This is a genomic window from Streptomyces sp. Je 1-79 (assembly GCF_025195125.1).
GTDB lineage: Bacteria > Actinomycetota > Actinomycetes > Streptomycetales > Streptomycetaceae > Streptomyces.
Map to the genome: position 1 here is coordinate 1 of NZ_JAMGSL010000018.1, position 113,280 is coordinate 113,280.

Annotated in this window: 103 protein-coding genes and 1 rRNA gene; 68 read left to right on the forward strand and 36 right to left on the reverse strand. The window is 72.9% G+C overall.

All coding sequences use genetic code 11. From position 1 onward, the window contains the following. The first annotated feature begins 109 nt into the window (after positions 1 to 109). The 3 genes from rrf (at position 110) to M5362_RS29705 (ending at position 2,468) form a co-directional block, all read left to right on the forward strand. A 5S ribosomal RNA gene (rrf, locus tag M5362_RS29695) occupies positions 110 to 226 on the forward strand. A 212-nt stretch (positions 227 to 438) separates the two neighbouring features. Further along, positions 439 to 1,728 carry a hypothetical protein gene (locus M5362_RS29700; RefSeq protein WP_260230906.1) on the forward strand — a complete coding sequence of 430 codons (1,290 nt, stop codon included), beginning with the start codon at positions 439 to 441 and terminating at the stop codon, positions 1,726 to 1,728. Further along, positions 1,710 to 2,468 (forward strand): tetratricopeptide repeat protein, encoded by a 759-nt coding sequence (locus M5362_RS29705; RefSeq protein ID WP_260230907.1) that lies wholly within the window; start codon positions 1,710 to 1,712, stop codon positions 2,466 to 2,468. The genes M5362_RS29700 and M5362_RS29705 overlap by 19 nt, the downstream gene beginning before the upstream one ends. A gap of 52 nt (positions 2,469 to 2,520) precedes the next feature. Here the strand turns inward: M5362_RS29705 and M5362_RS29710 are convergent, their stop codons facing one another. Further along, on the reverse strand, positions 2,521 to 3,795 hold the full coding sequence (locus tag M5362_RS29710; RefSeq protein ID WP_260230908.1) for a DUF1015 domain-containing protein: 1,275 nt from the start codon (positions 3,793 to 3,795) through the stop codon (positions 2,521 to 2,523). 78 nt (positions 3,796 to 3,873) lie between these two features. Here M5362_RS29710 and M5362_RS29715 point away from each other — a divergent pair, with 78 nt between their 5' ends. From M5362_RS29715 to M5362_RS29730, 4 genes are all read left to right on the forward strand, one after another. Continuing rightward, the gene (locus M5362_RS29715; RefSeq protein WP_260231027.1) at positions 3,874 to 4,974 is read left to right on the forward strand and encodes an HAD hydrolase-like protein; all 1,101 of its coding nucleotides are present in this window, start codon (positions 3,874 to 3,876) and stop codon (positions 4,972 to 4,974) included. A gap of 162 nt (positions 4,975 to 5,136) precedes the next feature. Next, complete coding sequence (locus M5362_RS29720) at positions 5,137 to 6,192, forward strand: iron chelate uptake ABC transporter family permease subunit (protein WP_374214549.1); 1,056 nt, start codon at positions 5,137 to 5,139, stop codon at positions 6,190 to 6,192. Then, complete coding sequence (locus M5362_RS29725; RefSeq protein ID WP_260230909.1) at positions 6,189 to 7,223, forward strand: iron chelate uptake ABC transporter family permease subunit; 1,035 nt, start codon at positions 6,189 to 6,191, stop codon at positions 7,221 to 7,223. Before M5362_RS29720 ends, M5362_RS29725 begins: the two co-directional genes overlap by 4 nt. After that, a complete protein-coding gene (locus M5362_RS29730) occupies positions 7,220 to 8,104 on the forward strand; it encodes an ABC transporter ATP-binding protein (protein WP_260230910.1) in 885 nt (294 codons plus the stop codon). The genes M5362_RS29725 and M5362_RS29730 overlap by 4 nt, the downstream gene beginning before the upstream one ends. Here the strand turns inward: M5362_RS29730 and M5362_RS29735 are convergent. Further along, positions 8,093 to 8,440: an SCP2 sterol-binding domain-containing protein gene (locus M5362_RS29735; RefSeq protein WP_260230911.1), complete on the reverse strand. Its 348-nt coding sequence runs from the start codon at positions 8,438 to 8,440 to the stop codon at positions 8,093 to 8,095. The two genes, M5362_RS29730 and M5362_RS29735, sit on opposite strands and share 12 nt — an antisense overlap. A 51-nt stretch (positions 8,441 to 8,491) precedes the next feature. On the opposite strand from M5362_RS29735, the gene M5362_RS29740 reads away from it, so the two are divergent. The 6 genes from M5362_RS29740 to M5362_RS29765 all read left to right on the forward strand — a co-directional run bounded on the left by M5362_RS29740 (position 8,492) and on the right by M5362_RS29765 (position 14,470). Then, entirely contained in the window at positions 8,492 to 8,779 is a 288-nt protein-coding gene (locus M5362_RS29740) for a hypothetical protein (protein ID WP_374214551.1), read from the forward strand. 97 nt (positions 8,780 to 8,876) lie between these two features. Then, positions 8,877 to 9,692, forward strand: a complete 816-nt coding sequence (locus tag M5362_RS29745; protein ID WP_260230913.1) for a TlyA family RNA methyltransferase — start codon at positions 8,877 to 8,879, stop codon at positions 9,690 to 9,692. Next, positions 9,689 to 10,606, forward strand: coding sequence for an NAD kinase (locus M5362_RS29750; RefSeq protein WP_260230914.1), 918 nt, complete (start codon positions 9,689 to 9,691; stop codon positions 10,604 to 10,606). Before M5362_RS29745 ends, M5362_RS29750 begins: the two co-directional genes overlap by 4 nt. 139 nt (positions 10,607 to 10,745) lie before the next feature. Continuing rightward, the gene (recN, locus tag M5362_RS29755) at positions 10,746 to 12,464 is read left to right on the forward strand and encodes a DNA repair protein RecN (RefSeq protein WP_260231029.1); all 1,719 of its coding nucleotides are present in this window, start codon (positions 10,746 to 10,748) and stop codon (positions 12,462 to 12,464) included. Between the two features lie 65 nt (positions 12,465 to 12,529). Beyond that, positions 12,530 to 13,294: a hypothetical protein gene (locus M5362_RS29760; RefSeq protein WP_260230915.1), complete on the forward strand. Its 765-nt coding sequence runs from the start codon at positions 12,530 to 12,532 to the stop codon at positions 13,292 to 13,294. Between the two features lie 90 nt (positions 13,295 to 13,384). Further along, positions 13,385 to 14,470: a glycosyltransferase family 4 protein gene (locus tag M5362_RS29765; RefSeq protein WP_260230916.1), complete on the forward strand. Its 1,086-nt coding sequence runs from the start codon at positions 13,385 to 13,387 to the stop codon at positions 14,468 to 14,470. 70 nt (positions 14,471 to 14,540) lie between these two features. Here the strand turns inward: M5362_RS29765 and M5362_RS29770 are convergent, their stop codons facing one another. The 3 genes from M5362_RS29770 to M5362_RS29780 form a co-directional block, all read right to left on the reverse strand. Next, on the reverse strand, positions 14,541 to 16,163 hold the full coding sequence (locus M5362_RS29770; protein ID WP_260230917.1) for a PucR family transcriptional regulator: 1,623 nt from the start codon (positions 16,161 to 16,163) through the stop codon (positions 14,541 to 14,543). 136 nt (positions 16,164 to 16,299) lie between these two features. After that, positions 16,300 to 17,703 (reverse strand): FAD-binding oxidoreductase, encoded by a 1,404-nt coding sequence (locus tag M5362_RS29775; RefSeq protein WP_260230918.1) that lies wholly within the window; start codon positions 17,701 to 17,703, stop codon positions 16,300 to 16,302. Between the two features lie 110 nt (positions 17,704 to 17,813). Further along, on the reverse strand, positions 17,814 to 19,616 hold the full coding sequence (locus M5362_RS29780) for a glycoside hydrolase family 15 protein (RefSeq protein WP_260230919.1): 1,803 nt from the start codon (positions 19,614 to 19,616) through the stop codon (positions 17,814 to 17,816). A 420-nt stretch (positions 19,617 to 20,036) separates the two neighbouring features. Here M5362_RS29780 and M5362_RS29785 point away from each other — a divergent pair, with 420 nt between their 5' ends. From M5362_RS29785 to M5362_RS29850, 14 genes are all read left to right on the forward strand, one after another. After that, positions 20,037 to 21,701: a CTP synthase gene (locus tag M5362_RS29785; protein WP_260230920.1), complete on the forward strand. Its 1,665-nt coding sequence runs from the start codon at positions 20,037 to 20,039 to the stop codon at positions 21,699 to 21,701. 85 nt (positions 21,702 to 21,786) lie between these two features. Then, a complete protein-coding gene (locus tag M5362_RS29790; RefSeq protein ID WP_260230921.1) occupies positions 21,787 to 22,413 on the forward strand; it encodes an NUDIX hydrolase in 627 nt (208 codons plus the stop codon). A 211-nt stretch (positions 22,414 to 22,624) separates the two neighbouring features. Next, the gene (locus M5362_RS29795; RefSeq protein ID WP_260230922.1) at positions 22,625 to 24,610 is read left to right on the forward strand and encodes a tetratricopeptide repeat protein; all 1,986 of its coding nucleotides are present in this window, start codon (positions 22,625 to 22,627) and stop codon (positions 24,608 to 24,610) included. Positions 24,611 to 24,756: 146 nt separating this feature from the next. Continuing rightward, positions 24,757 to 25,872 (forward strand): alanine dehydrogenase, encoded by a 1,116-nt coding sequence (gene ald / locus M5362_RS29800; RefSeq protein WP_260230923.1) that lies wholly within the window; start codon positions 24,757 to 24,759, stop codon positions 25,870 to 25,872. A 400-nt stretch (positions 25,873 to 26,272) separates the two neighbouring features. Then, the gene (locus M5362_RS29805; RefSeq protein ID WP_229818740.1) at positions 26,273 to 27,316 is read left to right on the forward strand and encodes a ParA family protein; all 1,044 of its coding nucleotides are present in this window, start codon (positions 26,273 to 26,275) and stop codon (positions 27,314 to 27,316) included. Continuing rightward, entirely contained in the window at positions 27,301 to 27,822 is a 522-nt protein-coding gene (locus tag M5362_RS29810) for a hypothetical protein (RefSeq protein ID WP_260230924.1), read from the forward strand. Before M5362_RS29805 ends, M5362_RS29810 begins: the two co-directional genes overlap by 16 nt. Positions 27,823 to 27,868: 46 nt before the next feature. Next, positions 27,869 to 29,179, forward strand: coding sequence for a ScpA family protein (locus M5362_RS29815; RefSeq protein WP_260230925.1), 1,311 nt, complete (start codon positions 27,869 to 27,871; stop codon positions 29,177 to 29,179). Further along, positions 29,176 to 29,784: an SMC-Scp complex subunit ScpB gene (scpB, locus tag M5362_RS29820; protein ID WP_260230926.1), complete on the forward strand. Its 609-nt coding sequence runs from the start codon at positions 29,176 to 29,178 to the stop codon at positions 29,782 to 29,784. The genes M5362_RS29815 and scpB overlap by 4 nt, the downstream gene beginning before the upstream one ends. Further along, complete coding sequence (locus M5362_RS29825; protein WP_260230927.1) at positions 29,784 to 30,905, forward strand: pseudouridine synthase; 1,122 nt, start codon at positions 29,784 to 29,786, stop codon at positions 30,903 to 30,905. The genes scpB and M5362_RS29825 overlap by 1 nt, the downstream gene beginning before the upstream one ends. A gap of 130 nt (positions 30,906 to 31,035) precedes the next feature. Continuing rightward, positions 31,036 to 31,689, forward strand: coding sequence for a nicotinamide riboside transporter PnuC (gene pnuC, locus M5362_RS29830; protein ID WP_260230928.1), 654 nt, complete (start codon positions 31,036 to 31,038; stop codon positions 31,687 to 31,689). Then, a complete protein-coding gene (locus M5362_RS29835) occupies positions 31,686 to 32,765 on the forward strand; it encodes an AAA family ATPase (protein WP_260230929.1) in 1,080 nt (359 codons plus the stop codon). The genes pnuC and M5362_RS29835 overlap by 4 nt, the downstream gene beginning before the upstream one ends. Further along, the gene (locus M5362_RS29840) at positions 32,762 to 33,511 is read left to right on the forward strand and encodes an NUDIX hydrolase (protein ID WP_260230930.1); all 750 of its coding nucleotides are present in this window, start codon (positions 32,762 to 32,764) and stop codon (positions 33,509 to 33,511) included. The genes M5362_RS29835 and M5362_RS29840 overlap by 4 nt, the downstream gene beginning before the upstream one ends. After that, positions 33,508 to 34,530, forward strand: a complete 1,023-nt coding sequence (locus M5362_RS29845) for an ADP-ribosylglycohydrolase family protein (RefSeq protein WP_260230931.1) — start codon at positions 33,508 to 33,510, stop codon at positions 34,528 to 34,530. The genes M5362_RS29840 and M5362_RS29845 overlap by 4 nt, the downstream gene beginning before the upstream one ends. A gap of 23 nt (positions 34,531 to 34,553) precedes the next feature. Next, complete coding sequence (locus tag M5362_RS29850) at positions 34,554 to 35,321, forward strand: nucleotidyltransferase domain-containing protein (RefSeq protein WP_260230932.1); 768 nt, start codon at positions 34,554 to 34,556, stop codon at positions 35,319 to 35,321. Here M5362_RS29850 and M5362_RS29855 read toward each other — a convergent pair. From M5362_RS29855 to M5362_RS29865, 3 genes are read right to left on the reverse strand one after another with little or no spacing between them, the layout of a single operon-like run. Next, positions 35,301 to 35,990: a nucleotidyltransferase domain-containing protein gene (locus M5362_RS29855; RefSeq protein ID WP_260230933.1), complete on the reverse strand. Its 690-nt coding sequence runs from the start codon at positions 35,988 to 35,990 to the stop codon at positions 35,301 to 35,303. The two genes, M5362_RS29850 and M5362_RS29855, sit on opposite strands and share 21 nt — an antisense overlap. A 10-nt stretch (positions 35,991 to 36,000) precedes the next feature. Continuing rightward, the gene (locus tag M5362_RS29860; protein ID WP_260230934.1) at positions 36,001 to 36,480 is read right to left on the reverse strand and encodes a Rieske (2Fe-2S) protein; all 480 of its coding nucleotides are present in this window, start codon (positions 36,478 to 36,480) and stop codon (positions 36,001 to 36,003) included. Between the two features lie 45 nt (positions 36,481 to 36,525). Further along, the gene (locus M5362_RS29865; RefSeq protein ID WP_260230935.1) at positions 36,526 to 36,861 is read right to left on the reverse strand and encodes a DUF952 domain-containing protein; all 336 of its coding nucleotides are present in this window, start codon (positions 36,859 to 36,861) and stop codon (positions 36,526 to 36,528) included. Positions 36,862 to 36,968: 107 nt separating this feature from the next. Here M5362_RS29865 and M5362_RS29870 point away from each other — a divergent pair, with 107 nt between their 5' ends. From M5362_RS29870 to der, 6 genes are all read left to right on the forward strand, one after another. Beyond that, the gene (locus M5362_RS29870) at positions 36,969 to 37,391 is read left to right on the forward strand and encodes a YidB family protein (protein WP_260230936.1); all 423 of its coding nucleotides are present in this window, start codon (positions 36,969 to 36,971) and stop codon (positions 37,389 to 37,391) included. A gap of 124 nt (positions 37,392 to 37,515) precedes the next feature. Beyond that, on the forward strand, positions 37,516 to 37,878 hold the full coding sequence (gene aroH, locus M5362_RS29875; protein WP_260230937.1) for a chorismate mutase: 363 nt from the start codon (positions 37,516 to 37,518) through the stop codon (positions 37,876 to 37,878). Then, positions 37,875 to 38,963 (forward strand): prephenate dehydrogenase, encoded by a 1,089-nt coding sequence (locus M5362_RS29880; protein ID WP_260230938.1) that lies wholly within the window; start codon positions 37,875 to 37,877, stop codon positions 38,961 to 38,963. Before aroH ends, M5362_RS29880 begins: the two co-directional genes overlap by 4 nt. Before the next feature lie 163 nt (positions 38,964 to 39,126). Beyond that, complete coding sequence (cmk, locus tag M5362_RS29885; protein ID WP_260230939.1) at positions 39,127 to 39,840, forward strand: (d)CMP kinase; 714 nt, start codon at positions 39,127 to 39,129, stop codon at positions 39,838 to 39,840. Next, on the forward strand, positions 39,768 to 40,481 hold the full coding sequence (locus M5362_RS29890) for a 1-acyl-sn-glycerol-3-phosphate acyltransferase (RefSeq protein WP_260230940.1): 714 nt from the start codon (positions 39,768 to 39,770) through the stop codon (positions 40,479 to 40,481). Before cmk ends, M5362_RS29890 begins: the two co-directional genes overlap by 73 nt. Before the next feature lie 70 nt (positions 40,482 to 40,551). Next, entirely contained in the window at positions 40,552 to 42,000 is a 1,449-nt protein-coding gene (der, locus tag M5362_RS29895) for a ribosome biogenesis GTPase Der (RefSeq protein WP_260230941.1), read from the forward strand. Positions 42,001 to 42,089: 89 nt separating this feature from the next. Here the strand turns inward: der and M5362_RS29900 are convergent, their stop codons facing one another. Together M5362_RS29900 and M5362_RS29905 are read right to left on the reverse strand one after the other, a co-directional pair. Further along, positions 42,090 to 42,365, reverse strand: coding sequence for a hypothetical protein (locus M5362_RS29900; RefSeq protein WP_261366650.1), 276 nt, complete (start codon positions 42,363 to 42,365; stop codon positions 42,090 to 42,092). 179 nt (positions 42,366 to 42,544) lie between these two features. Beyond that, positions 42,545 to 43,327 carry a hypothetical protein gene (locus M5362_RS29905; RefSeq protein WP_260230944.1) on the reverse strand — a complete coding sequence of 261 codons (783 nt, stop codon included), beginning with the start codon at positions 43,325 to 43,327 and terminating at the stop codon, positions 42,545 to 42,547. A gap of 193 nt (positions 43,328 to 43,520) precedes the next feature. Between M5362_RS29905 and M5362_RS29910 the strand changes: the two genes are divergently transcribed. Further along, positions 43,521 to 44,078: a transglycosylase family protein gene (locus M5362_RS29910; protein ID WP_308354923.1), complete on the forward strand. Its 558-nt coding sequence runs from the start codon at positions 43,521 to 43,523 to the stop codon at positions 44,076 to 44,078. Here M5362_RS29910 and M5362_RS29915 read toward each other — a convergent pair. From M5362_RS29915 to M5362_RS29925, 3 genes are read right to left on the reverse strand one after another with little or no spacing between them, the layout of a single operon-like run. Then, positions 44,062 to 44,718, reverse strand: coding sequence for an ATP-binding cassette domain-containing protein (locus tag M5362_RS29915; protein ID WP_260230946.1), 657 nt, complete (start codon positions 44,716 to 44,718; stop codon positions 44,062 to 44,064). The two genes, M5362_RS29910 and M5362_RS29915, sit on opposite strands and share 17 nt — an antisense overlap. Beyond that, entirely contained in the window at positions 44,715 to 47,360 is a 2,646-nt protein-coding gene (locus tag M5362_RS29920; protein WP_260230947.1) for an ATP-binding cassette domain-containing protein, read from the reverse strand. The genes M5362_RS29915 and M5362_RS29920 overlap by 4 nt, the downstream gene beginning before the upstream one ends. Continuing rightward, positions 47,348 to 47,746: a hypothetical protein gene (locus M5362_RS29925; protein WP_260230948.1), complete on the reverse strand. Its 399-nt coding sequence runs from the start codon at positions 47,744 to 47,746 to the stop codon at positions 47,348 to 47,350. Before M5362_RS29925 ends, M5362_RS29920 begins: the two co-directional genes overlap by 13 nt. Before the next feature lie 130 nt (positions 47,747 to 47,876). On the opposite strand from M5362_RS29925, the gene M5362_RS29930 reads away from it, so the two are divergent. The 4 genes from M5362_RS29930 to M5362_RS29945 all read left to right on the forward strand — a co-directional run bounded on the left by M5362_RS29930 (position 47,877) and on the right by M5362_RS29945 (position 52,056). Beyond that, on the forward strand, positions 47,877 to 48,383 hold the full coding sequence (locus M5362_RS29930; protein ID WP_260230949.1) for a hypothetical protein: 507 nt from the start codon (positions 47,877 to 47,879) through the stop codon (positions 48,381 to 48,383). Next, positions 48,361 to 49,650 carry an ABC transporter substrate-binding protein gene (locus tag M5362_RS29935; RefSeq protein ID WP_260230950.1) on the forward strand — a complete coding sequence of 430 codons (1,290 nt, stop codon included), beginning with the start codon at positions 48,361 to 48,363 and terminating at the stop codon, positions 49,648 to 49,650. Before M5362_RS29930 ends, M5362_RS29935 begins: the two co-directional genes overlap by 23 nt. Before the next feature lie 81 nt (positions 49,651 to 49,731). Then, positions 49,732 to 51,009: a glycosyltransferase family 4 protein gene (locus M5362_RS29940; protein WP_260230951.1), complete on the forward strand. Its 1,278-nt coding sequence runs from the start codon at positions 49,732 to 49,734 to the stop codon at positions 51,007 to 51,009. 78 nt (positions 51,010 to 51,087) lie between these two features. Next, positions 51,088 to 52,056, forward strand: coding sequence for a YafY family protein (locus M5362_RS29945; protein ID WP_260230952.1), 969 nt, complete (start codon positions 51,088 to 51,090; stop codon positions 52,054 to 52,056). On the opposite strand, the gene ctaD is transcribed toward M5362_RS29945, so the two are convergent. Beyond that, the gene (gene ctaD / locus M5362_RS29950) at positions 52,013 to 53,707 is read right to left on the reverse strand and encodes a cytochrome c oxidase subunit I (protein ID WP_260230953.1); all 1,695 of its coding nucleotides are present in this window, start codon (positions 53,705 to 53,707) and stop codon (positions 52,013 to 52,015) included. The two genes, M5362_RS29945 and ctaD, sit on opposite strands and share 44 nt — an antisense overlap. Before the next feature lie 329 nt (positions 53,708 to 54,036). Here ctaD and M5362_RS29955 point away from each other — a divergent pair, with 329 nt between their 5' ends. Then, positions 54,037 to 54,240, forward strand: a complete 204-nt coding sequence (locus M5362_RS29955) for a proteinase inhibitor I78 (RefSeq protein ID WP_260230955.1) — start codon at positions 54,037 to 54,039, stop codon at positions 54,238 to 54,240. A 62-nt stretch (positions 54,241 to 54,302) separates the two neighbouring features. On the opposite strand, the gene M5362_RS29960 is transcribed toward M5362_RS29955, so the two are convergent. Next, positions 54,303 to 55,340, reverse strand: a complete 1,038-nt coding sequence (locus M5362_RS29960) for a phosphatase PAP2 family protein (RefSeq protein ID WP_260230956.1) — start codon at positions 55,338 to 55,340, stop codon at positions 54,303 to 54,305. Positions 55,341 to 55,745: 405 nt separating this feature from the next. On the opposite strand from M5362_RS29960, the gene M5362_RS29965 reads away from it, so the two are divergent. Further along, entirely contained in the window at positions 55,746 to 57,398 is a 1,653-nt protein-coding gene (locus tag M5362_RS29965; protein WP_260230957.1) for an MFS transporter, read from the forward strand. A gap of 81 nt (positions 57,399 to 57,479) precedes the next feature. Here the strand turns inward: M5362_RS29965 and M5362_RS29970 are convergent, their stop codons facing one another. Further along, positions 57,480 to 57,914, reverse strand: a complete 435-nt coding sequence (locus M5362_RS29970; protein WP_260230959.1) for a cell division protein SepF — start codon at positions 57,912 to 57,914, stop codon at positions 57,480 to 57,482. Positions 57,915 to 58,236: 322 nt separating this feature from the next. On the opposite strand from M5362_RS29970, the gene M5362_RS29975 reads away from it, so the two are divergent. From M5362_RS29975 to M5362_RS29995, 5 genes are all read left to right on the forward strand, one after another. Then, entirely contained in the window at positions 58,237 to 59,547 is a 1,311-nt protein-coding gene (locus tag M5362_RS29975) for a DUF5685 family protein (RefSeq protein ID WP_260230960.1), read from the forward strand. Positions 59,548 to 59,907: 360 nt separating this feature from the next. Beyond that, complete coding sequence (locus tag M5362_RS29980; RefSeq protein ID WP_260230961.1) at positions 59,908 to 61,725, forward strand: FAD/NAD(P)-binding domain-containing protein; 1,818 nt, start codon at positions 59,908 to 59,910, stop codon at positions 61,723 to 61,725. A 98-nt stretch (positions 61,726 to 61,823) separates the two neighbouring features. Beyond that, positions 61,824 to 62,612 carry a DUF1684 domain-containing protein gene (locus M5362_RS29985; RefSeq protein ID WP_260230962.1) on the forward strand — a complete coding sequence of 263 codons (789 nt, stop codon included), beginning with the start codon at positions 61,824 to 61,826 and terminating at the stop codon, positions 62,610 to 62,612. Between the two features lie 301 nt (positions 62,613 to 62,913). Next, complete coding sequence (locus M5362_RS29990) at positions 62,914 to 63,804, forward strand: S1 family peptidase (RefSeq protein ID WP_260230963.1); 891 nt, start codon at positions 62,914 to 62,916, stop codon at positions 63,802 to 63,804. 150 nt (positions 63,805 to 63,954) lie between these two features. Next, complete coding sequence (locus M5362_RS29995; protein WP_260230965.1) at positions 63,955 to 64,662, forward strand: hypothetical protein; 708 nt, start codon at positions 63,955 to 63,957, stop codon at positions 64,660 to 64,662. Here the strand turns inward: M5362_RS29995 and M5362_RS30000 are convergent. The 4 genes from M5362_RS30000 to M5362_RS30015 all read right to left on the reverse strand — a co-directional run bounded on the left by M5362_RS30000 (position 64,641) and on the right by M5362_RS30015 (position 68,219). Beyond that, entirely contained in the window at positions 64,641 to 65,522 is an 882-nt protein-coding gene (locus M5362_RS30000; RefSeq protein ID WP_260230966.1) for an alpha/beta fold hydrolase, read from the reverse strand. The two genes, M5362_RS29995 and M5362_RS30000, sit on opposite strands and share 22 nt — an antisense overlap. 87 nt (positions 65,523 to 65,609) lie before the next feature. Beyond that, the gene (locus M5362_RS30005) at positions 65,610 to 66,044 is read right to left on the reverse strand and encodes a VOC family protein (protein ID WP_260230967.1); all 435 of its coding nucleotides are present in this window, start codon (positions 66,042 to 66,044) and stop codon (positions 65,610 to 65,612) included. Positions 66,045 to 66,089: 45 nt separating this feature from the next. Beyond that, positions 66,090 to 67,067 (reverse strand): GNAT family N-acetyltransferase, encoded by a 978-nt coding sequence (locus M5362_RS30010; RefSeq protein WP_260230968.1) that lies wholly within the window; start codon positions 67,065 to 67,067, stop codon positions 66,090 to 66,092. A 105-nt stretch (positions 67,068 to 67,172) separates the two neighbouring features. After that, complete coding sequence (locus M5362_RS30015; RefSeq protein WP_260230969.1) at positions 67,173 to 68,219, reverse strand: ABC transporter permease; 1,047 nt, start codon at positions 68,217 to 68,219, stop codon at positions 67,173 to 67,175. A 150-nt stretch (positions 68,220 to 68,369) separates the two neighbouring features. On the opposite strand from M5362_RS30015, the gene M5362_RS30020 reads away from it, so the two are divergent. The 3 genes from M5362_RS30020 to M5362_RS30030 all read left to right on the forward strand — a co-directional run bounded on the left by M5362_RS30020 (position 68,370) and on the right by M5362_RS30030 (position 74,265). Then, complete coding sequence (locus tag M5362_RS30020) at positions 68,370 to 72,239, forward strand: DNA polymerase III subunit alpha (protein WP_260230970.1); 3,870 nt, start codon at positions 68,370 to 68,372, stop codon at positions 72,237 to 72,239. Next, positions 72,236 to 73,195 (forward strand): hypothetical protein, encoded by a 960-nt coding sequence (locus tag M5362_RS30025; RefSeq protein WP_260230971.1) that lies wholly within the window; start codon positions 72,236 to 72,238, stop codon positions 73,193 to 73,195. Before M5362_RS30020 ends, M5362_RS30025 begins: the two co-directional genes overlap by 4 nt. Positions 73,196 to 73,404: 209 nt before the next feature. Continuing rightward, on the forward strand, positions 73,405 to 74,265 hold the full coding sequence (locus M5362_RS30030) for a triacylglycerol lipase (protein WP_260230972.1): 861 nt from the start codon (positions 73,405 to 73,407) through the stop codon (positions 74,263 to 74,265). On the opposite strand, the gene M5362_RS30035 is transcribed toward M5362_RS30030, so the two are convergent. Together M5362_RS30035 and M5362_RS30040 are read right to left on the reverse strand one after the other, a co-directional pair. Next, a complete protein-coding gene (locus M5362_RS30035; protein ID WP_260230973.1) occupies positions 74,262 to 75,269 on the reverse strand; it encodes a lytic polysaccharide monooxygenase in 1,008 nt (335 codons plus the stop codon). The two genes, M5362_RS30030 and M5362_RS30035, sit on opposite strands and share 4 nt — an antisense overlap. Positions 75,270 to 75,478: 209 nt before the next feature. Then, positions 75,479 to 76,147, reverse strand: a complete 669-nt coding sequence (locus M5362_RS30040) for a response regulator (protein ID WP_260230974.1) — start codon at positions 76,145 to 76,147, stop codon at positions 75,479 to 75,481. Positions 76,148 to 76,268: 121 nt separating this feature from the next. Between M5362_RS30040 and M5362_RS30045 the strand changes: the two genes are divergently transcribed. The 5 genes from M5362_RS30045 to M5362_RS30065 all read left to right on the forward strand — a co-directional run bounded on the left by M5362_RS30045 (position 76,269) and on the right by M5362_RS30065 (position 80,230). Beyond that, positions 76,269 to 77,252 (forward strand): tripartite tricarboxylate transporter substrate binding protein, encoded by a 984-nt coding sequence (locus M5362_RS30045; RefSeq protein WP_260230975.1) that lies wholly within the window; start codon positions 76,269 to 76,271, stop codon positions 77,250 to 77,252. Continuing rightward, positions 77,249 to 77,785: a tripartite tricarboxylate transporter TctB family protein gene (locus M5362_RS30050; RefSeq protein ID WP_260230976.1), complete on the forward strand. Its 537-nt coding sequence runs from the start codon at positions 77,249 to 77,251 to the stop codon at positions 77,783 to 77,785. The genes M5362_RS30045 and M5362_RS30050 overlap by 4 nt, the downstream gene beginning before the upstream one ends. 3 nt (positions 77,786 to 77,788) lie before the next feature. Continuing rightward, positions 77,789 to 79,285, forward strand: coding sequence for a tripartite tricarboxylate transporter permease (locus M5362_RS30055; RefSeq protein WP_260230977.1), 1,497 nt, complete (start codon positions 77,789 to 77,791; stop codon positions 79,283 to 79,285). Next, the gene (locus M5362_RS30060; protein WP_260230978.1) at positions 79,282 to 79,743 is read left to right on the forward strand and encodes a GNAT family N-acetyltransferase; all 462 of its coding nucleotides are present in this window, start codon (positions 79,282 to 79,284) and stop codon (positions 79,741 to 79,743) included. The genes M5362_RS30055 and M5362_RS30060 overlap by 4 nt, the downstream gene beginning before the upstream one ends. Before the next feature lie 73 nt (positions 79,744 to 79,816). Further along, positions 79,817 to 80,230 (forward strand): DUF6299 family protein, encoded by a 414-nt coding sequence (locus M5362_RS30065; protein WP_260230979.1) that lies wholly within the window; start codon positions 79,817 to 79,819, stop codon positions 80,228 to 80,230. 21 nt (positions 80,231 to 80,251) lie between these two features. Here M5362_RS30065 and M5362_RS30070 read toward each other — a convergent pair whose 3' ends face one another. Both M5362_RS30070 and M5362_RS30075 read right to left on the reverse strand, forming a co-directional pair. Continuing rightward, positions 80,252 to 80,731, reverse strand: a complete 480-nt coding sequence (locus tag M5362_RS30070) for a DUF402 domain-containing protein (protein ID WP_260230980.1) — start codon at positions 80,729 to 80,731, stop codon at positions 80,252 to 80,254. Beyond that, positions 80,712 to 81,632, reverse strand: coding sequence for a GNAT family N-acetyltransferase (locus M5362_RS30075; protein WP_260230981.1), 921 nt, complete (start codon positions 81,630 to 81,632; stop codon positions 80,712 to 80,714). Before M5362_RS30075 ends, M5362_RS30070 begins: the two co-directional genes overlap by 20 nt. A 79-nt stretch (positions 81,633 to 81,711) precedes the next feature. On the opposite strand from M5362_RS30075, the gene M5362_RS30080 reads away from it, so the two are divergent. Further along, a complete protein-coding gene (locus M5362_RS30080; RefSeq protein ID WP_260230982.1) occupies positions 81,712 to 82,086 on the forward strand; it encodes a GntR family transcriptional regulator in 375 nt (124 codons plus the stop codon). Between the two features lie 124 nt (positions 82,087 to 82,210). Here the strand turns inward: M5362_RS30080 and M5362_RS30085 are convergent, their stop codons facing one another. The 4 genes from M5362_RS30085 to M5362_RS30100 all read right to left on the reverse strand — a co-directional run bounded on the left by M5362_RS30085 (position 82,211) and on the right by M5362_RS30100 (position 86,105). Further along, the gene (locus M5362_RS30085) at positions 82,211 to 83,338 is read right to left on the reverse strand and encodes a DUF5925 domain-containing protein (protein WP_260230983.1); all 1,128 of its coding nucleotides are present in this window, start codon (positions 83,336 to 83,338) and stop codon (positions 82,211 to 82,213) included. 75 nt (positions 83,339 to 83,413) lie between these two features. Further along, the gene (locus M5362_RS30090; protein WP_260231031.1) at positions 83,414 to 84,187 is read right to left on the reverse strand and encodes a polysaccharide deacetylase family protein; all 774 of its coding nucleotides are present in this window, start codon (positions 84,185 to 84,187) and stop codon (positions 83,414 to 83,416) included. Between the two features lie 20 nt (positions 84,188 to 84,207). Next, positions 84,208 to 85,281, reverse strand: coding sequence for a glycosyltransferase family 2 protein (locus M5362_RS30095; RefSeq protein WP_260230984.1), 1,074 nt, complete (start codon positions 85,279 to 85,281; stop codon positions 84,208 to 84,210). Then, positions 85,278 to 86,105, reverse strand: coding sequence for a glycosyltransferase family 2 protein (locus M5362_RS30100; protein WP_260230985.1), 828 nt, complete (start codon positions 86,103 to 86,105; stop codon positions 85,278 to 85,280). The genes M5362_RS30095 and M5362_RS30100 overlap by 4 nt, the downstream gene beginning before the upstream one ends. 606 nt (positions 86,106 to 86,711) lie before the next feature. On the opposite strand from M5362_RS30100, the gene M5362_RS30105 reads away from it, so the two are divergent. Next, complete coding sequence (locus tag M5362_RS30105; RefSeq protein ID WP_260230986.1) at positions 86,712 to 87,518, forward strand: SGNH/GDSL hydrolase family protein; 807 nt, start codon at positions 86,712 to 86,714, stop codon at positions 87,516 to 87,518. Here the strand turns inward: M5362_RS30105 and M5362_RS30110 are convergent. Then, positions 87,502 to 89,109: a serine/threonine-protein kinase gene (locus M5362_RS30110; protein WP_260230987.1), complete on the reverse strand. Its 1,608-nt coding sequence runs from the start codon at positions 89,107 to 89,109 to the stop codon at positions 87,502 to 87,504. The two genes, M5362_RS30105 and M5362_RS30110, sit on opposite strands and share 17 nt — an antisense overlap. A 335-nt stretch (positions 89,110 to 89,444) precedes the next feature. On the opposite strand from M5362_RS30110, the gene M5362_RS30115 reads away from it, so the two are divergent. Further along, positions 89,445 to 89,708: a hypothetical protein gene (locus M5362_RS30115; RefSeq protein WP_260230988.1), complete on the forward strand. Its 264-nt coding sequence runs from the start codon at positions 89,445 to 89,447 to the stop codon at positions 89,706 to 89,708. Positions 89,709 to 89,849: 141 nt separating this feature from the next. Here the strand turns inward: M5362_RS30115 and M5362_RS30120 are convergent, their stop codons facing one another. The 4 genes from M5362_RS30120 to hmgA all read right to left on the reverse strand — a co-directional run bounded on the left by M5362_RS30120 (position 89,850) and on the right by hmgA (position 94,783). Continuing rightward, a complete protein-coding gene (locus M5362_RS30120) occupies positions 89,850 to 91,046 on the reverse strand; it encodes a CaiB/BaiF CoA-transferase family protein (protein WP_260230989.1) in 1,197 nt (398 codons plus the stop codon). Positions 91,047 to 91,180: 134 nt separating this feature from the next. After that, positions 91,181 to 92,347: a type ISP restriction/modification enzyme gene (locus tag M5362_RS30125; RefSeq protein WP_260231032.1), complete on the reverse strand. Its 1,167-nt coding sequence runs from the start codon at positions 92,345 to 92,347 to the stop codon at positions 91,181 to 91,183. Between the two features lie 270 nt (positions 92,348 to 92,617). After that, complete coding sequence (locus M5362_RS30130) at positions 92,618 to 93,367, reverse strand: GntR family transcriptional regulator (protein ID WP_260230990.1); 750 nt, start codon at positions 93,365 to 93,367, stop codon at positions 92,618 to 92,620. 93 nt (positions 93,368 to 93,460) lie between these two features. After that, complete coding sequence (gene hmgA, locus M5362_RS30135; protein WP_260230991.1) at positions 93,461 to 94,783, reverse strand: homogentisate 1,2-dioxygenase; 1,323 nt, start codon at positions 94,781 to 94,783, stop codon at positions 93,461 to 93,463. 151 nt (positions 94,784 to 94,934) lie between these two features. Between hmgA and M5362_RS30140 the strand changes: the two genes are divergently transcribed. The 11 genes from M5362_RS30140 to M5362_RS30190 all read left to right on the forward strand — a co-directional run bounded on the left by M5362_RS30140 (position 94,935) and on the right by M5362_RS30190 (position 109,495). After that, a complete protein-coding gene (locus M5362_RS30140) occupies positions 94,935 to 97,031 on the forward strand; it encodes a right-handed parallel beta-helix repeat-containing protein (protein ID WP_260230992.1) in 2,097 nt (698 codons plus the stop codon). After that, entirely contained in the window at positions 97,028 to 97,978 is a 951-nt protein-coding gene (locus tag M5362_RS30145; RefSeq protein WP_374214550.1) for a hypothetical protein, read from the forward strand. The genes M5362_RS30140 and M5362_RS30145 overlap by 4 nt, the downstream gene beginning before the upstream one ends. Next, positions 97,975 to 99,267, forward strand: coding sequence for a hypothetical protein (locus tag M5362_RS30150; RefSeq protein ID WP_260230993.1), 1,293 nt, complete (start codon positions 97,975 to 97,977; stop codon positions 99,265 to 99,267). Before M5362_RS30145 ends, M5362_RS30150 begins: the two co-directional genes overlap by 4 nt. Positions 99,268 to 99,291: 24 nt before the next feature. Beyond that, on the forward strand, positions 99,292 to 100,032 hold the full coding sequence (locus tag M5362_RS30155) for a TetR/AcrR family transcriptional regulator (protein WP_260230994.1): 741 nt from the start codon (positions 99,292 to 99,294) through the stop codon (positions 100,030 to 100,032). Between the two features lie 133 nt (positions 100,033 to 100,165). Then, positions 100,166 to 102,361, forward strand: a complete 2,196-nt coding sequence (locus tag M5362_RS30160; RefSeq protein WP_260230995.1) for a molybdopterin oxidoreductase family protein — start codon at positions 100,166 to 100,168, stop codon at positions 102,359 to 102,361. Positions 102,362 to 102,495: 134 nt separating this feature from the next. Then, positions 102,496 to 103,974: a CitMHS family transporter gene (locus tag M5362_RS30165; protein ID WP_260231034.1), complete on the forward strand. Its 1,479-nt coding sequence runs from the start codon at positions 102,496 to 102,498 to the stop codon at positions 103,972 to 103,974. 188 nt (positions 103,975 to 104,162) lie between these two features. Then, a complete protein-coding gene (locus M5362_RS30170) occupies positions 104,163 to 105,308 on the forward strand; it encodes a hypothetical protein (RefSeq protein WP_260230996.1) in 1,146 nt (381 codons plus the stop codon). Beyond that, positions 105,295 to 106,050 carry a class F sortase gene (locus tag M5362_RS30175; RefSeq protein ID WP_260230997.1) on the forward strand — a complete coding sequence of 252 codons (756 nt, stop codon included), beginning with the start codon at positions 105,295 to 105,297 and terminating at the stop codon, positions 106,048 to 106,050. Before M5362_RS30170 ends, M5362_RS30175 begins: the two co-directional genes overlap by 14 nt. Before the next feature lie 123 nt (positions 106,051 to 106,173). Beyond that, the gene (locus tag M5362_RS30180) at positions 106,174 to 106,647 is read left to right on the forward strand and encodes a DUF3574 domain-containing protein (RefSeq protein ID WP_260230998.1); all 474 of its coding nucleotides are present in this window, start codon (positions 106,174 to 106,176) and stop codon (positions 106,645 to 106,647) included. Between the two features lie 348 nt (positions 106,648 to 106,995). Continuing rightward, the gene (locus M5362_RS30185) at positions 106,996 to 108,387 is read left to right on the forward strand and encodes an aldehyde dehydrogenase family protein (RefSeq protein ID WP_260230999.1); all 1,392 of its coding nucleotides are present in this window, start codon (positions 106,996 to 106,998) and stop codon (positions 108,385 to 108,387) included. Positions 108,388 to 108,415: 28 nt separating this feature from the next. Then, positions 108,416 to 109,495, forward strand: a complete 1,080-nt coding sequence (locus M5362_RS30190) for a Zn-dependent alcohol dehydrogenase (protein WP_260231036.1) — start codon at positions 108,416 to 108,418, stop codon at positions 109,493 to 109,495. 12 nt (positions 109,496 to 109,507) lie between these two features. Here the strand turns inward: M5362_RS30190 and M5362_RS30195 are convergent, their stop codons facing one another. The 3 genes from M5362_RS30195 to M5362_RS30205 all read right to left on the reverse strand — a co-directional run bounded on the left by M5362_RS30195 (position 109,508) and on the right by M5362_RS30205 (position 112,040). Beyond that, entirely contained in the window at positions 109,508 to 110,434 is a 927-nt protein-coding gene (locus M5362_RS30195) for a DMT family transporter (protein ID WP_260231000.1), read from the reverse strand. A gap of 119 nt (positions 110,435 to 110,553) precedes the next feature. After that, on the reverse strand, positions 110,554 to 111,249 hold the full coding sequence (locus M5362_RS30200) for a helix-turn-helix transcriptional regulator (protein ID WP_260231001.1): 696 nt from the start codon (positions 111,247 to 111,249) through the stop codon (positions 110,554 to 110,556). A gap of 113 nt (positions 111,250 to 111,362) precedes the next feature. After that, positions 111,363 to 112,040: a TetR/AcrR family transcriptional regulator gene (locus M5362_RS30205; protein WP_260231002.1), complete on the reverse strand. Its 678-nt coding sequence runs from the start codon at positions 112,038 to 112,040 to the stop codon at positions 111,363 to 111,365. Between the two features lie 72 nt (positions 112,041 to 112,112). Between M5362_RS30205 and M5362_RS30210 the strand changes: the two genes are divergently transcribed. Next, positions 112,113 to 113,264 (forward strand): acyl-CoA dehydrogenase family protein, encoded by a 1,152-nt coding sequence (locus M5362_RS30210; protein ID WP_260231003.1) that lies wholly within the window; start codon positions 112,113 to 112,115, stop codon positions 113,262 to 113,264. Positions 113,265 to 113,280: the final 16 nt, after the last annotated feature.

Sequence of the window (113,280 nt, forward strand, 5' to 3'; positions counted from 1 at the left end):
TTTGCTCGCGTCCACTGTGTGGTTCCCGGGTTGCGAACAGTCGCACCGGTTGAACCAGTTTCACTTACTTAACTGAAAAGTGTGCTTGTTCGCTAGAACCCGATAGGGTTTCGGTGGTCATAGCGTTAGGGAAACGCCCGGTTACATTCCGAACCCGGAAGCTAAGCCTTTCAGCGCCGATGGTACTGCAGGGGGGACCCTGTGGGAGAGTAGGACGCCGCCGAACAATCTTTCAGGACCCTTGGTCCCAGCGTTCATGCTGGGACCAAGGGTCCTTTTGTTTTTCCTTGTATTTGCCGAAGCGCGTCGGGATGCCGACTGCGCGAGAATGACTGCAGTACCCGAAGACAGGAGTCACGCCGATGTCCACCAACTCTCCCGACGATCGTCCGGAGCGCGAGCCGCGTCGTAGGGACGGTGGCGAGCGGGGCGGCTTCCGTGGCCCGCGTCGTGACGACAACCGTGGCGGCGGTGGCGGCGGCTTCCGTCGCGATGACAACCGCGGTGGTGACAACCGCGGTGGCGGCTCCGGCGGTGGCTTCCGTCGCGATGACCGCCGTGACGACAACCGTGGTGCCGGCGGCGGCGGTTTCCGCCGTGATGACAACCGTGGCGCCAGCGGTGGCGGTTTCCGTCGCGATGACCGCCGTGATGACAACCGTGGTGGCGGCGGTGGCGGTGGCTTCCGCCGTGACGACCGGCGTGACGACACCCGTGGTGGCGGTTTCCGTCGCGACGACCGTCCCCGTGACGACCGTCGCGATGACCGTCCCCCCTTCCGCCGTGACGACAACCGTGGCGGTGGCAGCGGCGGTGGGTTCCGTCGCGACGACAACCGCGGTGGCGGCAGCGGCGGTGGGTTCCGCCGTGACGACCGCCGCGACGACCGTCCGTCGTTCCGGCGCGACGACCGTCGTGACGACAACCGTGGCGGTGGCACCGGTGGCGGTTTCCGTCGCGACGACAACCGCGGTGGCGACCGTCCGTCGTTCCGTCGGGATGACCGTCGTGACGACAACCGTGGTGGCGGCTCCGGCGGTGGGTTCCGTCGCGATGACCGCCGTGACGACAACCGCGGTGGCGGCTCCGGCGGTGGGTTCCGTCGCGACGACCGCCGTGACGACACCCGTGGTGGCGGCTTCCGCCGTGACGACCGCCCGCGCGACGACCGCCGTGACGACCGTCCCTCGTTCCGGCGCGACGACCGTCGCGACGAGCGGCCGGCCTTCCGTCGGGACGACCGTCGTGACGACAACCGTGGTGGCGGCTCCGGCGGTGGGTTCCGTCGTGATGACCGCCGTGACGACACCCGCGGTGGCGGTTTCCGTCGCGACGACCGTCCCCGTGACGACCGCCGTGACGACCGTCCCTCGTTCCGTCGTGACGACCGTCGCGACGAGCGGCCGTCGTCGTTCCGTCGTGACGACCGTCCGCGTGAGGACCGTCCCCGTGACGACCGACCTTCCTTCCGTCGCGACGACCGGAGTGACGACCGCCCCCGTGGGCCCCGTCGTGACGACAGCCGCGGTGGTGGCTTCCGTCGCGACGACCGGCGTGACGACAGCCGGGGCGGGGGTGGGTACCGCGGGCGCGACGACCGGGGTGGCTACCGCGGTCGCGACGACCGTGACCGGGACCGCCCCGACCGCGCGCCCATCAAGCGGCTGCCGATCCCGGACGACGTCACCGGTGACGAGATCGACCAGGACGTGCGCCAGGAGCTCATGAGCCTGCCCAAGGGGCTCGCCGAGGACGTCGCTCGCAACCTCGTCATGGTCGCCAACCTGATCGACGAGGACCCCGAGCAGGCGTACGCGTACTCCCGTATCGCCCTGCGGCTCGCCTCCCGTGTCGCCGCCGTCCGCGAGGCGGCCGGCTTCGCCGCGTACGCCACGCAGAAGTACTCCGAGGCGCTGGCCGAGTTCCGTGCCGCGCGGCGGATGACCGGTGGTGTCGAGCTGTGGCCCGTGATGGCCGACTGCGAGCGCGGCATGGGCCGGCCCGAGCGGGCGCTCGCCATGGCCGGTGAGGCCGAGGTGCATAAGCTGGACAAGTCCGGGCAGGTCGAGATGCGTCTCGTCGCCGCCGGCGCCCGTCGCGACATGGGGCAGCTGGACGCCGCCATCGTGACCCTCCAGAGCCCCGAGCTGGCGTCCACCGCCGTCCACCCGTGGACCGCGCGTCTGCGGTACGCCTACGCCGACGCGCTGCTCGCGGCCGGGCGTGAGGCCGAGGCACGTGAGTGGTTCGCCAAGGCGCTCGAGTCCGACAAGGACGGGGCCACGGACGCCTCCGACCGCCTCGCCGAGCTGGACGGCGTCGAGTTCGTGGACGCCATCGACGACCTGGAAGCGTCCGAGGAGACCTTGGAGACCGAGACCGAGACCGAGGCCGCGGACGAGGCGGACCGGGCCGACCAGGACGACGTCGAGGACGACGAGGACGACGACCTGGACGACAGGGCGTAACTGAAGAAGAAGGGCGGCACCCCTGCCGGGGGTGCCGCCCTTTTCTGTGCGCTCAGTCCAGCGCCAGGCTTCTGAGGACCAGGCCCGTCGCCGGCTTCGGTCCGAAGGACGTCGACTTGCGGGGCATGGTGACGCCCTGCCGCGCAAGGTCCCGTACGACTTCCTCCCGTACGGGATGCATGAGCACCGCCGTACCGCGTCGGCGTTCCGCCTGCTCGACGGCGGCCTCGGTGTCGTGGATGTAGCTGATGTCCTCCGGGTCGTCCGGGAGGTGCCACAGGTGGTCGAGGAGCGTGGCGTGCAGGACCGTGGCGTCCAGGGTGCGCCACGCCTCGGGGCGGTCCGCGGGGACCGTGCGGGCGAGGAGCTCCGGGGAGGGGCGGTCCACGATGTGGAAGGTGCCGTCGCCGGCGAGGAGGAAGGCGTTGCCCTCGCGCGCGGCGGACGCCAGGGTCTCCATGGCCTCCGTCAGCGTGCCCTCGACGCGGCGGACGCGGAAGCCGTCGCCGAGGGCGGCGAGGGCGTCGGCGACGGGGAGGCGGTTGAGCAGCCGGTGGATGGCGCGGACCCTGAGGGGGTAGCGGGCGGTGTCGATGAGCAGCACCAGGCCGTAGTTCCACGGGCTGGGCTGGGCGTGCTCCTCGCGGAGACGGAGGTACGTCGCCCAGCGGTGGTGGCCGTCGGCGATCAGCGCCTGCTGCTCCGCGAGCCCGGCGGAGACCGCCGCGAGATCGGCGGGGTCCGTGACCGCCCAGAGGCGGTGGCTGAACCCGTCCTCCGTGGTGGTGGCGAGCAGCGGGTCGCGCCTGACGGTGCGTTCGATGACGTCGGCGGGGCCGTCGGCACCGCCCCGGTAGGTGAGAAGGAGCGGCTCCAGGTTGGCCGCGGTGGTCCGCATCAGCGCCGCGCGGTCCTCGACGACGTGCGGCATGACGTCCTCGTGGGGGAGCACGATGCCCTCGGCCGGGGTGGAGAGCTCCAGGGCGCCGATGATGCCCCGCTGGAGGATGTCGCCGCTGCTCTGCTCGTACACGTACAGAGCGGGCTCGGGATCCGGTGCGAGGACGCCGTCCGCGAGCCAGCGGTCGAGGGTGACGGCGGCCTTGCGGTGGCGGGTGCCCGCCGTGACGGCCTGCGGCAGGATCAGCCGGACGATGTTGTGGGGATCGGCGGACTCGAGGTGGTGCAGTCCGTCGGGCCGTACGACGACGTCGTACGGCGGCGAGGTCACGGCGGCCAGACTGCCGACCCGCTCCGGGACGTAGCGGAGTCCCCGGAACGGGACCAGGTGCAGACCGTCGTTGGCCGCAGGACCTCTGCTGTTCATTGAGCAATCGTAAGTGCGCGGTGGCAATGAGCGATGATCGGGGGAGTGCGACGGCTGAGACGTGAGGAGTGCACGGTCATGGGTGACGGCGGCCAGGACGGTCAGGGGTTGCGGCAGGGCTCGGAGCGGGGCTCGCAGACGGGTCCGCGGCGGGACAGGGACCGGCCCGGCGGCAGCGAGGGGGCGCTGAGCGAGACGTACGACACGGCCCTCCTCGACCTGGACGGTGTGGTGTACGCGGGCGGGGAGGCGATCGCGCACGCCGTCGAGGCGCTGGCGGCGGCCCGGGCCGGCGGGATGCACCTCGCGTACGTCACCAACAACGCGCTGCGGACCCCGGACGCTGTGGCCGCGCATCTGACCGAGCTGGGTGTGCCGGCCGAGGCGGGGGACGTCATCACCTCGGCGCAGGCGGTGGCGCGGCTGATCGCCGACGACGTGCCCGCGGGGTCGCCGGTGCTCGTGATCGGCGGGGAGGGCCTTCGGGTGGCGCTGAGGGAACGGGGCCTGGAACCGGTGGAGTCGGCGGACGTGACCGGTCTGGCAGCGGTGGTGCAGGGGTACGGCGGGCCGGAGATGCCGTGGTCGCGCTTCGCGGAGGCGGGTTACGCCGTGGCGCGGGGCGTGCCCTGGTACGCCTCGAACACGGACCTGACGATTCCGGGGGCGCGGGGGATCGGGCCGGGGAACGGGGCGGCGGTGGAGGTCGTACGGATCGCCACGGGCGGTGCCGTGGAGCCGAAGGTGGCGGGGAAGCCGCTGCCGCCGATGCACCGGGAGACCGTGTTGAGGACGGGGGCCGAACGGCCGCTGGTGGTCGGGGACCGGCTCGACACGGACATCGAGGGGGCGTTCAACGGGGGCGTGGACTCGCTGCTCGTGCTGACGGGGGTGACGGACGTGGCGCAGCTGCTCGCGGCGGTGCCGGAGCACCGGCCGACGTATGTGGACGCCGATCTGCGCGGGTTGCTGACCGGGCAGCCCCAAGTGGTCGGGGCGCACGGCGGGTTCGTCTGCGGCGGCTGGTCGGCCGAGGCGCGCGGTGGCGAACTCGTCCTGGACGGCGAGGGGCCCGTGATGGACGGGGTGCGGGCGCTGTGCGCGGCGGCCTGGACGGAGGCCGGGGCCGGGGCGTGCGGGCTGGACGCGGGGAAGGCGCTGGAGCGACTGGGGCTGTGAGGCCTCTCCCGCCGGGCAAGGGGCTGTGAGGCCCTTTCCCGCCGGGCGACGGGCTGTGCGGTCCTCTCCCGCTGGGCGAGGAGCTGTGAGGCCTCTCCGCCGGGCGCTGACCTGCGGGGAGGGGATCGAACAGGAATAGCAGGGTAGGCTAACCTAACTCCCGTGTTGGTCGAGAGTCCCTCCCGAGCGAGCGCGGATCCGACCGGCCCCGACCAGACGCCGACGCGCCGGCACTCCGTGCGCGCGGTCGGGTTGGTCGCGGCCGTCGGAGTCCTGCTGCTGGTCTGTGTCCTGAGCATCATGGTCGGCGCCAAACCGGTGCCGCTCGGTGATGTGTGGCACGGGCTGTTCCACAACACCGGTGTCGGAAACGACGTCATCATCCATGACGTCCGCGTCCCCCGGACCCTCCTCGGGCTGCTCGTCGGCGTCGCGCTCGGCCTCTCCGGTGCGGTGATGCAGGGCCTCACGCGCAACCCGCTCGCCGAACCCGGCCTGCTCGGTGTCAACGCCGGGGCCGCGGCCGCCGTCGTCTCCGCGATCGCGTTCCTGGGGATCACGGACGTCGGCGACTACATCTGGTTCGCGTTCGCGGGCGCGGCCGTCGTCTCCGTCGTGGTGTACGTCCTCGGCGGCAGCCGCAGCTCCACCCCCGTACGCCTCGCGCTCGCCGGAACCGCCGCCACCGCCGCGCTGTACGGGTACGTCAACGCCGTGCAGCTGCTGAACTCCGCCGCCCTCGACCGGCTCCGCTTCTGGACCGTCGGCTCGCTCGCCTCCGCCGACATGGACACCGTGCGCCGCGTCGCGCCGTTCATCCTCGCCGGCGTCGTGCTCGCCCTCCTGATCTCCCGGCCGCTCAACGCCATGGAGATGGGCGACGACACCGCCCGCGCGCTCGGCGCCGACCTCAACCGCACCCGGATCACCGCCATGGCGGCCGTCACGCTGATGTGCGGAGCCGCGACCGCCGCCTGCGGGCCGATCGTGTTCCTCGGCCTGATGGTCCCGTATCTCGTACGCGCCATCACCGGCCCCGACATGCGCTGGATCCTCCCGTACGCCGCCGTCCTCTCGCCCGTCCTGCTCCTGGGCTCCGACGTGATCGGCCGGCTCGTCGCCCGCCCCGCGGAGCTCCAGGTCGGCATCGTCACCGCGCTCGTCGGCGGACCCGTCTTCATTCGCCTCGTCCGCCGCAAGAGGATGGCCCAGCTGTGACCACCAAGACGCTACGGACCGGCGGCGGACTCTCCCTGCGCTACGCGCCCCGCGCCGCCCTCTCCCTGGTCGCGCTGCTCGTGGTCACCCTCGCCGTGGCCGTCGTCCTCATCGGCAGCGGGGACTTCCCCGTGCCCCCCGGCGACGTGGTCGCCACCCTCCTCGGCGACGGGACTCCCGTCCAGGAGTTCGCGGTCATGGAGCTGCGGCTGCCGCGCGTCCTCGTCGCCGTCTTCGTCGGCGCGGCGCTCGGCGTCGGCGGGGCCGTCTTCCAGTCCATCTCCCGCAACCCGCTCGGCAGCCCCGACGTCATCGGCTTCGGCCAGGGCGCCACGGTGGGCGCGCTGGGCGTCATCGTGCTCTTCCAGGGCAGCGCCATGGCCGCCGCGGGCGGCGCCGTCGTCGGAGCGCTGGTCACCGGTACCGCGATCTACCTCCTGGCCTGGAAGCGCGGGATCCACGGCTACCGGCTCGTCCTCGTCGGCATCGGCGCGGCCGCGATGCTCACCGCCGTCATCCACTACCTCATCACCAAGGCCGACCTCGTCGACGCCACCCGCGCCACGGTCTGGATGACCGGCTCGCTCGACGGGCGCGACTGGGCCCAGTTCTGGCCGCTGTTCGCCGTCAGCTGCGTCCTGATCCCGCTGGTCCTGGGGCACGGCCGGGCGCTGCGGATGCTGGAGATGGGCGACGACTCCGCGTACGCCCTCGGGGTACGGGTCGAGCGGACCCGCATCGTGCTGATGGGCTCCGCCGTCCTGCTCGTCGCCGTGGCCACCGCCGCGGCCGGCCCCATCGTCTTCGTCTCCCTCAGCGCCCCGCAGCTCGCCCGCCGGCTGACCCGCGCCCCCGGGCCCAACCTCGCCGCCTCCGCCCTCATGGGCTCCGTGCTGCTGCTCGTCGCCGACTGGACCGCGACCCACGCCTTCGGCGAGCGGCAGCTGCCCGTGGGTGTCGTCACCGGGGTGCTCGGCGGCTGCTATCTGCTGTGGCTGCTCGTCACCGAACGCAAGGCGGGACGGATATGACGGATTCGAACGAGAAGAACATCAGGAGCACCACCATGGACCGTCGGACCCAGCGGCTCAGCGCGGAGTCGGTCACCCTCGCCTACGACCAGCGGGTCATCGCCCGCGACCTGTCCGTCGAGATCCCCGACAACTCGTTCACGGTGATCGTCGGGCCCAACGCCTGCGGCAAGTCGACCCTGCTGCGCGCCCTGTCCCGGATGCTCAAGCCCTCGGAGGGCCGTGTGCTCCTCGACGGGCAGAGCATCCACGCCATGCCGGCCAAGAAGGTCGCCAGGACCCTCGGTCTGCTGCCCCAGTCCTCCATCGCCCCCGACGGCATCACCGTCGCCGACCTGGTGGCCCGCGGGCGCTACCCGCACCAGGGGCTGCTGCGCCAGTGGTCGCCCGAGGACGAGCGGATCGTCCAGGAGTCGATGGCCGCGACCGGTGTCGCGGAGCTGGCCGAGCGGTACGTCGACGAGCTGTCCGGCGGCCAGCGCCAGCGGGTGTGGATCGCGATGGCGCTCGCCCAGCAGACCCCGCTGCTGCTCCTCGACGAGCCGACGACCTTCCTGGACATCCAGCACCAGATCGACGTACTCGACCTCTGCGCCGAGCTGCACGAGAACCAGGGCCGCACGCTCGTCGCCGTCCTCCACGACCTCAACCACGCGGCCCGGTACGCCACGCACCTCATCGCCTGCCGCGACGGCGAGGTCGTCGCCGAGGGGCCGCCGGCCGAGGTCGTGACGGCCGAGCTGGTCGAGCGGGTCTTCGGGCTCCGCTGCCAGGTCATCGAGGACCCGGAGACGGGAACGCCGCTGGTGGTGCCGGCGGGGCGCAGGGCCCGGGCGGGCGATCGCGCCGCCCGGGCGTCCACGCCGGCCCTACAGAAGTGAGCGCAGCTTCAGCAGGTCGCGGAAGCCGGCCTCCAGCCTGACCCGGCCGGAGGCCCAGGCCTTCGCGAAGTTCAGATCGCCGTTGACCATCGCCACGAGGTCGTCGCCCGTCATCGCCAGGCGGATCTGCGCCTTGGCGGGCGGCGGGCCCGGCACCGTGTCCTGGACCTCGATCCGGCCGCCCGCGAGGTGGCCGGTGAACGTCGTGTCCAGGTCCGTGATGTGGCAGCTCAGGGTGCGGTCGAGCGCCGCGGCGCTGCGTACCTCGCCGTCCGCGCGCGTGAGATTGTCCGAAAGTCTGTCGAGTGCGCTGCGGCACTCCTCGATCGTGGCCATCGTGACCGACCGTACCTCAGGGCTTCGCGATAGCGTCGGGGCATGAGCGACGTGACGGATGCTGCGCCGGAACCGGACGAGGAGCAGGCCACGGCCCCGGACGTGGAGACGGCACCGGGTGAGGAGGGGGCCTTCGAGCCCGCCGCGCCCGCGCCCCTGGGCGTGGAGCGGCTCCCCACCGGCCGTCCCGCCGTGGACGCCCTCCTGGAGCGGCTCGGCGACGCCGACAGCCTCGCGGCGGACGGACACCTGGAGGTGTACGAGGATGTACACCGTGGGCTGCGCGCCGAGCTGACCTCGCTCGATGCCGTCCGCCCAGGGCCGGCCCCCGGCCCGTGAACGGTCCCGTCCGCGTCTCCGTACAACCAGTCGTACAACCAGTCGTAAGAACCCCGTCGTAAGAACCCGTCGCACAACCTCAGGAGCTGAACCGAACGTGGCAGGAGTGGCACGCCGCCGTCTGGACGCCGAGCTGGTACGCCGCAAGCTCGCCCGCTCGCGCGAGCACGCCAGCCAGCTGATCGCCGCCGGGCGGGTGACCGTCGGCAAGACGGTCGCGACCAAGCCCGCCACCCAGGTCGAGACGGCCGCGGCCATCGTCGTCTCCCAGGACGACGCCGACCCCGACTACGTCTCGCGCGGCGGCCACAAGCTGGCCGGCGCCTTCGCCGCCTTCGTACCGCAGGGGCTGAAGGTCGAGGGCCGGCGTGCGCTGGACGCGGGCGCGTCGACCGGGGGGTTCACGGACGTCCTGCTTCGGGCGGGCGCCGCGCACGTCGTCGCCGTCGACGTCGGCTACGGGCAGCTCGCGTGGTCGCTGCAGAGCGACGAGCGGGTCACCGTGAAGGACCGGACGAACGTACGCGAGTTGACGCTCGAAGCGATCGACGGGACCCCTGCCGACCTGGTCGTCGGCGACCTCTCCTTCATCCCGCTCGGGCTCGTGCTGCCCGCCCTCGCGCGCTGCACCGCCCCCGACGCGGACCTCGTGCTCATGGTCAAGCCGCAGTTCGAGGTGGGCAAGGAACGCCTCGGCACCGGTGGCGTCGTCCGCAGCCCCGAGCTCCGGGCCGACACCGTACGGAACGTGGCGCGGCAGGCGGCCGAGCTCGGGCTCGGGGTGCTGGGTGTGACGGCGAGCCCGCTGCCGGGGCCCTCCGGCAACGTCGAGTACTTTCTGTGGCTGCGGGCGGGAGCGCCCGCTCTGGATCCGGCGGATGTCGACCGCGCCGTGGCGGAGGGACCTCGTTGAGCTCAACGACCGCACCATCTCCTGCTCGTACCGTCTTCCTGCTCGCGCACACCGGCAGGCCGGCCGCCGTGCGCAGCGCCGAACTCGTCGTACTCGGACTCCTGCGCAGCGGGATCGGCGTCCGTGTCCTGGAGGCGGAGGCGGCCGACCTGCCGCTGCCCCCGTCCGTGGAGACCGTGCCGGAAGCCTGTACCGACGCGCTGGAGGGCTGTGAGCTGCTCGTCGTCCTCGGCGGCGACGGCACGCTGCTGCGCGGCTCGGAGTTCTCACGGGCGTCCGGCGTGCCGATGCTGGGCGTCAACCTGGGACGCGTCGGCTTCCTCGCGGAGGCCGAGCGCGACGACCTCGACAAGGTCGTCGACCGGGTCGTCACGCGCGCGTACGAGGTCGAGGAGCGGATGACCCTCGACGTCGTCGTGTACGAGAACGGCGACGTACTGCACCGGGACTGGGCGCTGAACGAGGCGGCCGTGCAGAAGGTCTCCCCGGAACGGATGCTGGAGGTCGTGATCGCGATCGACGGCCGGCCGGTCACCGGATTCGGCTGCGACGGAGTGATCTGCGCGACTCCGACGGGCTCGACGGCGTACGCCTTCTCGGCCGGCGGGCCGGTGATCTGGCCCGAGGTCGAGGCGCTGCTCATGGTTCCGATCGGGGCGCACGCACTGTTCGCCAAGCCGCTCGTGACGACGCCCGAGTCGGTGCTCACGGTCGAGGTCGAACCCCACACACCGAACGGCGTGCTGTGGTGCGACGGCCGCAGGACGGTCGAACTCCCCGCCGGGGCGCGGGTCGAGGTCCGCCGGGGCGCGGTGCCGGTACGGCTCGCCCGGCTGCACCACGCCTCGTTCACCGACCGGCTGGTGGCGAAGTTCGCCCTCCCGGTGTCGGGGTGGCGCGGAGCGCCCCACTAGGGAGTCTCGCCGCCGGCCCGCGCCTGCCCACCCCCACGGGTGACAGCCGCGGTCCCGACCTGCGGATTCGCCCCGTTCCGGCAGGGCCCGTCGCACGGGGGGTGCTCGACCTCGTAAGGTCTTCCCCGTGTTGGAGGAGATGCGGATACGGTCGCTCGGGGTCATCGACGACGCTGTTGTCGAGCTGTCGCCCGGTTTCACCGCGGTGACCGGCGAGACCGGCGCCGGCAAGACCATGGTCGTGACCAGCCTGGGGCTGCTGCTCGGCGGGCGCGCCGACCCCGCCCTGGTGCGGATCGGCGCGGGCTCGGCCGTGGTCGAGGGGCGGATCACCCTGCCCGACGGCTCGGGCGTCGCCCTACGCGCCGAGGAGGCGGGCGCCGAGCTGGACGACGGCGCTCTGCTCGTCAGCCGGACGATCTCCGCGGAGGGGCGCTCGCGCGCCCATCTCGGCGGACGCTCCGTGCCCGTCGGCCTGCTGGCCGAGCTCGCGGACGAACTCGTCGCCGTGCACGGCCAGACCGACCAGCAGGGGCTGCTCAAGCCGGCCCGGCAGCGTGGTGCGCTCGACCGGTACGCGGGCGAGGCCGTCGCCGTACCGCTCGCCGCGTACGCGGAGGCGTACCGGCGGCTGCGGGCCGTCGTCGCCGAGCTGGACGAGATCACCACCCGGGCGCGGGAGCGGGCCCAGGAGGCCGATCTGCTGCGCTTCGGACTCGGTGAGATCGAGGCCGTCGAACCGCTCGCCGGGGAGGACGTCGAGCTCGGCGCGGAGGCGGAGCGGCTCGGGCACGCCGAGGCCCTCGCCTCGGCCGCCGCGCTCGCGCACGCCGCACTGGCCGGCCAGCCCGAGGACCCGGAGGCCGTCGACGCGACGACCCTCGTCGCCGGGGCGGGCCGCGCGCTGGAAGCCGTACGGTCGCACGATCCGGCGCTCGCCGCGCTCGCCGACCGGATGGGCGAGATCTCGATCCTGCTCGCCGACGTGGCGGGGGAACTCGCCGGATACGCCGACAACCTGGACGCCGACCCGCGCCGCCTCGCGGCCGTCGAGGAGCGGCGCGCGGCGCTGACCCAGCTCACCCGGAAGTACGGCGAGGACGTCGCCGGCGTCCTGGCGTGGGCGCAGGAGAGCGCGGCCCGGCTCACGGAGCTGGAGGGCGACGACGACCGCATCGGCGACCTGACCGCCGAGCGGGACGCGCTGCGGGCCGAACTGTCCGTCCTCGCGCAGGCGCTCACCGACGCCCGTACGGAGGCGGCGGCGCGGTTCGCCGACGCGGTCACCGCCGAACTGGCCTCGCTCGCCATGCCCCACGCGCGCGTGTCCTTCGACATCCGGCAGACCGAGGATCCGGAGGGCGTCGAGGTCGGCGGGCGCCGGGTCGCGTACACGTCGTGCGGCGCCGACGAGGTCGAGCTGCTGCTCGCACCGCACCCGGGCGCGCCCGCGCGGCCGATCGCGAAGGGCGCGTCCGGGGGTGAGCTGTCCCGGGTGATGCTGGCGGTCGAGGTCGTCTTCGCGGGTACGGACCCGGTGCCGACCTACCTCTTCGACGAGGTCGACGCGGGCGTCGGCGGCAAGGCGGCGGTGGAGATCGGCCGCCGGCTCGCGAAGCTCGCCAGGACGGCGCAGGTCGTGGTCGTCACCCACCTTCCGCAGGTCGCGGCCTTCGCCGACCGGCAGCTGCTGGTGGAGAAGACCAACGACGGATCGGTGACACGCTCCGGCGTGACCGTCCTGGAGGGCGAGGACCGGGTCCGCGAGCTGTCGCGGATGCTGGCGGGCCAGGAGGACTCGGAGACCGCACGGGCCCACGCGGAGGAACTCCTGGCGACGGCCCGCGCGGACGGCTGACGGGCGCCGCGCCCTCATGACGACCCGCCGCCCTCCGACGCGGCCCGTCCGCCTAGGGTGGCCGCATGGTCGGGAAGCTGGGCAGGGTGGGCGCGTTCGCGGTGGGCGCGGGGGTCAGCAGGGCGGTGTACGTGGCGCTGCGCCGTCGCGGTGACACGCGCGGGCGGCGTGAGAACCACGCCGGACGGAGCGTCGATCTGTACGCCGGTCCCGCCACCGCCCTCGGCGCCGCCGTGGGGGCGGCGACCGCGGCGACACGGGGGTCTCGCCGCTCGGAGGCAGTGGGAGGGCCCGCGGCCCTCGCCGTTCTCGCCGCCGGTGCCTGTGGGGCGTACGACGACTGGAAGGGCGACCACCGCCGGGGTTTCCGGGCGCATCTCGGGGCCCTGCGCGAGGGGGAGGTCACCAGCGGGGCCGTGAAGCTCGCCGGGATCGGCGCCGCCGGACTCGTGGCCGGGGCCCTGCTCAAGGAACGGCCTCTCGACAAGGTCCTGGCGGGCGTCGTGATCGCGGGCACCGCGCACCTCGTCAACCTCGTGGACGTCGCTCCGGGACGCGCCGCGTTGACCGTGCTCGCGATCGGCGCACCCGGACTGCTGCGCGGGGCGATCGCCGCCGCGCCGATGGGCGCCGCGGCCGCCGTCCTCGTCGACGACCTCGGTGAGCGGACCATGCTCGGCGACACCGGCGCGCACGCGCTCGGCGCCGCCGTCGGGAGTGCCATCGCCGCCGGGAGCGGGCGGTTCGGACTCGCCGTCCACGCGGCCGGACTCATCGCCGCGGCGGCGTACGGGGACCGGGTCAGCACCCTCGCGCGCTCACCCATGTGAGTGATAGCGCGTGACGAGTTGGGGCCCCGGACACGGCGACGAAGCCGCTTCGGTGCCGGAACGTGCGTACGGGCTGGCATCCTTGGGCGCGTGACACAGCTCCGTACGGTCCAAGTGCTGGGCGGCGGCAGCGCGGGCAGCAGCGCTCACGTCCGATCACTTGCCTCGGGGCTCGTGGCGAGGGGCGTGCGGGTGACCGTGTGCGCCCCGGCCGAACTCGACCGCGCCTACGACTTCATCGGCGCCGGCGCGCACTTCGTGCCCGTCCCGCGCCGCAACGACCCCGCGACGGTCGCCCAGCTCCGCAACGCCTGCATCGGCGCGGACGTGGTGCACGCGCACGGCCTGCACGCCTCGGTACGCGCCACGCTCGCGCTGTCCGGCGGGGTACGGGGGCCGTCGCTCGTGACGACCTGGCACACCCGCAGCCACGTGGACGGGGCGCGGGGAGGGCTCCTGCGGCTGCTCGAACGGAGGACGGCGCGGGCGTCGACCGTCGTCCTCGGGACGTCGTCGGAGCTGGTCGACCGGGCCCGGCGGCGCGGGGCGCGGGACGCACGGCTCGCGCCGGTGACCATTCCCGCGTCACGGGCGCCGGTCTGCCTGCACGACGGGAAGGCGCGGGCGGAACTGGGCGCGGTGGACCGGCCGTTGCTGATGGCGGTCGGCGCGCTGGTGCCCGAGCGGGGGTACGGGCTGCTGCTGGACGCGGCGCGCGAGTGGCGCGACATGGACCCGCAACCGCTGCTGGTGATCGCGGGGGAGGGCCGGGAACGGGCGGCGCTCCAGAGGCGGATCGAGGCGGAGGGGCTCGCGGTCCGGCTGATCGGCCGCCGGGAGGACGTGGCCGAGCTGCTGGCGGCGGCGGACGTCGCGGTCCTCCCCTCGCGCTGGGAGGCGCGCGCCCTGCTGGCGCAGGAGGCCCTGCGGCTCGGTGTCCCGCTGGTCGCGACGGCGGTGGGTGGCGTGCCCGAACTGGTCGGGGACGCGGCGGAGTTGGTGCCGTGGGGGGACGCGCAGGCGCTGGCGGCGGCCGTGCGGGGGCTGCTGGAGGACGCCCACCGGCGGATGGACCTGGCGGCCGCGGGGCGGGTCCAGGCGAGGAGCTGGCCGACCGAGGACGAGACGATCGCGCACGTCCTGAGCGTGTACGACGAGCTGTCGGGCCGCCCCTGAGACGAGCTGTCGGGCCGCTCCTGAGGCGGGGCCTACAAACGGCCCCGCGTCCGGTGCGTCCCGTCTCCCCTTACGTCGTGTGCCGTCGCGCCCGGAGCGCCAGGGAGAGGGCCAGGACGGTCTGCGGGTCGTCCAGGTCCGTGCCGAGCAGCTCGGAGATGCGGGCCAGGCGGTTGTAGAGCGTCTGGCGGTTGAGGTGGAGTTCGCGGGCCGTCTCCGCCTTGCGGCCCGCGTGGGCCAGGTACGTCTCCAGGGTGGGGAGCAGCGGCGGGCGGGCCGTGCGGTCGTGGTCCCGCAGGGGGCCGATCGCACGGTCCACGAAGGCCGCGAGGTCCGGGTGGTCGCGCAGCCGCCAGAGCAGGAGGTCGATGTCGAGGCGGCGCGCGTCGTACCAGGGGCGGTCGGAGAGGCCCTGCGCGGCCGTCGCCGTCTCGCCCGCGTGCCGCAGGGACGCCGACGCCGCGGCCCAGCCGCCCGCGACGCCCACCACGACCACCGGCGGGTGGCCGCCGCCCCTTTCGAGCCCCGCGCGCTCCACACCCGCCCGCAGCGCCGCGGCGACCCGGTCCGCCACCGCCGTACGCTCCGACTCCGAGCGCAGGCCCAGCAGGAGCGGGACACGGCCCTCCACCGGTCGGACGCCCAGCAGGACCGGGACGCCCACCGACGACAGCTCCTCCAGGACCGCCCGCGCCAGCAGCGCCCAGTTGCCCGAAGGGGAGAGTTCGGAGGCCAGGCGCATGACGACGGGCAACAGCGGGCCGTCCCCCGGGCGGAAGCCCAGCACCCGCGCCTGCGCCGGCGCGTCCTCCGGCGTGATCCGCCCCTCGGCCAGGTCCGTCAGGAAGTCGCCCCGGCCCCGCGCCGCCAGCTCCTCCTCCTGGCGGGCCTGCATCAGCACGACGGCCAGGATGCCCGCCGCCCGCTCCGCCGCCATCCGGTGCACCGGGGAGAGCGGGCCGGAGACCGCGAGCAGCACGAGACGGGCGCGGACCGACCCCGTACCCGGCCCGCCCCCGGGCACGTCCACGAGCACGGCGCCGGTCGGCGGCCCCGACTCCCGTGCCGCCCGCTGGCCCCGCAGTCCGTCCCACACCTGGAGCGGGTCCGCCGGACCCGATTCCGTACCGGCCGCGTAGAGCAGCTGTCCGTCCGCCGTCTCCAGGAAGACCGGGTTCGCCGTGAAGTCGGCGAGGATCCGCAGCACCTGCGGCACCCCGCCCCCGCCGAGCAGCGCCTCCGTGCACTGCCGGTGGACCTCCTCCGCCTGTCGCAGCAGCGCGTAGTGGCCGTTCACGATCTCGGTGTGGATCTCCTCCGTGACCGCGACGAACGGCACCTCCCGGTGGAGCTGCACCAGCGGCAGCGACGCCGAACGCGCCGTCTCCACGATCGTCGCCGGAAGTCGCGAGAACCGCGGCCCCAGCTCCACCACCAGCGCCGCGATGCCCCGGTCCGCGAGCCGGCGCACGAAGGCGCGCTGCTCGGCCGGGCGGGTGCCGAGCCCCAGCCCCGTCGTGAGCAGCAGCTCGCCGCCCTTGAGCAGCGACGCGATGTTCGGGACCTCGCCCGCGTGCACCCAGCGCACGGTGCGGTTCAGCCGGTCCGCGCCGGCCACCACCTCCGGGAGGCCGCTGCGGAGCCCGGGCAGCTCCAGCGCCCGCTGCACGGTGATCCCGCCCTGACTGTCCATGGAGCCGGACGCTACCTCCGTACCTGTTCCGGCAACATCACCCGATGGTCACGGGACCCGACAGTCCGTCCGTCCCGTCGACAACTTGTCGTCCCGTCGGGCCAATTGCGCGACCGCCTGTCGACTGTGACCTGCGTCACCCCTGGGGGAGCGGGTCGGCCGGTGCGATGTTGTGGTTGAGGTGGAAGACGTTGTCGGGGTCGTACACGGCCTTGACGGCGGCGAGCCGGCGGTAGTTCTCGGCGCCGAAGCCCGAGACGATCCGCTCGTCGCCCTCGGAGCCGATGAAGTTCAGGTACACGGCCCCCGTCGACCACGGCTGCACCTCGGAGCGGACGTCCCGGACCCACTGGACGGTACGGGCGTCGTCCGCCGGGTCCGTCCAGGTGGCGAAGGGATGCACGGCCCAGGGCGAGGAGCGCCACGGGATCGGGTGGTCGGCGGGCCCGTCCGCCACCGCACCGCCCATCAGGAACAGCACGTTCTGGGTGCCCGTGGGCATCGGGATCCGCGCGCCACCGGAGCAGAAGGCGTCCACGGCCTCGTCCGGGAGACCGGTCAGGTACTCCGCCGACCAGTAGTTCCGCAGCCCCGGCGGATCGTCGATCATGCACTGGAGATCGGCGTACGCGATGTTCGTGACGACCTCCATCGCGCGGTCCCTCGCGAACAGGGGCGCCGCCAGCTCGCGGAGCTCGGTGACCGGGCCCGCGTAGGTGAACAGCGCGCCGCAGACCAGCTCGCCGACGAGGTGCTCGGGTACGAACGGCTCGGGCGGCGCGGGGAAGTAGATGATCCCGCCGCCCACCTCGTCCGGGGCGGACTCGCCCACGTCACGGAAGGCGCGCACCACCTCGGGGGCTTCCTCCGGCAGGTAGAAGAGCATGGCGATGCTCATCTCCGGAAGCTCGTGCAGCCGCAGGGTGAGCGAGGTCGCCACGCCGAAGTTGCCGCCGCCGCCGTGCAGCGCCCAGAACAGCTCCGGGTTCTCGTCCTCGTCCGTGTGCACGTGCTTGCCCTCGGCGGTGATCAGGTCGGCGGCGAGGAGGTTGTCGCAGGCGAGCCCGAACTTCCGCTCCAGCCAGCCCGATCCGCCGCCCAGCGTGAAGCCGCCCACCCCCGTCGTGGACACCCGGCCACCGGTCGTCGCCAGACGGAACGGCTGGGTCGCGTGGTCCAGATGACTCATGGTCGCCCCGCCCTCGACCCGCACCGTCAGGTGCTCGGGGTCGGCGACGACCGCGTGCATCCGCCGCAGGTCGATCACGAGCCCGTCGTCGACGACGGAGGCCCCGGCGACGCTGTGCCCGCCGCCGCGCACGGCGATGGGCAGCTCGGTCTCCCGGCCGAAGAGGACGGCGTTGGAGACGTCGTCCGCGGTCTCGCACTGGGCGATGACCGTCGGACGACGGTCGATCATGCCGTTGTGGATCTTCCGGGCCTCGTCGTAACCGGGGTCGCCGGGCACGTACACCTCGCCGGCCAGATCCTCACGGAGTCCGGCGAGGGCGCTGTCCGGAACGTTGGTGCGGGGAGCCATGGGATGCCCCCCTTTCCGAGGGGGGACAGGTCCCTTTCAGCCTATTCCGGGGCGCTCTTTCCCGCGCCCCAACCGCCCGTACGCCCGCCTCAACCGCCCGTACGCCCGCCTCAACCGCCGTACGCGCCGCTCGCGGTCAGCCGCAGCGCCGTGTCGATCAGCGGAACGTGGCTGAAGGCCTGCGGGAAGTTCCCCACCTGGCGCTGCAGCCGCGAGTCCCACTCCTCCGCGAGGAGTCCGAGGTCGTTACGGAGCGCCAGCAGCCGCTCGAAGAGCTTGCGGGCCTCGTCCACCCGCCCGATCATCGCCAGGTCGTCGGCGAGCCAGAACGAGCACGCCAGGAAGGCGCCCTCGTCGCCCTCCAGGCCGTCCACGCCGGCGTCCTCGCCCGCGGTCGGGTAGCGCAGCACGAAGCCGTCCTCGGTGGACAGCTCCCGCTGGATCGCCTCGATCGTGCCGATGACCCGCTTGTCGTCCGGCGGCAGGAAGCCCATCTGCGGAATCAGCAGCAGCGAGGCGTCCAGCTCCTTGGAGCCGTACGACTGCGTGAACGTGTTCCGCTCCTTGTCGTAGCCCTTCTCGCAGACGTCCCGGTGGATCTCGTCGCGCAGCTCGCGCCAGCGCTCCAGCGGGCCGTCGGCGTCCCCGGACTCGATGAGCTTGATGGTGCGGTCGACCGCCACCCAGGCCATCACCTTGGAGTGCACGAAGTGGCGACGCGGCCCGCGCACCTCCCAGATGCCCTCGTCCGGCTCGTTCCAGTGGGTCTCCAGGTAGCGGATCAGCTTGAGCTGGAGCAGCGAGGCGTAGTCGTTGCGGGAGAGCCCCGTCATGTGCGCCAGGTGCAGGGCCTCGGTGACCTCGCCGTACACGTCCAGCTGGAGCTGGTTGGCCGCCCCGTTGCCGACCCGGACCGGGCCGGAGTTCTCGTACCCCGGCAGCCAGTCGAGCTCGGCCTCGCCCAGCTCACGCTCGCCCGCGATCCCGTACATGATCTGCAGGTTCTCCGGGTCGCCCGCGACCGCCCGGAGCAGCCAGTCCCGCCAGGCGCGGGCCTCTTCGCGGTAGCCGGTGCGCAGCATCGACGACAGGGTGATCGCCGCGTCGCGCAGCCAGGTGTAGCGGTAGTCCCAGTTCCGTACGCCCCCGATCTCCTCCGGCAGGGAGGTGGTCGGCGCGGCGACGATCCCGCCCGTCGGGGCGTAGGTCAGCGCCTTCAGCGTGATCAGCGAGCGGACCACGGCCTCCCGGTAGGGGCCGTGGTACGTGCAGTGCTCCACCCACTCCCGCCAGAAGTCCTCGGTCGCCTCCAGCGAGCCCTCGGGGTCCGGCAGGGCGGGCGCCTCCTTGTGCGAGGGCTGCCAGCTGATGGTGAAGGTGACCCGGTCGCCGGGCGTGACGGTGAAGTCCGAGTACGTCGTGAGGTCCTTGCCGTGCGTCTCGGCGTCCATGTCCAGCCACACCGAGTCGGGGCCCGCGACGGCGACCGTGCGGTCCCCGACCTTGTGCACCCACGGCACCACCCGTCCGTAGCTGAACCGCATCCGAAGCGCGGAGTGCATCGGGACCCGGCCCGAGATGCCCTCCACGATCCGGATCAGCTGCGGCGCGCCGTCGCGCGGCGGCATGAAATCGGTCACCCGGACCGTGCCGCGCGGGGTGTCCCACTCGGACTCCAGGATGAGCGAGTCGCCGCGGTACCGGCGGCGGTCGGCGGGCGCCGGGGGAGCGCCGTTGGGGCCGGCGGGGCCGACCCGCCAGAATCCGTGTTCCTCCGTGCCGAGGAGACCCGCGAAGACGGCATGCGAGTCGAAGCGGGGCAGGCAGAGCCAGTCGACACTGCCGTCCCGGCAGACCAGGGCGGCGGTCTGCATGTCTCCGATGAGTGCGTAATCCTCGATGCGCCCGGCCACGTGCTCTCTCCAGATCGAACGGCCACGTCCGCCCCGCAGGGCGCTTGCTACAGGTCAGCGGTCAGGTCGGCGGTCAACTGATCGTTGACGCTCGGCGGCGAGTGTCCGAGCAGGATACGACGCATCTCGTTGCGTTCTCGTCACGTCGTTGCTCCGATCGGATGAGCAGGGCTTGACGCCGCGAGAACCCCCGGCGCCGAGTCGTGCACCCGGCGGGCGCGTCGCCATCCGTGTGCACTCGACTGCCCCGTGTGGCCGGAAGCAGTCTCCCGATGTCGCTGATACCCTGGTACCCCGTGGACCGGTGGGAAACGGCGACAGCCGAGCCCCCGCAACCGCAGCGACGGCACCCCCCGATTCTTCCGGAGGGGACGCCGGAACGCACCTCCAGAACGCGACCACGGGAGCCCCCTCTTGGCGATGCCGCCCAAAACCACGACGACCAAGCACATCTTCGTCACCGGGGGTGTCGCCTCCTCCCTCGGCAAGGGCCTGACCGCCTCCAGCCTGGGTGCGCTCCTCAAGGCGCGGGGCCTGCGGGTCACGATGCAGAAGCTCGACCCGTACCTGAACGTCGACCCCGGCACGATGAACCCCTTCCAGCACGGCGAGGTGTTCGTCACCAACGACGGCGCCGAGACCGACCTGGACATCGGTCACTACGAGCGGTTCCTCGACGTCGACCTCGACGGCTCGGCCAACGTCACCACCGGCCAGGTCTACTCGCAGGTCATCGCCAAGGAGCGGCGCGGCGAGTACCTCGGCGACACCGTCCAGGTCATCCCGCACATCACCAACGAGATCAAGTCCCGGATCCGCCGCATGGCGACCGACGACGTCGACGTGGTCATCACCGAGGTCGGCGGCACGGTCGGCGACATCGAGTCGCTGCCGTTCCTGGAGACCGTCCGCCAGGTCCGCCACGAGGTCGGCCGCGACAACGTCTTCGTCGTGCACATCTCGCTGCTGCCCTACATCGGCCCCTCCGGCGAGCTGAAGACCAAGCCGACCCAGCACTCCGTCGCCGCCCTGCGGAACATCGGCATCCAGCCCGACGCCATCGTGCTGCGCGCCGACCGCGACGTCCCCACCGCCATCAAGCGCAAGATCTCGCTGATGTGCGACGTGGACGAGGCCGCCGTGGTCGCCGCCATCGACGCCAAGTCGATCTACGACATCCCGAAGGTCCTGCACACCGAGGGCCTGGACGCCTACGTCGTGCGCAAGCTCGACCTGCCCTTCCGCGACGTGGACTGGTCCACCTGGGACGACCTGCTCGACCGCGTCCACAACCCGGAGCACGAGGTCACCGTCGCGCTCGTCGGCAAGTACATCGACCTGCCCGACGCGTACCTCTCGATCACCGAGGCCATGCGGGCCGGCGGCTTCGCCAACAAGGCGCGCGTCAAGGTCAAGTGGGTCACTTCCGACGACTGCAAGACCGCGGCCGGGGCGCAGAAGCAGCTCGGCGACGTCGACGCGATCCTGATCCCCGGCGGCTTCGGCGACCGCGGTGTCAACGGCAAGATCGGCGCGATCCAGTACGCCCGTGAGAACAAGGTGCCGCTGCTCGGCATCTGCCTCGGCCTGCAGTGCATCGTGATCGAGGCCGCGCGGAACCTGGCCGACATCCCGGACGCCAACTCCACCGAGTTCGACGCCGCGACCGCCCACCCGGTCATCTCGACCATGGAGGAGCAGCTCGCGTACGTCGAGGGCGCCGGCGACCTGGGCGGAACGATGCGCCTGGGCCTCTACCCGGCGAAGCTCGCCGAGGGCTCGATCGTCCGCGAGGTGTACGGCGACGAGCCGTACGTGGACGAGCGCCACCGCCACCGCTACGAGGTGAACAACGCCTACCGCGCGGAGCTGGAGAAGAAGGCCGGTCTGATCTTCTCGGGCACGTCCCCGGACAACAAGCTCGTCGAGTACGTCGAGTACCCGCGCGAGGTGCACCCCTACCTGGTCGCGACCCAGGCCCACCCGGAGCTGCGCTCGCGTCCGACGCGTCCGCACCCGCTCTTCGCGGGTCTGGTCAAGGCGGCCGTGGAGCGGCAGCAGGAAGCGCGCAAGACGGGCAAGTAGTACGAGGAGTTAACGTTGCCGGGGTACAGGTCCTTCCGGGACCGGTACCCCGGCTTTCGCGTGTGGCTCGTGTGGGAGGACGCAGATGGAGTTGCAGGACACCCCTGAGGAGTGGCGGATCGTCGCGACGACGACCCCCTTCCAGGGAAACAAGACGAGTGTCCGCACGGACGACGTGGTCATGCCCGACGGCACGGTCGCGCGCCGCGACTACCAGGTCCACCCCGGCTCGGTGGCCGTCGTCGCCCTCGACGACCGGGACCGGGTGCTGCTGCTGAAGCAGTACCGGCACCCCGTGCGGCAGAAGCTCTGGGAGATCCCGGCCGGTCTCCTCGACGTGCCGGGGGAGAACCCGCTGCACGCCGCGGAGCGGGAGCTGTACGAGGAGGCGCACGTCAAGGCGGAGGACTGGCGGGTCCTGGTGGACGTGTACACGACGCCCGGCGGCTGCGACGAGGCGGTCCGCGTCTTCCTGGCACGGGACCTGTCGGAGGCTCAGGGCGAACGCTTCGACGTCGCCGACGAGGAGGCCGACATGGAGCTGGCCCGGGTTCCGCTCGCGGACGTGGTCCGGGGGGCGCTCGCCGGCGAGCTCCACAACAACTGCCTGGTCGTGGGGGTGCTTTCGCTGGCGGCGGCCCGCGCGGGCGACGGACTCGACGCGCTGCGCCCGGCGGACGCGCCCTGGCCGGCCCGCCCCTTCGAGGCGTAGGGGCCACGCGCCGTGTGGGCAATCGTCCCGCCCAGCGGAACGAATGCCCACAACGGTGTACGTGCGGTCTGAACATCTGCTGATCCGATCGGGGGACCTGTCCGCCCCGCCCCGCCGGGTCGGGCACACGCCCTGAACTACGCTCGGGATCACCCGTGCGGAGACCCCCCGCGGGGATCGGCTCGTGCGCAGGTGGACGGGAGCGTGGCCCGTGACGGATCAGGCGGTGGCAGCGGGCGGGGTGCGGAACTTCTTCGGGCGGCAGCGGGAGTTGAAAGCCCTCCGCGCCGACATCGAACGGACCGGACTCGACACCCTCGCCGGCCACAAGGCCCCCCGCGCGCGCGTCCTGCTGATCGCCGGCCGCCCGGGCTCCGGCCGGACGCGGCTCGCCCAGGAGCTCGTCGCGGGATTCGGCACCGCCTACCCCGACGGAGTCTTCCGCGCCCGGCTCACCGACCCCGGCGGGGAGCCGGTCCCGACCGCGCGCGTCGCCCAGGGGCTCCTCCAGGACCTGGGCGTCGCCGAACCGCCCGGCGCCGGGGAGGACGAGCTGACCGAACTGATCCGCGAGGCCCTCGCCGAACGCCGCTGCGTGCTCGTCCTCGACGACTGCGTCGACGCCGAACAGGTCGACCCGCTGATCCCGGACAACCCCGACGCCCTCGTCGTCGCCGTCGCCAAGGGTCCGCTCACCGGGATCCCCGACGTCCGGCCCTGCACCCTCGGCGGCCTCGACCCCAAGTCGGCCATCGAAATGCTCACCTCCTTCACCGGCTCCGTCCGCGTGACGGTCGACCCGCAGGCCGCCGAGACCCTCGCCGAGGAGTGCGGCGGCCAGCCCGCCGCCGTCGTCCTCGCCGGCGGCTGGCTCGGCGCCCGCCCGAAGGCGTCCGTCGCCGACCTCGCCAAACGGCTGCGCGCCCTCACCGGCGACCCGCTCTCCCGCGCGTTCCACCTGGTCCACGAATCCCTGGCGGGGCCCGCCGCCCGGATACTGCGCTACGTCACCCTCGCCCCGCTCGGCCGGGCCGACGCCCACACCGCCTCCGCCCTGGCCGGATGCTCCGTCTCGGCGGCTTCGAGCACCCTGGCCGACCTCGCCGGGCTGTGCCTCCTCGCCGAGGTCGAGGACGGCCAGTACGAGGTGCCCGGACACCTCGTCCCTCTCCTCCGCGAGCGGATGGAGGAGCGCGACCGGCCCGCCGAGGTGCAGCTCGCCCGCGCCCGGATGCTGGAGCGGACCGTACGGCTCCTCCAGTCCTGCCGCGCGGTCACCGAGCCCGAGGGGTCCGCGGCCCGCAAGAAGCTCGCCGGACTGCCCCGTGCCCTGCGCTTCCCGACCGTGCCCGCCGCCGCCGAGTGGCTCGACAGCCGCCGGCCCGTGCTGCTCGCCTCCGCCCGCCTCGCCGTCGCCGACGGCGAGCTCGACACCCTGGCCCGCCGGCTCGTCGCCGCCCACGTCAGGGCCGAGACCGCGCACCGGGACGCCGAGGCGGCCGCGCCCGTCCTCTACGGCCTGCACCGCCTGGTCCTGGACGTCGCCGAGCGGCGCGGACTGCACCGGGAACGGGCCGCCGCGCTGCTGAACCTCGCCGATCTCGACGCCAGGACCGGCCGCACCCAGGACGCGCTGACCCGCTACCGGGCCGCTCTGGACGCCGGCCGGGCCGCGAACGACCCGTACGCGATCGGCCGCGCGATGGAATCCGTAGGCGGTTCCTACCAGGAGCTCGGGGACTGGCAGCGGGCCGGCGACTGGTACGGGCGTGCGCTCGCCCAGCGCCTCGCCCGTGACGAGCGGGCCGACCAGGCCCGGCTGTACGCACGCCTCGGCACCGTGCACACCTACGCGGGCCGCTACGGCGAGGCGCTGCGGCACTGGCGCGCCGCCGCCGCGGGCTACCGGCGGCTGGCCGATCTCCCCGGCCACGCGCGGGCGTTGAGCGAGGCCGCCCGGGTCCAGGAGTACGCCGGGCGGCCCGAGGAGTCCCTGCGGACCTGCGAGGAGGCAGTGGAGTGGGCCCGGCGCGCCCAGGACGTGCGGCTCCAGGCGGCGCTGCAGCTCCGGCTGGCCGACACCCTCGATCGGCTCGGAGACCCCGCGGCGGCCGGTCTGCACCGGTCCGCGGCCGAAAGACTCCTTGGAAGCGACACTTCCGCCTGCGAAATCCGCAGTGCTTCCGCCGAAGATTAATGCTTTGCAAGGCTAGACACGGGGAACTCCTTCATTAGACTGGGCGGGCCGCGATCGACCGCGGTCTGCCCCGGTGCGCGGTAGTGCATCCGGGTATGTATCGCAGTGCACCCCCGTTTCCCCTGATTCAAGGACCGTGATCGACGATGAAGGTCGGCATCCCCCGCGAGGTCAAGAACAACGAGTTCCGCGTGGCCATCACCCCCGCCGGTGTCCACGAGCTCGTCCGCAACGGCCACCAGGTCTTCGTCGAGCAGAACGCCGGTGCGGGCTCCTCGATCACGGACCTGGAGTACGTCTCCGCCGGCGCCCAGATCCTGCCCACCGCGGACGAGGTCTGGGCCATCGCCGACCTGCTGCTGAAGGTCAAGGAGCCGATCGCGGAGGAGTACCACCGCCTCCGCAAGGACCAGACCCTCTTCACGTACCTGCACCTCGCCGCCTCCCGCGAGTGCACGGACGCGCTGCTGGAGTCCGGCACCACCGCCATCGCGTACGAGACCGTCGAGACCGCGAACCGCGCCCTGCCGCTGCTCGCCCCGATGTCCGAGGTCGCGGGCCGTCTGGCCCCGCAGGTCGGCGCCTACCACCTGATGCGCTCGGTCGGCGGCCGCGGCGTGCTCCCCGGCGGCGTCCCCGGCACCCACGCCGGCGAGTGCGTCGTCATCGGCGGCGGCGTCTCCGGCTGGAACGCCACCCAGATCGCCGTCGGCATGGGCTTCCACGTGACCCTGCTCGACCGCGACATCAACAAGCTCCGCGAGGCCGACAAGATCTTCGGCACCAAGGTGAAGACGATCGTCTCCAACGCCTTCGAGCTGGAGAAGGCCGTCGTCGAGGCCGATCTCGTCATCGGCGCCGTCCTCATCCCGGGCGCCAAGGCCCCGAAGCTGGTCACCAACGAGCTCGTCGCCAAGATGAAGCCCGGAAGTGTCCTTGTCGACATCGCGATCGACCAGGGCGGCTGCTTCGAGGACTCGCACCCGACCACCCACGCCGAGCCGACCTTCCAGGTCCACAACTCGGTCTTCTACTGCGTCGCCAACATGCCCGGCGCGGTCCCGAACACCTCCACCTACGCCCTCACCAACGCCACGCTGCCCTACATCGTGTCGCTGGCGAACAACGGCTGGGTCGAGGCGCTGCGCCGCGACGCCGCGCTGGCCCTGGGCCTCAACACCCATGACGGCAAGGTGGTTTACAAGGAGGTCGCCGAGGCGCACGGCCTCGACCACGTCGAGCTGGCGACCCTCCTGGGCTGAGCTCCTTAGACGTCGCGTCAACCCGCGCCGTCAACCTCACGCATCCGGCCACTTCCGGGGCGCCGGGCAACTCGCCTCGAACGTAACCCTTTAACCGTTTCGCACACCCCCGAAACGTACGGATGCATGGCTGCGCACCCTTGACAGAGAGGTGTTCGGTTGCCGACACATCGGGCCGGGTCCGGCGGATTGTGTTGCTGCGGAGCGGTGACACGCCATAGAGTCGCCAACCGTCGGCATGGTGCCACGCTGACCTATCGATAAATGTTCCTGGCCACAATCCAAGGAGGTAAGACGACTTGTGAATGAGTCGACATTTACTCCCGGGGGCGGACAGCCAGGAATCCCTGTCGGCTCCGTCGCTGTCCGCACCTTCGCGACCAACGCGACGCATCAGCCCATGACGACAGCCCACACGATGAAGATGATGGACGGCCTACACGTGAACGCCACGGCCGGCAACGAGAGTGGCCGAGAGTCCACCCACTTCGCCGCCTACGACGAGGTGCCCGAGGGGCACTTCTACGACCCCGACGCCGAGTACGAGCCCGACCCGGAGTACGCGGCTACCCTCGCACCCGACGCTGCCCGTCAGCGCCGCGAGCGGATCGGCCCGACCGGACGGCCCCTGCCGTACTTCCCGATCCCGGGTCCGCTGACCGATCACGGACCCGCGAAGATCATCGCGATGTGCAACCAGAAGGGCGGCGTCGGCAAGACCACGTCGACCATCAACCTGGGTGCCGCGCTCGCGGAGTACGGACGGCGGGTGCTGCTCGTCGACTTCGACCCGCAGGGTGCCCTGTCGGTCGGTCTCGGTGTGAACCCGATGGAGCTCGACCTCACCGTCTACAACCTGCTCATGGAGCGGGGCATGTCGGCGGACGAGGTACTCCTCAAGACCGCCGTGCCCAACATGGACCTGCTGCCGAGCAACATCGACCTCTCCGCGGCCGAGGTGCAGCTCGTCAGCGAGGTCGCGCGCGAGTCGACGCTCCAGCGCGCCCTGAAGCCGCTGATGAACGACTACGACTACATCGTGATCGACTGTCAGCCCTCGCTCGGTCTGCTGACCGTCAACGCGCTGACGGCGGCTCACAAGGTCATCGTGCCGCTGGAATGCGAGTTCTTCGCGCTCCGCGGTGTGGCCCTGCTGACCGAGACGATCGAGAAGGTCCAGGAGCGGCTCAACCCCGAGCTGGAGCTCGACGGCATCCTCGCCACGATGTACGACTCCCGGACCGTGCACAGCCGTGAGGTGCTCGCGCGGGTCGTCGAGGCCTTCGACGACCACGTGTACCACACGGTGATCGGCCGGACCGTGCGCTTCCCGGAGACCACGGTCGCCGGTGAACCGATCACGACGTACGCGTCGAACTCGGTCGGTGCCGCCGCCTATCGTCAGCTCGCCAGGGAGGTGCTCGCCCGGTGTCACGCCGAGTGAGTCTGCCCGGCGCCGACGAACTGTTCCGTACGACCGGGGGGATGGCGCTGCAGTCCTCCTCGCCCCGTGGCCGGGTACCGGCTCCGGCGGGCGAGAGCGACACGGAGGCCGCGGCGGAGGGCTCGGGTCCGGGCGCGGGGCCGGGCTCCGCGGAGCACTCGGCCGCGCAGCCCGCGGAGCAGTCGGAGCCGCGGGCCCGCGCGACGGAGTCCGCGTCCGCCGCCCCGGGCCAGGCGCCGGCCGCGTCCGCGGCTCCGGCGCGCAGGCGCGGCAGGTCGCCGAACCGGCGGCCCAGCGGGCGTGAGCGGCACGACGAGAAGATCACGGTCTACGTCTCCGCGGAGGAGCTGATGGACCTGGAGCACGCGCGTCTGGTGCTCCGCGGCGAGCACGGCCTGGCCGTGGACCGCGGCCGGATCGTCCGCGAGGCGGTCGCGGTGGTCCTGGCGGACCTGGAGTCCCGCGGCGACGCGAGCATCCTCGTGCGCCGCCTGCGCGGCCGCTGAGGGTAGCCTGCGGGCTGCCACGCCCTCTGCTCCTCCCTGGACCCCGATGCCGCCACCCCCTGCCGAAACGTCCCGCCCGCCGCACCGCCGCGCCCTGGGCAAGGGCCCGGGCACGGCGGCGGCCCCGCCGCGGGAGCCCGGGGACGGCCCCGCGCCGGAGGCCTCGGACGCCGTGAGCGCCGCCCCCACGGACGCGCCCGCGAAGGGCCCCACGCCCGACACCTCGCCGGACGAGCAGCCCACACCGCCGCAGCAGGACGCGGCCGGCCCGCCCGCCCCGGCGACCGACCCCGGACCGGCCACGGGCCCTGACACCGCACCTGCCGGCCCCGGGGCGCCCACCGCCCCCGGCGCAGACGCCCCCAGCCCGGCTGCCGCCCCCGGCGCGCCCTCCGGCCTTGGGCCGCGCTCCGGCCTCGGGCCGGCCACCGGTCCCGGTGCGGCCGGCGAGCCCGGCACCACACCTGCCGCCCCCGGCACCGCACCTGCCGCCCCCGTCGCGCCTTCCGGCCCCGGGCCGGCCGCTGCCCCCGGCGCGCCCGGCCCCGGCGGCGCCCCCGCCGCCGACGACGGCCGGTTCACCGTGCGGCTGGCCAACTTCGAGGGGCCCTTCGACCTCCTCCTTCAGCTCATCTCCAAGCACAAGCTCGACGTCACCGAAGTCGCCCTCTCCAAGGTCACCGACGAGTTCATGGCGCACATCCGCGCCATGGGGCCCGACTGGGATCTCGACCAGACCACCGAGTTCCTCGTCGTCGCCGCGACCCTGCTCGACCTCAAGGCCGCCCGGCTGCTGCCCGCCGCCGAGGTGGAGGACGAGGCCGACCTCGCGCTCCTGGAGGCGCGGGACCTGCTCTTCGCGCGGCTCCTGCAGTACCGGGCGTACAAGCAGATCGCCTCGATCTTCGAGGACCGCTGGGAGAGCGAGGGCCGGCGCCACCCCCGGACCGTCGGCCTGGAGGCCCACCACGCCGAGCTGCTGCCCGAGGTCGTCATCTCCATCGGCGCCGAGGGCTTCGCCAGGCTCGCCGTGAAGGCCATGCAGCCCAGGGCCAAGCCGCAGGTGTACGTCGACCACATCCACGCCCCCCTCGTCAGCGTGCGCGAGCAGGCCGGCATCGTCGTCGCCCTCCTGCGCGAGCGCGGCAGCGTCAGCTTCCGCGAGCTCGCCGACGGCGCCGTCGACACCCTCACCGTCGTCGCCCGCTTCCTCGCCCTCCTGGAGCTCTACCGGGAGAAGGCCGTCGCCCTCGACCAGGACGACGCCCTCGGCGAGCTCACCGTCACCTGGACGGGCGGGGAGCAGGAAGCCCAGGTCACCGACGAGTTCGATCACGTAGTGGAGGAGAAGGCATGAGCGACCTCAAGCCCGCCCTCGAGGCCGTCCTCATGGTCGTCGACGAGCCGGCCACCGAGGCCCACCTCGCCAAGGTCCTCGAACGCACCCCGCGCGAGGTCGGCGACGCCCTGCGCGAGCTCGCCGACGAGTACACCGTCCAGAGCCGTGGTTTCGAGCTGCGCCTGGTCGCCGGCGGCTGGCGTTTCTACTCCCGCCCCGAGCACGCCGCCGCGGTCGAGGCGTTCGTCCTCGACGGGCAGCAGGCCCGCCTCACCCAGGCGGCCCTGGAGACCCTCGCCGTCGTCGCGTACCGCCAGCCGGTCAGCCGCTCCCGCGTCTCGGCGGTCCGAGGAGTGAACTGCGACGGCGTCATGCGCACCCTCCTCCAGCGGGGTCTCGTGGAGGAGGCGGGCGCGGAACCCGAAACAGGTGCGATCCTGTACAGGACGACGAACTACTTCCTGGAGCGGATGGGCCTGCGCGGCCTGGACGAGCTCCCCGAGCTCGCGCCCTTCCTCCCCGAGGCGGACGCGATCGAGGCGGAGACGCTGGAAGGGGTCCCGTCGTTCGATCCGGACCTTCCGGACCGGGAAGACGCAGACGACAAGACGACGGACATTTGATGCGAAGCAGCAGCGGCAGGAACAGCGGAAACAACGGCGGGAGCCGTGGTGGCAACAGCGGTGGCCGCGGCAATTACCGGGGCGCCGGCAACAGCCGTGACGACCGGCAGGGCGGCGGCAGCGGCAGCGGGGGCGGTCGCCCGCGCAATCCGCGCCCCGAGGAGCGCAAGTACGACGTGGGCGGCTCCGGTGCCCCCTCCGACGGCCCCAAGCGGGGCCGCGGCGCGGCCGCCCGCGGTGGCGCCAAGGGCGGACCGAAGCAGTCCCCGCAGCGCGGGGGCGGCCGTACGGCCCCGGCGCGCTCGCGGGAGTACGACGCCCGGACCGAGGAGCGCAACCGGGAGCGGTACGCGAACAAGCCGGAGGTCAAGACCCCGAAGACCTTCCCCGGCGCCGAGCAGGAGGGCGAGCGGCTGCAGAAGGTGCTCGCCCGCGCCGGCATGGGTTCGCGCCGTGCGTGCGAAGAGTTGATCGAGCAGGCCAGGGTCGAGGTCAACGGCGAGATCGTGCTCGAACAGGGCATGCGCGTCGACCCGGAGAAGGACGAGATCAAGGTCGACGGCCTGACGGTCGCGACCCAGTCGCACATCTTCTTCGCGCTGAACAAGCCGGCCGGTGTCGTCTCCACCATGGAGGACCCCGACGGCCGCCAGTGCCTCGGCGACTACGTCACCAACCGTGAGACGCGGCTCTTCCACGTCGGCCGGCTCGACACCGAGACCGAGGGCATCATCCTCCTCACCAACCACGGTGAGCTGGCCCACCGCCTCACGCACCCGAAGTACGGCGTGAAGAAGACCTACCTGGCCGCCATCACGGGCCCGCTGCCGCGTGAGGTCGGCAAGCGGCTCAAGGACGGCATCCAGCTGGAGGACGGCTACGCCCGCGCCGACCACTTCCGCGTCGTGGAGCAGATCGGCAAGAACTACCTGGTCGAGGTCACGCTGCACGAGGGCCGCAAGCACATCGTGCGCCGGATGCTGGCCGAGGCCGGCTTCCCGGTCGAGAAGCTGGTCCGCACCGCCTTCGGCCCGATCGGCCTGGGCGACCAGAAGTCCGGCTGGCTCCGCCGCCTGACCAACACCGAGGTCGGCATGCTGATGAAGGAAGTCGGCATGTAACCCCCGTCGCCGCACGCGAAGAAGCCCGTGACCGCTCCACCGCGGTCACGGGCTTCTTCGTGTGCGCGTTCGTACTTGTGGCCGAGGCCCGTCGCCCTTTATAGTCAACGTGACTCTTAAGGAGGCGGGCGTGAGCCTCGCACACGTGCTCGAACCCCTGCAGCGGCCGCTGTTCACGGTCCTGGACACCCCGGTCAGCTGGACCGAGGTCCTCGGCTTCGGCAGCGGCGCGCTCTGCGTCTGGCTGGTCGCCCGCCAGCACCTCGCCAACTGGCCCGTCGGCATCGCGAACAACCTGTTCTTCGTCCTGCTCTTCACGCAGGCGGGGCTGTACGCGGACGCCGGCCTTCAGATCGTCTTCATCACCCTCGCCGTGTACGGCTGGTGGACCTGGACCCACGGGGGTGGACCAGGCTCCGACACCCTCCCGGTGCGCCGCATCACGCGCACCGAGTGGACATGGCTGCTCACGGCGGGGGTGGTGGGGACCCTCGCCCTCACCCTGCTGCTCGACCGCGCCACCGACTCGACCGTCCCCTTCTGGGACGCCCTGACGACCGCGCTCTCCCTCATGGCGACCTACGGGCAGTGCCGGAAGCGGCTGGAGTCCTGGTGGCTCTGGATCGCCGCCGACATCGTGTACATCCCCCTGTACGCGTACAAGGAGCTGTACCTCACCTCCCTGCTGTACGCAGGGTTCATGGCTCTCTGCGTCCTCGGCCTGCGGAACTGGAACCGGGACCTCACCGCGCGACGCGCGATCCCGGTGGAGGCGGCGGCATGAAGCCCTACGGACACGGCCTGGTCCTCGGCAAGTTCTATCCGCCGCACGCCGGCCACCACCATCTCGTCCGCACCGCCCGCGACCGCTGCGAGCGCCTCACCGTCCTCGTCTGCGCCTCCTCCGTGGAGAGCCTGCCGCTGGAGGACCGGGTCGCCTGGATGCGGGAGATCCACCCCGACGCCCTGGTCGTGGGCGCCGTCGACGAGATCCCCGTCGACCTCCACGATCCCGATGTGTGGGCCGCCCACATGGCCGTCTTCCGGGCCGCGGTACCCGAGCCGGTCGACGCCGTCTTCACCTCGGAGCCGTACGGCGAGGAGCTGGCCCGCCGCTTCGGCGCCGAGTCGGTCTGCGTCGACCCGGACCGTACGCTCTTCCCCGTCTCCGGCACCGCCGTCCGCAAGGACCCCGTCGGCTGCTGGGGTTACCTGGAACCGCCGGTGAGGGCCGCGCTCACCCGGCGCGTGGTCGTCCTCGGCGCCGAGTCCACCGGCACCACCACCATGGCCCGCGCCCTGGCCGACCACTACCGGTCCAGGGGCGGCGTCTGGGCCCGCACCCGCTGGGTACCGGAGTTCGGGCGCGAGTTCAGCGAGCTCAAGCTCGCCGAGCTGCGTGCCGGGCGCCCCGACGCCACCTGGGAGGACGTCACCTTCCACTCCGAGGACTTCCCGCTCATCGCCCTGCGCCAGGCCGAGCGGGAGGAGGAGGCCGCGCGGACCGGCTCACCCGTGCTCTTCTGCGACACCGACGCCTTCGCCACCACCATCTGGCACGAGCGGTACATGGGCACCACCAGCCCCGCCACGGGCGAGATCGCCGCGCGAGGCCGGCAGCACCTGTGGCTCCTGACCGACCACCGCGGCGTCGCCTTCGAGGACGACGGGCTGCGGGACGGGGAACACCTGCGGCCCTGGATGACGGCCCGCTTCCACACCCAGCTCGCCCACACCGGCCGCCGTGCGGCCGTGCTCACCGGGCCGCACGAGGAGCGGCTCGCGGCGGCGGTCGCCGCCGTGGACGCCCTGCTCGCCGAGGGCTGGGACCTCGCCGATCCCCTGCCGGAGCGCCGATGACCCCGCCCCAAGCCCCCGAGGGCTACGACCCGTACGCCTTCGAGCCGTTCGCCGTCACCGTCGACCTCGCCGTCTTCACCCTCCGCGAGGAGCGCCTGCACGTCCTGCTCGTCGAACGCGGCCAGGAGCCGTACGCGGGGGCGTGGGCGCTGCCCGGCGGCTTCCTCCTGCCCCGCGAGTCCGCCGAGGTCGCCGCACGCCGCGAACTGGCCGAGGAGACCGGCCTGTCCGGGGACACCGTCGCCGGGCTCCACCTCGAACAACTGCGGACGTACAGCGAACCGGACCGCGATCCGAGGATGCGGGTCGTCTCGGTCGCCTTCGCCGCCCTCGTCCCCGACGCGCCCGAGCCGCGCGGCGGCGGCGACGCGGCGCGGGCGCGGTGGAGGCCGTACGGGACACAGGGCGCGTACGGGCCCCTCGCCTTCGACCACGACCGGATCCTCGCCGACGCGCACGAACGGGTCGGCGCCAGGCTCGAGTACACCTGCCTCGCCACCGCCTTCTGCCCGCCCGAGTTCACGATCGGCGAGCTGCGGCAGGTGTACGAGACGGTCTGGGGCGTCGAGCTCGACCGCCCCAACTTCCGGCGCAAGGTCCTCGCCACACCCGGCTTCGTCCAGGCCGTGGAAGGGCCACCGCGCCTCACCGGCGGACGGGGGAAACCGGCCGCTCTCTACCGGGCGGGCGAGGCCACGGCCCTCCACCCGCCGCTGCTGCGACCGGAAGGACGATCCACCCCATGACGATCACCAAGCAGGCCGCCACCGGCTCCCTGATCGGGCTGGCGCTCGGCGACGCGCTCGGCTTCCCGACCGAGTTCAACGACGTGCCGACGATCCTGGCGAAGTTCGGCCCCTGGCGGGAGATGGAGCTGCCGGGCCGGCAGAAGGACCGGGCCCAGGTCACCGACGACACGCAGATGACCCTCGCCCTGGGACGCGGCATCCGCACCGCCATGGACCGGGGTGTCCTCGCCCCGCTCCGGCTCGCCCGGCCGGTCCGCGAGGAGTTCGTCGACTGGTACCACTCCCCGGAGAACAACCGCGCCCCGGGAAGGACCTGCCTGGTCGCCTGCCGGCTCCTCGACAGCGACCGCCCCTGGCAGGACGCCAGCCAGATCCACTCCAAGGGCTGCGGCGCCAACATGCGCGTCGCGCCCCTCGGCCTCGTACCCGGGCTGAGCGAGGAGCAGCGGTCCGGCGCCGCCCAGCTCCAGTCGGCCCTCACCCACGGCCACCCCACCGCCCTCGCCGCCTCCGACCTGACGGCCCGCGCGGTGTACCTGCTGACGCAGGGGGTCGATCCGACGGGCCTGGTGGGGCACCTGCGCTCGTACGCGTACGAGAACCGATCCGTGTACCGCGAGACCTGGCTCGGTGACCTGTGGACCCGCTCCCAGGACCCCTCGGCGCGGCACTTCGCCGAGCGCGGCTGGGACGAGTGCCTGGCCGTCCTGGAGAGGCTGGACGCCGTGCAGCGCACGGCCGACCCGGAGCTCGACCCCTGCACGTACACCGGCGACGGGTGGATCGCCGAAGAGGCCCTCGCCACCGGCCTCCTCTGCTTCCTGCTCTTTCCCGAGGACCCCGTCACGGCCCTGCGCCGCGCCGCCTGCACCCGCGGCGACTCGGACTCGATCGCCTGTCTCGCGGGCGCCTTCGCGGGCGCCCACCTCGGCGCCGGCGCGTGGCCGAAGGAGTGGGAGGAGCGGATCGAGTACCGCAGTGAACTCCTGACCCTCGGCGCCCTCTGGGACGCGTGAGCGCACCCTGGGAAGCTGTGGCCATGACCGTCACTCTCGTACCCGAAGTCGACCTCTCCGCCGTCGTCGCGGAGCAGCCCGATCCCCTGGTCTTCGCCACCGTCTCGGGCGCCCATCTGTACGGATTCCCGTCGCGGGACTCGGACGTGGACCTGCGCGGCGCCCACCGGCTGCCGGTGGAGGGGCTGATCGGGCTGCGCGAGCCCGAGGAGACGCGCAGCAGGATGTGGGACCGGGACGGCGTGGAGATGGACCTCGTCACGCACGACGTGCGCAAGTTCGTCCGGCTGATGCTGCGCCGCAACGGCTACGTGCTGGAGCAGCTGCTCTCCCCGCTGGTCGTCCACACCTCCGACGCCCACGCCGAGCTGGTCTCCCTGGCGCCGCGCGTGCTCACCGGCCACCACGCGCACCACTACCGGGGGTTCGCGGGGACGCAGTGGCGCCTCTTCGAGAAGACCGAGGAGCTGAAGCCCCTGCTCTACACCCTCCGGGCGCTGCTCACCGGCATCCATCTGATGCGCTCCGGCGAGGTCCAGGCCCATCTGCCCACGCTCGTCGGAGAGGTCGCCGAGGCCCCCGCGTACGTCGGGGAGCTGATCGAGGCGAAGGCGGCGGCCGAGCACGGGCGGGCCGCGGTGGACCTCGGGCGCGTCCGGGAGGACGTGGAGGCGCTGCACGGGGTGCTGGACGCCGCGCAGGCGACGACGGCGCTCGGGGAGGCCCCGGGGGCGCTGGAGGCCCTGGACGACTTCGTCGTGCGGGTCCGGCTACAGGGCGCGCAAGGCTGACGCGCGGCGGGCGCGGATCAGGAAGTCCTCGACGCGGGCGTGGTCGGGGGCGCCCGGCAGCGGGGAGCCGGCGGCCGCCGCGTCCGCCTCCTCGGTGAGGCGGGTCATCCAGGACTCGACCTCCGCCCAGGGGACCTCCCCGCGCTTCACCGCCAGGAGGCGGTCCCGGTCGGTGCCGACGTGGATGGTCAGCTCGCCGGTGCGCAGCAGGTCGCGGCAGCTCATCAGCAGCCGCAGCAGATGCATCGCGTGCTTCCAGCGCGGATGACCGTACTGGCGGACGTCCGCGTCGAGCTTCCTGCGCTGCCCGCCGGCGTACCGGACGAAGGTCTGGTGCGCCTGGCGGGAGAGGAAGGCCCCGCGCAGCGCGACCAGTTCGCGGCCGGTGTCGTCGATGTGCTCGACGACTGGGGAGTGCAGACACTCCAGGACGTTCGGGTTCGCGCGCAGCGCCAGCTCGCAGAACCGTTCCAGCTCCCAGCTGAACTGCTCCTGCGAGGGTCCCTCCACATGCGCCGGCGGCTTGTCGAAACGCCAGAAGAGCGGCGTCGGGGCGAGGAAGACGCCCCGGCGGTCGGTGTCGCTGTCCTCGGTCTCCAGACCGAAGGCGCGCGACCCCATGACACAGGAGTAGATCGTGTGGTCGCGCACCAGGTCTGCCGAAGTCATGCGGGCCAGGCTACGCGAGGGTGATCGACTCCCCCGACACGGTGATCTGCTCGGCCGGCAGCGGGCGCGTGGCCGGTCCGTTGACCACCGAGCCGTCCGTGATACGGAACTTGGAGCCGTGACAGGCGCAGTCGATCGTGCCGTTCTCGACCTTGGCGACGATGCAGCCCTGGTGGGTGCAGATCGCCGAGAACGCCTTGAAGTCGCCGGCCGTCGGCTGGGTGACGACGATCTTCTCCTCCTTGAAGATCGTGCCGCCGCCGACCGGGATGTCGGCCGTCTCGGTGAGTTCCTCCCCGCCGGGCTCCGAGGCCTCGGAGGCCTCCGGCTCCGACGTCGTGTCGGTGTCCGTGCCGGTGTCCGTGGCCGCCGGGGTGGTGGTCGTACCGCCGTCCGAGTCGCCGTCGGAGCCGCAGCCGGCGGTCAGGGCGGCGACGGAACCCGCACCGGCCAGCAGCACGGTACGGCGGGGCGTGGTCTCTGGAGTCATGCCGTACAGCTTGGTCGCGCGCCCGGGCCGAGGTCCGCAACACGCCTAGACCCAGGGCGTCAGCTCCCTCGCACGGCCGTCGGAGTCCCGGCGCACCTCCAGCACCGCGGTCACGGCCGCCCTCTCGACCGGCCCGTAGACGTGCGGGAAGAGCACGTCCTCCGACCCCTCCCAGCGCACCTCGGCGCTGAGCCGGGTCTCGTCGAGGACCAGCACCAGGAGCGGACCGGGCACATCCCGGTAGTGGGCGTCCGCGACGGTCAGCGCCGCCGTCTCGTCCGGGGAGCAGTGGACGAATCCCTCGGAGGCCAGGGTGGGCGGGGCGTAGGGGCGGTCGGGATCGGCGGACCATTCGTCCAGCGGTACCACGTGCAGCAGCATGCCGACAGTTCTACCGCGTCTCCCGTGACCGCCGGATACGCCGAGTGGCGGCACGGTCCGGACTGGGTGACATTGACCGTGTTCCGTACCGGACGAAAGGCAGGACGATGGCAGGAAACGATCTCGGCAGCCTCCTCGGAGGTCTCCTCGGAGGCCCCGCAGGCGGGCAGGGCGGCAGCGGCGGGAACATCCTCGGCTCGCTGCTCGGCGCGCTGATGGCCGGCAAGGGCGGCGCCGACGGCGGCAACCCCCTCGGCGGTCTGATGGACATGCTGACCAGGTCGGGCCTCGCCGACCAGGCCCAGTCCTGGATCGGCGCCGGTCAGAACCAGCCCGTCAGCGGTGAGCAGATCGCCCAGGCCCTGCCGGACTCGACCCTGCAACAGGTCGCGGCCGACGCCGGTGTCAGCACGACCGAGGCCGCCGACCAGATCGCCCAGGTCCTGCCGCAGGCCGTGGACAAGCTGACCCCCGCCGGACAGGTGCCCACGGAATCCCTCGAGGACCTCATCCGCAAGCAGAACCTGTGACCCGAGCCACGTGCGGCGGCCGCCCTCGTCTCGGAGGGCGGTCGCCGCGACGGCGTGTCCGCACGGCTGACTAGGCTGATCCGAGCACTTTCGAAGGATTCGCAGGTCGGACAAGGAGCATGACGTGGCGGTACGAGCGGTCCGAGGCGCCGTCCAGCTGGAACGGGACGACGCCGGACACATGCACGAGCAGGTCGAGGAGCTGCTCACCGCCGTCCTGGAGCGCAACGGGCTCACCGCCGACGACCTGATCAGCATCTGGTTCACCGCGACGCCCGATCTGCACAGCGACTTCCCGGCCGCGGCCGCCCGCCGGATCGGCATCGTCGACGTGCCGCTGATCTGCGCACAGGAGCTGGACATCGAGGGTGCCATGCCGAGGGTCGTACGCCTCCTCGCACACGTCGAGTCGGAGCTGCCCAAGTCCGCGATCGCGCACGTGTACCTCGGTGCCGCGGCCGCCCTGCGCAAGGACATCGCCCAGTGAGAACCGCCCTCGTCATCGGAACCGGCCTGATCGGCACCTCGGCGGCCCTCGCGCTCGCCGGGCGCGGCATCACCGTCCACCTCCGCGACCACGACCCCGCCCGCGCGCGTACGGCGGCGGCGCTCGGCGCCGGGACGGACGAGGCGCCCGAGGGGCCCGTCGACCTCGCGATCGTCGCCGTACCCCCGGCGCACGTGGCCACCACGCTGGCCGCGGCGATGCGGGAGGGCGTCGCGCGCGGCTACCTGGACGTGGCGAGCGTCAAGGGCGGCCCGAAGCGGGAGCTGGAGGGGCTGGGGCTCGACCTCACCGCCTACATCGGGACGCACCCGATGTCCGGCAAGGAGCGCTCCGGGCCGCTGGCGGGCAGCGCGGACCTCTTCGAGGGGCGGCCGTGGGTCCTCACGCCGACCCGCGACACCGACACCGAGGTCCTGAACCTGGCCCTGGAGCTGGTCGCGCTCTGCCGCGCCGTCCCGGTCGTCATGGACGCGGACGCCCACGACCGCGCGGTCGCGCTCGTCTCGCACACCCCGCAGCTCGTCTCCTCGATGGTCGCCGCCCGCCTGGAGGAGGCGGACGAGACGGCGGTACGGCTGTGCGGCCAGGGCATCCGTGACGTCACCCGGATCGCCGCCTCCGACCCCCGCATGTGGGTCGAGATCCTGTCGGCGAACCCCGGTCCGGTCGCCGACATCCTCTCCGGCGTCGCGGCGGACCTCGACGAGACGGTCCGGGCGCTCCGCTCGCTCCAGTCCGCGGACGAGGACAAGCGCCGGGAGGGCACCAGCGGCGTCGAGGACGTCCTGCGCCGCGGCAACGCGGGGCGCGCGCGGGTCCCGGGCAAGCACGGCGCGGCTCCGGCGCAGTACGAGACCGTCGCCGTCCTCATCAGCGACCAGCCCGGCGAGCTGGCCCGGATCTTCGCGGACGCCGGCCGGGCGGGCGTCAACATCGAGGACGTCCGCATCGAGCACGCGACCGGCCAGCAGGCGGGTCTGGTCCAGCTGATGGTGGAGCCCTCGGCGGCGCCCACCCTCGGCGCGGCCCTCAGGGAGAGGGGCTGGGCGCTCAGGACGGGGTGACGGTGACGGGAGGGGCGGATGCGCCCGCCCTTCCTCACACCACCCCCCGGCGGGGGCTCCGCCCGCCCCGGTCCGCGACCGCTCGGCCGAATGGGTTCCTGGGACTCGGTAACCTTGTGTAGGCCGCGCATGTCCGCGAGGCCGCACCGCTCACCCCAGGAAGGTGTTCCCCACCGTGGAAACCGTGATCGTCGCCATCGACGGGCCCTCCGGCACGGGCAAGTCGAGCACCTCGAAGGCGGTCGCCGCCACGCTGGGGCTGAGCTACCTGGACACCGGCGCGCAGTACCGGGCGATCACGTGGTGGATGATCAGCAACGGTGTCGACGTCGACGACGCCGAGGCCGTCGCCAACGCCGCCGCCAAGCCGTTCATCGTCTCCGGCACCGACCCGGCCCGGCCGACGATCACCGTCGACGGCGCCGACGCCGCCGGGCCGATCCGTACCGAGGAGGTCACCTCCAAGGTCAGCGCCGTCAGCGCCGTTCCCGAGGTGCGGGCCCGTATCACCGAGCTGCAGCGGTCCATCGCCAAGGAGGCGAAGGGCGGCATCGTCGTCGAGGGCCGTGACATCGGCACCACGGTCCTGCCGGACGCCGACCTCAAGATCTTCCTCACCGCGTCCCCCGAGGCCCGCGCCGCCCGCCGCTCCGGCGAGCTCAAGGGCGTCGACGTGGCCGCCACCCAGCAGGCCCTGATCAAGCGGGACGCGGCCGACTCCAGCCGTAAGACCTCCCCGCTCGCCAAGGCCGACGACGCCGTCGAGGTCGACACCACCGACCTCACGCTCGACCAGGTCGTCGAATGCGTCGTGACGCTGGTCGAGGACCGGCGGAGCGCGGCCGACAGCACGGAGAAGAGGGCGGCCGCGCAGTGACCGAACCCTCCGCGAAGGGTGCCGCCGTCGGGCGCGGGATCGGCATCGGGCTGATGTACGGCCTGTGGAGACCGCGCGTCCTCGGCGCCTGGCGGGTGCCGGCCGCCGGACCCGTCATCTTCGCCGTCAACCACGCGCACAACATCGACGGCCCCATGCTCATGGGCACGGCCCCCCGCCCGGTGCACTTCCTCATCAAGAAGGAAGCCTTCGTCGGGCCCCTCGGGCCCTTCCTGGAGGGCATCGGGCAGCTCAAGGTCGACCGGGACAGCACCGACCGCAAGGCGATAGGCAACGCCCTCGCGGTCCTGGAGAACGGCGGCGTCCTCGGGATCTTCCCCGAGGGCACCCGCGGCGAGGGCGACTTCGCCTCCCTGCGCGCCGGCCTCGCCTACTTCGCCGTCCGCAGCGGGGCGCCGATCGTCCCGGTGGCCGTTCTGGGAAGTTCCCAGCGCCGCGGACGGTTGGTCAAGGCACTGCCCCCGCTGCGCAGCCGTGTCGACGTCGTCTTCGGCGAGGCCTTCGAGGCCGGGGACGGCAGCGGCCGGCGCACCCGCAAGGCGTTGGACGACGCCACCGTACGTATTCAGGAGCGGCTGACCGCCCACCTGAAGGACGCCAGGCGCCTCACCGGGCGCTGAGCGAGACTCTGAGTAGTGGGCCCCGGGGCTCGGGGACCCACCGACCACGAATGATCAAGGAACGGACTTCATGAACGACCAGCACGACCACGGGGCACTTGGCGACGCCGAGTACGCGGAGTTCATGGAGCTCGCCGCGGAAGAGGGCTTCGACATCGAGGAGGTCGAAGGCGCGATCGAGGAGGCAGGGCACGGCCCGCTCCCCGTGCTCGCCGTCGTCGGCCGCCCCAATGTCGGCAAGTCGACCCTGGTGAACCGGATCATCGGCCGTCGCGAGGCCGTCGTCGAGGACAAGCCCGGCGTCACCCGCGACCGCGTCACCTACGAGGCCGAGTGGGCCGGCCGCCGCTTCAAGGTCGTCGACACCGGCGGCTGGGAGCAGGACGTGCTCGGCATCGACGCCTCCGTCGCCGCCCAGGCCGAGTACGCCATCGAGGCCGCCGACGCGTGTGTCTTCGTCGTGGACGCCACGGTCGGCGCCACCGACACCGACGAGGCCGTCGTCAAGCTGCTGCGCCGCGCCGGCAAGCCCGTCGTGCTCTGTGCCAACAAGGTCGACGGCCCCTCCGGCGAGGCCGACGCCACCGCCCTGTGGTCGCTGGGCCTCGGCGAGCCGTACCCCGTCTCCTCGCTGCACGGCCGCGGCACGGGCGACATGCTCGACGCCGTCCTGGAGGCCCTGCCCGAGGCCCCCGCGCAGACCTTCGGCACCGCGATCGGCGGCCCGCGCCGGATCGCCCTGATCGGCCGCCCGAACGTCGGCAAGTCCTCCCTCCTGAACAAGGTCGCCAAGGAGGACCGCGTCGTCGTCAACGAGCTCGCGGGCACCACCCGCGACCCGGTCGACGAGCTGATCGAGCTCGGCGGCAAGACCTGGAAGTTCGTGGACACCGCCGGTATCCGCAAGAAGGTCCACCTCCAGGAGGGCGCGGACTACTACGCCTCCCTGCGCACCGCCGCCGCGGTCGAGAAGGCCGAGGTCGCGGTCGTCCTCATCGACACCACCGACAACATCTCGGTCCAGGACCAGCGCATCATCACGATGGCCGTCGAGTCGGGCCGTGCGCTCGTCATCGCGTACAACAAGTGGGACGAGCTCGACGAGGAGCGGCGCTACTACCTGGAGCGCGAGATCGAGACCGAGATGCAGCAGGTCGCGTGGGCTCCCCGGGTCAACGTCTCCGCCAAGACCGGCCGTCACATGGACCGGCTCGTCCCGGCCATCGAGACCGCGCTCGCCGGCTGGGAGACCCGTGTCCCCACGGGCCGGCTGAACGCCTTCCTCGGCGAGCTGGTCGCCGCCCACCCGCACCCGGTCCGCGGCGGCAAGCAGCCCCGCATCCTGTTCGGTACGCAGGCGGGCACCAAGCCGCCCCGGTTCGTGCTCTTCGCCTCCGGCTTCCTGGAGGCCGGCTACCGCCGCTTCGTCGAGCGCCGGCTGCGCGAGGAGTTCGGCTTCGACGGCACGCCGATCCACATCTCGGTCCGGGTCCGCGAGAAGCGCGGCCGCAAGAAGTAGTTCCGAGGACGTCGTCCGGAACGTGACAACGGCCGAGGGCCGGGGCGGTGAGCCCCGGCCCTCGGCCGTTCACGCGTGTTCCGCGGGTCCTACAGCCCTCTGCGTGGTCCCGGCGGAAGGGCGGCCGGGAGAGCCGCCGGAACGTGGTGCTGCGCCGACCACGCCACCGGATGCGCCGTGTGCCGGTGTCCGTGGCTTCCGTACAGACCCGTGCCCACCGGCGTCCCGAAGGCCCGGAAGGCCAGATCCTCCTCGCCGCTGCGATCACCCGGGAGAGTGCGGAAGGACCGGCGGTACTCCGAGTACAGCGCGTCGTAGATCGGCGTGGTCGACTCGCCTGCCGCGACGTCCTGCGCCGGACGCATGGACGGGATCGGACTCGGATAGGGCTGGCGGGGTGGGTCGTAAGTGTGCACGTACGTGCCAACGACCCCGCCCTCCGTCGGATGCGGGCGGCTCTCGGAAAGAGACGGCCGCCGGGGCCGGGGGACGGCCGGACCGACGCGGACGTACCGCGGCTCCGTTCCGGCCCGCCCGTGCTCCGTCACGTGCCCGCCAGCGGCATCGCGGCGGCGACCAGCCGGCCGTTGACCGCGGCCTTCTCCAGGGCGTCCCGCAGCAGGTCCTCGCGCGGCTGCTGGCCGATCGACCCGACCGGGGCGGCGAAGACCAGGACCGTGTGCGACTTGTTGGCCGCCGCGCGCCAGCCCTCGGTGACCTGGAGCGGCTGGTGCGCCTGCCACCAGGCGGCCTGGCCGCTGCCGCCCGTGCCGGGCTGGAGCACGGAGTGCAGCTGGCCCATGGCCACGAGCACGGACCAGCCGGGGAGGGTGCCCGGCCTCTGGTTCACGTCGGCGATCGGCTGGAAGCCCTGCTCGATCAGGAGCGGCAGGAACTCGTCGCTCAGCCCGTCCGAGCCCGGGCGGGCGACCGGCGCGGTCGGTTCGACGACCAGGGCCGGGTGCAGCTCGCCCTCGATCAGGACGAGTCCGCTGGTGACACCCAGCACCGCCTGCTCGGGGTGGGCGGCGCTCAGTTCGTCCGCCGCGTCCGTCGCCGCGATGGAGCGGACGGCGCCCTGGAGCTGCTCCTCGGCGACCTTGACCACCTGGGACGGGATGCAGCTGGCGTGGGCGAACGCCAGGACGGCGGTCTCCTCGCCGACGAACAGCACCGTGCTCGTGCGCTCCTGGTCGGAGTCGCCCGGCGTGCGGCAGGAGGTGCAGTCGTAGCTGCCCGGGGCGTTGTCGCCGGCGAGCAGCCGGTCCGCTTCTTCGTCGCCGATCTCGGCGCGTACGTCCTCGCTGACGTCGAGCATGCGCGGCACGGGGGGCTCCCTGGACTCGGTACGTGCGACGCCGGGCGGTTCCCGGCTCGTCTCATGACGAGTTCAACGGGGAAGGCTCGGCCGGGGTCACGCGTTCGGGTCCGGCAACTTGTGTGACTCCGACCGGGTGGGTGATGCGGCTCCTCCCGCGCGGCACGGCAGCGGGCGCCCGTCCACTGCCTAGCCTGCCGCGATGTCGAAGATCAGATTGTGGGCGGCCGGTGCGTCCGCCGCGGCGCTGATGGCCCTCGTTCCGGCACCGGCCCAGGCGCGGGCGGCGCACGAGCCGGTCCGGCCCGCCTCCCTCCCCGCCTACGCCTGTGCCACGGACCAGTGGCCGTGGGGCTGCGTCGCCGAGTGCGAGAGCGGCGGCCGCTGGCACATCAACACCGGGAACGGCTTCTACGGCGGCCTCCAGTTCTGGCAGCCGACCTGGGAGGAGCACGGCGGGCTGCGCTACGCGAAGCGGGCCGACCTGGCGACCCGCCCGCAGCAGATCACGGTCGCGGAGGCGGTCCTGCGCACGCAGGGGTGGGGGGCCTGGCCGGTCTGCTCCAAGCGGTACGGACTGAGCGGGCGGGCGCACGTGGTCCAGCCGGGCGACACCCTCAGCTCGGTCGCCCGGCGGTTCGGGATCGCGGGCGGCTGGCAGGCGCTGTACCAGGCGAACCGGAGCGCCGTGGGGGCCGATCCGGACCGGCTCCTCGTCGGAACGATGCTGCGAATCTCACCGCTCACCGCCCTGCGGTGAACTCGGCGGCCTCCCCGCTGAACGCGAGGGAGCCGCGGCGCAGTTCGTGCAGCAGCGTGCCGGGCGGCAGCCCGGGCGGGGGCCGCTGCTCGGCGAGGACGACGGCGGCGCCCTGGCGGGCGAGGGCGGCGAGCAGCCCGTACGTACGCGAGGAGACCGCGGGCGACATGCCGAGGGACGGCTCGTCGACCAGGACCACGCGGGCGGGCGTCCGCAGGGCCCGGGAGAGCGCGAGCATCCGGCGCTCGCCGCCGGAGAGGGTGCCGGCCGGGCGCGCGAGCAGGGGCACCAGTTCGGGGTAGGCCGCCAGGGCCCGCTCCCGGTCCCCGGGGGCGAGGTCCAGGTTCTCGGCGACGGTGAGCGTCGCGTACACCGCCCGGAGATCCGGTACGAAGCACAGTCCGCGCCGTGCCCGGGCGTGGGCGTGGAGGCGGGTCACGTCCGCGCCGCCCCACACGACCCGGCCGGAGGCCAGGGGCACGGTGCCGGCGAGGGCGCGCAGGGCGGTCGTGCGGCCGGAGCCGTTGCGGCCGACGAGGACGGTGACGGTCGCGGACGGGACGGGCAGGTCGAGGCCGTGCAGGGCCTCCAGGGGGCCGTAGCGGACGCGGGCGGCGCGCAGGGCGATCTCGACGCTCATGACACGATCCGGCCTCCTTCCATGGTGTGGACGGTGTGGGCGACGCCGGCGACGAGGTCCGGGTCGTGCTCGACGAGGAGGACGGCGAGGCCGTCGGCGGCGAGGGCGGCGAGGATCCGGACGAGGGCGGCGGTCTCCGCGGCGTCCAGTCCGGCGGAGGGCTCGTCGAGGAGCAGGGTGTGCGGTCCGCCGGCGAGGGCGCGGGCCAGCTCCACCCGGCGGAGGGTGCCGGTGGGGAGGTCGGCGGCGGGGTGGTGGCGGACGGGGCCGGAGAGGCCGAGGAGGCGGAGGGCCTGTTCGGCGGTGGCGGGGGAGTGGACGTGGCCCTGCTCGGCGCCGAGGCGGACGTTGTCCTCGACGGTGAGGGAGGGGAAGACCGCGAGCTGCTGGAACGAACGGGCGACGCCGAGACGGGTGCGGGCGTGGGCGGGGCGGGCGGTGATGTCGGCGCCGTCGAGGGTGACCCGGCCGTCGGTGGGCCGCAGGGTGCCGGCGAGGCAGTCGAAGAAGGTGCTCTTGCCGGCGCCGTTGGGGCCGACGAGGGCGGTGACGCGGCCGGGGGCGAGGGCGACGGTGACGTCGGTGAGGGCGGTGAGGCCGCCGGGGTAGGTGAGGGTGAGGCGATGTGCCCGGAGCCGCGCCGGGGCCGGGGCCGGTGCCGGCCGGCGGGGGCGCGGCCGGACTCCGTCCGGCCCGGTGTTCCCCCCGCGCGTACCGCTGGGCGGGGAAGGCGCGGGGGCACCGGTGGGTCGTGGCGCGCCGGTGGCGGGTGCCGGTGCTCGCGTGGGGCCACCCGTGGGTCGTACCGCGTCGGCGGGGGCTGTCGGCGTCCGCGCGGGGCCACCGGTGGGCCGTGGCGCGTGGGTGGCGGGGGCCGGTGCCCGGCGGGTGGGCAGCCAGGACGTCAGGGGCGGGATGCGGCCCGTCAGGGCGGCCAGGACACCGATCGCGGCCGCTGCCACGCCGCCCCTCGTGCCCGCGTCCAGGCCGACCAGGAGGGCCGCCGCGGCCAGCGGGGAGAGGAGGCTGTCGGCGCCCAGGACGATGATCGCGGCGAACCAGAGGAGGCCGCGGACCGGGTCGTAGGCCTCCGGGTCGAAGGCGCGCAGGCCCATGCCCAGGAGGCCGCCGCCCAGGGCCGCCAGGGCCGCGCCCAGGACGAAGGCCAGGATCTTGAGCAGGCCCACCCGCACCCCGGACGCCTCCGCGCCCGCCTCGTGGTCGCGCAGGGCGGCGAGCGCCCGGCCCGTGCGGCCCCGGCGCAGGGCGGCGACCAGGACGAGGCAGCCGGCCAGGACGACGAGCTCCAGGGCGTAGAAAAGGCGGTCGTCGGTGAAGCCCGCCGGGCGCCCGAGCTCCAGGCCGGCCGTGGCGTACGGCTGCGCGAAGACGAACCGGCTCACCGCCACCCCGACCGCCAGCGTCGCGAGCGCCAGCGCGAGGCCGTGCCGACGGATGGCCGGCCAGCCCGTGACCAGGCCCAGCGCGGCCACGACGACCACGGCCAGCCCGAGCGCCGGCAGCTCCGGCAGGCCGCCCGCCGCGAGCAGCGCCGTGAACAACGCGCCCAGACCCGCGTACGCCGCCTGCCCGAGCGCGATCTGCCCGCCCCGGCCCGTCACCACCACCAGGGAGAGCAGCACGATCGCGAGCGCCGGGACCTGGATCGCCGTGTGCAGATCCGTACCGGCCAGGCCCAGGGGGAGCAGGAAGAGCACGCCGACCGTGAGCCACACCCCCCGCGGGGTCCGGGGCTCGACGGCCGGCGGCGGCAGCGCGTCCTGGCCGCGCCCCCCGACCCCCGGCAGGACCAGCGCGGCCACAAGGAGGGCGAGCACGAACAGGTTCGCCCCCACCGCCTGCACCAGCGGCCCCGCCCACCCCTCCGGGTGGAGACGGGTCAGCTGCGCCTGCGCCACCCCGAGCGCCAGGGCCGTCACCACCGCGACCGGCAGGCTCCGCATCCGGGCCACCACCGCGACCGCGATCACCTCGACGACGAGAAGCGGCATCCCGTAGGGGTCGAGCCGTACGTACGGGGCGAGCAGCACCCCCGTCAGACCCGCCGTGAACGCGCCGAACGCCCATCCCGCCGCCGACACCCGGTCCGCGTCGATCCCGCCCAGCATCGCCAGCGGCCGGTTGTCCACCACCGCCCGCAGCTCCCGCCCGAACCGGGTCCACCGATTCACCGCCCCCACCGCCACGGCCAGCAGGACCACAGCAGCGAGCTGCGTCCACGGGTCGTCGCCGAGCAGCACCGGCGCGTCCGCGCGCGCCCCGGTGCCCCACACCAGGGCCGCGCCGCCCACCAGCAGGACGAAGACGCCGATGGAGGCCACCAGGGTCTGCGCCGGGTTGGAGCCGAGGAGCGCCAGCGGCCGGAACACGGCCCGGTCGAGGACCAGGCCGATCCCGGGCGCGACCACGACCAGCGTCACCAGCGCGCCCAGGGACAGCGGCCAGCCCCACTCGACCACCAGCTGCCGCAGGACGTACGCGCAGACCATGGCGATCGCCCCGTGCGCCAGGTTGAGCACGCCGGTCGCGCGGTACGTGACGATCAGCCCGATGCCGGTGAGCGCGGCGGCGCTGCCGACCGCCAGTCCGGCGAGGGTGAGGTCGTACGTCAGCGAGGCCACGGCTCACACACCGGACAGGCGCCGAGCTCGGCGTCCCCCGCCGGTTCGGCATCCGCCCGGCCCGCCACCAGCGGGCAGTCGGGCCGGTGGGCGAGCGTCCCGCCCGGTACCCGGACCGGGGGCTCGTCCGAGGAGGGCGGGGCCGTGTCCTCCGGGGTCCCGGCGGCAGGCGTGGGCCTGCGCACCGGAAGCCGGCCCGCCGCCCCGACGAGCACCGCCCCGGCCACGATCAGTGCCGCTCCCGGCACCGTGCACGAGGCGAGATAGGGCAGCTGCCGCTCCGCGAAGCGCTCGCCGGAGATGCCGTACCAGCCCAGGACGCAGAGCACCGCGCCCCCAGCCGCCGCCGCGACACCGGCCCACAGCAGTCCCCGGGATGCCGGCACGGGACCTCCCTCACCTCAGCCCCCCGACCGACTCGCCCCTGATGTTCCCTTCCTTGCACTATGCCCGGAACCGGCTCACCCTGGAATCATCGGGCCGCTCGGCCCCGACGGACACCCGGTGGTGAGCCAGATGGTTCTCAAGCGACGCGGTGGACGCTCCCGCTCTCGTATCGCCGCCCTGGCGGCCGCCTCGGTTCTGGTGGCCGGGCCCGTCCTCGCGGGCTGCGGGAGCGACGACGGCGACTCGGCCGCCCCGGCGACCGAGACGGCCGCCACCGAACCGGACGACCCGGCCGCCGCCCGGGCGGAGATCACCGAGAACTGGACCACCTTCTTCGACCCCGACACCCCGGTGGCGGAGCGGGCGGAGCTGCTGGAGAACGGCGAGCAGATGCGGCCGGCCCTCGAAGCCCTCCTGGGCAACCAGGCCGCGTCCGCGGCCACGGCGAAGGTCAAGGGGATCGAGTTCACCTCGCCGAACGACGCGAACGTGACCTACGACCTGCTGGTCTCCGGGGCCCCGGCCGTGCCCGACTCCCGGGGCACGTCCGTCTTCCAGGAGGACACCTGGAAGGTGTCCCTGAAGACCCTGTGCGGCCTGGCACAGCTCAGCGGTGCGACCGTTCCGGGTTGCTGAGTGGACAGGGGCGCTGCTCCTGGCCGCGCTGCTCGCCCTGACCACGGCGTGCGGCAGCCGGCTCCCGGAGCGCGCGTTCGAGACGCGGCCCACCGCCACTTTCCCCTCCGGCGGTGAGCCGCTCAAGATCGGCATCATCACCAGCGCCACCAGCCCCGTCGGCGGCGACGCGTTCTCCGGCCCGCGCGACGGAGCCCGCGCCTGGTTCGACGCCCTCAACGCCCGCGGAGGGCTGAACGGACGCCGGGTCGAGGTCGTCACCTGCGACGACGGCGGCAGCGGCGTCGGCAACAACGAGTGCGTGCACCGGCTGATCGACGAGCAGAAGGTGTTCGCCCTGGTCGCCACCACCGCCCTCGACTACGCCGGGGCCCCACTGGTCGCCAGGGCCGGCGTTCCCGACATCGGGGGACAGCCGCTCACCCCGGCGTACGACACCTATCCGCATCTGTACGGGATCTACGGCAGCCTGGCCCCGCGCACCGGCGCGGCGCCCGGCTGGGGCGGGGTCCTGTACGGCGGGACCGAGGTCTACCGCTGGTTCGCACGCGAGCACGGCGCCCGTACCGCCGCGGTCGTCGCCTACAACCAGGCCGCTTCGACCGCGTACGCCCGGCTGATCTCCGACGGGCTGCGGGCCGAGGGCTACCGGGTCGTCGAGGAGCAGGTCGACTTCGCCCTGCCCAACTTCCGTGCCGTCGCGGCCGATCTGCGGGCCCAGGGCGCCGACCTCGTCTTCGACGCCATGGACACCCACGGCAACGCCCGGCTCTGCGCGGCGATGGAGGAGCTCGGCGTCAAGGTCACCGCCAAGGTGACCAACGTCCAGAACTGGAACGCGACCGTGCCGCGCGACTACGCCGACTCACCCGGCTGCCGGGCCTCGCTCTTCGCCACCGGCTCCAGCCGGAACTACGAGGACACCGGGCAGCCGGCCGTCCGGGAGTTCCGGGCGGCGATGGGCGATCGCCCGCTTTCCCAGTGGCAGTTGGAGGGCTGGGCGGCCGCCATGTGGTTCACGGACGCGGCGCTCTCGTGCGGGGACCGGCTCAGCCGCGCCTGCGTCGAGGAGTTCCTCAACCGGCCGGAGCCGTACACCGCCCGCGGACTGCTGCTGCCCGTACGCTTCGAGAAGCTCGCCGAACCGCCGAAGACCCGTGACACCTGTCTGTCCGTGGCCCGTTGGCAGGACGGACGGGGATGGGTCAGCCAGGGCGACATGAACACGAACTGCGCCACCGTCCCCCAACTCGGCTACCGGCCCTGAGCCACCGGCCGTGAACCGGACGAGGTCAGGGCGTACAGTCGCCAGCGACCGACCAATTGACCGGGGGGAACCGCCAGCCCGATGCGCATCTCGTTTCTGCTTCACAACGCCTACCACATCGGCGGAACCATCCGGACGACGTTCACCCTGGCCCAGGCCCTCGCCGAGCGTCACGACGTGGAGATCGTCTCCGTCTTCCGGCACCGGAACGCGCCGATCCTGAGCGTCCCCGACGGTGTGACCCTGCGTCACCTCGTGGACCTGCGCAAGGACAGCCCCGACTACGACGGCGAGCACCCCGACATCTCCCGGCCGGCCAGGGTCTTTCCGCGCGGCGACGGCCGGTGGAAGCAGTACAGCGCGCTCACCGACGCCCGGATCGGCGCCCATCTGGCGTCCGTCGAGGCCGACGTGGTGGTGTCGACCCGCCCCGGCCTCAACGTCCACCTCGCGCGGCAGACCCGCCGCGGCCCGGTCCTCGTCGGCCAGGAACACCTGATCCTGGACGGCCACACCTACCGGCTGCGCCGTGAGATCGCCCACCGGTACGCGGTCCTCGACGCCGTCACCACGGTCACCGAGGCCGACGCCCGCTCCTACCGCGCCCGGCTGCGGCTGCCCGGCGTACGGATCGACGCGGTGCCCAACAGCGTGCCCGCGCCGAGCGTCCCGCCCGCCGACCCCGCCTCGAAGGTCGTCGTCGCGGCGGGCCGGCTGACCCCCGTCAAGCGGTACGACGTGCTGGTCGAGGCCTTCGCCGAGGTGGCCGCGGCGCACCCGGACTGGAAGCTCCGGATCTACGGCACGGGCGACCACTTCGGCAACGTGAAGCAGGCGCTCGCCCGGCAGATCGACAAGCTCGGACTCGGCGAGAACGTCTTCCTCATGGGCACCGCCAACCCGATGGAGCCGGAGTGGGCCAAGGGCTCGATCGCCGCCGTCACCTCGCGGCGCGAGTCCTTCGGCATGACCATCGTCGAGGCGATGCGCTGTGGTCTGCCGGTCGTCTCCACCGACTGTCCGTACGGCCCCCGCGAGATCATCGAGGACGGCGTCGACGGCCGCCTCGTGCCCGTCGACGACGTCTCCGCCGTCGCCCGGGCCCTGCTCGAACTCGTCGAGGACGACGAACTGCGCGCCAAGACCGCGCGGGCCGCGCTGACCGCCGCGGAACGCTTCGACCCGGCCCGCATCGCGGCCCGGCACGAGGAGATCTGGTCCGAACTCGTCGCCCGGGGCACGAGCGGCCGCACCCACGGGCCGCTCCGCGAAGCCGGCCACCGCGCGGCCGGCACCCTCGTCGACGCCGTGTACGAGCTGAAGCGCCGGATCGGAGTCCTCGTCCGCCGCTTCCGCTGACCCCGGGCCCGGACCGGTGGCGCCACGGGCGGGAATCGAGGACCGTGGCTGTCCGCGACTGCTGGCAGACTCGCCCCCATGTTGGAGACGTCCGCACGGCTTCTGCGCCTGCTCTCGCTGCTGCAGGCCCATCGGGAATGGTCCGGGTCCGACCTCGCCGACCGGCTCGGGGTGACCACCCGGACCGTACGGCGGGACGTCGACCGGCTGCGCGAGCTCGGCTACCCGGTCAACGCCAGCCCCGGCACGGGCGGCGGGTACCAGCTCGGCGCGGGGGCCGAGCTGCCGCCGCTGCTGCTCGACGACGAGGAGGCCGTCGCCGTCGCGGTCGGGCTGCGCACGGCCGCCGGCCAGGGCGTCGAGGGCATCGGCGAGGCCTCCGTACGCGCCCTGGCCAAGCTGGAACAGGTGCTGCCGGGCCGGCTGCGGCGCCGGGTGAGCACGCTCAACGCCTTCACCGTGCCGATGCTGCGCACCCCGGCCACCCAGATCGACCCGGCCGTCCTCACCGACATCGCCAACGCCTGCCGGGACGGCGAGCGGCTCCGCTTCGAGTACCGCGACCACGGCGGGACCGCGACCCGCCGCACCGTCGAACCGCACCGGCTCGTCTGCACCGAACGCCGCTGGTACCTGGTCGCCTGGGACGTGGACCGGGCCGACTGGCGTACGTTCCGGGCCGACCGGATCGATCCCAGGCCGCCCCACGGCCCCCGCTTCCCGCCCCGCGAGCCGCCCGCCGAGGACCTGGCCGCGTATGTCGCGAAAGGCGTGGCGGGGGCGGCCTACGCGGCCGAGGCGACGATCCGGCTGCACGTGCCGCTCGCCGAGGCCGCCACGGTCGTCGGGCCCATGGACGGAGTCCTGGAGCCGGACGGGGACGCCGCCTGTCTGCTGCGCACGGGGGCGGGCAGCCTGGCGGGCATGGTCGTCCACGTGCTGATGCTGGGGCTCGAGTTCGAGGTCGTCGCCCCGACGGAGCTGAACGACTGGGTCCGGACGCTCAGGGACCGGCTTTCCCGCGCTGTCGAGCGCCCGGAGCGCTGATCCGCATCCGCTCGTAGGCGACGAACTCCGGGTGGTGCAGATCGAAGGCCGGTGACTCGGAGCGGATCCTCGGGACGGCGTCGAAGTTGTGGCGGGGAGGCGGGCAGGACGTCGCCCACTCCAGGGAGCGGCCGAACCCCCACGGGTCGTCCACCTCGATCTTCTTCCCGTATCTGGCGGTGAGCCAGACGTTGTACAGGAACGGCAGGGTGGAGGCGCCGAGCAGGAACGCGCCGAGGGTCGACACCGTGTTGAGCGCGGTGAACCCGTCGGCGTCCAGATAGTCCGCGTACCGCCGCGGCATGCCCTCCGCGCCCAGCCAGTGCTGCACGAGGAAGGTCAGGTGGAAACCGACGAAGAGGGTCCAGAAGTGGACCTTGCCGAGGCGCTCGTCGAGCATCCTGCCGGTGAACTTGGGCCACCAGAAGTAGAACCCGGCGAAGGTCGCGAAGACGACCGTGCCGAAGACCGTGTAGTGGAAGTGGGCGACCACGAAGTACGAGTCGGTGACGGCGAAGTCCATCGGCGGCGAGGCGAGGATGACGCCGGTCAGCCCGCCGAAGAGGAAGGAGACCAGGAAGCCGACCGACCAGAGCATCGGGGTCTCGAAGGAGAGCGACCCCTTGAGCATCGTGCCGGTCCAGTTGAAGAACTTCACCCCGGTCGGCACGGCGATGAGGAACGACAGCAGGGAGAAGAAGGGCAGCAGCACCGCCCCGGTGGCGAACATGTGGTGCGCCCACACGACCACCGAGAGCCCGGTGATCGCCATGGTGGCGGCGATCAGGGTCGCGTAGCCGAAGATCGGCTTGCGGGCGAAGACAGGGATGATCTCGCTGACGATCCCGAAGAACGGCAGCGCGATGATGTAGACCTCGGGGTGGCCGAAGAACCAGAAGAGGTGCTGCCACAGCAGCGCCCCGCCGTTCTGCGGCTGGAAGACCAGCGAGCCGAAACGCCGGTCCGACTCCAGGACGAGGAGCGCCGCCGCCAGCACCGGGAAGGCCATCAGGACCAGGATCGCGGTGAAGAGGATGTTCCAGGTGAAGATCGGCATCCGGAACATCGTCATGCCGGGCGCCCGCATCCCGACGATCGTCGCCAGGAAGTTCACCGAGGTGAGGATCGTGCCGAAGCCGGAGAGCGCGAGCCCCATGATCCACAGGTCGGGGCCGATGCCGGGGGAGCGCTCCAGGCTGTTGAGCGGGGCGTAGGCGGTCCAGCCGAAGGCGGCGGGCCCGCTCGGCACCAGCAGCGAGCCGATCACCATCAGGCCGCCGAAGAGGAACAGCCAGTACGAGAACATGTTCAGCCGCGGGAAGGCGACGTCGGGGGCGCCGATCTGGAGCGGCACCAGCTCGTTGGCGAAACCGGCGAAGGTCGGCGTCGCGAAGAGCAGCAGCATGATCGTGCCGTGCAGCGTGAACGCCTGGTTGAACTGCTGGTTGTCGATCAGCTGGAGTCCCGGGCGGGCCAGCTCGGCCCGCATGAGCATCGCCATCACCCCGGCGGCCAGGAAGAAGACGAACGAGGTGACCAGGTAGAGGTGCCCGATCTTCTTGTGGTCCGTCGTGGTGAGCCAGTCGATCAGGACCCGCCCATGCCGTTGACGAGGTGATTCGACGGCCGCGTGCGCGGTGTCGATGCCCATCGATGCCTCCGGTTCCGAATCGTCCGGACATGATGCGCGCTCGCGGGGCGGGGAGGCGGGAGGCGGCCGGCGGCGCTGCTCCGGTCGGCCGATCGTGTGCGCGTCATGCGGGGAAATCGTGAATACCGAGAGGAAGTCGCTCGGACCTGAATTCCCCTGACCAGGGCGTGGGAAGGAATTCCGGAAGCCCTCGCCCGCACCGTCGTGGGGGGCCTGGAATTACCGGAGAATGGGCCGGAAACTGCCCTTTCGAGTGACGGTGCTCGTGTCAAACATATGTCGAGAAGCTGTGACACAAGCGTGACCGGTAAGGGACTAACGTGAGCCACATGACACCCAAGCCGACGTTCCCCGTACCGCCGGAAGACTATGTGGGGCTCGACCAGGAGCAGGCCGAACGGCTCGCCCGCGACCACGGCTGGAGCGTGGTCCGGTCCCTGCCTCCGGGCTCGATCATCACGATGGAGTACCTGGAGAGCCGTATCAACTTCGAGGTGACGGAAGGTACCGTCACGCGCTGCTGGCTCGGCTAGGCACCGACACGAGGAAGGGCCCCGGCAGCCGCCGGGGCCCTTCCTCGTGCGGTCCTGTGCTCTCAGCCGCCCGTGAGCGGCCGCGAGTGCGGCGGGCGGCGGCTGCCGGCCGGAGTGACGGGGGTCCGCTCCGAGCGCGGGGTGTGCCCGGCGTGTCCCGCGTGTCCGGCGTGCGCCGGGTGCGACCGCGGGGCGGTGAGCGGCGGGTTGAGACGGCCGTCGCCGCGCGGGGCGCCCGCCCGCCCGCTGCGGGCGCCGATGATCTCCCGGACCGGCTCCTCGGCCGTCGCCGGACGCTGCGGGTACATCGCAGGACGCGGCCCACCGGTCGCGACGGGCAGCGACGGGACCAGCCTGCGGCGGGCCCGCAGCTGCTCGCGCAGCCGGTCGCGCGCGCTGAGCACCATGGCCTCCACGCGGCTGATCAGCGGCTCGCACCAGGGCAGCGCCAGCAGGATGAGCAGCCCCGCGGCCCAGCCGAGCAGCACGTCGCTCAGCCAGTGCGTACCGATGTAGACGGTGGTCAGGCCGACGCCGAGCGCGACCACGGCGGAGAGCGCCGACAGATAGCGCCGGGCCCGCGGGGTGGTCGCCAGATAGGCCAGGATGCCCCAGGTCACGACCGCGTTGGCGGTGTGGCCGGACGGAAATATATCGCCGCCCGCGAAGAGCTCGGCCGAGCCGATCTGCGTCGCGTAGTGGGGACCGAGACGGCCGAGTCCGAGCTTGACCGCGCCGACGGTGACGTTGAGCAGGAGCAGCGCGGCGCCGAGGGTGAGCAGTGGCCGCAGGGTGTGCTGGCGCCAGGAGCGCCAGCCCAGCCAGGCCGCCACCATCACGGCCGTCGGGCCGCGCTGGCCGAGGACGACGTAGTAGTCGAGGAAGGCATGCAGGTCCGGCCACTGCTGATAGGGCCGGAAGAGCATGATCTTCCAGTCGAGGGTCACCAGCCAGGTCGAGAGCAGCACGGCCACGACGATGGCGAGATAGAACGCCAGCGTCCCGCCGAAGAGGGCGAGACGCGTGCGGGTCATCCGCGGGACCTCTATCTTCGGCGGTTCCGGCTCCCGGTCCAGCCGGGCAAAGATGTCGGTACGCACCCAATCGACGTTACAGGGAGTGAGTGTCGACCTTGGTCGATCCGGTGTCTTCGTGATGACGATGTGATGTGGAGTAGGTCTCAGTCGGGGGTTTATCCCTGGCGTCTGTCGGAGAATCCGATGACCTTCCGCCCTATTGCCGCGGGGTGGCTTTCCGGAAGTCTGTTTGCACGCCGGGGAAATGCGTCAAACGGTTGTGCGGCGGAATGGGGGTCGCCGCGCGGCGCGGGCGGAGTGGCGTACGCCACACGCGGCGGCCCGCCGGGGTGAGAGCTGCACCACGCGCTCGGGCCTTGAACTCGCGTACGCTGACGGCTCACTCGCCCGTCGATGCCGGGCCGCCCCGGGGACCCGAAACCCGGCCGGTGCCCGCCGAGCGCGAGGGCTTCACTGGGAGGTACGTACATGCAGCGGACGATCACGGCCGGAGCACGACTCCGCGCCGCCGGCGGCGGTGCCAACCGCTGGGTCGTCCTCGTCGTCCTCTGCGTCAGCCTGCTGCTGGTCGCACTGGACGCCACCGTTCTCCACGTCGCCGTCCCCTCCCTCACGGAGGACCTGCGCCCCAGCTCCACCGCGCTGCTCTGGATCGTCGACGCCTATCCGCTGATCTGTGCCTCGCTGCTGATCCTCTTCGGCACGCTGGGTGACCGGGTCGGCCGCAGACGGGTGCTGCTGCTCGGGTACGGACTGTTCGGCGTCGCCTCCGCGGTCGCCGCGCTCGCCACCGCCCCCGGGGTCCTGATCGGCGCGCGCGCCCTCCTCGGCGTCGGCGGCGCGATGATCATGCCCGCCACGCTCTCGATCCTCCGGGCGGTCTTCCCCGACCGGCGCGAGCGCGCCACCGCCATCGGTATCTGGACGGCCGTCGCCGCGATCGGCGCCGCCACCGGGCCGGTCCTCGGCGGCTTCCTGGTCGAGCACTACTGGTGGGGCTCGGTCTTCCTGATCAACATCCCGCTGATGGCGCTGATCCTGCCGCTCGGCCGCTGGCTGCTGCCCGAGTCCAAGGGGCGCGCCGACGGCCCCTGGGACGTCCTCGGCGCCCTGATGGCCGCGGCCGGTGTGCTCGGCGCCGTCCTCGGGGTGAAGCGGATCGGCGCGGGCGAGAACCTCCTCGCGCCGGCGACCAGCGCACCGCTGCTCATCGGCGCGGCGCTGCTCATCCTCTTCGTACGGCGGCAGAAGCGCCGGGCGCATCCCCTGATCGACATGCGGCTCTTCTCCCGGGCCGCCTTCACCACCTCCGTCGGCTGCATCGTGCTCGCCATGCTGGCCCTGGTCGGCCTGGAGCTGATCGCCGTCCAGTACCTCCAGCTCGTCCTCGGGCTCAGCCCGCTGGAGACCGGGCTGCGGCTCCTGCCGCTCACCTTCGCCGCCATGGCGGCCGGTGCCACCGGCTCGTACAGCCTGCGCCGGATCGGGCCCCGGCGGATGGTCGGCTGGGGCTTCGTCCTGACCGCCGCCGCCGTACTGCTGCTCGTCATGATGGGCCAGCACGACCGGCCCGCGTTGCTCACCTGTGGCTTCGTGCTGCTCGGCTTCGGGCTCCAGACCACCCTCTTCTCGGCGTACGAGTCGATGCTCAGCGAGGCCCCGCCGGAGAGCGCGGGCGGCGCGGCGGCGATCGGCGAGACCTCGTACCAGCTCGGCGCGGGCATGGGCATCGCGCTGCTCGGCAGCGTGATGAACGCGGCGTACGCCCCCGGCCTCGCCGACGTCCCCGGGGTCCCGGCGGCCGCGAGCCAGGCCGCGGCGAACTCGCTCGGCGAGGCGTACCAGATCGCCGACCGGCTCGGCGGCTCGGCCGGCCCCGCGCTGTACCACGCGGCCCGGCACGCCTTCGTGGACGGACTGCACGTGACGCTGTTCGTCAGCGCGGGGCTGCTGCTGCTCGGTGCGCTGATGGCACTGCGGCTGCCGCGCGTGATGGAGTGCATGGTGGATCCGGAGGACCTGGTGGCCCAGGCCGACGTGCGGGTGCCCGCCACCCGCGAGCCGGTCGAGCCGGCCGGCTCGACCTCGCGGAGTGCCGGGCAGGGCGCCCACCGGTCGTGACGCCTTCCGGCGGAGCCGGCCGGCGGCGGCCGGTGAGCCGGTGAGCATCCCCCAGCGTCGCCGCTGGGAGGTGCCCTCGGCTCAGCTCTGGTTGAAGAAACCGTCCTGCGCACGCCCCGAGGGGTCTCCGCTGATGATCTGCGTGTCGGCGGGGGTCAGCAGGAAGACCCGCGTCGCCACCCGCTCGATCGAACCGCGCAGACCGAAGGCGAGGCCGGCGGCGAAGTCGACCACGCGCTTGGCGTCGGAGGGCTCCATGGACGTGAGGTTCACGATCACCGGGACGCCGTCCCGGAAGAGCTCGCCGATGCCCCGGGCGTCCCGGAACCCGTCCGGGGAGACGGTCGCGATCCGGCGGCCCTGCTCCTGCGCCGTGTCGGACGCCACCCGGACCCGAGGGTCCGTCACCCAGGCGTCGCCGCTCTCGGCAGTCTCGGCGTACTCGTCGTCGTAGTAACGCTCGTCGTTGTCCTCGACGAGGCCCAGCCATGCACTCGCCTTGCGCACCGATCCCATGGTCGCCTCCTTTCAGCGCGGTCACTTGTGGTTCCGCATGTCCCTATCGTCGTCCATGATGCGGATCGCGCGCCAAGTGGATAGTCGGCGCGCTCGTGTTTCGTGACGGTACTGGTGCAGAACGTGAGGGCCGCTTTCTGGCGAATCGTCAGGAATGGTGCGGTATACGGGGCCTGACGGAGGTTCCGCAGGGGCTGTGCAACTAAAATATGAAAGTCGGGCCAGAAGGGTGACGCTCGGAGCGTCCGGGTGAACGGGCCGGCTCGATACGATGCCCGCCACACCGCCGGCGCACGTGCCGCACGACTCACGGGGGAGTCTCTTGTTCGGAATAGTCAGGCCCTGCACGCACCGGCTCACCGAGAGCCTCAGGGTCGAGTGGATGGCTCATCTCTGCGGCCTCTGCCTCGCACTCCGGGCGGACCACGGGCAGTTCGCCCGGGTGGTCACGAACTACGACGGGCTCATCGTCTCGGTTCTGACGGAGGCTCAGACCGGTCTGGTCGACGGCGGACGGCGTACCGCCGGTCCCTGTCCGCTGCGCCAGATGAGGACCGCGCCGGTCGCCCAGGGCGAGGGAGCGCGCCTCGCCGCGGCCGTGTCCCTGGTCCTGGCCTCGGCGAAGGTGCGCGACCACGTCGCCGACCGGGACGGGCTGTTGGCCCGCAGGCCGGTCGCCGCGGCCGCCCGCCGCGTCGCCAGGTCCTGGGACCGGGCGGGCGCGCGCACCGGGCGGGCGCTCGGCTTCGACACCGCCGTCCTGGTGGACGCCGTGGACCGGCAGACCGGGATCGAGACGCTCGCCGGACCCGGCACACCGCTCCTCGCCGTGACCGAGCCGACCGAGACCGCGACCGCCGCAGCCTTCGCCCACACCGCCGTGCTGGCCGGCCGGCCCGGGAACGCCGAGCCGCTCGCGGAGGCCGGCCGGCTCTTCGGGCGGCTCGCCCATCTGCTGGACGCCGTGGAGGACCGGGAGGCCGACGCCGCCTCCGGCGCCTGGAACCCGCTCGCCGCGACCGGGACCTCGCTCACGGAGGCCCGCAGGCTCGCCGACGACGCGCTCCACGGGATCCGCCTCGCGCTGCGGGACGCCGAGTTCGCGAACGGCCGGCTGGTGCACATGCTGCTCGCCCACGAGCTCCGGACCTCGGTGGACCGTGCCTTCGGCACGACGACCTGCGCGCACGGGACGCCGGGGCCGGTGCCCGGAAACCCGTACGGGAACGGCGGTGGGAACCCGTACGGGAACGGCGGTGGGAACCCGTACGGCGGCGGCAACCCGTACGGGAACGGGGGCGGCAACCCGTACGGAGGCGGGACGGGTCACCCCGGCGGCCCCGCGGGGCCGGGTGGTCCGGGTGGTCCGGGTGGATTCGGCGGCCCGGGTGGTTTCGGTGGCCCTGGCGGTCCGGGTGGGATGCCGCCGCAGTTCGGTGGCGAGGGCCCGCAGCGGCCCAAGCCGCGCGGGTTCCTGGCCGGGTGCGCCGCGTTTACGTGGCTGTTCTGCACCTGCCAGATCTGTTGTGCGAAGGAGTACGAGGGTCCGTGGTCCCGGAAGAAGCGCAGGGGTGCCTGCCGGGACGCCGACGGGTGCGACTGCCCGTGTGACTGCTGCGGTTGCGACTGCTGAGTCCCGTCAGCAGGTCGGACGAGGGGAGTTGAGCTCGGCTACGCGTGAAGGCGCCGCGGGGACTGCGCGGGCAGCGGGAACACAGGGGTCGGGCTCAACAGGAAGAGGACCACACGCGACCGAGGTCGATGTGGGAGCGCGAGACCAGCCAGAGCTGCGAGTGCATGGCGTAAGTGGAACAGGCATCCGTTTGTCCGTCAACCACGGTGAGACGTACGGCTCACCGTTCGGACACGCTTGACACCCGAGGGCTCCACCGGCCTACCCTCGAAGGGCGGTTGGAGCTGAGGGGCTCCGAACCGTGCTCGCCGTGCGTGAAGGTCACCCCGTGTTCGATCGAAGCATCCACGGAGCCCTCGCATGTCCACGACCCTCGAACCCCCGCCGCTCACGCGGCCCTCCGACGCCCCGGCCAGACGCTCGCTGGTGATCGTCGGCGCCGGGCCGCGCGGAACCGGGGTGCTGGAACGTATCGCCGCCAACGCGCCCGAGCTGCACGACGGTTCGGGCCTCGACATCCATCTCGTCGACCCGTACCCGCCGGGCGGCGGTCGCATCTGGCGCCACGACCAGTCGCCACTGCTCTGGATGAACTCGCAGGCCCGGGACGTCACGATGTTCACCGACGAGACCGTCGAGATCGCGGGCCCCGCCCTCCCGGGCCCCACCGTGCACGAGTGGGCCGGCGGCGACGGACAGGCCTTCGTCAGCCGCCGCACGCACAGCGGCTATCTGCGCTGGGTGTACGAGAAGGCCGTCGCCGCCATGCCGCGGGACGTCGCCGTCCACCACCACCCGCACCGGGCGCTGCGCGTCGCGGGAGCGCCCGCCGACCGCCAGACGGTCTGGCTGGAAGGCGTCGGCACACCGCTCACCGCCGACCTCGTCATCCTCACCCAAGGACATCTGGACGCGGAACTCGACGACGAACAGGCCGCGTTGGCCGCCTACGCCGAGCGCCACGGGCTTGTGCACCTGCCGCCCGACTTCACCGCCGACAGCGACCTGTCACGGCTCGCGCCCGGCGCCCCCGTGCTCGTGCGCGGCTTCGGCCTCGCCTTCGTCGACCTCATGGTGCTGCTCACCGAGGGCCGCGGCGGCCGGTACGAGAACGGGGAGTACGTCCCGTCCGGACGCGAGCCCGTCCTGTACGTCGGATCGCGGCGCGGAGTCCCGTACCACGCGAAGATCGGCTATCCGCCGGAGGGTGAACGGCCCCCGCTCCCACGCCACCTGGGGCCGGACGAGATCGACGGACTCCTCGCCCGGCCCGGCGGCTTCGACTTCCGGCGGGACGTCTGGCCGCTGGTCGGGAAGGAGCTCGGATTCGCCCACTACCACCGCCTCTTCACCGCGCATCCCGAGCGCACCCGGATCCCGTGGGCGGACTTCGACAGCGCCTACGCCGCCTGCCCGCCCGGAGCGCCCGAGCTGGACGCCCTCGTCGCCGCCGCTGTGCCCGACCCGGCCGACCGGCTCGACCTCGCCGCGCTCGACCGCCCCCTCACCGGCGTGCGCCACACCGACCCCGAGGCCCTCCAGGAGCACCTGCGCGGCCACATCACCGCCGACCTGGCGCGCCGCGGCGACCCGGCCCGCAGCCCCGACCTCGCCGTCTTCCACGCCCTGATCTCCGTCTACGGACAGCTGGCGCGGCTCGGCGACATCGGGGCCTGGTGGCACGGCTTCTTCAGCTTCCTGGCGTCCGGGCCGCCGGCCCCACGGCTGAGGAACCTGCTTCCGCTCTCCCGCGCGGGCGTCGTGCGCTTCCTCGGCGCGGATCTGCGGGTCACCGCCGTGGGCGGGAAGTTCCGGGCCCAGAGCTCCACGCTCCCCGGGCACGTCACCGAGGCCCGCGCCCTCGTCGAGGCACGGCTCCCCGAGCCCACGGTCGTCGGCAGCCGGGACCCGCTGCTGCGGACGCTGTACGCCGACGGCGCGGCCGCGACCCCGGCGGGACTCCTCGCCGTCGACCCCGCCGACGGCCGCGTCCTGGACCGGGCGGGGGTGCCGCACCCGCGCCGCTTCGCGCTCGGACCGCACACCGACGCGCGCGGCGCCGGCGGCTTCACGCGGCCCGGCACCAACGGCCTCTCCTTCCGGCAGAACGACGCGACCGCGCGGACCGCGCTGGCCTTCCTGCGCGACCTGTCCCGTCATGCCCCGCTGAGCGCCTGACCGCGCGCCCACCGCCCCTGTCCGGCCCCCGCCGTCCGCGCTCCTCCAGGAGCGTCGCGTCCGGGGCTTCCCGAACCCGTATGGAAGGGTTGAACACCATGAGCACGGATCCCCAGCAGGACTGGCAGCACTGGCACGAGCAGCGCACGGCGGCGGTCTCCTCGTCGTACGGTCCGCTCTCCCTCACCGGCACGTACTGGCTCTCCGACTACCCGGAGGGTCGAATTCCGGCCGTTCCCGGGCGGTGGCTGGACGACGGCGACGAGGTGGTTCTCACGGCCGACGCCGAGGACGCCGTCACCGTGGACGGCAAGCCGCTGATCGGCAGCGTCCGGCTGGGCGCCGATCACCCTCCGATCCACGAGTCACGCGCCGAGTCGGCCGGACGGCGGCTCGTCGTACTGCGCCGCGAAGGGCTCTGGGCCGTACGGGACTTCGACCCCGAGTCCGCGGCACGCCGTGCTTTCCAGGGCATCGAGGCCACGCCGTACGACGAGCGCTGGGTGGGGCCCGGCACCTTCCGGGCGTACGAGGAGTCCCGGAGCGTCCGGGTCGAGAACGCCGACGGGAAGGAGCGAGGGCTCGGGCTCGCAGGCGAACTCTCCTTCCGGCTGCGCGGCGTCGAACACACGCTCCAGGCCGCGGTGGAGGACGACGGCACGCTGTGGGCGGTCTTCGCCGATTCCACCAGCGGCCGTGACAGCTACCGGTTCCGCTTCCTGCGTCCGCCCGCGCCCGCGGCGGACGGCTCGGTGACCGTCGACTTCAACCGTGCGCTGCTGCCGCCGTGCGCGTTCGCGGACCACTTCATCTGCCCGTTCCCCCCGCCGGGGAACACCCTCGACACCGCTGTGCCGGCGGGGGAGCGGCGACTGGTCCGGGGCTGAACCGGTCTTCCCGCGGACCGGGTGGGGAACGAGGGGCGTCGGTGGCGGTGGGGCCACGGCGCCCCCTTGTATGGCCACGGCGCTCCTTCGTGCGGCTACGGTCCGGCCGCCCGGTGCTGCGGCGGATGCGCTTCGTAACACCGTTGCCCCCTGCGGTAGTTGAGTGCCGTACGGCCGAAAGGCGCCCTTGCGGCGTCCGCCCGGGCGGCCCGAGACTCCCCCACAGCGCCGGCCTCTGGCCGCGCCTCACGGGTCCGGCCCCCCACGGCGGACCCCCGATTCCCCTCTGGAGGAACGAGAAGTGAGGACCACGCGCACCACCCCCACGAGATCCATCCGTCTGCTCGCCGTCGCCACCGGCCTCGCGGCCGCGGCGGCCGTCGCGATCCCCACCGCGAGCGCCGACACCGCACAGACCTTCAGCGCGTCGCAGCTCTCCGCCGCGGGCGACGCCGTCCTGACCGCCGATGTGGCCGGTACCGCCTGGCACGTCGACCAGGCCACCCACACCCTCGTCGTCACCGCCGACTCCACCGTCTCGAAGGCGGAGATAGCCGAGATCAAGCGCCAGGCCGGAGCCAACGCCGGGGCGATCCGCATCGAGCGCACCCCGGGGAAGTTCAACAAGCTGATCTCCGGCGGCGACGCCGTCTACGCCTCCAGCTGGCGCTGCTCCCTGGGCTTCAACGTCCGTGACAGCGCGGGCAACTACTACTTCCTGACCGCCGGGCACTGCACCGACGGCGCGGGCACCTGGTACTCCAACTCCGGCCGCACGACCGTCCTCGGCTCCACGTCGGGCTCCAGCTTCCCGACCAACGACTACGGCATCGTCCGGTACACCAACAGCAGCGTCACCAAGTCCGGAACGGTCGGCAGCGTGGACATCACCAGCGCCGCCAACGCCACGGTCGGCATGTCGGTGACCCGTCGCGGCTCCACCACCGGCATCCACAGCGGCTCCGTGACCGGCCTCAACGCCACCGTCAACTACGGCGGCGGTGACGTCGTCTACGGCATGATCCGCACCAACGTGTGCGCCGAGCCGGGCGACTCCGGCGGCCCGCTCTACTCCGGCAGCAGGGCCATCGGCCTCACCTCCGGCGGCAGCGGCAACTGCTCCTCGGGCGGCACGACCTTCTTCCAGCCGGTCACCGAGGCGTTGAGCGCGTACGGGGTCAGCGTCTTCTAGGCGGTGCTCCGGCCGCCGGCCCGGGCCGAGACGGCCTGGGCGGCCTAGGCGGAGGCACGGCCTCCGTAGCACCATGATCCGAGCGGGCGTCGGGCCCCTGCCGTGACACGGCCGGGGCCCGACGCATGGAATCGTGGTGGGGGAGAGCGCGTGACCGACCAGCCCGGTGGGCCGATACCCGGCTCCGACGCCCAGCGCAGGGTCCGGCGCAGCCCCCTGCTCTTCACGGCCCCGATCGTGCTGCTCTGCCTGCTCACCGTGATCCTCGGCTGGGAGATCGCCCGCGCCAACATGACGGAGCAGGCCAGGACCGACTGGCCGTGGCGGCTGCAGCTCCTGGACATGGAGCCGCTGGGCAGCCTGCTCGCGGTCGCGGCGGCCGCCGTCCTCGCGCGGGCCCAGTACGCCCGTACCGTACGGCCCTATCTGGGCTGGCGGAGCGACTGGACGACGGGCGCCCTGCGCGGGAACGACGCCGAATGGCATTCCGGGGTCTACAACGGCGGACAGCACCCGGCGGTGATCGAGAGGTACGAGTGCAGGGTCGTCCTGGCGGGGGAGTCCGACCAGGCGTCGACCCCCTGGACCGACGTCCCCGGGGTCGCGGCGACCCTGACCGCGGCCGGTCTCGTCGTCGGCGAGGACTTCCAGATCCCCCTGTTCGGCTCCTTCCCGCTGGTGGGCACGGGGACGTACGAGACCGTCCTGATGGGCGCATTCTCCCGCCGCTTTGTCGACGAGGTCGACGCCCTCTACATGCGTGTGCGGGTCGTGGACACGGTCGGCGACAGCCATGAGCGGATCATGAACTGTCTCAAGGGCGCCCGCTCCACCGGCTATCTGCCGCCGTCCTCCTGAGCCCCCAGCCATGCGAGCACGTCCGGCAGCGCGTACTGGGCGGCGAAGTGCCCGGCGTCCGGCTCCAGGACGAGTGCGGCTCCGGGGATCCGCCCGGCCAGCCAGCGGGTGTGGGCGGGCGGCGAGAAGGCGTCGTCGAGGCCGTGCCAGAGCAGTACGGGGACGGTGACGGCGGAGACGTCGAAACCCCAGGGCCGGGTGAAGGCGAGGCAGTCGTCGGTCCAGCCGTGGTGCGAGGCGCCGAGGCCTTCGCGGTAGGTGCGCAGGAGCGTGGCCCGCACGGCGGGGTCGGAGACGATCGGCAGGTCGTGGTCGGAGAGTTCGGCCCGCAGGTCCTCCACGAGGCGCTCGGGGTCCTGCCGGATCACCGCGGCCCGGGCGGCGAGGTCCGCGTCCAGCAGCTCGGGTGACGCGGCGGCCAGGCCGTACTCCCGTACGTTGAACGGCGTCATGCCGGCGAACCAGTCGAGCCCCGCCGCGTCCTGGGGTGCGATGCCGACCAGCGCCGCGGCGGCGCTGACCCGGTCGGGCAGCAGGGCGGCGCAGGCGAGCGCGTGCGGTGCCCCGCCGGACCGTCCGACCACGGCGAACCGCTCGACGCCCAGCGCGTCGGCGACGGCCGCCGCGTCCCGGGCCGCGTCGACGACCCGCCGCCCCGGGAGCCGGTCCGAACCTCCGTACCCCGGCCGGTCGTAGGCGAAGAACCGCAGGTCGGGGCGGTGTGACGCGAGATCGGGCAGCGCGGTCCCGAGCCGGCTGCCGGGTGTGCCGTGCAGGAGCAGTACGGGGGTGCCCGAGGGATTTCCCCATTCCTCGGCCAGCAGCAGGCGGCCGTCATCGGTGCGCACATGCTTTTCCATGGCCGGACAGCGTACGGGCCGGCTGCCCCGGAACGGCTGATTCCTGGGCAGCCCGTTCACCGGACTGGACCCGGGCCTGGAGAATTCTCAGTCGATGCAGAACTCGTTGCCCTCGATGTCCAGCATGGGGATGCACGACTCGTTCTCCTCGTCGGCATACAGCGTCTGCACGTGGGTGGCGCCGAGCGCGACCAGTCGTGCGCACTCGGCTTCGAGCGTGGCGAGGCGCTCGTCCCCCACGAGCCCGGTGCCGACCCGGACGTCGAGATGCACCCGGTTCTTGGCGCTCTTGCCTTCGGGGACGCGCTGGAAGTACAGGCGCGGGCCCTCGCCCGAGGGATCACCGCAGGCGAACCATGAGTCCTGCTCCTCAGGAGGCAGGGTCCGGTTGAAATCGTCCCAGGTGGCGAACCCCTCCGGTGGAGGCGGTACGACGTACCCCAACACCTCGCACCAGAAACGAGCGAGGCGCTCCGGTTCTGCGCAGTCAAAGGTGACTTGGAACTTCTTGATCGCTGACATCGGCGCACCCTAACAGGCGGACTCTGCCGCCCAGTTCCGTACGGCTCAGAGGGCGCGGGCGAACTCCAGCCGGTCGGCGAAGTTCACGTACCCGGCCCGCTCGAAGGCCCTGGCCATCGCGACGTTCGCGGCGTCGCAGTCCCCCCGGATCTCCGTCGCGCCGGCGGCCACCAGGACCCGAGTGCCCCGGATCACGACCGACGTGGCGTACCCCTTGCCGCGGTGGGCGGGCGCGACACCGACGAAACCGATCACCGGAACGCTGGGGTTCTCGGCGGGCAGGCTGATCACGGCGACGGTGCCGTCCGCCTCGTAGCCGAGCTCCCACCACTCGGGCTGGTGCTTCAGCTCGGCCGTCTCCTCGAAGAGCAGCTCGGCCGCGCGTCGCGCGCCGTGCTGCCGTACGTCTGCCGCGAGCCGGGCGTCCGCGGTGTCCGCGAGCAGGTCGGCGAGGACGGCGACGAAGGGTTCGGGGCCGAGCTCGGCGAGGGTGCGGAACGTCAGGCGGGGATCGTCGGCGGGAAGCGCACCGGCCCCGTCGGCCCTGCCGGCCTCACCCGTCTCACCCGCCTCACCGGGGATCCGGAGGCTGAACCGCCGTCCGTCGCGGACCACTTGGTACCCGGACGCACGCAGCAGTTCGCCCCGGCGCTCGGGGTTCCGCTGGAACTGCGGGGCCTGGGCGGGGGAGTCGACGACATGCCCGAGCTCCGTCGCGCCCAGCTCCCGGGCCGTGGCGGCCGCCGCGTCGAGCAGTGCGGACCCGGTCTCCGGCGAGTCCTCCGGCGCCTCGAACAGCACCACGGCGAGCGGGACCGCGTGCCCCGGTATGGTCCACAGCGCCACGCTGCCGGTGAGCCGCCCGTCGCCGTCCTCGGCGACCAGGCACCACTCGGGCCGGGTGCAGCCGCTGTCGAGGAGCTGGGCGAGGTACGCGCGGGTGGCGGCGTTGCGCTCGGGGTCGGCGGGGTGTTCGACCAGGGCGGGAAGTTCGTCGGGGCGGGCGGGGCGGACGAATGTCACGGAGAGCCTTGTCGGTTCGGGGACGGCCGGCGGTGCCCCGTGAAGGTAACGGCCCGCCGGCCGGCGGACCAGAGGTTTTCGGTCCGTCCCGCCCGCCGACGGCGGTCACGCGGCGGCGCCGCCCGCGGCGCCGAGTTCCTCGGCGATCGGCTCGGTGCCGGGCTTGCGCTTCAGGGAGGACATCACCAGGGTGATCGCGCTCCCGACGACCGCCCAGGCCGCGAGCACCAGGAGCGAGAAGGTGACGTCGTTCCCCTTGAAGTACGCGATCGAGCGCGCGACCCAGGTGCCGGCGCCCGGGGGGAGGCCCGGGCCGATCGCCTTCCAGAAGGGCGGCAGCATCGGCAGCGGGAACGCGCCGCCGGCGCTCGGGTTGCCCGCGATCACGACCAGCAGGATCGCCAGGCCGATGCCGACGATGCCGAAGAGCGCCTGTAGGGCGAGCGTGGTGGCGCCGACCGCGAAGACGACCAGGGCGCCCAGCCCCCACAGGGCCACGACGCTGCCCGGCAGAGCGCCCAGGATCGGTCCGACGATGACCGCGCCGCCGAGGCCGCCCAGGATCGCGTAGACCGCGAGGACCCCGAGCCGGATGATCGCGCGCTCCCGGTTGGCGGGGCGGGAGCCCGCGCTGATGGCGAGGATCGCGGCGCAGATGTAGCCGCCGACGCACCAGCCGACGACCAGGTAGAAGGCGGAGAGGCCGTCGAAGTCCTGCGGGGAGGCGGGGGCGACGTCGACGGTCCTGACGGTGCGCTGGTTGGCGCCCTCGATCCTGGTGAAGAGCGCCTCCAGGGAGGAGGAGAGCACGGTGCCGCCGCCGGAGGCGACGAGCAGGGTGTCGGTGGTCCTGGCCGGGTTCACCAGGAGGGCGCCGTCGATGTCCCGGTTCAGGATCTGCTGCCGGGCCTCGGCCTCGTCCGTGACGCTCCGGGGGTCGAGCGGCTCGCCGGGGAGCTTCTCCAGCTGCCCGACGAGCTGGGCGGAGACCTGCGGGGGTGCGACCACGCCGAAGGGGACGTCCTTCGGCTCGGGGTCGTGGAGCGCCCCGACGTACGAGGCGATGAACAGCAGCTGGAGGGCGAGCACGCCGACGACGAGCAGGGCGGCCCGGGGGGTGACGGCACTCTTCAGTTCATCGACGAGGCTCATGCCCCCACGCTCCGGGGAGGGGGGCGTTTGCGCAGGTGGGATGGGGCCGAACGGATGAGGTACGCGGCGTATCGTACGGACGTTCGAAATGGTCTATGGTGAAGAAGAGGGGGGTGGGAACATACATACGAATCGATGTGGGAGGTGTGCATGCCGGGGTTCACGCATCTGCACACCGCGTCGGGCTTCTCCCTGCGGTACGGCGCCTCCCACCCCGAACGGCTCGCGGAGCGCGCGGCTGAGCGGGGGATGGACGCGCTCGCCCTCACGGACCGCGACACGGTCGCGGGCGTGATCCGCTTCGCGAAGGCCTGCGAGGCGGCGGGCGTGCGCCCGCTCTTCGGCGTGAACCTGGCGGTCGCCCCGCCCGCCTCGGCTGAGGCGGGGGCGGGCGGCGGCGCCGGCGTACGCGTGTACGCCGTGAACGGTTTCGGACGGGGAGTGACCGAGCGCGCGGCGGGTGCGGGGGGCGCCGGTGCCGCTGGTGCCGCCGGGGGTGGTGCGGATGCGGGTGAGGCGTCTGGGGCGGGGCGTGGTGCGGATGGCGCGTCCGGGGGCGGGTGCGGTGTCGGTACGGGGGCGGCGCCACCGGCGGCGGGTCCCGCCGGCTCCGGTGCCGTTCACTCCCGTACGGGGGCGGGCGGCACCGACTCGCTTCGTACGGGTGCCGTGCCGTCGGCCGGGTTCGGTGCCGGCCGCTCCCGTACGGGTGCCGAGCTCCCGGCCGTCTCCGGGGGCGCGGCCGCCGGGCGGTCCCGTGCGGGCGGTTCCCGGCTCGTCGTGCCCTCGGGAGGCGCGGGTGGCGGGTGGCCCGGGCGGGGTGAGGGGGCCGCGAGGCGGGTCCCCGTCCGGGGCGGGGCCTTCGTCGACGAGTCCGCCGCCCGGGTCGTCCTCCTCGCCCGTTCCCGTACCGGCTGGGCCGCGATCTGCCGGATGGTCAGCGCCGCGCACGCCCAGGCCGCGGGCGGGCCCCTGCTGCCCTGGGACGACAACCACGGCGACGACCTCGTCGTCCTGCTCGGCCCCGCCTCCGACGTCGGGCAGGCGCTCGCCGCCGGGCGCCCCGACCGGGCCGCCCGGCTCCTCGCGCCCTGGCGCGAGCGGTACGGCGACGCCCTCCGGCTGGAGGCCGTCCACCACGGCCGCCCCGGCACCGGGCCCGGCTCGCTGCGGCTCGCCGCCCGTACCGTCGGCTTCGCCGCCGAGCACGGCGTCCGCCCCGTCCTCGGCAACGCCGTCCGCTACGCCGACCCCGGTCAGGGCCCTGTCGCCGACGTGCTCGACTCCGCCCGCCGGCTCGTGCCCGTCGACCCCCGCAAGGGGCTCGACAGCGGCGAGGCCTGGCTCAAGGGCGGCGGCGACATGCTGGCCGGCGCCGAGCGGATCGTCGAGGCCGCGGGCTTCCGCCGGGACGCCGCGCACCGGCTGATCGACCAGACCCAGGCGGTCGCCGCCGACTGCCTGGTCGACCCCCAGGACGACCTCGGCATGGGCTCCGCCCACTTCCCCGAGCCGTACCTGGTCGGCGCCGAGCGCCGCACCGCCCAGCGGGTGCTGGCCTCCCGGGCCGCCGCCGGCATGGTGCTGCGCGGGTACGAGCGGCGCCGCGACTACTGGGACCGGATGCACCGCGAGCTCGACATCATCGCCCACCACCACTTCGCCACCTACTTCCTGACGGTTTCCCAGGTCGTCGACGACGTGAAGAGGATGGGGGTCAGGGTCGCCGCCCGCGGCTCCGGCGCCGGCTCCCTCGTCAACCACCTCCTCGGCATCGCCCACGCCGACCCCGTCGAGCACGGCCTGCTCATGGAGCGCTTCCTCTCCAAGAACCGCACCGCGCTCCCCGACATCGACATCGACGTGGAGTCCGCCCGCCGCCTGGAGGTCTACCGCGCGATCATCGGCCGCTTCGGCACCGAGCGGGTCGCCACCGTCGCCATGCCCGAGACCTACCGCGTCCGCCACGCGGTACGGGACGTGGGCGCCGCCCTGTCCATGGACCCGGCCGAGATCGACCGGATCGCCAAGGCCTTCCCGCACATCCGTGCCCGGGACGCCCGCGCCGCCCTCGACGAACTGCCCGAACTGCGCGAACTGGCGAGGGAGAAGGAGAGGTTCGGAAGGCTCTGGGAGCTCGTCGAGGCCCTCGACGGCCTGCCCCGGGGGATCGCCATGCACCCGTGCGGGGTGCTGCTCTCGGACGCCTCGCTGCTCACCCGTACCCCCGTCGTGCCCACCAGCGGCGAGGGGTTCCCCATGTCCCAGTTCGACAAGGAGGACGTGGAGGACCTCGGGCTGCTCAAGCTCGACGTCCTCGGCGTGCGGATGCAGTCCGCCATGGCGCACGCCGTCGCCGAGGTGGAGCGGGCCACCGGCGCCCGGCCGGACATCGACGCGCTCCCGCCCGCCGACCCCGCGACGTACCGGCTCATCCAGTCCACCGAGACGCTCGGCTGCTTCCAGATCGAATCGCCCGGTCAGCGTGATCTGGTCGGCCGGCTCCAGCCCAGCACCTTCCACGACCTCGTCGTCGACATCTCGCTCTTCCGGCCGGGGCCGGTTGCCGCCGACATGGTCCGCCCGTTCATCGAGGCCCGCCACGGTCGGGCGCCCGTCCGCTACCCGCACCCCGACCTGGAGGGCCCGCTGAAGGAGACGTACGGCGTCGTCGTCTTCCACGAGCAGATCATCGAGATCGTGCGGATCATGACCGGCTGCGGCCGGGGCGAGGCCGACCAGGCGCGGCGCGGGCTCTCGCACCCCGAGTCGCAGGGCCGGATCAAGGTCTGGTTCGCGCAGCGGGCGGAGGAGCGCGGGTACGGTCCCGAAGTCGTCGCCCGCACCTGGGAGATCGTGGAGGCCTTCGGCTCGTACGGCTTCTGCAAGGCGCACGCGGTCGCCTTCGCCGTACCCACGTACCAGTCCGCCTGGCTCAAGGCGCACCACCCGGCGGCCTTCTACGCCGGGCTGCTCACCCACGACCCGGGGATGTACCCGAAGCGGCTGCTGCTCGCGGACGCCCGGCGGCGCGGGGTCCCGGTGCTGCCGCTGGATGTGAACAGGTCCGCGGTCGCCCATCGAATCGAACTGGTGTCCGGTACGCCGGAGCGATGGGGCCTGCGGCTCGCCCTCTCCGACGTCCACGGCATCAGCGAGGCGGAGGGCGCGCGGATCGAGACCGGACAGCCGTACGCCTCCCTGCTCGACTTCTGGGAGCGCGCCCGCCCCCGCAAACCGGTGGCCGAGCGGCTCGCCCAGGTCGGCGCGTTGGACGCCTTCGGCGCCAACCGCCGTGATCTCCTCCTGCATCTGACCGAGCTCCACCGCACCCAGCGCGGAGCCGCCTCCTACGGCGGTCAACTCCCGCTCGCGCAGGGCCGGAAGACCGCCCCCATCGGCCTTCCCGACCTCGACGAGTCGGAGCGTCTCAGCGCCGAGCTCGGGGTCCTCGGGATGGACGCCTCGCGCCACCTGATGGCCGACCACCATGCCTTCCTGCGCGAACTCGGCGTGGTCTCCGCCCAGCGGCTGCGCGAGGCCCGGCACGGAGAGACGGTCCTGGTCGCGGGCGCCAAGGCGGCCACCCAGACCCCGCCGATCCGCTCCGGCAAGCGGGTCATCTTCTCCACGCTCGACGACGGCACCGGCCTGGTCGACCTCGCCTTCTTCGACGACTCCCACGAGGCCTGCGCGCACACCGTCTTCCACTCCTGGCTGCTGCTCGTCCGGGGTGTGGTGCAGCGGCGCGGCCCGCGCAGTCTCAGCGTGGTCGGGGCCGCGGCCTGGAACCTCGCCGAACTGGTGGAGGTGCGCGCCTCCGGCGGTCTGGAAGCGGTGGCGGAGCGGCTCGCCGAACAGCCCGAACAGCCCGAACGCACGGGCGGAACCGACAACGGCCGCCGGATCACGATGGAGACCGGATACGAGATGAACCCCTGGGCGGATCTGAAGCCGGCCGGCGAAGGGGCCGCGGGCGGAAGGAAGCTGTGGCACCAGAGCCCGGGGAGCGCGGGATGATCCTCTGCGTACGGTTCCGGCTCGAAGCCCTCGGGGAGGCGATGCTTCCCCGACTGGTCGCGCTGGTCGGTGAGTTCACCCCGGTCGTCGAGGCCTGCCCGCCCGACACCCTGCTCGCCGACGTCCGCGGCGCGCTGCGCTACTTCGGCTGGACCCCGACGGAACTCGCCTCGGTGATCCGGGTCAGGGCGATCGCCCTGTACGGCGTCGACTGCGTCATCGGGGTCGGGCCGAACCCGATGCTGGCCCGGATGGCGGCCCGCGCGGCCCGCCCCGGCCTCACCCTGGCCGTCGAGGACCCGGCCGCCTTCCTGCGGGACCGCCCGGTCGCCGCGCTCGACGGGGTCGGCCGCACCACCGCCCGTACCCTCTGCTCGTACGGACTCGACTCCATCGGGCGGGTCGCGGACGCGCCGCTCGCCGTGCTCCAGCGGCTCGTCGGCGCGAAGGCCGGACGCGAACTCGCGGAGCGCGCCCGGGGGATCGACCGGACCGCGGTCGTACCGAACGCGGCCTCCCGGTCGCTCGCGGCCGAACGCTCCTTCCCCCGCGACGAGCTGGACCCGTCGGTCCAGCGCAGGGCGCTGCTCTCGCTCACCGAGGAGCTGGGCGTGCGGATGCGGTCGGAGCGGCAGGTCTGCCGCTCCCTGACGGTGACCGTGCGGTACGCGGACCGGTCCACCACCACCCGTACGCGCACGCTGCCCGAGCCGACCGCGCACTCGACGGCGCTGGCCGCCCTCGCGTACACGATCCACGGCTCCTTCGGGCTCCAGCGGGCCCGGGTGCGGGGGATCGCGCTGCGCGCGGAGGGGCTCGGGCCGGCGGAGGGGGCCGCGCACCAGCTGACCTTCGACCCGGCGGACGAGAAGGCCCGGCGGCTCGAGGCGGTGGCGGACCGGGCGCGGGCGAAGTTCGGGCCCCGGGCGATCGTGCCGGGCTCCCTGGCGGCCTGACGTCGGCGGCTGACGTCGGGCGTTACTCCTTACTGACGACCTTGCTGACGAGAAGTCACTTTTTACCGACGCGTAACTTCCCAGTCGAGGCTACCCGTGCGTAGCTTGGCTAGAAGCAGAGCATCCCCACTTGTGGTCCGGGCCGCAGGGCGTACTGCCGTTCTTCACCGTCGTCCTTGATTTCCCTTGAGCCGCAAGGAGATCGCACGATGCTGCCCTGGAAACACGCGCTCAGAACGCTCTCGGTCCTGCTGCTGACCGCCGCCGCGACCCTCGCCCCCACCGCCTCGGCCCAGGCCGCCGCCGCCCCCAGCCGTGGCTGGAACGACTTCTCGTGCAAGCCCTCGTCCGCCCACCCGCGCCCGGTCGTGCTGGTCCACGGCACCTTCGGGAACTCCGTCGACAACTGGCTCGCCCTCGCGCCGTACCTCGTCAACCGTGGCTACTGCGTCTACTCGCTCGACTACGGCCAGCTGCCGAACGTGCCCTTCTTCCACGGGCTCGGCCCCATCGACAAGTCCGCCGGACAGCTCGACGCCTACGTCGACAAGGTCCTCGCGGCCACCGGCGCCCCCGAGGCCGACCTCGTCGGCCACTCGCAGGGCGGCATGATGCCGCGGTACTACCTGAAGTTCCTCGGCGGGGCCGAGAAGGTCAACGCGCTCGTCGGGATCGCCCCAGACAACCACGGCACGACCCTCCTCGGCCTCACCAAGCTCCTGCCGCACTTCCCCGGCGTCGAGGACTTCGTCACCGAGAACACCCCGGGCCTCGCCGACCAGATCGCCGGCTCCCCGTTCATCACCCGGCTCAACGCGGGTGGCGACACGGTCCCGGGCGTCACCTACACCGTCATCACGACCAAGTACGACGAGGTCGTCACCCCGTACCGCTCGGGATTCCTCGACGGTCCGAACGTCACCAACGTCGTCATCCAGGACAGGTGCGCGCTCGACCTCTCGGAGCACGTGGCGATCGGGACGGTGGACCGGGTCACGTTCCACGAGGTCACCAACGCCCTCGACCCGGCCCACGCGTCCCCGACCACCTGCCTGTCCGTGATCGGCTAGCGGCGGGCGGCGCGGCGGCGCGTCGCACCGAAGAGCACGGCCGCGCCGACCGCCAGGACGGCGGCGCCACCCATCGCCAGGTACGGCGTGGTGGCGTCGCCCCCGGTCTCGGCGAGCAGCTCGCCCGAGCCCGCGGCGGCGGGCTCGTTGGGCGCGGCCGACTCGGAGGTCGCGGACTCCGTGGCTTCGGCCGGCGCGGGCGTCTCCGGCGCGGCCGGCGCGGAGGTCGCGGGCGCGGCGGCCGTCTCCTTCGCCCCGGTGCCGGCGTGGTCGTCCCCGTGGCCGCCGTGCTCGACGGAGGACTTGTCCTCCCCGTCCTCGAACTCCTCGTCGGTCGGCGCGGTCGCCGTCGGGGCGGGGGCGCCGCCGTTGTCCTTCCCGAACACGACGTCGGAGCAGGTGTAGAACGCCTCGGGGGAGTCGGAGCGCTGCCAGATCGAGTAGATCAGGTGGCGGCCGGACTTGTTCGGCACGGTGCCGTCGAAGACGTAGTCGCCGCTCTCCATCCGCGGGTCGGTCACCGTCGCGAACGGCTTCTCCTCCAGGTCCGACCACTTCAGCGGCTTCGAGGGGTCGTAGCCGTCCTTCGTGACGTACAGCTCGAAGGAACCCCGGTGCGGGGCGGTCCCCTTGTAGCGGAAGGTGTGCTTGCCGGAGGCGAGCGTGCTCGAGGGCCAGTCGGCGCGGGCCAGGTCGAGACCGCGGTACTTGTCGTTGCCGGCGCTGCACAGCTTGCCGTCCGGGATCAGGTCGCGGTGCTTCCCGGCGGCGTTGGCGATGTTCACCGCGTTCCAGTCGTAGAACGCCTGCGCCCCGCTCGCCGCCACGGCCGCCTTGCACGCGGCCGACTTCGGGCTCTCGGGCCCCTCCGCGTAACAGGCGGACACCCGGCTCACCGGATCGGTCATCGACCCGTGCGCCACGGCGGGCGAGACGGCGAGCCCCGACAGGGCCAGCACGGCGGTGGCGGTGACGACCGAGGCGGCGGTACGGCGAGAGGTCATGGGGGGACAGCTCCTTCACGAGTGTGGTGCGTGGGGGTCGCTCAGCAAGCTAGCCCGCGAAAACCCCGAGAAGTGCCGTGGAGAACGGGAGACGGCGATCCTTAGGACCGCTTTAAGGTGCAGGTAAGAGGGGGCTCAGAAAGGCCTCGCCGGACCCGGCGGGGAAGGGCGCCCCAGGGCGGGGCGAACGAGCGTGTCGGTCGTCGGGGTCAGCCCAGTCTGCGGTAGCGACGTTCCGGGCGGCCCGTGCCGCCGTACTTCAGGGTGATCTCCGCGCGGCCCGTCTCCGCGAAGTACTCCAGGTAGCGGCGTGCGCTGACCCGGGACAGCGAGCCCGCCTCCGCGCACTCCGTCGCCGAGAGGCCCTCCGGGTGCGCCCGCAGGATGCCGTCCACCAGCTCCGCCGTGTGGGCGGCCAGGCCCTTCGGGAGTTCGCGCGAGCCCGGCGGGCGGGTGCCGAAGATCTGGTCCACGTCCTCCTGCCGCGCCTCGTCGAGCTCGTCCAGGCGCGTCCGCAGCGAAGCCGCGTGCCGCAGCTGCTCCTGCAGCGCGGACTGGTTGAACGGCTTGATCAGATAGTGCAGCGCCCCCGCGCGCAGCGCCGAGCGGATCATGCCCGCGTCCCGCGCCGCCGTGATGAACAGGGCGTCCACCGCGAGACCGGAACCGCGCAGCTCGCGCAGCACGCTGATCCCGTCCATGTCGGGCAGGTAGATGTCCAGCAGGACGAGATCCGGGCGCAGCCGGTCGGCGAGGCGCAGCGCCTCACCGCCGCTGTGCGCGACCCCGACGACGGAGAAACCGTCCACAGCCGACACATAACGGCTGTGCAGCTTCGCGACCATGAAGTCGTCGTCCACCACCAGCACCTTCGTCACGCCGACACGCTAGGTCGCGACCACAAGGACCACAACGTCCGTTGATTGCGGAAGAGAGACAGGTTCTTAACGCGCGGGCAACATGTGGGCCACTTCACACATCTATCGAGAGGCGGCACACGTGCGTCTGCGCACCCCCCTCGCCCTGCTCGGGGCCGCGCTGCTGGTGTTGGTGGGGCCGCCCCTGCTCGCCACCGGCAGCGGCTCCGACACCGGTACCCAGATCCCGGGCCTGCGGTTCATGGTCCCCAACACGCCCGGCGGCGGCTACGACATCACCGCACGCACGGCGGCCAAGAACGCCGAGGACGCCGGTCTCACCACCGGCATCGAGGTCTTCAACCTGCCCGGCGCCGGCGGCACCGTCGGCCTCACCCGGCTCGTCGGCGAGCACGGCAACGGCAAGGTCGCGATGTCCATGGGCCTCGGCGTCGTCGGCGCGGTCCACACCAACAAGACCCCCAGGACCCTCGCCGACACCACCCCGATCGCCCGGCTCACCATGGAGCAGGACATCGTCGTGGTCGGCAAGAACTCCCCGTACAAGACCATCCAGGACCTGATCGCGGCCTGGAAGAAGGACCCCGGCAAGCTGCCCGTCGGCGGCGGCTCCTCGCCCGGCGGGCCCGACCACCTCGCCCCGATGCTGATGGCCCGGGCCGCCGGCATCGCGCCGAAGAGCGTCAACTACATCCCCTTCGACGGCGGCGGCGAGCTCCTCGCCTCCATCCTGGGCGACAAGGTCGCGTTCGGCGTCTCCGGCGTCGGCGAGTACCTCGACCAGATCGAGTCGGGGGAGCTGCGCCTCCTCGCCGTCACCGGCGCCGAACGCGTCCCCGGCCTGGACGCCCCCACCCTGCGCGAGGCCGGACTCGACACCGAGTTCATCAACTGGCGCGGGATCGTCGCCCCGCCCGGCCTCTCCGACGCCGAGCGCGACAAGCTCGTCGGCCTGGTGACGGAGCTCCACGACTCCCCGCAGTGGCGCGAGTCGCTGAAGAAGAACGGCTGGAACGACGCCTTCCTGCCCGGCGAGCAGTTCGGCGCCTTCCTCGCCGAACAGGACAGGCAGGTCGCCTCGGTACTGAAGGAGCTGGGACTGTGACGACCACCGAGACCACCTCGCCCCCCACGACACCGGCGAAGAAGTCCTGGCTGCGCGAGCACTCCGAACTCGGCGTCGGCGCCCTCCTCTTCGTCATCGGCGTCCTCGTCCTCACCGACGCGCTCACCATGACCGTCGACATCGCCCAGCGCGGCCCCGTCGGCCCGAAGACCGTCCCCGTCGTCGTCGGCACCGGCCTTCTCGTCGTCGCGGTCCTCCTCGCGGTCGACGTCCTGCGCGGCGGCCGCGGCGAGGCCGAGGGCGGCGAGGACGTCGACCTCTCCGAGCCGAGCGACTGGCGTACGGTCCTGCTCCTCGCCGGGGTCTTCCTCGCCTTCGCCGTCCTCATCGACCCGGTCGGCTTCCCCGTCTCCGGAGCCCTGCTCTTCTGGGGAGCGGCCTACGCGCTCGGCAGCCGCCACCTCACCCGCGACCCGCTGATCGCCGCCGCGCTCTCCCTCCTCACCTACGTCGTCTTCGACCACCTGCTCGGAGTTCCGCTGCCCGGCGGCCCGCTGATGGGAGTGCTCTGACCCATGGACTCACTGAACTCCCTGATCGACGGCTTCGGTACGGCCCTCACCCCGATGAACCTGCTCTGGGCGGCCATCGGCGTGCTCCTCGGCACGGCCATCGGTGTCCTGCCCGGCATCGGCCCCGCCATGGCGGTCGCCCTGCTGCTCCCGGTGACGTACGGACTCGAACCGACCGGCGCCTTCATCATGTTCGCCGGCATCTACTACGGAGCGATGTTCGGCGGCTCCACCACCTCGATCCTCCTCAACACCCCGGGTGAGAGCGCGGCCGTCGTCGCCGCCCTGGAGGGCAACCCCATGGCCAAGGCGGGCCGCGGCGCACAGGCGCTCGCGGCCGCCGCCATCGGCCACTTCGCCGGAGGCATGGTCGGCACGCTCCTGCTCGTCGCGCTCGCCCCGACCGTCGCCGCGCTCGCGGTCGACATCGGCGCGCCCGACTACTTCGCCATCATGGTCCTCGCCTTCATCGCGGTGACCTCCGTCCTCGGCTCCTCCCGCATCCGCGGACTCGCCTCGCTCCTCATCGGCCTCACCCTCGGCCTGGTCGGCCTCGACCAGATGACCGGGCAGCAGCGCCTGACCTTCGGCTCGCTCCAGCTCGCCGACGGCATCGACGTCGTGATCGTCGCGGTCGGCCTCTTCGCGATCGGCGAGGCCCTGTGGGTCGCCGCCCATCTGCGCCGGAACGCGGGCGAGGCCATACCGGTCGGCCGGCCGTGGCTCGGCAGGGACGACGTGCGGCGCACCTGGAAGTCCTGGCTGCGCGGCCCCCTCATCGGCTTCCCGTTCGGCGCGATCCCGGCGGGCGGCGCCGAGATCCCGACCTTCCTCTCGTACGTCACCGAGAAGCGGCTCTCGAAGCACAAGGACCAGTTCGGCAAGGGCGCCATCGAGGGCGTCGCGGGACCCGAGTCCGCCGCCTCCGCCTCCGCGGCCGGGACGCTCGTCTCCATGCTGACCCTGGGCCTGCCGACGACCGCCGTCGCCGCCGTCATGCTGGCCGCCTTCCAGCAGTACGGCATCCAGCCGGGACCGCTGCTCTTCGAACGCGAACCCGACCTGGTCTGGGGCCTGATCGCCTCGCTCTTCGTCGGCATGGTCCTGCTGCTCGCGCTCAACCTGCCGCTCGCGCCCGTCTGGGCCAAGCTGCTCCGCATCCCGCGCCCGTACCTCTACGCCGGCATCCTCTTCTTCGCTGCCGTCGGCGCGTACGCGGTCGGCGGCGAGGCGCTCGACCTCGTCATCCTGCTGATCATCGGCCTGATCGGCTTCGGCATGCGGCGCTACGGACTTCCCGTGCTGCCCGCCGTCATCGGCGTCATCCTCGGCCCGGCCGCCGAACAGCAGCTGCGCCGCGCCCTGCAGATCAGTGACGGCTCGCTCACAGGGCTGGTCGACACGCCGTTCTCGGTGACCGTATACGCCGTCGTCGCCGTCCTCCTGGCCTGGCCCCTGCTGAGGAAGGTGATCGTTCGCCGCCGTAACGTGTCGGCATGACACAGGACATCCGGCTCGCGACGAGCACCGACGTGCCCCGGGTGAAGGCCGTGACCGACGCGGCCTATCACCACTACATCGAACGGATCGGCGTCGTGCCGGCCCCGATGGAGGCGGACCACGCGGCGGACGTCGCCGCGGGGAGGGTGTTCGTCGCCGGTGACCCGGTGGTCGGCCTCGTGGTCCTCAGGACCGAGGCCGACCACCTGTATCTCGACAACATCGCCGTCCACCCCGACGCGCAGGGCACGGGCCTCGGCCGCCGTCTCCTCGCCTTCGTGGAGTCCCGCGCCCGCGCACTCGGCCTCCCCGAGGTCCGGCTGCTGACCAACGCGATGATGTGGGAGAACCAGAAGCTGTACGAGCGGTACGGCTACGAGGTCGTCGAGCGCCGACGGAACGGACCGTACGACCGTATTCATTACCGCAAGCCCCTCAACTCGCCCCCGATTGGGTGAGTTTCGGACACCTCGCGGCTTGATCCGATATCCCTGGCGGGCGAAACACCCCCACCCCGAAGGGATCTCCCCCATGCGCTTCCGTCTCGCCCTCGCCCTCGGCTCGCTGCTGGCCGCCGCCGCGGCGGGTGCCGCCCACGCGGGCCCCGCCGACGGCCTCTCCGTCGACGCGTACGGGACCGTCGCCACCGACGGCACGGTCACGCTCTCCGGCACCTACCGCTGCCTCGACGACAGCGCCGGCCCGGTCCTCGTCAGCAGCACGCTCGTCCAGGGTGACCGGTCCACCGGAATCGGCGGCACCCGGGCCGTCTGCGACGGCCGGGTGCGCGACTGGTCCCACTCGGCCGTCGTGAAGGAACCCGCCTACCGGGCGGGCGCGGCCCATGTCGAGGCGACCCTGATGCAGCTCACGCCCGACGGCCCGCTGGGCACGCCCATGCCCGGCTTCCTCGCCACCCGGGCCGCGGCCGTGACCCTGAGGTAGGGGACCGGGCAGGGGCGGGGCTCAGCCGAGCAGCGCCCTCAGGCCCGTACGGCCGAGGAGTTCGAGCTCGTCGAGGGCGTCGACGGCGTGGCCGGCCGCCTCCGGATCGGAGGCGGCCAGGCCGCTCGCCTGGAACTCGTCCTCGTCCAGCCGCAGCACCTCGCTGCCGTCCGCCGACACCCACAGGTCCAGGTCCAGGTCCTCGACCACGACCTCGGCGCCGTCGATCCCGGCCGGGCGGGTGACGTCGCAGTACCAGCCCTTGAGCGTCCCGTCCGAGGACCGGACCTCCTTGACCGCGTACCAGCGGTCACGCCAGTAGTGCTCGACGAAGACGTCACCCGGCTCGAACCGTACGAAGCCGAAGTCCCGCACCCCCTCGGCCGCCCACGGGGCGCGGACCGTCAGCCGGGTGCCGTCGTCGGCGAGGACCTCGGCGGGGTAGCGGATCTTCGTCCGCCCCGCCTTCACGAGCACGACCTCAACCGAGCGTGCGGGCATGACGTACCTCCGTCGCGCAGACCTCGTAACCGAACCACTTGTTGATCGCCAGCATCGGTCCGTTGCCGGCGTCGTTCCCGGTGAACGCCTCCGTGCAGCCGGCCGCCCGTGCCCGGTGCAGGGAGTGGTTCTTGGCGAGCTTGGCAAGACCGCGGCCCCGGAAGGCCGGGTCGGTGCCGGTCATCCCGGAGTTGTACCGCCCCTGCCCGTCGGTCTGCGCGGCGCTGAAGGCGGCGGGGCGGCCGTCGACGACCGCGACGACGGTCAGCTCCGCGTCGAACAGCGGATGGTTCCACGTGGTCGCCAGCCAGTGCTCGTAGTCCGTCATCTCCATGCCGACGTCGCTGGGCTCGTCCGCCGTGGTCAGCGCGTCGAGCACGAAGAGCGGACGGGGATCGGCGGCGAACTCGGCGGCGGGCCGCAGCTCGACACCGGCAGGCGGCTCCTGGAGCGGTGGCAGGTCGGCGGAGGCGAGGTCCAGACGGAGGAAGTGCGCGGAACGGCGGGCGGCGTACCCGTGCCGCTCGGCGAAGGCGCGGAACCCGGGCTCGTCCAGCACCCAGCTGTAGAGCGTGGTCGCCCCGCACTCCGCGAGGTGCTCCTCGGAGGCCCGCAGCAGCAGCGTGCCGGCACCGAGGCCCCGCTTCTCCGGGTGGACGTAGACGTTGACCGAGCCCACCCCGGGCTCGGGCGCGTCGTGCGCGATGCGGAGCTGGGAGGTGCCGACGACCTCCCCGTCGATCTCGGCGACCAGCGGACGGGCGTGCGCATCGGGATGGGCGTGAGCCCAGTCGAAGGCCACCTGTGCGCCGCTCGCGAGCATGTAGGGCAGGGCGGCGCGCCGGACACGGGCGAACGCCTCGGCGTCCTCGGGGCGTACATCACGGACGATCACAGTCATGGTGTCGCACGCTATGCGGGGGAGCCGGCCGGCCGCCTCCTATTTTCGACGGCGGCGGGAGGCGGGCAGAATCAGGCCCGTGACATTGCGAATCACCGTGGACACGGACTCGTCGACCGCCCCGTACGAACAACTGCGCGCCCAGATCGCCAAGCGGGCCCGCTCCGGCGCCCTCCCGGTCGGCTACAAGCTTCCGACCGTACGCGGCCTGGCGGAGGAACTGGGCCTCGCGGCGAACACGGTCGCCAAGGCGTACAAGTCGCTGGAGGCGGACGGCGTCATCGAGACGCGGGGCCGCAACGGCACGTTCGTCGCGGCGGCGGGCGACGCGGCGGAGCGCCTGGCGGCGACCGCGGCGGCGGCGTACGCGGGAGAGGCGAGGCGGTTGGGCCTGAGCCGCGAGGCGGCGTCGGCGGCGGTGACGGACGCCTTGCGGGCGGCGTACGGAAGCTGACCGAAGACCCCGGGAGGCGGGCCCCTACAGGTAGGGGACGGGCCCGCGTCCGGGGGTGCGGGACCCCGGACGCGGGCCCCTACGGGTGCAGGTGCGGGCTCCTACGGGTACAGGCGCAGGCCCCCTACAGGTACAGGCCCGCGTCCGGGGTGCGGGATTCCGGGATGCCCGCCGGGGACGTGCCGCGGCGCAGGGCGTACAGCTCGGCCAGTGTCGCGCCGTCGCGGCCCACGCCCTCCTCCCGGCCCAGCCACCCCACGGACTCGTTCCGCGTCAGCCCGCCCACCTCGATCCGCGCCAGGCACCGGCCCGGCCGGACCACCGCCGGGTGGAGCCGCTCCAGGTCCTCGTTGGTCGTGACGCCGACGAGGACGTTCCGGCCCTGGCCGAGCAGCCCGTCCGTGAGGTTCAGCAGCCGGGAGAGCGCCTGCCCCGCCGTGTGCTTCGCCTCGCCGCGGATCAGCTCGTCGCAGTCCTCCAGGAGCAGCAGTCGCCAGCGGCCCTTCGCCGTGCCCTCGTCCTCGCCGATCGCGATGTCCATCAGATAGCCGACGTCGTTGAAGAGCCGCTCCGGGTCCAGGACGCAGTCCACCTGGCACCAGTCGCGCCAGGAGCGGGCGAGGGTGCGCAGCGCCGAGGTCTTGCCCGTCCCCGGCGGCCCGTGGAGCAGCAGCAGCCGGCCCGCGATGTCGTCCGGGGTGACCTTCATCAGCCGGTCCATCGCGTCGGCGACCGGCGCCGTGTAGTTGGGCCGGATCTCCTCCCACGTCCCCGCGCTGATCTGCCGGGTCGTGCGGTGCGGGCCGCGCCGGGGCGACACGTACCAGAACCCCATCGTCACGTTCTCCGGCTGCGGTTCGGGTTCGTCCTTCGCCCCGTCCGTCGCCTCCTTGAGGATCCGCTCCGCCAGCTCGGGCGCCGTCGCGGTGACCGTGACGTCCGCGCCCCTGTTCCAGCGGGAGATCAGCAGCGTCCAGCCCGCTCCCTCGGCGAGCATGGCGGACCGGTCGTCGTCCTTGGCCGCGCGCAGCACCTTCGCCCCGGCCGGAAGGAGCGTCGCGGCGGGCTTCACCCGGTCCAGGGTGGTGCTCTGCGCGTGGGGCTGCTCGCCCGTCGTGAAACGGCCGAGGAAGAGCGCGTCGATGACGTCGGACGGCGAGTCGCTGTCGTCGACGTTGAGTCGGATGGGCAGCGCCCGTTGTGGTTCGGACGGCGTGGACCCCTCGGATGGCGTGGCAGACATGGCGAACATGATCCGGCAACCGGGCATTTCGCGCACGGTGTTTTGAACGGGACTATCCGGGGGCCCGTCACGGCCCCCGGATCCTCAGAGCCCGTACCTCCCGGCGGCCCGCAGCGCCCCGCGGGCCCGGCGCACCATCGCGTAGCCCTTGGTCAGGACCCGGTCCGCGGCGAACGTGCGGCCGATCGCCCGTCCCTCGACGAGCCGTTCGAACTCCTCGATGCCGGTGGACCGCCGTACCGTCAGCCGCTCCAGCGCGTACGGTCCCTGCCGGCGCCGCGCCGTCGCGTTGCCCACCGCGAGCGCCTGGGCGTAGCCGGCCGCCCGGACCGTCCGGCGGACACGGCGGTCGGAGTACCCGTACGGATAGGCGAAGGAGACCGGGGCGCGGCCCAGTTCCTCGCGGACGACCTCCTTGCAGCGCAGGCTCTCGTACCAGAGCCTCCGCTCGTCGACCTGGTCGAGCTGCGGATGGGTGTGGGTGTGCCCGCCGATCTCCGTACCCCCGGCGGCGAGTTCGCGGACCTGGTCCCAGTCCAGCATGGTGTCCGGGGCCCCGCCCTCGTCGTGCGCCCCCCGCAGCCAGCCCGTGGAGACGAACAGCGTCGACGGGAAGCCGTGCTTGGCGAGCACCGGCAGCGCGTGCCGGTGCACCCCCTCGTAGCCGTCGTCGAAGGTGATCAGGACCGGGCGCGCGGGCAGGACCCCGCCCGTGCGCCAGGCCTGGGCAAGCTCGGCCGTGGTGAGCGCCGTGAATCCGCGGTCGGCCACGACCGCCATCTGCGCGGCGAACGCCTCGGGGGAGACGGACAGCCGCCGGGTGGCGGAAGCGGGCTCGTGTCCCACCGCGTGGTACATCAGGATCGGTACGGGTGCGTTCACGCGGCCACCCCCGGAACGTCCGCGGCCTCCGGCGCCGTGGTCGTCCGCGTCGAGGCGTCCGACCAGCGGGGGATCGGGCCCGAGGAGAACGTCGCCCCGCCGCCGCGCGCCCGCAGCGCCCCCCGTACGTATCCGCCGGCCGCCACCGCCACGCCCGCCACGATCGCGCCCGCCCGGCCCGCGCCGCCCGGGCGTCCGAGCAGCGCGTCGCGCAGGCCGCGGGCGACGCCGGCCGGCAGCACCCGGGTGGTGTACCGCCGTTCCGACTCCAGCCCCCTGCTCGCGCCGACGCTCCGTGACACGAGCGCCTTGGAGAGCCCTTCGGCGTACGTCCGGGTACGGAAGTAGCCGAAGCGCTCGCGGGCGGCCGGGACCCTGTGGTGGATGACGGACCGGTCGTCGATCAACAGGACCGCCTCGGGGAGGGCCCGGGAGAGCCGGATGCACAGCTCGGTCTCCTCGCAGCCGAGCGGGCGTCGGTCGCCGTCGCGCCCGATGCCGGTGGCGAAGCCGCCCGACGCGTCGAAGGCCGTACGGCGGAAGGAGGCGTTGCCGCCCAGCACGTTGCGTACCCGGACCCGCCCCGGCGGCAGGCCGCGGTACGTACAGCCGACGACCCAGTCGAACTCCTCGGGGAACCAGTCGGGCCGCCGGCCCGACGCCCAGGCGGGCACGGTGCGCCCGCCCACCGCCATGACACGGGGGTCGTCGTACGCCTCGGAGAAGTACCGCAGCCAGTCCCGCTCGGCCACGGCGTCGTCGTCGAGGAAGGCGACGAACTCGCCGCGGGCCGCGGCGATCCCGGTGTTGCGTCCGGAGGAGAGGCCGCGGGGGCCCGCGTTGGCGAGCACCCGCACCTCCGCCGCGTGTGCGTCGTGCGCGGTCTCCGCGTCCTCGACGGAGAACCGCTCGGCCAGCCGGACCAGGAGCCGCTCGTTGTGGTCGACCACGAGCAGGATCTCCCGGGCCGGATGCGACTGGTCCCGTACGGAGTCGACCGCCGCGAGGATGTCCTCCCAGCGCTCCTCCGTGTAGACGCAGATCACCACGGAGAACCCCCGGTCACTCAAGACGTCTCCCCCCGGGGGACGTTGACCGAGAAGGCGGTGGGGCGGCGGCGCGCCGCGCGTCTCACGCCCTTCTCCCTGAGGATGACCTTCAGGACCCGGATGCCGTCGCGCACGGCGTTGAGGTTGCTGACGCCGTGGATGCGCAGGTACTCGTGGCTGGGCACCTCCTGGACCTTGAGGCCGGCCTTGACGACCCGGATGTTGATCAGGGTCTCGATCTCGAAGCCGGTGCAGTCCAGGGTGACCTTGTCGAGGCAGTGGCGCCAGAAGGCGTTGTAGCCGTAGCAGAGGTCGGTGTAGCGGGCGCCGAACTTGCGGTTGACCAGGGCGCACAGCGCCCAGTTGCCGAGCCGGCGGACGGGTGTCATGTCGTCCGTGCCGCCGCCGTTGGCGAAGCGGGAGCCCTTGGCGAAGTCGGCGCCGCCGACGAGGGCCGAGACGTAGGAGACGATCTCCTGGCCGTCGGCGGAGCCGTCCGCGTCGACCATCACGATGATGTCGCCGGTGCAGGCGGCGAATCCGCTGATGAGCGCGTCGCCCTTGCCCTTTCCGACCTGCTTGACGACCTTGACGTCGGGCCGGAGTTCACGCGCCACGAGGACGGTGTCGTCGGTGGAGTTTCCGTCGACGAGAACGACTTCGTGGATCCAGTCCGGCAGCGACTTGAAGACGTACGGAAGGTTTTCCGCCTCGTTCATCGCGGGGATGACGACACTCACCGGCGGCGTGATCGCCAAATGCGAGGTGATCGCCTTGTATTGGGCTGCTATTCGGCTCCGGTCCACTGCCTCGTGGCCGACGGCCGGGCGCAGGAATGAGCTCATGAGTGGTGTTTCCCTCTCGTCCGGTGGACCGCCCGCCCCCGGGCTGTCCGGTGGTCTGTCCGGTTACGAAAGGGGGGTACTCACCCGTCCGAGCAGCGACAATCGCCGTACGGCATGGGTGAGTTGGCATCTCAGAACGCGCGGCACGCGCCCCGGCGCACGCAAACGCGCACCGCGACAGCACCCCCCTACCGCGCCCCGCACGGGATCTTCGCGACGCTGAAGCCCTCCCCAGAGCCGTTGAGCGCGATGGTCCGATGCGAGTGAGATGTACGACGGTATTGATGAATAGGACTGTATGGCAAGTCCCGGATCGACGAATCCCTTTTCTGCTAATCGTCGAGCCTTCGGCGGTCAGATACGGAACCGTCCCGGTCGGTTTTTCACAATCCGTTTGTCTGATGGTGTTGTTGGGGCCGAATGAACCTCGTGCGCATTGTTGTGCGAATTCAATTCGACGCAAGATCCATCAGGTGGCCGGATCTCGACGGTCCCTGACGGGGTGTCGTCCAGTACTCGCCAAATCTTCTTGGCATGGACACTTCCAGCGCGCCGGACTCGCTGCTACTACCTAGTAACGCAGAGATCCTGCTAAAGGGAGGTTCCATGAAAAGGTCCCGATTCGTGGCGTTCTCAACCTCACTCCTGCTCGGCGCCGTTCTCGCCCTCACCGGGGCAGGAACCGCGCAGGCCGCCGAAACCGCCGCTCTCGACTACGTGGCGCTCGGTGACTCGTACTCCTCCGGCGTCGGCGCGGGGAGTTACGACAGCGCCAGCGGCGACTGCAAGCGCTCCACCAAGGCCTTCCCCGTCCTCTGGAAGAACGCGAACGCACCCTCGTCCTTCGCATTCACCGCATGCTCGGGCGCCCGAACGGGTGATGTCACGAGCGGACAGCTCGGACCCCTCTCCACCGCCACCGACCTGGTCTCCGTCACGATCGGAGGCAACGACGCCGGCTTCGCGGACGTCATGACCACCTGCGTCCTCCAGTCGGAGGCCACCTGCATCAACCGTGTGAATCAAGCCAAGGCCTACGTCGACAGCACCCTGCCCGGGAAGCTCGACGCCGTGTATTCGGCCATCAGAGCGAAGGCCCCCAACGCCCGGGTCGTCGTCCTCGGTTACCCGCGCTTCTACAAGATCGGCGGCAGCTGCGTCGCCGGACTCAGCGAGAACGAGCGTCGCGCCATCAACGAAGGATCCGACATCCTGAACGCGGCCACCGCCAAGCGCGCGGCGGACCACGGCTACACCTTCGCAAGCGTCGTCCCCGCCTTCACCGGACACGAGATCTGCTCCGGCTCGGCATGGCTGCACAGCGTCAACTGGCTCAACATCGGCGAGTCGTACCACCCCACCGCCTCCGGCCAGTCCGGCGGCTATCTGCCCAGCTTCAGGGCTGTGGCGTAGGCGTACCGCTCGGGGAGGTGACCCCGCCCGTCGGGGTCGCCTGCTCACAGGTCACCGAGAACGCCACCCAGTTCGAGCGCTTCTCGACCGGGGCGCGCACCTCCAGCCTGATCCGGTCCTTCCAGGTGCCGTCCGCCCGGTGGGTCAGCTCCGTGTGCTCGACCCGCTCCTCCGCCGGGCCTCCGGCCGGGAAGTCCAGCGTCCGCCACCCTTCCTCCGCCGAGCTCTCGCCGCTCTCGGTGACCCAGCGGTACTCCACCGAGGCGGGAACGCGCCCCACGGTCACGGCGGCGGCGAAGGCGGGAGCCTGGGCCTCCGGTGGCGGGCAGGCGCCGTTGTGGCTGTCGCGCACGGCCCGCACGTGCACCAGGACCGTCGGCGCCGGTGGTGTGGCGGTGGTCGGTGTGCCCGTCGGGCTGCTCGGTGCGGCGGTCGTGGGGGAGTCCGTCGACGGCGTGCCCGTGGGCGAACCCGTCACCGGGGCGCTGCTCGTGGCCCCACCGCCCGGTCCCGCGCCGCCACCCCCGTTCCGCAGCAGCGCGTACGTCAGTCCGCCCACGGCCAGCAGCAGAAGGACGACCCCGGCCGCCAGGACGGCCACCGCGCGCCCGGAGCGGTCCTGCGTCATCGGGCCCTGGGGGAGCGGGGACGCGGAGGTGGGAGGAGGGACGGGCAGGGGCAGGGGCGGGGTCGGCGCACCGGTCGAGGCCGGGCGCTTCGGCTCGTACGGCTCCGACGGCACGGACCCCGACGACACCGGTCCCGACGATGCAGGCCCCGGAGTGCCGCCCGCTCCGACGATCCTCAACTGCCGTTCCGCCGAGGCTGCTTGAAGGCGCTCACGGGGATCCTTGTGCAACAGGCCCTCGATCACCGGGGCGAGGGCCCCGGCCCGCCGCGGCGGCGGAAGCTCCTCGTCCACCACGGCCCGCAGGGTGCTCAAGGGGGTGTCCTGGCGGAACGGCGAATTGCCCTCCACCGCCGCGTAGAGCAGTACGCCGAGCGACCACAGGTCCGAGGCCGGACCGGGTGTGCGGCCCAACGCCCGCTCGGGGGCGAGGAATTCGGGAGACCCGATCAGCTCGCCGGTCATCGTGAGGGGCGAGGTCCCCTCCACCGCGGCGATGCCGAAGTCGGTCAGCACGACCCGGCCGTCGTTGGCGAGCAGCACGTTGCCCGGCTTCACGTCCCGGTGCAGCACCCCCGCCTCGTGCGCGGCGCGCAGGGCCGCCAGCACCTCGGCGCCGATGTGCGCGGCGCGCTGCGGGGACATCCGGCCCTCCGCGTCGAGGACGTCGGAGAGTGTCAGCCCGCGGATCAGCTCCATCACGATCCACGGCCGGCCGTCCTCGGTGGCCACGTCGTAGACCGTCACCACGTTGCGGTGCGAGATCCGGGCGGCGGCCCAGGCCTCCCGCTCCAGGCGCGAGTACAGCCGGCGCTCGTCGTCGCCGGCGAGGCCGGCCGGGGCGCGGACCTCCTTCACGGCCACGTCACGGCCGAGGACCTCGTCCCTGGCGCGCCAGACGGTGCCCATGCCGCCCTGCCCCAGCACGTCCAGGAGCCGGTACCGCCCCGCGATCACGGTCATGGCGTGTCCCCATCCGTCGACGGCCCAGGTGGTGCATTTCTGCCCCTTGTCCGGGTACTTGGAACACGACGCCGGAAGTGCGAGTGATCTTGGTGGTGGAGATCACACACCGTCAGACGACCGGAGGTGACGCCCTTGCGTGCAGGATGGTTCGTGACGGTTCGCCAGGTGTTCGAGCGCTGTCCAACTCACCCTGGAATCAGATGGATTCGGACAGTAGCCGTCAACCCCCGTACGAGTGCGGTGAATCCTGCCGCCGGGATACACGGGTGTCACAGCGGGACGATAGGGTTAACCTGCCCGGGCCGGGTGCCCTCGTTAGGGTGGGGAGTGACATGGAACAGATAGCAATGCGCAGCAGGCCGCGAGTGCCTGCCATCACATGCGGGAGCAGTGCGACCAGTTCGCGGCTGGACCGCCACCTCGCGGTGCTCGGCGGCCCCGTCGTGCCCCAGCGTGAGGCGGCCGAGGCGACGCTGCTGATGCGTGAGCTGACCTCGCGCGACCGCACGCAGAGCCACCGCAGCAAGAGCGCGCGCGTCTCGCTCTTCGCCCCGCTGCGTCGCCTGCGCCGCAGCCTCTTCGGCAGCCGCGGCTAGGGGTTCCTTCGGGGTTGTGCGCATCTGTTCCTCCCCCGGACCTCGTCCGGGGGTGTCCCAGACGGAACAGGTGGGCACGCCCGCGACGACGACGGCCACCCGCCCCGCTCGCCCCGAGGCCCCCGTCGCGCCACGACTCCGTCACGCCACGACACCGTCTCCTCGTAGCGTCGCCAGCTCCGCCGGCCCCACCCCGAGTTCACCGAGCACCGCATCCGTGTCCTCCCCCAAAGCCGGGATGCGGCCCATCCGGGCCTCGGGGCCGTCCGGGAACGTGACCGGCGGCAGCAGGGCCCGCAGCGGGCCGGCCGCCGAGTCGACGGACCGCCAGCGGTCCCGCGCCGCCAGCTGCGGATGGGCCGCCAGATCCGCCACGGTGTTCAGCCGCGCGCACGCGATCCCGGCCGCCTCCAGTCGCGCCAAGGCCTCCGCCGTCTTCAGCGGGGCCAGCGCCTCGGCCACCACCGCGTCCGTGCGCGCCCGCCCGGCCACCCGGGCCGTGTTCGTCGCGAACGCCGGATCGTCCGCCAGATCCGGCCGTCCCAGGACCTGTCCGGCCAGCCGGCGCCACTCGCGGTCGTTCTGCACCGACAGCAGGACCAGGCTCCCGTCGGCCGTCGGATAGGCGTCGTACGGCGCGATGACGGCGTGCGCCAGACCCGTGCGCGCCGGGGCCGTGCCTCCGTGCATCCCGTGGTGCAACGGATGTCCCATCCACTCGGCCAGCGAGTCCAGCAGCGACACCTCCACCGGCCCGCCCCGGCCGGTCGTCCCGCGCCGCACCAACGCGGCGAGGACACCCGCGTACGCGTACATCCCCGCCGCGATGTCCGCCGCGGGGATCCCCGACTTCACCGGCTGCTCCTCGGTCCCGGTCACCGACACCAGACCGGCCTCGCACTGGACGAGCATGTCGTAGGCCCGCTTGTGCGCGTACGGGCCGCCCGGACCGTAGCCCGAGACGTCGACGGCGATCAGCCGGGGATGCACGGCGCAGAGGGTGGCCGCGTCCAGCCCGAGCCGGGCCGCGGCCCCCTGCGCGAGGTTCTGTACGAAGACGTCGGCACCGGCGACCAGCCGGCGGACCAGGTCGAGACCGCGGCCGTCCTTGAGGTCGACGGCCACGGACTCCTTGCCGCGGTTGCACCAGACGAAGTGCGAGGCGAGCCCCCGGGCCGCGGTGTCGTACCCGCGCGCGAAGTCACCGCCGTCCGGGCGCTCGATCTTGATGACACGGGCGCCCAGATCGGCGAGCTGACGGGTGGCGAAGGGGGCGGCGACGGCCTGTTCGACCGCGACGACCGTGATCCCCTCCAGGGGGAGTGGCTGAGTGCTCATCAGCCCTCCCTACCGTGTGACCACCGCCTTGTCACCGTCACCCTCGTCACCCCGGGCGTGTCACCGGCCTTGATACAGCTCTCGTGCACGAACGTGGCGCTGCCCGGCAGCCCCTGGAGCAGCGCGAACCAGCCCTAGAGCAGCGCGAACTGGCCCTCCGGGCCCTCCTCCTGATGGTCCAGTACGGAGGCGGGGCGCCGGGCCGCGGCCGGTGCGGGCAGGACGCCCGCCTTCCGCAGCGCGTCCCGGGTCAGCCGCGGCCCCTCGGCGAGCGCGGCGCGCTCCTGGTCCCGCCCGGCGAGCAGCGCGAGAACCGTGATGAGCTCCAGGAGCTCCGACGTCCACTCCTGAGGCCAGGCGTCCGGGCCGATCGCCGCCAGACCGCCGGGTTCGGCGGGCGCCGTCCGGTGCGCGAACCACTGCTCCAGCATCCGGACGCCTCCGACGTGGAACTCCCACGCCTCGGCGGGGACGGGCGAGACCCTTCCCGCGCCCCCGTCGTCGCCGAGGGTCAGGGTCTCCTCCCCGGGCTCGTACGCGAGCGTGGTCGGCCGCGCCGGGATCGGTGCCCGGACGTAGGGGCGCCGGCCGCCGGGCAGCCGGGGCCGCTCGCCGCCGCGGGCGCCCCGCAGCTGGATGTCCGTGAGCCTCCGGCCGAGCTCCACGCCGGTGGACCAGAGGGCCGGGTCCGCCGGGAGCGGGACGCGGCAGCCGGCCGAGGAGGGGCGGGCGGCCGCCGTGGCCCAGGCCAGGACGTCGGGGGCGGTGACCCGGACCCCGTACCGCTCGCTCAGCAGGGGAAGCAGACCGGGTGCGAGGTTCGGCTCCTCGCCCCCGGGGCGGCGGAACAGCGGGCGGATCCGGCCGGGACGCCCGGCGGGGGAGCGGCCGTCGGGCAGCGCGGCGGTCACCAGCAGCGCGGGACCGGCCGCACCCGGCACGTACCCCTGCTCGACCGCGAAGAGCTGGTGCTCGTCGGCGACCCGCCACAGCTCCGGGCGGGCGGTGTCGATGAGGCGGTGATCGGGGAGCAGCCACTGCTCGTCGAAGGGGCCGTGGACCAGCCGTACCGGTTCCGGGCACGGCCCCGTCTCACGGGCGAACCGGACGGTGCCGGTCCGCTGCCCGGGCAGCGCGGCCACCGAACTCGACGTCGTGCGCGCCCGGCTGGGCCCGAACAGCTCCTCGCGTTCGGCGCCCTCCGCCCCGACCAGACGGTTCCAGCGCGCCCGCAGCGTACGGACGTCGGGCGCCACGATCCAGGACCGGCCGAGCCGCAGCGGCGCGACGGACCACGGCATCAGCTCGTCCAGGAGGGGCGCGTCGTCCAGCGGTACGTCTTCGGTCACGCCCCGGATGCTAGCGACCGGGCCCGGTGCGCCTCCACCGTGCCGGTGGTTCGCCGGGCCCCACCGGGCAGGGTCCGGCGCCTCCACCGGGACGGTCTGCGGGCCTCCGCCGGCATGGTCGGGTGGGCCTTCGCTGGGAGGGTCCGCTGGGCCTCCGCCGGGACGGTCCGCTGGGCCTCCGCCGGGACGGTCCGGCGGCGCGGCGTCCTGTGCCGTCGGGGGTCAGTGCGCCTCGACCGTCACGGTGAAGGAGAACCGGTCGCCCCGGTACCGGATCCGGGCCACGTCCACCACCCGGCCGTCCTCGTCGTAGGTGACGCCCGTGTAGTGCAGGATCGGGGAGAGCAGCGGCACCTGGAGCAGCGCCGCCGTCTCGGGGTCCGCGAGCCGAGCCTCGACGGTGTCGGTGATCCGGCTGATCCGGACCTTCATCACGTCCCGCAGCACCTTCGTCATCGGCCAGCGCTCCAGATCGGCCGGATCGAGTCCGGCCGCGACCTCGGGCCGTACCGCGTTCTCCGCCCAGTTGGTGGGCTCGCCGCTCTCCCCGTCCCGCCGCAGCCGCTTGTAGGCGACCACCTCCGTCACATCGGGGAAGTACTCGGCCAGCTCGCCCGGCACCGGCTCGGGGCCGTGCCCGAGGACGGTGGTCCGCTCGCCGGACTGCTGGGCCACGATCGCGTCGATCGAGCCCAGCAGCCGGCGCGGGGTGGAGCGCCGGGCGCCGGGCTCGATGAACGTGCCGCGCCGCCGGTGTCTGCTGATCAGGCCCTCCTCCTCCAGCTCCTTGAGGGCCTGGCGCATCGTCAGCACACTCACGCCGTAGTGCGCGGCGAGCTGCTCCTCGGTGGGCAGCCGCAGCGAGGCGTCGGGCGTGCGGCCCAGTATGGAGGCGCGCAGCGACTGCGAGACCTGATACCAGAGCGGGAGCTTGCGGTTCAGGACCAGCGAGTCGGGAGCGAAGGCGGTCACGGCGTTCTCCGTACGACGACAACGAGACTCGCGGAGTGCGGGACTCGACGGCTGCGAGCCTCCGGGACCGTGAGGCTCGACGGCTACGAGACTCTACGGCCGGAAGTGGCGCTCAAGACCCTGCCATACGTCGTCGTAGCCCTTCTGCAGATGGTCGGCGCCCGCGGCCTGACCCGTGGCCGTGACCGGCCAGCGGGTCTCGAACATGAAGGCCAGGCCGTCGTCGATCTTCTGCGGCTTCAGTTCGGCGGCGCTGGCCCTGTCGAAGGTCTCCCGGTCCGGGCCGTGCGCCGACATCATGTTGTGCAGCGAGCCGCCGCCCGGGACGAAGCCTTCGGCCTTCGCGTCATAGGCGCCCTCGATCAGGCCCATGTACTCGCTCATCACGTTCCGGTGGAAGTACGGCGGCCGGAAGGTGTCCTCGCCGACCAGCCAGCGCGGGGCGAAGACGACGAAGTCGACGCCCGCGAGTCCGGGGGTGTCGGTCGGCGAGGTGAGGACCGTGAAGATCGACGGGTCCGGGTGGTCGTACGAGATCGTCCCGATGACGTTGAAACGCCGCAGGTCGTAGACGTACGGCGTGTGGTTGCCGTGCCAGGCGACGACATCGAGCGGGGAGTGGCCGTACGTCGCGGACCAGAGGTTGCCGCAGTACTTGTTCACCACCTCGACCGGGCCCTCGACGTCCTCGTAGGCGGCGACGGGCGCGCGGAAGTCGCGGGCGTTGGCCAGGCCGTTGGCGCCGATGGGGCCGAGGTCGGGGAGCTGGAAGGGCGCCCCGTAGTTCTCGCAGACATAGCCGCGGGCGCTCTCGTCGAGGAGCTCGACGCGGAAGCGGACGCCGCGGGGGATCAGCGCGACCTCGCCGGGGTGGGCGGCGAGCAGGCCCAGTTCGGTACGGAGGAGGAGGCCGCCGCGCTCGGGGACGATCAGCAGCTCGCCGTCGGCGTCGCTGAAGACCCGGTCCATGGAGGCGTTCGCGTGGTACAGGTGCACGGCCATGCCCGTGCGCTGGGCCGTGTCGCCGTTGCCGCCGAGCGTCCAGAGGCCGGCCAGCCAGTCCGTGCCCGGCGCCGGGTCGGGCAGCGGGTTCCAGCGCAGCCGGTTCGGGTCGGGGACGGTCTCGGTGAACGGCGCGGAGCGCACGGCGCCGTTGTCGGTCCGGGTGAACGGGGGGTGCGCCGCCGAGGGGCGGATGCGGTAGAGCCACGAGCGGTGGTTGTGGGCGCGCGGCTCGGTGAACGCGCTGCCGCTCAGCTGCTCCGCGTAGAGGCCGAGAGGTGCGCGCTGCGGCGAGTTACGGCCGTGCGGCAGCGCTCCCGGTACGGCTTCCGAGCTGTGCTCGTTCCCGAAACCGGTGGAGTACTGGAGTCCGTCGGCCGTCTTTCTCGCCCGCTCGGTGTTCTCCGTGGTCATCGCACGCTCCTGTCCTGACGCCTCAAACAATCCTATGCATGACCGTAGGATTCCGCGCCCGCTCGCGTCAACGGGGTCTCCGGGGTCTCGGTTCGACGTGATGTGTGCATGAGGGGTTCCAAAAGATGAACAATGCTCTACTCTCACGCGCATGTCGTGGACCCACAGGCTCCTTGTCGCGCTCTCGGCCGTCCTCGCGGCGCTCGCCGCCGCCCTCGTCACCGCCCCCGGGGCCCAGGCCCACGAGGAGCGGCCCGTCACCTTCCCCGACGGCTCCGGCAGCGTGCCGACGCTGCGCACCGGCGAGCCCGATCTCCTGGTCTGCAAGACCGACCGGGCCGACTTCACCCGCCGTGTCTCCGGCTTCCCGGCCGCCGTGAAGGCCCGGAACCTGGCCCTCTTCGACCGCTGTACCCGCAGCGGCTTCCGCCACCTTCAGGAAGCCGTCGACGCCGTCGACCGGCCCGGCATGACCATCGCCGTCCTGCCCGGCCTCTACGAGGAGGAGCCCTCACAGCCCGCGCCGACCGGCGCCTGCGCCGCGTTGAAGGCCCCCAAGTCGGCGCTCGGCTACCAGATCCTGTCGTACGAGCAGCAGAAGCAGTGCCCGCACAACCAGAACCTGGTCGCCATCCTCGGCAAGAAGAACCTTCAGATCGAGGGCACCGGCGCCTCCCGTCTCGACGTCGTCATCGATGCCAAGTACACGAAGCTCAACGCCCTGCGCGCGGACGGCTCGGACGGCATCTACTTCCGCAACTTCACCGCCCAGCGGACGACCTTCAACTCGCTCTACGTGCTGGCGGCCGACGGCTTCGTCATCGACGACGTGCTCACCCGCTGGAACGACGAGTACGGCTTCCTCACCTTCGCCTCCGACCACGGCCTGTACAAGAACTGCGAGTCGTACGGCAACGGGGACTCCGGCATCTACCCCGGCTCGGCCTCCGACATCAACGACGGCCGGGGCTACGACGTCCCGCGCTACTCCATCGAGATCACCGGCTGCCGCAGCCACCACAACATGGTCGGCTACAGCGGCACGGCCGGCGACTCCGTCCACGTCCACGACAACGAGTTCGACCACAACATGGGCGGCGCCTCCATGGACTCCGCCTTCCCCGGCCACCCGGGGCTCCCGCAGAACCACGCCCGCTTCGAGCGCAACCTGATCCACGACAACAACCAGAACTACTACCGGTACGTCGCCGACGGCACCTGTGCCAAGCCTCCCGTCGAGCGCGGCTACGAACAGGGTGTCGTCTGCCCCCAGATATCGATGCCGCCCGGCACCGGCATCATCACGGCGGGCGGCAACTGGAACCTGTACGAGAACAACTGGGTGTACGGCCACCAGCGCGCCGCCTTCTTCCTGAGCGCCGTCCCCGCCTTCATCCGCGGCGAGTCGGCCTGGGGCAAGCAGACCGACACCTCCCACCACAACCGCTACGCCGGGAACCACCTGGGCGTCGACAGGTCGGGCGCTTCCCGCCCCAACCGCACCGACGTGTGGTGGGACGGCCAGGGCGGCGGCAACTGCTGGCAGTCCGAGGGCAGGTCGTCCGGGGCCTCGACCCCCGGCGCCCTGCCCGAGTGCGGGAAGCGCCGCGGCGAGGTCTCCGGGAACACCGACCGGCTCGTCGGCGAACCGGCCAAGCTCGCCCACCTCCTCGTGTGCGCCGACTACAACGTCCAGGCGCGGCGGCTGCCCGCGGGCTGCGACTGGTACGGCGCGCGGGGCATCCAGCGCGTGGAGACGCAGCTCGCCCTGGGCATCGCCGTCGTGCTCGCCCTCGTGGGCGGCGCGCTGTGGTGGCGCCGCTTCCGCGGCCACCGGCTCGCGGGCGTGGCGACGCTCCTCGGCCTCGCGGGTCTGGCCCTGGACGTGGCCGGCTCCACCCTGGGCCTCGCCTCCGGCCCCCTCCCGGCCGTGGCGCTCCTCCTGATCGGGACCTGGTGGACGGCCGTGGGCCTCTCCCTGCGCCCGACCCGCCCCGCCTTCGCCTGGACCACCCTCGCCCTAGGTGCCCTCACCCTCCTCGACGCCTTCGACAAGGCCGTCCTGATGATCCCGGGGATCCCCCTCAGCCCCGCCTGGCTGCGCGGTCTCCTCGCGGTGGTGTGGGTGCTGTGGGCGGTGATCGTGGCGGGCCGCCGCGCCCCGGGAGGAACGGACGACGAGGACCCCGCCCCGACCCCCGCCCCCGCGCCCGCCGCCACGCGCGAGAACCAGGGGGGTGCGGAGTGAGGCGCCGACTCACCGCGACGACCCAGGGCCCTGCGACGACGGCCTCGCTCCCCGGGGCGGCGACCCCGCTTCGGGCGACGGCGGCCTCGCTCCCCGCAGCGGCGGCCCGGCGCCCTGCGACGACGGCCCCGCGCCCCACGGCGCCGGCCTCGTGCCGCCGGGCGGCTCCCCGCCGCCAAGCCGTCGTCCTCGCCGGGGTGGTCCTCGCCCTTGCCCTGACCGCCGTCGGGTGCGGCGGGCGGGCCACCACCCACCACAAGCCCGGCACCAGCCACGAGGAGGCGACCGGGGGCAGCGGCACGCTCCTCGCCACGAAGGACGAGGCCGGGCACCGGCTCCGGGAGGTGCCGGCCGAGGGGGCGCCCTCCGTACGCGTCGAGACACGGCCGGACACCGAGGGCGGCTGGAACGTCCACCTCGTCGTGGAGAGGTTCCGCTTCACCCCGGAGAGCGTCGGCGGCGCGGCCATCCCGGGCCGCGGGTACGCCCGCCTTCTCGTCGACGGGAGCGAGGGAGAGCGGGCCTACGGCCCCTGGCACCACGTCCCGGCCGGTGCCCGCACCCTGACCGTCCGCCTCCACGCGGACGACCACACCGTCTGGGCGGTCAAGGGCAAGCCGGTCGAGGTCGCCGTCCCCCTGGCCGGCGCCCCGACGACGCCCGCCGCGCCCACCGCCACCGCGGACGGCCGGACCGTCGACATCACCGTCACCGGGACCTCCGTCAAGCCGGCCCCCTCCCGCGTCGAGTTGAAGAAGGGTGAGCGGATCACCCTCCGCGTCACCAGCGACCGCGCCGACACCCTCCACGTCCACGGCTACGACCGGGAACTCGCCCTCGCCCCCGGCGCACCCGGCTCCCTCACCTTCACCGCCGACCGCACCGGCCTCTTCGAGGTCGAGACCCACGGCTCGGGACTCCTCCTGACACAGCTCGTCGTCCGGTGAACACCCCCGCGCACCTCCTCGCCCCGCACCTCCTCGCCCACGGCATCGGCTCCCAGCACGACCTGCCGCTCTCGCCCTTCTACGCCTACGCGGGAGCCTTCGCCGCGCTCTTCGTCTCCTTCCTCGCCCTCGGCCTGCTCTGGCCGACCTCCCGTTTCCACGGCGACCTGGCGGGCCGCCCGCTGCCCGCCGCCGTCCAGCGTCTCGCCGACGCGCCGGCCACCCGCACCGCCCTGCGGCTGGCCGGGGCGGCCGCGGCCACGGCAGTCCTGCTCCACCTCCTCCTCGGTCCCGACGACCCCGACCGCAATCCCGCCCCCGGCGCCGTCTACGTCCTGCTCTGGGTGGGGCTCGTCCCCGCCTCCCTGCTCCTCGGTCCCGTCTGGCGCCTCCTCAACCCCCTGCGCGCCCTCCACTCCGTGCTGCCCGCCCCCCGCTCCACCCGCCCGCTGCCGCCCGGCCTCGGCATCCGCCCCGCGGCCGCCGGACTGCTCCTCTTCGCCTGGCTCGAACTCGTCGCACCCGACCCCGCCTCCTCCGCCACCCTCCTGACCCTCCTCGCCGTCCTCACGGCCATCGGCCTCCTCGGCGCCGCCCGCCACGGCCCCGACTGGTTCACCCACGCCGACCCCTTCGAGGTCTACTCCTCCCTCCTCGCCCGCCTCTCCCCGCTCGGACGCCGCGCCGACGGACGGCTCGTCCTGCGCTCACCCTTCGACAGCCTCGACTCCACCCCCCAGACCCCCGGCCTCGTCGCCACCGTCTGCGTCCTGCTCGGCTCCACCGCCTACGACGGCTTCTCGGACAACCCACGCTGGATCACGGCGCTCCAGACCTCGCCCCTCGGCCCGACCGCCACCGCCACCCTCGGCCTCCTCACGGCCGTCGCCCTCGTCGCCGTCCTCTACGGCCTCTGCGCCGGCACCCTGCGCCTGATGTCCCGCGAACTCACCACCCCCCTCACCTCCTTCGCCCACTCCCTCCTGCCCATCGCCCTCGGCTACCTCGTCGCCCACTACTTCACACTCTTCGTCACCGAAGGATCACGTACCGTCATGATGGCAGCGGGCACTGACAACGCCCCCGAACCCGCCCCACCACTGGCCCCCGGCGCCCTCGCCACCCTCCAGGTCGCCGCGATCGTCACCGGCCACGTCCTCGGCGTCGTCGCGGCGCACGACCGCTCCGTGCGCCTCTTCCCGCCCGCCCGGGCCGTGGCCGGCCAACTTCCCCTGTTCGCGCTGATGATCGTGTACACCCTCGGCGGCATCGGCCTGCTCATCGCCTGACCCGATCGGGAACGGAGCGGCATCATGGACCCCGTGCCCCAGCCATCCCTCCGCCGCACCCCCGTCCAGCAGCGCAGCGCCGAGCGCCTCGCCCGGATCCTCGACGCCTGCGCCGAACTCCTCGACGAGACCGGCTACGAACAGCTGAGCACCCGCGCCGTCGCCCTCCGCGCGGGCGTCCCCATCGGCTCCGTCTACCGCTTCTTCGGCAACAAGCGGGCGATGGCCGACGCGCTCGCCCACCGCAACCTCGACCGCTACGCCGAGCGGATCACCGTCCGTCTCGCCGCGGCCGGGCGGGTCGACGCGTACAGCGCGATCGACAGCGTGCTCGACGAGTACATCGCGATGAAGCGCACCGTTCCCGGCTTCGCGCTCGTCGACTTCGGAGTCCCCGCCCCGACGGGCCCAACACCCGGTGGCCCCGCCCCGACGGCCCCCGCCCCCGGCGGCCCCGCCCCGACGGGCCCCGCGCCCACGGCCCCCGCACCCGGTGGCCCCACCCCCGCCACCTCCGCGTCCACAGGTGGCGGGGCGTCGGCCGAAGACGCCAATCACCTCGTCGCCGACCGCCTCTGCGGCCTCCTCGCCACCCACCTCGACCGTACGGCCGACGACGCCCTGCGCCGTAAGGTCCTGGTCGGTGTCGAGGCCGCCGACGCGCTGCTCCAACTCGCCTTCCGGACGGCCCCGTCCGGAGACCCCGCTCTCATCGCCGAGACCCGTGAACTCCTCTACGCCTACCTCGCGCCCTCGCTGAGCTGACCCGCCCCGCGCCGTGCGCCGAGGTGCCGGGCGCCTCCCGGCATCGGCCGAGGCCGACCCCTCCCCAGCATGCCTACCGGTCGGTATGCTCGCTGGTGCCCGCGCGTCACCGCCGCCGCTCCAGGGAGTCGCCATGTCCACCGCCCTGCGCATCTGCCCGCTCTGCGAAGCCACCTGCGGGCTGACGCTGACCCTCGACGGCGACCGGGTCACCGGCGCCCGAGGGGACCGCGACGACGTCTTCAGCCAGGGCTTCATCTGCCCCAAGGGCGCTTCCTTCGGCGAGGTCGACGCCGACCCCGACCGTCTCGCCGGGCCGCTCGTCCGCAAGGACGGCACCCTCCAGGAAGCCACCTGGGAAGAGGCGTTCGACACCGTCGCCGCCCGGATCCGGCCCCTGATCGAGGAGCACGGTCCGGACGCGGTGGCGGTCGTGCTCGGCAACCCGAACGTCCACACCATGGCCGGCGCCCTCTACCCGCCCCTGCTGATCGGCGCCCTGCGGACCCGGAACCTCTTCACCGCCTCCACGCTCGACCAGATGCCCAAGCACGTCTCCAGCGGGCTGCTCTTCGGCGACCCCTTCGCGATCCCCGTCCCGGACCTGGACCGCACCGACCACCTGCTGATGCTGGGCGCCAACCCCCTGGAGTCCAACGGCAGTCTCTGCACCGCCCCCGACTTCCCCGGCAAACTCAAGGCCCTGCGCAGGCGCGGCGGCACCCTCACCGTCGTCGACCCGCGCCGTACCCGTACCGCGCGCCTCGCCGACCGTCATGTCGCCATCCGCCCCGGCACCGACGCCCTCTTCCTCGCCGCGCTCGTCCACACCCTCTTCGCGGAGGACCTCGCCGACCCCGGCCCGCTCGCCGAGCACGTCCTGGGGGTGGAGGACGTCCGGGAGGCGGTACGGGAGTTCACTCCCGAGGCCGTCGCGGACGCCTGCGACCTGGACGCCGCCACCATCCGTACCGTCGCCAGGGAGCTGGCCGCCGCCCCCACGGCCGCCGTCTACGGCCGGATGGGCAGCTCCACCGTCGCGTACGGCACCCTCGCCAACTGGCTCGTCGACGTCCTCAACATCCTCACGGGCAACCTCGACCGCCCCGGCGGCGCGCTCTTCCCGCTCTCGGCCACCGCCCCCGCGCCCCGGCCGGCGGGCCCCGGCAAGGGCTTCACGCTCGGCCGCTGGAGCAGCAGGGTCTCCGGCCACCCCGAGGCCAAGGGCGAGCTGCCCATGGCCGCCCTCGCCGAGGAGATCCAGACGGGAGGCGAGGGGCGTGTCCGCGCGGTGATCACCCTCGCCTCCAACCCCGTCCTGTCGGCGCCCGACGGGCTGCGCCTCGACCGGGCGCTCGGCTCCCTGGACCTCATGGTCGCCGTCGACCCGTACCTCAACGAGACCACCCGCCACGCCGATGTCGTCCTGCCCCCTCCGCCGCCCTCGCGGAGCGCCCACTTCGACTTCTCCTTCAACGGCCTCGCCGTCCGCAACCAGGTCCGCTTCACCCCGGCCGCCGTGCCGCTGGAGGAGGCCCGGATGGACGAGTGCGAGATCCACGCCCGGCTGATCCTCGCGGTCTCGGGGATGCACGGCGCCCCGCCCTCGGCCGTCGACGACCTCGCCATCGACACCACCCTCGCCAAGGCCGTCGCGCAGGAGCACTCGCCCGTCCACGGCGCGGACCCCAAGGCCGTCGCGGCGCGGCTGAGCGGCGCGACCGGGCCCCTGCGCCGCCTCGACATGATGCTCCGCCTCGGCCCGTACGACCTCACGCTCGACGACCTGCTCCGGGCGCCGCACGGCATCGACCTCGGCCCGCTCGAACCCCGCCTCCCCGGACCGCTCAAGACCCGCAGCGGACGCGTCGAGCTGCTGCCCGCGCCGATCGCCGACGACCTGCCCCGGTTGCGCGCCGCCCTCGGCACCGCACCCGGCGGCCTGGTCCTCGTCGGCCGCCGCCATCTGCGCTCCAACAACAGCTGGCTGCACAACGCGCCGTCCCTCAACAGCGGTTCGAACCGGTGCACGCTCCAGGTCCACCCGGCGGACGCCGACCGGCTCGGCCTCGCCGACGGCAAGCCCGCCCGGATCGCGGCCGAGGGCGGTGCACTGGAGGTCGAGGTGGAGGTCACCGACGCCGTACGGAGCGGGGTGGTGAGCCTGCCGCACGGCTGGGGTCACGACCGGCCCGGTACCCGCCTCGCGGTCGCCGCCGCACGCCCCGGGGTCAATGTGAACCAGCTCCTCGACGGCTCGCGACTGGACCCGCTGTCCGGTACGGCCGTCCTGAACGGCTTCCCCGTGGAGCTGACCCCCCTGCCTTGACCTGGTGTTTTGCTCGTATTGCTCACAGGTCAACACCTTGCTGAGCGCGGAAGGGGGCACCTAACGTCATCCGAACGCCGCACCGGTGGGAGCCGCCCCGGTGGGAGTTCAAAGGTGAACGTGAGGTGCCCTCCATGCTGACCGTCCTCGGCTTCGCCATGATCGCGACCTTCCTGGTCCTGATCATGATGAAGAAGATGTCGCCGATCGCGGCGCTCGTGCTGATCCCCGCGCTGTTCTGTGTCGCCGTGGGGCAGGGGGCACAGCTCGGCGACTACGTCATCGACGGCGTGGAGAAGCTCGCGCCCACCGCCGCGATGCTGATGTTCGCCATCGTCTACTTCGGCGTGATGATCGACGTCGGCCTGTTCGACCCGATCGTCCGGGGCATCCTGCGCTTCTGCAAGGCCGACCCGGTACGGGTGGTGGTCGGTACGGCGGTGCTGGCGGCGATCGTCTCGCTCGACGGTGACGGCTCGACCACCTTCATGATCACCGTCTCGGCGATGTATCCGCTCTACAAGCGGCTCGGGATGAGCCTGGTCGTGATGACCGGTGTCGCCGCCACCGCCAACGGTGTCATGAACACCCTGCCCTGGGGCGGGCCCACGGCCCGTGCCGCGACCGCGCTCAAGGTGGACGCGGCCGACATCTTCGTCCCGATGATCCCCGCGCTCGGCATGGGCCTGCTCTTCGTCTTCGCCCTCGCGTACGTCCTCGGCCGCCGGGAGCGCAGGCGCATCGGCTACCTGACCCTGGACGAGGTCCTTGAGCCGCAGACCGAGGCCGTCCTGGTGGCCGCGGGGGGCGGCACGGACGGCGGCACGGACGGCGGTACGGACCGGCCGAAGGCCTCCGGCGGGTCCGGTGCTTCCGGTGCGGCCTCGGGTGCCGCCTCCGGTACGGGCTCCGGCGCCTCCGTTACGGGCTCCGGCGGCGCGCCCGGGCTGTCCGAAGGGGCCGACGGGGGCTTCCAGGGGCTCGACCCGAACCGCGCGACCCTGCGGCCCGGACTGTACTGGTTCAACGCCGGTCTCACCGTCGCCCTCCTCACCGCGATGATCCTCGAACTGCTGCCGATCCCGGTCCTCTTCCTGCTCGGCGCCGCGCTCGCGCTCACCGTCAACTACCCGAAGATGTCCGACCAGAAGGCCCGGATCGCCGCCCACTCCGAGAACGTCCTCAACGTCACGGGCATGGTCTTCGCCGCCGCCGTCTTCACAGGTGTCCTCACCGGCACGGGCATGGTCAAGCACATGGCCGACTGGCTCGTCGGCGCGATCCCCGAGGGCATGGGCCCGCACATGGCGCTGGTCACCGGCGTGCTCAGCCTCCCGCTCACGTACTTCATGTCGAACGACGGCTTCTACTTCGGTGTCCTGCCGGTCCTCGCGGAGGCGGGCGCGGCCCACGGCGTCTCGCCGCTGGAGATCGCCCGGGCCTCGATCGCCGGCCAGGCGCTGCACATGTCCAGCCCGCTGGTCCCGGCCGTGTACGTCCTGGTCGGCATGGCGAAGGTGGAGTTCGGCGACCACACCCGCTTCACCGTGAAGTGGGCGGCGCTCACCTCGCTGGTGGTCCTCGCGTCGGGGATCCTCTTCGGGATCATCTGACGGCGAGGGGCGCGGAGAGCGATCCGGTCGCCGGCCCGATCACGGCCCGATCGTCGGCCTGATCATCGGCCGGGGGAGTGAATACGGAGGGTGTCGCCGCATCGGTGAACCCTCCGTACTTCCGTTGTGACAGATAGTCAGATTATCGGCTGATCCGTCCGACGTCTTCATGACTGGAGGAACCCCGCATGACCGCTCTGGCAGTTCGTCCTCTGCTGTCCATCGCCGCCGCGTCGCTCGCCCTGGGCAGTGCCGCGCTGGCAGGTGCGCCCACCGCCTTCGCCGCGCCCGGCGACAACGGTGACATCAAGGTGCACCATGCCGGCGGCCCCGGCGAACCACGTCGTACGACCGTGACCGACCGGACCAGCGAGCCCCGGGTCTGCACGTTCTACCTCGCAGGGTTCAACTTCGAGGGGTTGCAGCAGGTCAACTGGACGATCGCGCCGCAGCGACCGGTGGACAGCGTGACCACGAACGGCACGCTCACCGTCGACGCGGCAGGCCGCGGGATCACCCCGGACCTGCGGCTGACCGACGGCGCGTACAGGATCGAGTGGACCTGGGCGGGCCAGACGGGCACCAAGAAGAACAGGGACTTCCGCGTCGACTGCGACGCTCCTGCCAGCCCGTCGTCGAAGGCGGAGAGCGGCAGCAACGGCAGCGGCAGCACCGCGAGCAGAGGTGCTGGAAGCGCCAGCGCCAGCAACGGCGGTTCCGGCAACGGCGGTTCCGGCAATGGTTGGAACGGCAACGGCAACGGCAACGGCAACGGCAACGGCAGTGGCAATGGGACCGGCAGCGGGAACGGCGGTGGTTCCGGCAACCCCAACGCCGGCGGCAACGGCAACGGCAACAGCTGGAACGGTGGCGGCAGCTCCAACGGCACGGGCAGCGGCAACAGCTGGAACGGGAACGGCAACGGCGGCGGGAACGGCAACGGCGGCGGCAGCGGTACGGGCAAGGAGACCGGTACCGGTACCGGCAGCGGCACCGGCAACAGCTGGAACGGCGGCGGCGGCAACGGCAACGGCACGGGCACCGGCAACAGCTGGAACGGCGGCGGCGGCAACGGCAACGGCAACGGCACGGGCACCGGCAACAGCTGGAACGGCGGGGGCAGCGGTACCGGCAGCGAGAGCGGCAACAGCTGGAGCGGCAGCACCGGCAGGCCCCCGCAGGGCCCGGTCGGCGCGGGCGGCGGCGGCAGCGCCGGCACCCCCGAGAGCGGCTCCGCCTTCGGCGTCGGATCGGCTCTCGCCGCCGGCCTGGCGGGCACGGCAGGCCTGATCCTCGTCCGCCGGGCACGCCGCCGCACGCATGGCGCCTCGTAGGTTCCGCACCACGCGCAGGCAGCGGCGCCTCCTCCGGCTGGTCCGGACGGTGGTGGTGACGCTGTCCCTGGCCGGCGGTGGCATCTGGTGGGCCCAGCACGGGGAGTGGTCCGCCCCGTCGGCGCTCGCCGGCCCGGCCGCGCACCGGGCGGCAGCGGACTCCGCCGCCGCCCGGGCCGTGCCCGGGCCGGACCAGAAGCCGAAGGCGCAGCCACGGCCCGGGGCCACGGCCAAGCCCACGCCGCGGTCCGCGCCGTCGCCCGCGCCCCTGACCCGTTCCCGGGCCACCAGCCTCTCCGTCCCGGCGATCACCATCGAGGCTCCGGTCATGGACCTGACGCTCGACCGGACCGGGAAGCTCGGTACCCCACCGGTCGAGAACCCACGGATCGTCGGCTGGTACGCGGGCGGGCCCTCCCCGGGCGAGCCCGGGACGGCGATCGTCGTCGGCCATCGCGACACCCGCACCGGGCCCGCCGTCTTCATCAACCTCGACTCGCTCGCCCCCGGCAACACCGTCCGGGTCGCCCGGGCCGACGGCCGGGTCGCCGTCTTCACGGTCGACAAGGTCCGTACCTATGCCAAGGAGGACTTCCCCGACCGCGAGGTGTACAGCTCCACCAGGCGCCCCGAACTCCGGCTGCTCACCTGCGGCGGATCCTTCGACCCCAAGAAGGGTTACGAAGCGAACGTCGTCGTCTTCGCCCACCTCACGGGCGTCGACGTCGAGCAGAGGTCCTGAGCGTTCCGAGCGTTCCGAGACGCGCCGCCCGACGTCCCCCGGGCCGGCGCTCCTCGGCGTGCCCCGAGCCCGGCCCGGAGACGGGCTCGGGCCCCGTCCGCCCCCGAACCGCGAGGAGGCCTCGTGTCCGTCCGCCCGCCGACCATCCGTACCCGCGTCGCCGTCGCCGCCGCCGGAGCGCTGATCGCGGCCGGGGCCCCCGCCGCGTACGCCACCCTCGGCGAGGACCCGCCCGAGCGGCCCCCGGTCACGGCGCAGGCCCGCGGGAAGGCGTACGTCGAGACCCGGCTCTTCTTCGGGACCGAGCGCCCCGACGGCGGTCCGGCCGTCACCGACGAGCAGTTCCTGGCCTTCGTCGACCGCGAGGTCACGCCCGGCTTCCCGGCGGGCCTGACTGTCCAGAACGGGCGTGGACAGTGGCGCGACGGCAGCGGCACCATCGAACGGGAGCGTTCGTACGAGCTGATCCTGCTGTATCCGGCGTCGGAGGCCCGGCTCCACGATCCGCGGATCGAGGCGATCAGGGAGGCGTACCGGAGGGCCTTCGGGCAGGAGTCCGTGGCCCGGCTCGACGAGCCGACCCGGGCCGACTTCTGAATCCGGCCACCGAGGCGGGCGAAGCCGCTCTGGCGCCAAAAAACTAACAGCGCTAGTTTGGTGCGGGCGCCGAATCACTCGGGCGCCGAAGTGCTCGCACCGAAGCGCACGAGCGCCAAGGTGCACGGGCGTCAAGGCGCACGAGCGCCAAGGTGCACGGGCGCTCGGGCGTCAAGGCGCTCGGGTGCCACGGCGCTCGGGCGTCAAGGCGCTCGGGTGCCACGGCGCTCGGGCGTCAAGGCGCTCGGGCGCCATGGCGCTCGGGTGCCCACGTGCACAGGCGCCGTCGCCGGGCGCCGAGTGGCCGGCGACGCAGACCGTACGACCGAAGGACCGAAGGAGCAGCGGATGAAGAGCCACGACGCGATGTACATCGGCGGGGAGTGGCGACGCGCCGCCTCCACGGAGACCATCCCGGTCGTCAACCCGGCGGACGAGCAGGTCATCGCCCATGTCCCGGCCGGTACCGCCGAGGACGTCGACGCCGCCGTACGCGCCGCCCGCGCCGCCTTCCCGGGCTGGGCCGCCACCCCGCCCGCGGAGCGCGCCAAGCTGATCGGCGCCCTCCGTGACGGCCTCGCGGCCCGCGCCGAGGAGATCGCCGCCACGGTCACCGCCGAGCTCGGCGCCCCGCCGCAGCTCGCCGCCGCCGTCCACGCCGGCCTGCCCGTCGCCGTCGCCGGCTCGTACGCCGAGCTCGCCGCCACCCATCCCTTCGAGGAGAAGGTCGGCAACTCCACGGTCTACTCCGAGCCCGTCGGCGTCGTCGGCGCGATCACCCCGTGGAACTACCCGCTCCACCAGATCGTCGCCAAGGTCGCCCCCGCGCTCGCGGCCGGCTGCACCGTCGTCCTCAAGCCCGCCGAGGACACCCCGCTGACCGCCCAGCTCTTCGCCGAGGCGGTCCACGCGTCGGGCATCCCGGCCGGCGTCTTCAACCTCGTCACCGGTCTCGGCCCGGTCGCGGGCCAGGCGCTCGCCGAGCACGAGGGTGTCGACCTCGTCTCCTTCACCGGCTCGACGGCCGTCGGCAGGCGGATCGGCGCCCTCGCGGGCGGCGCGGTCAAGCGGGTCGCCCTGGAACTGGGCGGCAAGTCAGCCAACGTCATCCTGCCGAGCGCCGATCTCGGCAAGGCCGTCGCCGTCGGCATCGCCAACGTCATGTCCAACTCCGGCCAGACGTGCAGCGCGTGGACCCGGATGCTCGTCCCCGCCGACCGGTACGAGGAGGCGGTGGCGCTGGCCGCCGAGGCCGTCGCCAAGTACGTCCCCGGCGAGCGCGTCGGGCCGCTCGTCAACGCCAAGCAGCAGCAGCGCGTGCGCGGCTTCATCGAGAAGGGCGTCGAGGAGGGCGCCCGGATCGTCGCGGGCGGCCCCGAGGCCCCGCGCGAGACCGGCTACTACGTCTCCCCGACCGTCTTCGCCGACGTCACCCCGGACATGACCATCGCCCAGGAGGAGATCTTCGGCCCGGTCGTCTCGATCCTGCGGTACGAGGACGAGGACGAGGCCCTCGCCATCGCCAACGGGACCGTGTACGGGCTCGCCGGCGCCGTCTGGGGCGAGCCGGAGGCGGCCGTCGCCTTCGCCCGCCGGATGGACACCGGCCAGGTCGACATCAACGGCGGCCGCTTCAACCCGCTGGCGCCGTTCGGCGGTTACAAGCAGTCGGGCGTCGGGCGCGAACTCGGTGCGCACGGCCTCTCCGAGTACCTCCAGACCAAGTCCCTCCAGTTCTGAGCCCCGAGGAGCAAGACGCGTCATGAGCCTGGTCCGCGCCGCCTTCCTGCCCGCCGTCGGCTCTCCGCTGGAGATAGCCGGCATCCGACTGCCCGAGCCCGGCCCCGGCCAGGTCCGGGTGCGCCTCGCCGCCGCCGGGGTCTGCCACTCCGACCTTTCCCTCTCCAACGGCACGATGCGGGTGCCCGTCCCCGCCGTGCTCGGCCACGAGGGCGCCGGCACGGTCGTCTCCGTCGGCGAAGGCGTCACCCATGTCGCCCCCGGTGACGGTGTCGTCCTCAACTGGGCGCCGTCCTGCGGCTCCTGCCACCCCTGCACGCTCGGCGAGGTCTGGCTCTGCGTCGACGCGCTGAGCGGATCGGGGAACGTCCACGCCACCACCGAGGACGGGACCGCGCTCCACCCCGGCCTCAACGTGGCCGCCTTCGCCGAGGAGACCGTCGTCGCGGCGAACTGCGTCCTGCCCGTCCCGGACGGGATTCCGCTGACCGACGCGGCCCTGCTGGGCTGCGCGGTCCTCACCGGCTGGGGCGCGGTCCACCACTCGGCGCGGGTGCGGCAGGGCGAGTCCGTCGTCGTGTACGGCGTCGGAGGCGTGGGCCTCGCCACCCTCCAGGCCGCCCGGATCGCGGGCGCCTCGCCGATCATCGCGGTCGACGTGTCGCCGGAGAAGGAGGCCCTGGCGCGGGCGGCCGGGGCGACCGAGTACGTCGTCGCCTCGGAGACCACCGCCAGGGAGGTCCGGAAGCTGACGGGCGGGCAGGGCGCCGACGTGGCCGTGGAGTGCGTGGGCCGCGCCACCACGATCCGTACCGCCTGGGACTCCACCCGGCGCGGCGGCCGCACCACGGTCGTCGGCATCGGCGGCAAGGACCAGCAGGTCACCTTCCACGCCCTGGAGCTCTTCCACTGGGGCCGGACGCTCTCCGGCTGCGTGTACGGCAACTGCGACCCGGCCGAGGACCTGCCCGTCCTCGCCGAGCACGTCAGGGCCGGCCGCCTCGACCTGAGCGCGCTGGTCACCGAGCGGATCACCCTGGACGGCATCCCGGGCGCCTTCGACAACATGATCGCGGGCAAGGGCGGCCGGGCGCTCGTCCTCTTCTGATGCCGACACGCCCTAGACGGTCGTGGTGGTCTCGGCGCCGTCGGCCGGAGCCTTCGACGGGGGCTTCGGCCGCGAGCGCGAGACCGCCACACCCGCCAGACACAGCGCACCGCCCGCGAGAGTGAGCAGCCCCGGCAGCTCGCCGAGGAACATCCAGGCCATGACGACCACGAGCGCCGGTACGGCGTAGGTCGTCGCGCCCATCCGGCCCGCGGTCGTACGGGCAAGGGCGTAGGCCCAGGTCGTGAAGGCGAGCGCGGTCGGGAAGACCCCGAGGTACACCATGTTCAGGGTCGCCGAGAGCGGTGCGCGGGCCGCCTCGTCGACGAGCTGCCAGGCGAAGGGGAGACAGGCCACCGCGCCGACCAGGCACCCGAAGGTCGTGATCTGAAGGGCGCTCCCGTGTGCCAGCGCGGGCTTCTGCGCGACGACACCGCCCGCGTACGCGACCGCCGCCAGCAGGCAGAGCGCGACACCGAGCACCGAGGCGTGTCCCTCGCCCGACATCGAGAGCCCCACGGCCACCGCGCCCGCGAAGGACACCGCCATGCCCGCGAGCAGCCGGGGCGGCAGCTTCTCGCCGAGGAACCGGGCGCCGAGCAGGGCGATCAGGACGGGCCCGATGTTCACGACCATCGCGGCCGTGCCAGCGTCCACCTCCTGCTCGCCCCAGTTGAGCGCCACCATGTACGCGCCGAACCAGAGGAGTCCGGAGACCGCGATCCCCGGCCAGGCCGCCCGGGACGGCAGCCCCTCGCGCCGGACCAGCAGGACGGCCACGAGGACGAACGCCCCGGACAGCAGCCGTCCGAGGGCGAGCGCGCCGGGCGAGTAGGCCGCCCCCGCGCTGCGGATGGAGACGAAGGCGGAGGCCCAGAGGACGACGGTGACGCCGGCGGCCGCGAGTGCGAGACGCTCGGTGGAGCGGGAGGAGGTCATGGGGCGACCGTAGGCCCCGGACCCTTCGGTCTTCACCGCAATATCGCTGGCCGCACTGTGGCTGACCGCACTGTCGTTGACCGCCACGTCGTGCACCGCGAGGTCGCGGGGCTTCCCCCTCATCGCAGCACCACCGGGTCGATGCCCAGGGCCTCGTGGAGCGCGCGCTCCCCGTCGGCGGTCACCTTGACGGCCCGTTCGGACCCGATCCGCACGCACCAGCCGCTGTCCAGAGCGTGCCGGCACAGGGCCGCGCCCGCGATCCCGGCGAGATGCGGCTTGCGCTCGGTCCAGTCCAGGCAGCCCCGGGCGACCGGCCGCCGCCCCTTCGCCTCAAGGACCAGCCCCCGCTCCCCGAACCACGCGACACCCCGGTCGGTGAGCGCGAACCCCGTGTCCTGGCGCAGCAGTCCGCGCGCGGTCATCGCCTCGGCGATCGTGATCCCGAGTCGCCCCGCGAGATGGTCGTAGCACGTACGCCCCCGCGCCATCGCCTGCCCCGCGCTCGCGGCCCGCAGCGTGCGGGGAGGCGCCTTCCGGCCGGGCTCGGAGCGGGCGGCGAGATCCTCGACCAGGTGAGCGATCCCGGAGTCGGCGAGCCGTACGTAGCGGTGCCGCCCCTGCCGCTCCTCGGCGAGCACCCCGCCCGCGACGAGCTTCCCGAGGTGCTCACTGGCGGTGGACGGCGCCACGCGCGCGTGCCGGGCGAGCTCCCCGGCGGTCCAGGCCCGCCCGTCGAGCAGGGCGAGCACGAACGCGGCGCGGGTCTCGTCGGCGAAGAGTGCGGCGAGTGCGGCGAGGTCTTTGGAGGCCATGGCCCCAGGGTCCCGCACCGACGTTTCGGCGTTCGCCGAAAGGTCCTTCGTCGAACGGTCCTTCGCCGAAGGGCCTCGCCACCCGGAGGGGCGCACCCCGTCCCGTACCGCCGCTACGAGTCGCTCGGTGCGCCCTGCCGCGCCCAGGCTCCCCGTACCCCCGCCTCGTACTGCATGGTCAGGCCGTCGAGCAGTGCCCGCAGCCCCGTCTCGAACGCGCCCTCGTCGACCTTCTGCCGGTGTTCCGCGAGGAGGTGCGCCTGGCCGAGGTGGGGGTAGTCGGCGGGGTCGTAGGCCGTCTCGTCGTCGACGAAGCCGCGGGCGAAGGAGCCCAGGGCCGAGCCCGTGACGAAGTAGCGCATGAGCGCGCCGATGTACGTCGCCTGCGCGGGCGGCCAGCCCGCCCGGACCATCGCACCGAAGACCGCGTCGGCGACCTTCAGGCCCGCCGGGCGGCGGCCCGGGCCCTGCGCCAGGACCGGGACGATGTGGGGGTGGTCGGCGAGGGCGGCGCGGTAGGAGGCCGCCCAGTCGTGCAGGGCGGTGCGCCAGTCGCGCCCGTCGCCCTCCTCGAACATCGACAGGTCGACTTTCGCGCTGACGGCGTCGGCGACCGCGTCGAGGATCTCGTCCTTGGTGCGGAAGTGGTTGTAGAGCGACGGTCCGCTCACCCCCAGCTCGGCCGCGAGCCGCCGTGTCGAGACGGCCGCGAGGCCCTCGGCGTCCACGAGCGCGCTCGCCGTCTCGACGATGCGTTCTCTGCTGAGGAGGGGCTTGCGCGGTCGGGCCATGGCGCACATAGTAGGCCTGCGCACGATAAACTAGCGGTGCTAATTAAAGTCTTCACGAAGGTCGGTGGCGTAGTGAACCTGGAGCTCAGCGAGGAACAGGAAGCCGTACGGCAGCTCGCCGAGGACTTCGTCGCGCGCGAGGTCGCCCCGCACGTCGTCGCGTGGGACCGGAGCGAGAACGTCGACCGGTCGATCGTGAAGAAGCTCGGCGCCGTCGGCTTCCTCGGCCTGACGATCCCGGAGGAGTACGGCGGCTCGGGCGGTGACCACCTCTCCTACTGCCTCGTCACCGAGGAGCTCGGGCGCGGCGACTCCTCCGTGCGCGGCATCGTCTCCGTCTCGCTCGGTCTCGTCACCAAGACCCTCGCTTCCTGGGGCAGCGAGGAGCAGAAGCGCGCCTGGCTGCCCCGGCTCACCTCCGGCGACGCCCTCGGCTGCTTCGGGCTGACCGAGCCGGGCACCGGTTCGGACGCCGGCAACCTCTCCACCAGGGCCGTCCGCGACGGCGACACGTACGTCGTCAACGGTTCGAAGATGTTCATCACCAACGGCACCTGGGCCGACGTGGTGCTGCTCTTCGCCCGCACCGGCGACGCCCCCGGCCACAAGGGCGTCTCCGCCTTCCTCGTCCCCACCGACACCCCCGGCCTGACCCGCCGCACCATCCACGGCAAGCTCGGTCTGCGCGGTCAGGCGACCGCCGAGCTGGTCCTGGAGGACGTCCGCGTCCCGGCCTCCGCCATGCTGGGTCCCGAGGGCAAGGGCTTCTCCGTCGCCATGTCCGCGCTCGCCAAGGGGCGGATGTCGGTCGCGGCCGGCTGTGTCGGCATCGCGCAGGCGGCCCTCGACGCGGCCGTCCGCTACGCGGGGGAGCGCGAGCAGTTCGGCAAGCCGATCGCCTCCTACCAGCTGGTGCAGGAGCTGATCAGCGACATCGCCGTCGACGTGGACGCCGCCCGGCTGCTGACCTGGCGGGTCGCCGATCTGATCGACCGGGGCCAGGACTTCGCCACCGCCGCCTCCAAGGCCAAGCTGTACGCCTCCGAGGCGGCCGTGCGCGCGGCCAACAACGCCCTCCAGGTCTTCGGCGGCTACGGCTACATCGACGAGTACCCGGTCGGCAAGCTGCTCCGCGACGCCCGCGTGATGACGCTGTACGAGGGCACGAGCCAGATCCAGAAGCTGATCATCGGCCGTGCGCTCACGGGGGTGTCGGCGTTCTGAGCGGGTCGTCCGGCTG

Excerpts from the sequence above, each read along its gene's own strand:
- M5362_RS29860 (WP_260230934.1), bottom strand. The coding sequence starts at position 36,480 with ATGACTCCAGAGACCACGCCCCGCCGTACCGTGCTGCTGGCCGGTGCG.
- M5362_RS29825 (WP_260230927.1), top strand. The coding sequence starts at position 29,784 with ATGCGAAGCAGCAGCGGCAGGAACAGCGGAAACAACGGCGGGAGCCGT.
- M5362_RS29805 (WP_229818740.1), top strand. The coding sequence starts at position 26,273 with ATGACGACAGCCCACACGATGAAGATGATGGACGGCCTACACGTGAAC.
- ctaD (WP_260230953.1), bottom strand. The coding sequence starts at position 53,707 with ATGGGCATCGACACCGCGCACGCGGCCGTCGAATCACCTCGTCAACGG.
- M5362_RS30185 (WP_260230999.1), top strand. The coding sequence starts at position 106,996 with ATGAAGAGCCACGACGCGATGTACATCGGCGGGGAGTGGCGACGCGCC.
- M5362_RS29985 (WP_260230962.1), top strand. The coding sequence starts at position 61,824 with ATGAGCACGGATCCCCAGCAGGACTGGCAGCACTGGCACGAGCAGCGC.
- M5362_RS30160 (WP_260230995.1), top strand. The coding sequence starts at position 100,166 with ATGTCCACCGCCCTGCGCATCTGCCCGCTCTGCGAAGCCACCTGCGGG.
- M5362_RS29890 (WP_260230940.1), top strand. The coding sequence starts at position 39,768 with ATGCGTCGTGACGCTGGTCGAGGACCGGCGGAGCGCGGCCGACAGCAC.
- M5362_RS30025 (WP_260230971.1), top strand. The coding sequence starts at position 72,236 with ATGATCCTCTGCGTACGGTTCCGGCTCGAAGCCCTCGGGGAGGCGATG.
- M5362_RS30075 (WP_260230981.1), bottom strand. The coding sequence starts at position 81,632 with ATGACTGTGATCGTCCGTGATGTACGCCCCGAGGACGCCGAGGCGTTC.
- M5362_RS30170 (WP_260230996.1), top strand. The coding sequence starts at position 104,163 with ATGACCGCTCTGGCAGTTCGTCCTCTGCTGTCCATCGCCGCCGCGTCG.
- M5362_RS29965 (WP_260230957.1), top strand. The coding sequence starts at position 55,746 with ATGCAGCGGACGATCACGGCCGGAGCACGACTCCGCGCCGCCGGCGGC.
- M5362_RS30110 (WP_260230987.1), bottom strand. The coding sequence starts at position 89,109 with ATGACCGTGATCGCGGGGCGGTACCGGCTCCTGGACGTGCTGGGGCAG.
- M5362_RS30100 (WP_260230985.1), bottom strand. The coding sequence starts at position 86,105 with ATGAGCTCATTCCTGCGCCCGGCCGTCGGCCACGAGGCAGTGGACCGG.
- M5362_RS30065 (WP_260230979.1), top strand. The coding sequence starts at position 79,817 with ATGCGCTTCCGTCTCGCCCTCGCCCTCGGCTCGCTGCTGGCCGCCGCC.
- M5362_RS30195 (WP_260231000.1), bottom strand. The coding sequence starts at position 110,434 with ATGACCTCCTCCCGCTCCACCGAGCGTCTCGCACTCGCGGCCGCCGGC.
- M5362_RS29730 (WP_260230910.1), top strand. The coding sequence starts at position 7,220 with ATGACGGATTCGAACGAGAAGAACATCAGGAGCACCACCATGGACCGT.
- hmgA (WP_260230991.1), bottom strand. The coding sequence starts at position 94,783 with ATGACCACGGAGAACACCGAGCGGGCGAGAAAGACGGCCGACGGACTC.
- M5362_RS30030 (WP_260230972.1), top strand. The coding sequence starts at position 73,405 with ATGCTGCCCTGGAAACACGCGCTCAGAACGCTCTCGGTCCTGCTGCTG.
- M5362_RS29870 (WP_260230936.1), top strand. The coding sequence starts at position 36,969 with ATGGCAGGAAACGATCTCGGCAGCCTCCTCGGAGGTCTCCTCGGAGGC.
- M5362_RS29735 (WP_260230911.1), bottom strand. The coding sequence starts at position 8,440 with ATGGCCACGATCGAGGAGTGCCGCAGCGCACTCGACAGACTTTCGGAC.
- ald (WP_260230923.1), top strand. The coding sequence starts at position 24,757 with ATGAAGGTCGGCATCCCCCGCGAGGTCAAGAACAACGAGTTCCGCGTG.
- M5362_RS29775 (WP_260230918.1), bottom strand. The coding sequence starts at position 17,703 with ATGGCTCCCCGCACCAACGTTCCGGACAGCGCCCTCGCCGGACTCCGT.
- M5362_RS29900 (WP_261366650.1), bottom strand. The coding sequence starts at position 42,365 with ATGCGTCCGGCGCAGGACGTCGCGGCAGGCGAGTCGACCACGCCGATC.
- M5362_RS29850 (WP_260230932.1), top strand. The coding sequence starts at position 34,554 with ATGACCGTCACTCTCGTACCCGAAGTCGACCTCTCCGCCGTCGTCGCG.
- M5362_RS30140 (WP_260230992.1), top strand. The coding sequence starts at position 94,935 with ATGTCGTGGACCCACAGGCTCCTTGTCGCGCTCTCGGCCGTCCTCGCG.
- M5362_RS29835 (WP_260230929.1), top strand. The coding sequence starts at position 31,686 with ATGAAGCCCTACGGACACGGCCTGGTCCTCGGCAAGTTCTATCCGCCG.
- M5362_RS29710 (WP_260230908.1), bottom strand. The coding sequence starts at position 3,795 with ATGAACAGCAGAGGTCCTGCGGCCAACGACGGTCTGCACCTGGTCCCG.
- M5362_RS29845 (WP_260230931.1), top strand. The coding sequence starts at position 33,508 with ATGACGATCACCAAGCAGGCCGCCACCGGCTCCCTGATCGGGCTGGCG.
- M5362_RS30105 (WP_260230986.1), top strand. The coding sequence starts at position 86,712 with ATGAAAAGGTCCCGATTCGTGGCGTTCTCAACCTCACTCCTGCTCGGC.
- M5362_RS29915 (WP_260230946.1), bottom strand. The coding sequence starts at position 44,718 with ATGAGCGTCGAGATCGCCCTGCGCGCCGCCCGCGTCCGCTACGGCCCC.
- M5362_RS30020 (WP_260230970.1), top strand. The coding sequence starts at position 68,370 with ATGCCGGGGTTCACGCATCTGCACACCGCGTCGGGCTTCTCCCTGCGG.
- M5362_RS30165 (WP_260231034.1), top strand. The coding sequence starts at position 102,496 with ATGCTGACCGTCCTCGGCTTCGCCATGATCGCGACCTTCCTGGTCCTG.
- scpB (WP_260230926.1), top strand. The coding sequence starts at position 29,176 with ATGAGCGACCTCAAGCCCGCCCTCGAGGCCGTCCTCATGGTCGTCGAC.
- M5362_RS30035 (WP_260230973.1), bottom strand. The coding sequence starts at position 75,269 with ATGACCTCTCGCCGTACCGCCGCCTCGGTCGTCACCGCCACCGCCGTG.
- M5362_RS30125 (WP_260231032.1), bottom strand. The coding sequence starts at position 92,347 with ATGCCGTGGTCCGTCGCGCCGCTGCGGCTCGGCCGGTCCTGGATCGTG.
- M5362_RS29910 (WP_308354923.1), top strand. The coding sequence starts at position 43,521 with ATGTCGAAGATCAGATTGTGGGCGGCCGGTGCGTCCGCCGCGGCGCTG.
- M5362_RS29945 (WP_260230952.1), top strand. The coding sequence starts at position 51,088 with ATGTTGGAGACGTCCGCACGGCTTCTGCGCCTGCTCTCGCTGCTGCAG.
- M5362_RS30090 (WP_260231031.1), bottom strand. The coding sequence starts at position 84,187 with ATGTACCACGCGGTGGGACACGAGCCCGCTTCCGCCACCCGGCGGCTG.
- M5362_RS29930 (WP_260230949.1), top strand. The coding sequence starts at position 47,877 with ATGGTTCTCAAGCGACGCGGTGGACGCTCCCGCTCTCGTATCGCCGCC.
- M5362_RS29940 (WP_260230951.1), top strand. The coding sequence starts at position 49,732 with ATGCGCATCTCGTTTCTGCTTCACAACGCCTACCACATCGGCGGAACC.
- M5362_RS29855 (WP_260230933.1), bottom strand. The coding sequence starts at position 35,990 with ATGACTTCGGCAGACCTGGTGCGCGACCACACGATCTACTCCTGTGTC.
- M5362_RS29955 (WP_260230955.1), top strand. The coding sequence starts at position 54,037 with ATGACACCCAAGCCGACGTTCCCCGTACCGCCGGAAGACTATGTGGGG.
- M5362_RS30115 (WP_260230988.1), top strand. The coding sequence starts at position 89,445 with ATGGAACAGATAGCAATGCGCAGCAGGCCGCGAGTGCCTGCCATCACA.
- M5362_RS29785 (WP_260230920.1), top strand. The coding sequence starts at position 20,037 with ATGCCGCCCAAAACCACGACGACCAAGCACATCTTCGTCACCGGGGGT.
- M5362_RS29715 (WP_260231027.1), top strand. The coding sequence starts at position 3,874 with ATGGGTGACGGCGGCCAGGACGGTCAGGGGTTGCGGCAGGGCTCGGAG.
- M5362_RS30015 (WP_260230969.1), bottom strand. The coding sequence starts at position 68,219 with ATGAGCCTCGTCGATGAACTGAAGAGTGCCGTCACCCCCCGGGCCGCC.
- M5362_RS30085 (WP_260230983.1), bottom strand. The coding sequence starts at position 83,338 with ATGTTCGCCATGTCTGCCACGCCATCCGAGGGGTCCACGCCGTCCGAA.
- M5362_RS30070 (WP_260230980.1), bottom strand. The coding sequence starts at position 80,731 with ATGCCCGCACGCTCGGTTGAGGTCGTGCTCGTGAAGGCGGGGCGGACG.
- M5362_RS30000 (WP_260230966.1), bottom strand. The coding sequence starts at position 65,522 with ATGGAAAAGCATGTGCGCACCGATGACGGCCGCCTGCTGCTGGCCGAG.
- M5362_RS29790 (WP_260230921.1), top strand. The coding sequence starts at position 21,787 with ATGGAGTTGCAGGACACCCCTGAGGAGTGGCGGATCGTCGCGACGACG.
- M5362_RS29815 (WP_260230925.1), top strand. The coding sequence starts at position 27,869 with ATGCCGCCACCCCCTGCCGAAACGTCCCGCCCGCCGCACCGCCGCGCC.
- M5362_RS29980 (WP_260230961.1), top strand. The coding sequence starts at position 59,908 with ATGTCCACGACCCTCGAACCCCCGCCGCTCACGCGGCCCTCCGACGCC.
- M5362_RS29760 (WP_260230915.1), top strand. The coding sequence starts at position 12,530 with ATGGTCGGGAAGCTGGGCAGGGTGGGCGCGTTCGCGGTGGGCGCGGGG.
- M5362_RS30055 (WP_260230977.1), top strand. The coding sequence starts at position 77,789 with ATGGACTCACTGAACTCCCTGATCGACGGCTTCGGTACGGCCCTCACC.
- M5362_RS30005 (WP_260230967.1), bottom strand. The coding sequence starts at position 66,044 with ATGTCAGCGATCAAGAAGTTCCAAGTCACCTTTGACTGCGCAGAACCG.
- M5362_RS30060 (WP_260230978.1), top strand. The coding sequence starts at position 79,282 with ATGACACAGGACATCCGGCTCGCGACGAGCACCGACGTGCCCCGGGTG.
- M5362_RS29865 (WP_260230935.1), bottom strand. The coding sequence starts at position 36,861 with ATGCTGCTGCACGTGGTACCGCTGGACGAATGGTCCGCCGATCCCGAC.
- M5362_RS30175 (WP_260230997.1), top strand. The coding sequence starts at position 105,295 with ATGGCGCCTCGTAGGTTCCGCACCACGCGCAGGCAGCGGCGCCTCCTC.
- M5362_RS30155 (WP_260230994.1), top strand. The coding sequence starts at position 99,292 with ATGGACCCCGTGCCCCAGCCATCCCTCCGCCGCACCCCCGTCCAGCAG.
- M5362_RS29970 (WP_260230959.1), bottom strand. The coding sequence starts at position 57,914 with ATGGGATCGGTGCGCAAGGCGAGTGCATGGCTGGGCCTCGTCGAGGAC.
- recN (WP_260231029.1), top strand. The coding sequence starts at position 10,746 with ATGCGGATACGGTCGCTCGGGGTCATCGACGACGCTGTTGTCGAGCTG.
- M5362_RS30200 (WP_260231001.1), bottom strand. The coding sequence starts at position 111,249 with ATGGCCTCCAAAGACCTCGCCGCACTCGCCGCACTCTTCGCCGACGAG.
- M5362_RS29770 (WP_260230917.1), bottom strand. The coding sequence starts at position 16,163 with ATGGACAGTCAGGGCGGGATCACCGTGCAGCGGGCGCTGGAGCTGCCC.
- M5362_RS30120 (WP_260230989.1), bottom strand. The coding sequence starts at position 91,046 with ATGAGCACTCAGCCACTCCCCCTGGAGGGGATCACGGTCGTCGCGGTC.
- der (WP_260230941.1), top strand. The coding sequence starts at position 40,552 with ATGAACGACCAGCACGACCACGGGGCACTTGGCGACGCCGAGTACGCG.
- M5362_RS30205 (WP_260231002.1), bottom strand. The coding sequence starts at position 112,040 with ATGGCCCGACCGCGCAAGCCCCTCCTCAGCAGAGAACGCATCGTCGAG.
- M5362_RS29840 (WP_260230930.1), top strand. The coding sequence starts at position 32,762 with ATGACCCCGCCCCAAGCCCCCGAGGGCTACGACCCGTACGCCTTCGAG.